At 73.5% G+C, this 115,343-nt stretch carries 43 protein-coding genes (2 of these 43 cut by a window edge); 19 read left to right on the forward strand and 24 right to left on the reverse strand.

The window, feature by feature from the left end; genetic code table 11:
- Positions 1-803 carry the 3' portion of an adenosylhomocysteinase gene (gene ahcY / locus ACFVDM_RS20275; protein WP_383641470.1) on the forward strand. It extends 634 nt beyond the left edge of the window, so the window shows 803 of its 1,437 coding nt (coding positions 635-1,437); the start codon falls outside the window, past its left edge; the stop codon is at positions 801-803.
- Here ahcY and ACFVDM_RS20280 read toward each other — a convergent pair.
- The 3 genes from ACFVDM_RS20280 to ACFVDM_RS20290 are packed head-to-tail and all read right to left on the reverse strand — an operon-like array spanning position 797 to position 2,514.
- Entirely contained in the window at positions 797-1,588 is a 792-nt protein-coding gene (locus ACFVDM_RS20280; protein ID WP_383641473.1) for a futalosine hydrolase, read from the reverse strand. The genes ahcY and ACFVDM_RS20280 overlap by 7 nt on opposite strands.
- 11 nt (positions 1,589-1,599) lie before the next feature.
- Positions 1,600-2,091 carry a hypothetical protein gene (locus tag ACFVDM_RS20285; RefSeq protein WP_383641476.1) on the reverse strand — a complete coding sequence of 164 codons (492 nt, stop codon included), beginning with the start codon at positions 2,089-2,091 and terminating at the stop codon, positions 1,600-1,602.
- 3 nt (positions 2,092-2,094) lie between these two features.
- The gene (locus ACFVDM_RS20290) at positions 2,095-2,514 is read right to left on the reverse strand and encodes a DUF6069 family protein (RefSeq protein WP_383641479.1); all 420 of its coding nucleotides are present in this window, start codon (positions 2,512-2,514) and stop codon (positions 2,095-2,097) included.
- Positions 2,515-2,740: 226 nt separating this feature from the next.
- On the opposite strand from ACFVDM_RS20290, the gene mqnE reads away from it, so the two are divergent.
- Genes mqnE through rfbB form a run of 5 tightly spaced genes read left to right on the forward strand, consistent with a single transcriptional unit; the run spans position 2,741 to position 7,381 of the window.
- Positions 2,741-3,907, forward strand: coding sequence for an aminofutalosine synthase MqnE (gene mqnE / locus ACFVDM_RS20295; protein WP_383641482.1), 1,167 nt, complete (start codon positions 2,741-2,743; stop codon positions 3,905-3,907).
- 41 nt (positions 3,908-3,948) lie between these two features.
- The gene (locus tag ACFVDM_RS20300) at positions 3,949-4,257 is read left to right on the forward strand and encodes a ferredoxin (protein ID WP_383641485.1); all 309 of its coding nucleotides are present in this window, start codon (positions 3,949-3,951) and stop codon (positions 4,255-4,257) included.
- Positions 4,257-5,156 carry a menaquinone biosynthetic enzyme MqnA/MqnD family protein gene (locus ACFVDM_RS20305; RefSeq protein WP_383641488.1) on the forward strand — a complete coding sequence of 300 codons (900 nt, stop codon included), beginning with the start codon at positions 4,257-4,259 and terminating at the stop codon, positions 5,154-5,156. The genes ACFVDM_RS20300 and ACFVDM_RS20305 overlap by 1 nt, the downstream gene beginning before the upstream one ends.
- 38 nt (positions 5,157-5,194) lie before the next feature.
- Positions 5,195-6,403: a cyclic dehypoxanthinyl futalosine synthase gene (mqnC, locus tag ACFVDM_RS20310; protein WP_383641491.1), complete on the forward strand. Its 1,209-nt coding sequence runs from the start codon at positions 5,195-5,197 to the stop codon at positions 6,401-6,403.
- 15 nt (positions 6,404-6,418) lie between these two features.
- Positions 6,419-7,381, forward strand: coding sequence for a dTDP-glucose 4,6-dehydratase (gene rfbB, locus ACFVDM_RS20315; RefSeq protein WP_383641494.1), 963 nt, complete (start codon positions 6,419-6,421; stop codon positions 7,379-7,381).
- Here the strand turns inward: rfbB and ACFVDM_RS20320 are convergent.
- The 7 genes from ACFVDM_RS20320 to ACFVDM_RS20350 form a co-directional block, all read right to left on the reverse strand.
- A complete protein-coding gene (locus ACFVDM_RS20320; RefSeq protein WP_383641685.1) occupies positions 7,308-7,688 on the reverse strand; it encodes a class I SAM-dependent methyltransferase in 381 nt (126 codons plus the stop codon). The genes rfbB and ACFVDM_RS20320 overlap by 74 nt on opposite strands.
- A 99-nt stretch (positions 7,689-7,787) precedes the next feature.
- Complete coding sequence (locus ACFVDM_RS20325; protein WP_383641496.1) at positions 7,788-8,342, reverse strand: GNAT family N-acetyltransferase; 555 nt, start codon at positions 8,340-8,342, stop codon at positions 7,788-7,790.
- A gap of 51 nt (positions 8,343-8,393) precedes the next feature.
- A complete protein-coding gene (locus tag ACFVDM_RS20330; protein ID WP_383641499.1) occupies positions 8,394-9,665 on the reverse strand; it encodes a cytochrome P450 in 1,272 nt (423 codons plus the stop codon).
- 122 nt (positions 9,666-9,787) lie between these two features.
- The gene (locus ACFVDM_RS20335; protein WP_383641502.1) at positions 9,788-11,023 is read right to left on the reverse strand and encodes a macrolide family glycosyltransferase; all 1,236 of its coding nucleotides are present in this window, start codon (positions 11,021-11,023) and stop codon (positions 9,788-9,790) included.
- Positions 11,020-12,237, reverse strand: coding sequence for a macrolide family glycosyltransferase (locus tag ACFVDM_RS20340; protein ID WP_383641505.1), 1,218 nt, complete (start codon positions 12,235-12,237; stop codon positions 11,020-11,022). The genes ACFVDM_RS20335 and ACFVDM_RS20340 overlap by 4 nt, the downstream gene beginning before the upstream one ends.
- The gene (rfbA, locus tag ACFVDM_RS20345) at positions 12,234-13,172 is read right to left on the reverse strand and encodes a glucose-1-phosphate thymidylyltransferase RfbA (RefSeq protein ID WP_383641508.1); all 939 of its coding nucleotides are present in this window, start codon (positions 13,170-13,172) and stop codon (positions 12,234-12,236) included. The genes ACFVDM_RS20340 and rfbA overlap by 4 nt, the downstream gene beginning before the upstream one ends.
- Positions 13,169-14,542, reverse strand: coding sequence for a nucleotide disphospho-sugar-binding domain-containing protein (locus ACFVDM_RS20350; protein WP_383641511.1), 1,374 nt, complete (start codon positions 14,540-14,542; stop codon positions 13,169-13,171). Before ACFVDM_RS20350 ends, rfbA begins: the two co-directional genes overlap by 4 nt.
- A gap of 242 nt (positions 14,543-14,784) precedes the next feature.
- On the opposite strand from ACFVDM_RS20350, the gene ACFVDM_RS20355 reads away from it, so the two are divergent.
- Entirely contained in the window at positions 14,785-16,347 is a 1,563-nt protein-coding gene (locus ACFVDM_RS20355; protein WP_383641514.1) for a beta-N-acetylhexosaminidase, read from the forward strand.
- A 180-nt stretch (positions 16,348-16,527) separates the two neighbouring features.
- Here the strand turns inward: ACFVDM_RS20355 and ACFVDM_RS20360 are convergent, their stop codons facing one another.
- Positions 16,528-17,268 (reverse strand): FkbM family methyltransferase, encoded by a 741-nt coding sequence (locus tag ACFVDM_RS20360; RefSeq protein ID WP_383641517.1) that lies wholly within the window; start codon positions 17,266-17,268, stop codon positions 16,528-16,530.
- A gap of 233 nt (positions 17,269-17,501) precedes the next feature.
- Here ACFVDM_RS20360 and ACFVDM_RS20365 point away from each other — a divergent pair, with 233 nt between their 5' ends.
- A complete protein-coding gene (locus ACFVDM_RS20365) occupies positions 17,502-18,539 on the forward strand; it encodes an RNA polymerase subunit sigma-70 (protein ID WP_383641520.1) in 1,038 nt (345 codons plus the stop codon).
- Between the two features lie 7 nt (positions 18,540-18,546).
- Here the strand turns inward: ACFVDM_RS20365 and ACFVDM_RS20370 are convergent, their stop codons facing one another.
- Complete coding sequence (locus ACFVDM_RS20370; protein ID WP_383641523.1) at positions 18,547-19,716, reverse strand: helix-turn-helix domain-containing protein; 1,170 nt, start codon at positions 19,714-19,716, stop codon at positions 18,547-18,549.
- Positions 19,717-20,078: 362 nt separating this feature from the next.
- Positions 20,079-20,405 carry a hypothetical protein gene (locus ACFVDM_RS20375; protein WP_383641526.1) on the reverse strand — a complete coding sequence of 109 codons (327 nt, stop codon included), beginning with the start codon at positions 20,403-20,405 and terminating at the stop codon, positions 20,079-20,081.
- Positions 20,406-20,982: 577 nt separating this feature from the next.
- Between ACFVDM_RS20375 and ACFVDM_RS20380 the strand changes: the two genes are divergently transcribed.
- A complete protein-coding gene (locus ACFVDM_RS20380) occupies positions 20,983-21,489 on the forward strand; it encodes a DUF6624 domain-containing protein (RefSeq protein WP_383641528.1) in 507 nt (168 codons plus the stop codon).
- 94 nt (positions 21,490-21,583) lie between these two features.
- Here ACFVDM_RS20380 and ACFVDM_RS20385 read toward each other — a convergent pair whose 3' ends face one another.
- From ACFVDM_RS20385 to ACFVDM_RS20400, 4 genes are all read right to left on the reverse strand, one after another.
- Complete coding sequence (locus ACFVDM_RS20385; protein WP_383641531.1) at positions 21,584-22,141, reverse strand: NUDIX domain-containing protein; 558 nt, start codon at positions 22,139-22,141, stop codon at positions 21,584-21,586.
- A gap of 423 nt (positions 22,142-22,564) precedes the next feature.
- Positions 22,565-23,155, reverse strand: a complete 591-nt coding sequence (locus ACFVDM_RS20390) for a GNAT family N-acetyltransferase (RefSeq protein WP_383641534.1) — start codon at positions 23,153-23,155, stop codon at positions 22,565-22,567.
- Positions 23,152-24,162: an ATP-grasp domain-containing protein gene (locus ACFVDM_RS20395; protein WP_383641537.1), complete on the reverse strand. Its 1,011-nt coding sequence runs from the start codon at positions 24,160-24,162 to the stop codon at positions 23,152-23,154. The genes ACFVDM_RS20390 and ACFVDM_RS20395 overlap by 4 nt, the downstream gene beginning before the upstream one ends.
- Before the next feature lie 49 nt (positions 24,163-24,211).
- Positions 24,212-25,261, reverse strand: coding sequence for a DegT/DnrJ/EryC1/StrS family aminotransferase (locus ACFVDM_RS20400; protein WP_383641540.1), 1,050 nt, complete (start codon positions 25,259-25,261; stop codon positions 24,212-24,214).
- Here ACFVDM_RS20400 and ACFVDM_RS20405 point away from each other — a divergent pair.
- From ACFVDM_RS20405 to ACFVDM_RS20415, 3 genes are all read left to right on the forward strand, one after another.
- On the forward strand, positions 25,244-26,836 hold the full coding sequence (locus ACFVDM_RS20405) for a hypothetical protein (RefSeq protein WP_383641542.1): 1,593 nt from the start codon (positions 25,244-25,246) through the stop codon (positions 26,834-26,836). The genes ACFVDM_RS20400 and ACFVDM_RS20405 overlap by 18 nt on opposite strands.
- A complete protein-coding gene (locus ACFVDM_RS20410; RefSeq protein ID WP_383641545.1) occupies positions 26,833-27,060 on the forward strand; it encodes a hypothetical protein in 228 nt (75 codons plus the stop codon). Before ACFVDM_RS20405 ends, ACFVDM_RS20410 begins: the two co-directional genes overlap by 4 nt.
- A gap of 323 nt (positions 27,061-27,383) precedes the next feature.
- Positions 27,384-27,716, forward strand: a complete 333-nt coding sequence (locus ACFVDM_RS20415; protein ID WP_383641547.1) for a hypothetical protein — start codon at positions 27,384-27,386, stop codon at positions 27,714-27,716.
- Between the two features lie 265 nt (positions 27,717-27,981).
- On the opposite strand, the gene ACFVDM_RS20420 is transcribed toward ACFVDM_RS20415, so the two are convergent.
- From ACFVDM_RS20420 to ACFVDM_RS20450, 7 genes are read right to left on the reverse strand one after another with little or no spacing between them, the layout of a single operon-like run.
- A complete protein-coding gene (locus ACFVDM_RS20420; protein ID WP_383641549.1) occupies positions 27,982-29,100 on the reverse strand; it encodes a DegT/DnrJ/EryC1/StrS family aminotransferase in 1,119 nt (372 codons plus the stop codon).
- Complete coding sequence (locus tag ACFVDM_RS20425; protein WP_383641551.1) at positions 29,097-29,540, reverse strand: sugar 3,4-ketoisomerase; 444 nt, start codon at positions 29,538-29,540, stop codon at positions 29,097-29,099. The genes ACFVDM_RS20420 and ACFVDM_RS20425 overlap by 4 nt, the downstream gene beginning before the upstream one ends.
- Before the next feature lie 60 nt (positions 29,541-29,600).
- On the reverse strand, positions 29,601-30,824 hold the full coding sequence (locus tag ACFVDM_RS20430; protein WP_383641553.1) for a DegT/DnrJ/EryC1/StrS family aminotransferase: 1,224 nt from the start codon (positions 30,822-30,824) through the stop codon (positions 29,601-29,603).
- A gap of 35 nt (positions 30,825-30,859) precedes the next feature.
- The gene (locus ACFVDM_RS20435; protein ID WP_383641555.1) at positions 30,860-31,663 is read right to left on the reverse strand and encodes an ABC transporter permease; all 804 of its coding nucleotides are present in this window, start codon (positions 31,661-31,663) and stop codon (positions 30,860-30,862) included.
- Entirely contained in the window at positions 31,660-32,667 is a 1,008-nt protein-coding gene (locus tag ACFVDM_RS20440) for an ATP-binding cassette domain-containing protein (RefSeq protein WP_383641558.1), read from the reverse strand. The genes ACFVDM_RS20435 and ACFVDM_RS20440 overlap by 4 nt, the downstream gene beginning before the upstream one ends.
- Positions 32,664-33,929 carry a macrolide family glycosyltransferase gene (locus tag ACFVDM_RS20445; protein WP_383641561.1) on the reverse strand — a complete coding sequence of 422 codons (1,266 nt, stop codon included), beginning with the start codon at positions 33,927-33,929 and terminating at the stop codon, positions 32,664-32,666. The genes ACFVDM_RS20440 and ACFVDM_RS20445 overlap by 4 nt, the downstream gene beginning before the upstream one ends.
- Before the next feature lie 32 nt (positions 33,930-33,961).
- On the reverse strand, positions 33,962-34,711 hold the full coding sequence (locus ACFVDM_RS20450; RefSeq protein WP_383641564.1) for a thioesterase II family protein: 750 nt from the start codon (positions 34,709-34,711) through the stop codon (positions 33,962-33,964).
- Between the two features lie 268 nt (positions 34,712-34,979).
- Between ACFVDM_RS20450 and ACFVDM_RS20455 the strand changes: the two genes are divergently transcribed.
- From ACFVDM_RS20455 to ACFVDM_RS20485, 7 genes are all read left to right on the forward strand, one after another.
- Positions 34,980-36,359 (forward strand): NDP-hexose 2,3-dehydratase family protein, encoded by a 1,380-nt coding sequence (locus ACFVDM_RS20455; protein WP_383641567.1) that lies wholly within the window; start codon positions 34,980-34,982, stop codon positions 36,357-36,359.
- A gap of 57 nt (positions 36,360-36,416) precedes the next feature.
- Positions 36,417-36,662 (forward strand): DUF5988 family protein, encoded by a 246-nt coding sequence (locus ACFVDM_RS20460; RefSeq protein WP_383641570.1) that lies wholly within the window; start codon positions 36,417-36,419, stop codon positions 36,660-36,662.
- A gap of 18 nt (positions 36,663-36,680) precedes the next feature.
- A complete protein-coding gene (locus ACFVDM_RS20465; RefSeq protein WP_383641574.1) occupies positions 36,681-48,917 on the forward strand; it encodes an SDR family NAD(P)-dependent oxidoreductase in 12,237 nt (4,078 codons plus the stop codon).
- Entirely contained in the window at positions 48,914-68,089 is a 19,176-nt protein-coding gene (locus ACFVDM_RS20470; RefSeq protein ID WP_383641577.1) for a type I polyketide synthase, read from the forward strand. Before ACFVDM_RS20465 ends, ACFVDM_RS20470 begins: the two co-directional genes overlap by 4 nt.
- 61 nt (positions 68,090-68,150) lie before the next feature.
- Positions 68,151-78,080 carry a type I polyketide synthase gene (locus ACFVDM_RS20475; RefSeq protein ID WP_383641582.1) on the forward strand — a complete coding sequence of 3,310 codons (9,930 nt, stop codon included), beginning with the start codon at positions 68,151-68,153 and terminating at the stop codon, positions 78,078-78,080.
- 1 nt (position 78,081) lies between these two features.
- Positions 78,082-91,980 carry a type I polyketide synthase gene (locus tag ACFVDM_RS20480; protein WP_383641585.1) on the forward strand — a complete coding sequence of 4,633 codons (13,899 nt, stop codon included), beginning with the start codon at positions 78,082-78,084 and terminating at the stop codon, positions 91,978-91,980.
- Between the two features lie 56 nt (positions 91,981-92,036).
- Positions 92,037-115,343, forward strand: the 5' portion of a protein-coding gene (locus tag ACFVDM_RS20485; RefSeq protein ID WP_383641588.1) for a type I polyketide synthase. The gene runs 897 nt beyond the window's last position; 23,307 of the gene's 24,204 nt are visible here — the first part of the coding sequence; it begins with the start codon at positions 92,037-92,039; its stop codon lies beyond the right edge, outside the window.

Here is a 115,343-nt window from a genome sequence, read left to right on the forward strand (position 1 = left end):
TGCACCGTGACGGCACGCTGCTGTTCCCGGCGATCAACGTGAACGACGCGGTGACGAAGTCGAAGTTCGACAACAAGTACGGCTGCCGTCATTCGCTGATCGACGGGATCAACCGGGCCACCGATGTCCTGATCGGTGGCAAGACCGCGGTCGTGTGTGGTTACGGGGATGTGGGCAAGGGCTGTGCGGAGTCGCTGCGGGGTCAGGGCGCCCGGGTGATCGTGACGGAGATCGACCCGATCTGCGCGCTGCAGGCGGCGATGGACGGGTATCAGGTCGCGACGCTGGACGACGTGGTCGAGCAGGCGGACATCTTCGTCACGACGACGGGCAACAAGGACATCATCATGGCCTCGGACATGGCCCGGATGAAGCACCAGGCCATCGTGGGGAACATCGGTCACTTCGACAACGAGATCGACATGGCCGGTCTCGCGCGGATCGACGGGATCGTGAAGGACGAGGTGAAGCCGCAGGTCCACACGTGGACGTTCCCGGACGGCAAGGTCCTGATCGTGCTGTCGGAGGGTCGTCTGCTGAACCTGGGCAACGCGACGGGGCATCCGTCGTTCGTGATGTCGAACTCGTTCGCGGACCAGACGCTGGCCCAGATCGAGCTGTTCACCAAGCCCGGTGACTACCCGACGGACGTGTATGTGCTGCCCAAGCACCTGGACGAGAAGGTCGCCCGGCTCCACCTGGCCTCGCTGGGTGTCCGGCTGACGACGCTCCGCCCGGAGCAGGCCGCCTACATCGGTGTCGAGGTCGAGGGCCCGTACAAGCCCGACCACTACCGCTACTGAGCCACCGCTCCGGAGCGCGCACCGGCCGGCAGAGCCTCGAACACCGGGGCGAGCCGGCCGGTGGCGTCCGTCAGGGCCTTCAGCGCGTCGCCGATCCGCCACTGCTCCCGGTCGCGCGGACCGACCGCGTTGGACACGGCCCGCAGCTCCACCACCGGGCAGCCCACCGCCGCGGCTGCCTCGGCCACGCCGAAGCCCTCCATCGCCTCCGCCAGCGCGTCCGGATGACGGTCCCGCAGCGCGGTGGCGCGCGCGGCCGTGCCGGTCACGGTGGACACGGTGAGGACCGCGCCCGTCCGCGCCCCCGTCACCTCGGCGACCCGGGCCACGAGCGCGGCGTCCGGCCGGTGCTCGACGGTGCCGAAGCCCAGCCCGGTCACCGGGACGAAGCCCTCGGCCGTCTCGGCTCCCAGGTCGGCCGCGACGATCCGGCTCGCCACGACGAGCGAGCACAGCGGCGCCCCGGGCTGGAAGCCGCCGCCGATCCCGGTGCTGACGACCAGTCCGTAACCGGCCCCCCGCTGCGCGGCGGCGGCCAGAACGGTCGCGGTGGTGGCCGCGGCGGCGGCGGGCCCCACACCGGCGGCCAGCACGTCCACCCCGACGCCGCCCGCGGTCACCCGGTGCAGGGTGCGGGCGGCGGCCGGGGCGTGCGCGGGTGCGGCGGAGGTATCGCGGAAGGCGCCGGCCACCGCGTCCTGTTCCGCGGCGACCGCCGTGACGACGAGGACCCGCGCGGCGGCGCCCTCGTCGGGGCGGCCGGGCGGGTCCGTCAGGGAGGTCATCGCGTCACCGTTCAGTGGGTGTGCTGGCCGCCGCTGATGACGGCGACGAAGGCCATCTTCAGGTACGTGTCGCCGCGGCGGCGCGACAGCAGCGCGAACGAGCCGGCCAGCGCGAGCAGTTCGAGGTCGTCCCAGGTCCCGGTGACGTCGATCCGTACGGACTTGCCGTCGGACTTCGCCAGGGAGAAGTCGATCGTGTCGGAACCCCGGACCAGCGTCGCCCGGTAGGGGCCCTTGCCCGGCGGGGACATCCGCCACTCGACCGGTGCGCCGCCCCCGGGCACGAAGGCGCCCCCGCCGTCCAGGCACAGGATCGCGGGGTCGGCGGCCGTGACCCGGGTCCGCCGGCGTCCGGTGGCCGCGATCGGCAGAGCACGGCCACCGACGGTGACCGTGCCCGTGCGCATCCCGCGGTCGAACTTCAGCGTTCCCGTGGGCTTGCCGAGGCCGTCGACGACGAACGCGCCGCCCTTCTTGCGCAGGCGCAGTTCCGTCTTCGCCATGCCTCAGTCCTTTCGCGCGGTCCGGGCGAACCCGGGGATGAGCACGAGGGCGACGACCACGTGCATGGCCAGCAGCGTGATCTTGGAGCCGCCGCCCTCACCGCTGCCGGCCGGGCCGAGCAGGGAGAGCACGAAGACGACCGACGAGATGATCGTCCAGCGGCTGCGGGCGGACGCCGGCTTGCGGTCGAGCAGCGCGGCCACGCCCCAGGCGGCGAAGCCCACGACGAGCGTCACGATGACGACCATGGGCAGGCCGATCTCCTGGACGTCACCGCCCGAGGCCTTCGCCCGGATGCCGTTGTCGAGGGCGGCGTGCCCGATGAGCCAGACGATGACGGTCGCCACGGTCGCGGCCAGGGGATAGAGGAGTCGTCCCCGGGCCAGCTGCCGGGTGGGGGAGGCGGTCGCTGTGTTCGACATGCGTCTTCATCCTTACGCCGATGCGCGTGTCCCGGTCCGAGGGCGGACCTTTGCGAAAGTTCACGGTACGGGCAAGCGGGGACCCCGGTGCAGGCGCTGGATCGTATCTGTAGGGATTCTCTTAGCGGTCGTTCCACCAGCATGGAGCTGCGCTGCCCGGGGCTGTTGTGTTCGCGGGGCCAGCAGACCGTATCCATGCCGGACTCGACGCTGAGGAGACGCACGGGTGGACGCAGGATTCAAACGCGAGATCGAACAGAAGGTCGCCGCCGGCGAGCGCCTCAGCCGGGAGGACGGCATCGCACTGTACGCGTGCGACGACCTGGCCTGGCTCGGAGGACTCGCCCACCAGGTACGGACGCGGAAGAACGGCAACGTCGTCCACTTCAACATCAACCGCCACCTCAACATGACCAACGTGTGCACGGCCTCGTGCGCGTACTGCTCGTTCCAGCGAAAGCCGGGCGAGATGGACGCGTACACCATGCGCATCGAGGAGGCCGTCAAGCTGGCCAAGGCGATGGAGTCGGAGCAGCTCACCGAGCTGCACCTGGTCAACGGCCTCCACCCGACGCTGCCCTGGCGCTACTACCCGCGCTCCATCCGGGCCCTGAAGGAGGCGCTGCCGTCGAACGTGGCGATCAAGTCCTTCACCGCCACCGAGATCCACCACTTCGAGACCATCTCCGGCCTCCCCGCCAGCGAGATCCTCGACGAGCTGATCGACGCGGGCATGGAGTCGCTGACCGGCGGCGGCGCGGAGATCTTCGACTGGGAGATCCGGCAGCACATCGTCGACCACAAGACCCACTGGGAGGACTGGTCGCGCATCCACCGCCTCGCCCACGAGAAGGGCGTCAAGACGCCCTGCACCATGCTCTACGGGCACATCGAGGAGCCCCGCCACCGCGTCGACCACGTGCTGCGGCTGCGCGAACTCCAGGACGAGACCGGCGGCTTCCAGGTCTTCATCCCGCTGCGCTACCAGCACGACTTCCATGACTCCATGGACGGCAAGGAGCGCAACCGGCTGATGGCCAGGACCAAGATGGCCACCCCCGCGGAGTCCCTGAAGACCTTCGCCGTCTCCCGGCTGCTCTTCGACAACGTGCCGCACGTCAAGGTCTTCTGGGTCATGCACGGCCTCCAGACCGCGCAGCTCGCCCTCAACCACGGCGCCGACGACATCGACGGCTCCGTCGTCGAGTACAAGATCACCCACGACGCGGACAACTACGGCACCCCGGACAAGATGTCCCGCGAGAACCTGCTGGACCTGATCCGCGACGCCGGGTTCCAGCCCGTGGAGCGCAACACCCTCTACCAGATCGTCCGCGAGTACGAGGGCCCGGATCCGGAGATCCGCGAGACCCCCCAGCCCATGCGGGTCTGACCCATGACCACCATCACGACAAGTATCGGCAGGTGTGCGCGATGACCGTACGGGACGAGGACCTCACGGGTGATGCCCTGGAGGTCTGGATCGACCAGGACCTCTGCACGGGCGACGGGATCTGCTGCCAGTACGCGCCCGACGTCTTCGAGCTCGACATCGACGGGCTCGCCTATGTCAGGAACGCCGAGGGAGACCTCCAGCAAGAGGCCGGTGCCACGGTCCTCGTGCCCACCATCGCCCTGCGCGACGTCACCGACTCGGTGAAGGAGTGCCCGGGGGAGTGCATTCACGTGCGCCGGGTCAGCGACGGCGTCGAGGTCCTCGGACCGGACTCGGCGGACGCCTGATGACGACCGTCGCCGGCCCGGCCCGGCCCGCCTCCCCGGCCGGCCTCGGCCGGCCGCGCGTCGGCCACATCGACTTCCTGAACTGCCTGCCCCTGTTCTGGGGACTGGCCCGTACGGGAAGCCTGCTCGACCTCGATCTGCACCGCGACTCGCCGGAGCGGCTGAGCGACGCCCTGGTCGCCGGTGAGCTGGACGTCAGCCCCATCAGCGTCATGGAGTACCTGCGCCACGCCGACGACCTGGTCGTCCTGCCCGATATCGCGGTCGGCGCGGACGGGCCGGTGATGTCCTGTCTGCTGCTGAGCAAGGTGCCGCTGGAGGAGCTGGACGGCGTCCCGCTCGCCTGCACCACGGCCAGCCGCACCACCGTCCGCCTCGCCGAACTGCTGCTCACCGAGTCGATCGGCGTCCGCCCCGCCTACTTCGACTGCCCGCCGGACCTGCCCACCATGATGGCCGGGGCCCCGGCCGCCGTGATCATCGGCGACGCCGCGCTGCGCGCCTCCCTCCTCCAGGCCGACACCTTCGGCTTCCAGGTCTACGACCTGGCCGAGATGTGGCGCGAGTGGACCGGGCTGCCGTTCGTCTTCGCGGTCTTCGCCGCCCGGCGCGCCTTCGTGGAGGAGCACCCCGAACTGGTCCGCGAGGTGCACTCCGGATTCCTGCGCTCGCGCGAACTCTTCCTCGACGAGATCGAGGCCGTCTGCCACAAGGCGGCCCGCTGGGCGGAGTTCGACTTCGAGACCCTCAAGCGCTACTACCTGTCCGCGCTCGACTTCGACCTGGGGGAGCGGCAGCTCGCCGGACTCCGCGAGTTCGCCCGCCGGGTCGGCGGAGCCGAGGCCGGCTTCGCGCCCGATCTGAGCATCCGTCTGCTGGAGACCGGGCGCACCCGATAACGCGCTCGCCGACCCATCCGAAACAGAAAGGTGGCCCGATGGCCATCCCGACCAGTCATCTCACCGCTGCTCTGGACCGCGCCGCCACCGGAGGCCGCCTCACGCCCGACGAGGCACTGGAGCTCTACCGCCACGCCCCGCTCCACCTGCTCGGCCAGGCCGCCGACGCGGCGCGCCGCCGCCGCTACGCGGGCCGCGAGAACCTGGCGACGTACATCATCGAGCGGAACATCAACTACACCAACGTCTGTGTGACCGCGTGCAAGTTCTGCGCGTTCTACGCGGCGCCCAAGGACACGGACAAGGGCTGGTCCCGGGACCTGGACGACATCCTGCGCCGCTGCGCGGAGACCGTCGAGCTGGGCGGCACCCAGATCATGTTCCAGGGCGGGCACCACCCGGACTACGGCGTCGAGTACTACGAGACCATGTTCTCCGCCATCAAGGAGCGCTTCCCCGAACTGGTCATCCACTCGCTGGGCGCCTCCGAGGTGGCCCACATGGCGAAGGTCTCCGGCGTCCCGGTCGAGGAGGCCATCGTCCGCATCCGCGACGCCGGCCTCGACTCCTTCGCGGGCGCCGGCGCCGAACTGCTGCCGGCCCGGCCGCGTACCGCCATCGCCCCGCTCAAGGAGTCCGGCGAGCGCTGGCTGGAGATCATGGAGACCGCGCACGGCCTCGGCCTGGAATCCACCACCACCATGCTCATGGGCACCGGCGAGACCAACGCCGAGCGCATCGAGCACCTGCGGATGATCCGCGACGTCCAGGACCGCACCGGCGGCTTCCGCGCCTTCATCCCGTACACCTACCAGCCCGAGAACAACAAGCTGCGCGGCCGCACCCAGGCGACCTCGCTGGAGTACCTGCGCGTCATCGCCGTCGCCCGGCTCTTCCTCGACAACGTCGCCCACATCCAGGGCTCCTGGCTCACCACGGGCAAGGAGATGGGCCAGATGACCCTGCACTACGGCGCCGACGACCTCGGCTCCGTGATGCTGGAGGAGAACGTCGTCTCCTCCGCCGGGGCCAAGCACCGCTCCAACCTCCCCGAGCTGCTCCAGCTGATCCGCGGCGCCGACCGCGTACCGGCGCAGCGCGCCACCACGTACGAGATCCTCCGGGTGCACGACGACCCGTCGGCCGATCCGTCGGCCGACGAGCGCGTCGTCTCCCACATCTCCTCGATCGTGGATTCCGGCGACGGCGTCCGCCGCCGCTCACTGAAGGTCCTGCCGGTCAGCTGAGGGAGACGGATCGACGTGAAGGTATTTGTCACAGGCGGAGCCGGATTCATCGGCTCGCAGTACGTGCGGGCCATGCTCGCCGGTGAGTACGCCGGATACGAGGACGCCGAAGTCACCGTGTTCGACCTGCTCACCTACGCCGGCAACACCGCCAACCTGCCCATCGGCCACGAACGTCTGACGTTCGTCCAGGGCGACATCCGCGACGCGGCCGCCCTGGACGCGGTCCTGCCCGGCCACGACGTGGTCGTCCACTTCGCCGCCGAGTCCCATGTGGACCGCTCGGTCGCCGGCGCCGTCCCGTTCGCCTCCACGAACGTGGTCGGCACCCAGCAGATCCTGGACAGCTGCGCCCGCCACGACGTGGCCACCGTCCTCTGCGTCTCCACCGACGAGGTGTACGGCTCCATCGAACTCGGCTCCTGGGACGAGCAGGAACCGCTCCAGCCCAATTCGCCCTACGCCGCCTCCAAGGCCGGCAGCGACCTGGCCGCCCTCGCCTACCGGCGCACCCACGGCCTCGACATCCGGCTCACCCGCTGCTCGAACAACTACGGCCCCTACCAGAACGCCGAAAAGCTCATCCCCCTCTTCATCACCCGCCTCCTGCGCGGCAAGCCCGTCCCCCTCTACGGCGACGGACGCAACGTACGCGAATGGCTCCACGTCGCCGACCACTGCACCGCCATCCAGCTGGTCCTCACCGACGGGGCGCCCGGCGAGGTCTACAACATCGGCAGCGGCGTCGAGGTCAGCAACATCTCCATCGCCCGCCGCCTCGTCGAACTCTGCGGCGCCGACCCCTCCATGATCCAGCAGGTCGCCGACCGCAAGGGCCACGACCTGCGCTACTCCCTCGACTTCAGCAAGATCACGAAGCTCGGGTTCACCCCGTCCATCGAATTCACCACCGGCCTGGAAAGCACGGTCCGCTGGTACCAGGACCACCCGCAGTGGTGGCCCGCCGAGACCGCCTGACGGAGTCTCGGACAGGGACACGACGGCCGCCGGACCGAAATGGGGTCCGGCGGCCGTCGCGTGTGCGGGTGTCCGGTTGGGCTCCCGCCGCTCCGGCTCCCCACGTCGAGTGGATCGCGTCGAACCGCGGACCGTCTGCGTCGAGGAAGGCGCACGCCCCGGCGTGCACGAACGTGAGCCGCCTCTCGCCTTTCCAGAAGCGGCGCGCCCGCTCGACCTGGACGACGGAGAAGTCGACAGCGGTCACCTCGACCCCGGCGCGGGCGAGGAAGGCGGCGTTCTCGCCCTCCGCCGGCCCCAGATCCAGGGCGGTGGTGGGGTCACCGAGGAGTTCGGCACCGGGGCCGGTGCCGGCTCACCGGCCGCTCAGCGCCGCCTGATCCCGGACGCCACCCGGGGCAGGGGATCAGAAAAGGTAGCCGAGAAGGTCGACGGCTCCTTCGCCCCATGGGTCGTCCGACAGCATTTTCACCATCATCTCGCTGACGGGCTTCTCCGCTATGCCGAACGTTTCGTGTTCATGGAGCATCAGCCATTTCGCATCGTTCGATACCTGCTGGTAACCGTTGGCGAGGTAGAGGCGCGGGTCGTCCGCGAAGAGGAGCAGCGCGTCGGCGCCGGAAGAGCGGGCCGTGGTTTCGATGTCGCTCAGAATGCTGCTGGCCATTCCCCTCGACCGTGCTGATGCGGCGACGCAGACATCGACTATTCCGAAGACCCGCAACGGCGTATCACCGTTCCTGATCATTCGGTGATCGATGCCCACGTGCGCGACGAGGGTGTCGCCGTCGCCCTCCCATGCGAGGTACCTGAGATGCGGAAGCTGCTTGAAATAGGAGCGGGAGGGGTACCCGGGGAAGCTTTCCGCCAGCAGTCGGTGAATCTTTCGGTGCGTGCCCGCATCGATATCGTGTTCAGCCCTTGATTCGATGGTCACCGCTGATGTGTTGGTCAGGTCCATGATCATGACGGTAGCAGCGTGCGATGAGCGGCCGTTCGTGGGACGGACCCCTCAGTCCCCCGTCTCCACCAGCAGCTCGTGCACCCCGTAATGGAGCATGTCCGAGCGCAGCGGTACGTCGTCCGCCGGCGTCGCGAGGCGCAGGTCGGGGAAGCGGGCGAAGAGCATCGGGAGGGCGATGCGGAGGGTGGCGCGGGCCAGGTTCTGGCCGATGCACTGGTGCTCGCCGTGGCCGAAGGCGACGTGGCCCTGGGCCGGGGCCGTGATGTCGAGCCGGTCGGGGGCGTCGAAGTGGGCCGGGTCGCGGTTGGCGGCGGGGAGGGCGAGGACGACGGTGTCCCCGGCCTTGATCCGCACACCGTTCAGGTCGACGTCCTCCAGGGCCGCGCGGCTGGCCCCGAGGTGGGAGATGGTGAGGTAGCGGAGCAGTTGCTCCACGGCGTTGTCCGCCAGGTCGGGGCGGGCCCGCAGGAGGGCCAGTTGGTCGGGGTGGGCCAGCAGGGCGAAGGTGCCAAGGGCCAGCATGTTGGCCGTCGTGTCGAAACCGCCGCCGAGCAGGGCCCAGGCGAGGTTGACGACCTCCTCGTCGGTGAGGCCTTCGGCGGTGGCGAGTTCGCCGAGCAGGTCCGTGCCCGGGTCGGTGCGCTTGGCGGCGACGAGGTCCTGGAGCGCCTCGGCGATCGCCGTGCACGCGGTGATCAGTTCCTCGACCGTGTAGTGCATCCGGGACAGGACGGCCAGATGCCGCGACAGTGGTTCGCGCAGCGCCTCGGGCACGCCGAGCATCTCGCACATCACCCGGACCGTGAACGGCTCCGCGAACGCGCTCACCAGGTCCACGGGCCGGCCGGACCCGGCCATCGCCTCCAGGTACTCCTCCGTCAGCCGCGTGATCATCGGGGTCAGTGCCGCCACCGACCGCATCGTGAACCGCCGGGCCAGCAGCCGCCGGTAGCGGGAGTGGTCCGGCTGGTCCATCTTGATGAACGCGCCGGGGGCCGCGGGCGGCGGGGCGTACGTGTCCATCGGGAAGGGCGGCGGGATCGGCAGGCCGATCAGCTCGTTGCGGTGGCTGAACCGCCGGTCGCTCAGCACGGCCCGTACGTCCGCGAGCCGCGTCACCAGCCAGCCGGAGCCCACGCCCGGCCCCACGGTCAGGGCGAGCGGGGCGACCGGACACGTCTCGCGCAGCTCGGCGTACTCCGGCGGCGGGTCGAAGGGGCAGGTCCGCGTCTGCGGCAGCGTGACCGGCGGGTCCGGCACCGGCCCGGCCCCGGTCTCCGGCCTGACCCCGGTCTCCGGCCTGACCCCGGTCTCCGGCACGGACCCGGTCTCCGGCACGGACCCGGGGCCTGCCTCCCGTACAGGCCCCGGGACGGGCGGGTCCGGCACCGGGGCCCGAACCACCGGCCCCGGATCCACCGTCTCCTGAGCGGTCTCCGACATCATCGCGTCGCCTCCGGCGTCAGTGCCCGCAACCGCTCCTCGATCGCGTCGGCAGCCCGCTCCGCGCCGCCGGCCGAGCGGACGTGGTGGCTCATGTCCCGGACGCGGTCGCGCAGTGCGGTGTCGGCGGCCACGTCGAGTACGGCGTCGCGCAGGGCGGTCACGGTCGCGTCCTCGCGCCGCACGGTCCGGGCGAGGCCGAGGTCGGTCAGCCGACGGGCGTTGACGTGCTGTTCGGGGTGGTGGGGGACGACGACCATGGGGACACCGGCCCGCAGGCCCTCCTGGACGCTGCCCATGCCGGCCTGGCAGAGGAGGACCGAGGTGTGCGGCAGGACCTCGGCCAGGGGCACCCACGGATGCGCCTCCACATGCGGCGGCAGGGGGCCCAGTTCTTCGGGGGCCACCCGCTTGCCGAGGGCGAGGACCAGGTGCCAGGGGAGATCGGCGAAGGCCTTCACGCAGTCGCGGAAGAAGTCGGGGTGGTTGTTGACGGTGGTGCCGAGGGAGACGAGGAGCACCGGACGGCCGTCCGTCGGTGGTTGCCAGGTCGTGCCGTCGGCCGCCGGGGCCGGTGGCCGGGTCGTCGGTCCGACGAAGACGTGGTGGTCGTCGAAGGTGTCGCCCCGGAACTGGAACTCCTTGGGCACGAACGCGACGGTGAACTCCTCGTGCCCGTTGAACAGTTCGGCCTGCTGCTCCTCGCGCAGACCACTGCCGGTCACGATGGACCGCAGCCGTTCCGCGAAGGCGACGATCGCCGGGTGCGCCGGATCGATCTGCCCGGCGAACTCCTGGTGCTGCTCGGAGAGGTTGAAGTGCTCGTTGGAGATGAACGTCGGGGACAGCTGCACACTGGGCCGCCCCCAGCGGGCGGCCAGCAGCCGCCCGGTCAGCCACAGCGTGGTGTCGTACACGACGACGTCCGGCGGCCCGTCCGCGAAACGGGCCTCGATCGCCGGGAGGACCGCCGTGCTGGCCTCCAGCAGCTTCAACGGGGCCCGCGCGCACTCGTCGGCGTCGATGACGTCCGGCGGCGGGTCGGAGGAGAGCGGCGGATCGTAGAGGCACGCCTCCGCGCCCGTGGCCCGGACCCGGTCCAGGAACTCCTCGGTGGTGAAGCAGGTGACCCGGTGGCCGCGCTCCACGAGCTCGGCGACCACCGGGAGCGCCGGCACCATGTGCCCGTACGCCGGATAGGGGAGGAAGGCGAAGTGCCGGGGGGACTCGGTCATGACGCGGCCGCCCTGGCCTCGATCGTGTCGGCGGCGAGCGACGGGCCGCGCCGGTCGGCGATGCTCGCGGACAGCTCCCGCACCCGGCGCCGGGTCTCCCGGTCCTCGGCGAGGCCCAGGACCGCGGCACGCAGCCCCTGCGCGTCGAGGTCGGCCGGGGCGATGGAGCGGCCCAGGCCCAGTTCGGCGACGCGCGCGGCCACCAGGTCCTGCTCGCCGGTACGGGGCACCACGACCGGCGGCACGCCGAACGACAGGGCCTCCATGGTGCTGCCCATGCCGGCGTGCGAGACGAAGGCCGAGGCGTGTGAGAGCACCGACAGCTGCGGCACCCAGGGCGCCGCCTCCACGTTCGGCGGGAGCGGACCCAGATCGTCCGCGGTGACCAGACCGCCCAGCGACATGACGACGTGCCAGGGCAGATCGGCGAGCGCGGCGAGCGCGTCCCGGTAGAACGCCGCCTGGTTCTCGTAACCGAAGCTGCCCAGGGCGACCAGCACCACCGGCCGCCCGTCGTCCGGGCGCTGCCAGCTGCCCTGGTGGGCGCGGTCCCCGATGCACGGCCCGACGAACACGTGCCGCTCGTCGAACGTCTCGGTGCCCGGCTGGAACTCGGGCGCGACGAAGACGACGGTCCGCTCCTCGGGGGCGCCGGTGAACTCCTCGTTCGACAGGTCGCCCAGGCCGTGCGCGTCCAGCGTGCCGCGCAGCAGCTCCCGGTGACGGGCCAGCGCCGGATGGTCCGGGTCGGGCGCGGACATGGTCGCGGCCAGCTCGGCGTACGGATTGCAGGTCTCGCTGACCACGAACGTCGTCGCCGTCAGCACCGAGGGCAGCTGCCACTTGCGGGCCAGCAGCCGGCCGGTGGCGAAGCCGAACGCGTCGTAGACCATGACGTCCGGCCGGTCGTCGCCGAGCCGCTTCTCCGCCTCGTCGAGCGGCGCGAACGCCTCGGTCAGATGGCCGACCGCGGCCTCGGCCATGTCGTCGCCGGTGATCTTCGCCGGGATGGCGACCGTGTTCCAGGACTTCGGCACGACCGACTCGTACGGGATCACGTCGGCACCGGTGGCCGCGACCACGTCCGCGAACTGGTCCGCGACCACGTACGTCACCCGGTTGCCGCGCCGCACCAGCTCGGCGACGACGGGCAGGGTCGGGTTCACATGGCCGTGCGCGGCGTAGTTGAAGAAGGCGATGTGACGGCCGCTCATCGCAGGCCCGCCATCTCCCGGGGCTGCGCCGCGACGGTGGGCAGCGGCTCGGAGGCCTGGGCCTCCAGACTCCGGCGGGCGAGGTTCATGACGTACTCGCCGTAACCGGACTTGGTCAGCCGCGCACCGCGCCGCAGGCAGGCCTCGGCGTCGATGAAGCCGCGCCGCAGGGCGATCTCCTCGATACAGGCGATGCGCACGCCCTGGCGCCGCTCCAGCACCTGGACGTACTGGCCGGCGTCCATCAGCGAGTCGTGGGTCCCGGTGTCCAGCCAGGCGAAGCCCTGGCCGAGATCGACGACATGCGCGTTGCCGTCGCGCTGGTAGTGCCGGATGACGTCGGTGATCTCCAGCTCGCCGCGCGCCGACGGCGTCAGGTTCTTGGCGATGTCCACGACGTGGTTGTCGAAGAAGTACAGCCCCGTGATGGCGCGGTTGGTGCGCGGCCGGACCGGCTTCTCCTCGATGCCGATCAGCCGGCCCCGCTCGTCGACCTCGCCCACGCCGTACCGCTCGGGGTCGGAGACGTGGTAGCCGAACAGTACGCAGCCGTCCAGGTCGCGGCGGCTCTCGTGCAGCCGGTCGGACATGCCGGGGCCGTAGAAGATGTTGTCCCCGAGGATCAGCGCGACCGAGTCGTCACCGATGAAGTCCGCGCCGATGACGAACGCCTCGGGCAGCCCGTTGGGGTCCTGCTGGACCGCGTAGCTCAGCCGCAGGCCCAGCTCGGAACCGTCACCGAGGAGCCGCTGGAACAGCGGCTGGTCCTCGGCCGTCGAGATGATCAGGATGTCCCGGACGTCCGCGAGCATGAGCACGGAGAGCGGGTAGTAGATCATGGGCTTGTCGTAGACGGGGAGCAGTTGCTTGGAGACGGCGAGGGTGACGGGGTGCAGGCGCGTTCCGGCGCCCCCGGCGAGGATGATGCCCTTCATGGGTGAGTCACTTCCGTAGGTGGCGCGGGATGGGTGCGTGGACGGCCGGGCCGGCGCATCAGGCGCTCGACGGCGTCGGCACCGCGTGCGGCGCCCCCCGCCTCGCGCACATGGCGGCGCATCGCGGCCACGGCGGCCGCGACGTCCGGACCGGAGACGACCTCGTCGACCGCCGCACGCAGCGCGGCCGCACTGGCCGACTCCCGCATGAGGACGCGTCCCAGATCGAGGCCGGCGGCCTGCTGGGCGATGACCCGCTGGTCGATGTGGAACGGCACGAACACCATCGGCACGCCGTGGACCAGCGACTCCATGACGCTGCCCATCCCGGCGTGGGTGATGAACGCGGAGGCGTGCCGCAGGACTTCGGGGTGCCGGAGCCACTGGTGGGTCTCCACGTGGTCCGGAAGCGGACCCAGCTCCTCCGCGGTGACGCGGTGGCCGAGGGTCACCACCAGGTGCCACGGCGACCCGGCCAGTGCCTCGACGCAGAACCGTAGGAATGCGGCCTGGTCGGGGGTGTACGAGCTGCCGAGTGAGAGCAGCACGACCTTGCGGCCGTCCGGCGGCTGCCAGCCGCCGGCTTCCGGTGCGCTGCTCGCGGAGCGCTTGGCTTCCGGTGCGTTGTCCTCGGAGCGCTCGGCTTTCGGCCCGTCGTCCTCGGAGCCGTCCGTGAGGCAGGGGCCGATGAACGAGAACCGGTCGTCGAAGGTCTCCGCGGCCGGCTGGAACTCCTTCGGCAGGAAGACGATGTTGTCGCCGTCGTCCCCGCCGAAGCCGTCCAGCGGCGAATCGTCCAGACCGAGCCCGGCGAGCAGCCGCTTGCGGCGGTCCACGAACGCGGCGATGGCCGGATCGTGCGGGTCGACCGGCTCCGGCGGCGGGCCGGTCACCTCCCGGCTCTGCCGCTCGGACATCGAGAAGCCGGGCCCTGAGGCGATGGTCGGGCACAGCTGCACCACCGGCACGTCCCAGGAGCGGGCCAGCAGCCGGGCGCCCTCGGAGGCAGCGAGGTCATGGGCGAGGAGATCGGGCCGGTCGCCGTCGAACCGGGCGGCCACCGTCTCCAGCGGGGCCAGCGCCTCCTCGAAGAAGGCGAGGATGTTCTCCACCGGGGTTCCGGTCGGCCCGTCGGCCCATGGGAAGCGCGACGGATAGACGACGGCCTCGGCGCCGCTGCTCCGCACCAGCTCGGTGAAGCGTTCGGTGACGAAGCAGGTGACCCGGTGTCCGCGCCGTACCAGTTCGGTCATCAGCGGAACGGCCGGTGCGATGTGCGCGTACGCGGGGAAGGTGCAGACGCCGATGTGGCCGCTTCGGCCGGCTGTCCGCGGGGGCGTGGGTCGGTCCTGGGCCGGTTGTCCGTTCACGGCGTGAGTATGTACACGCCCGGGGGCCGCCTTCGAGCGAGCGGAACGAAGACTAGGGCTCCCGCTAGACCGTGTTGACCAAGCTGGGTGTCGATGGATTCAGGACATCAGTCCGCCTCACATCAGTCCGCCTCGACAGAGAGACGCAGTCACCGATGAACACACACGCAAGTCCACCCGGACACCGTCTCGCACGCCGTGCGAAGGGGACAGTGATCGCGGTCGTGGTGACGATGACGGCCATGCTGACCACGGCGAGCGCGTCGGCGGGCGGCCAGGCCCGGGTGAGCGGCACGGTGCCGCTGACCCGGGTCGTTCCGCAGCCCGCCGAGGTCCGCACCACGGCCGGTGTCGCCTTCGATCTGGAGCCGGACGACGCGGTCTACGCGACCGCCGGTTCCAAGGAGGCGACCGACGCCGCCGCGTTCCTCACCGGCCTGCTGCGCAAGCCCACCGGTTACGCCCTCCCGGTGCGCTCCCTGGCCTCCGGCGCCCGGCCGGAGGGCATCGTGCTGGCCCTCGGCGGCGCCAACAAGGTGACGAAGCCCGAGGGCTACGAACTGGAGGTGACCTCACACGCCGTCACGATCCGCGCCGACGACCGTGCCGGCCTGTTCAACGGGGTGGAGACGCTGCGTCAGCTGCTGCCGGTCAAGGTCGACCGCGCCCAGCGGATGCCGGGTCCCTGGCGGGTGCAGGGCGGCGTGATCTCGGACGCCCCGCGCTACGGGTACCGGGGTGCCATGCTCGACGTGGCCCGGCACCACCTTCCGGCCCCGGACGTGAAGGGCTACATCGACGCCATCGCCCGCTACAAGATCAACTATCTGCATCTGCACCTGGTCGACGACCAGGGCTGGCGGATCGAGATCAAGTCCTGGCCGGAACTGGCCAAGATCGGCGGCAGCAGCGGCACCGGCGGGATGCTCGGCGGCTACTACACGCAGGAGCAGTACAGCGACCTCGTCGCCTACGCCTGGGCGCGCGGCGTCACGGTCGTCCCGGAGATCGAGGGCCCGAGCCACATGCACTCGGCGCTGGCCTCGTACGCCAAGCTGACCTGTGACGGCAAGCCGCTGGAGCCGTACACGGACTGGGTGAACAGCCCGCTCGGCAAGCTGTGCATCGACAACCCGACGACGTACGAGTTCCTCGACGACGTGATCGGCGAGATAGCGGCCCTCACCCCGGGGCCGTACATCCACATCGGCGGTGACGAGGCGCACGAGCGGCCGCAGGCCGAGATGGACCTCTACCTCCAGAAGGTCGCCAAGCTGGTCGAGAAGCACGGCAAGAAGGTCTTCGGCTGGCAGGAGGCCGCCGGGTCGCTCGACCCGAAGACCTCGGTGACCGAGCTGTGGGCCGCGGGCATCAACGACGAGCAGCTGGTCGAGGCCGCCAAGGGCGGCGGCAAGTTCGTCATGGCGCCGGCGAGCAACGCGTACCTCGACATGAAGTACAACGAGTCGCTGCCGGAGTACCCCGTCGGCAACTCCTGGGCGGGTACGTCCACGGTGGAGGACTCCTACGACTGGAAGCCCGAGGAGCAGGTGGCCGGGCTGGGTGAGTCCACGATCGCCGGCGTCGAGGCGCCGCTGTGGTCGGAGACGGTGTTCGGCATCAACCAGCTGGAGAACCTCGCGTTCCCGCGCCTCCTGTCGATCGCCGAGATCGGCTGGGCGAAGGCGTCCTCGCACAACTGGGACGCCTTCAAGGTGCGGCTCGCGGCCCAGGGGCCGCGGCTGCGCGAGGCCCGTGTGAACTACTACCCGTCGCCCGAGGTCCCCTGGCCGCTGGGCAGCTGACAACGGCGGCCCCGGCGCCTTCGCGGGCGCCGGGGCCGTGCGGTGACAGTGATTCGGTCCTACGGAAGACGCCCGGCACTACGGAAAACGCTCGGCCGGAACATCTCCGGCCGAGCGTTTTCCGTGGTACCGAGCGTGTTTCGTAGGACCGAGCGTTTCCGTACGCCGTGCCCGTGGGGGTCAGACGCGGACGGCCTGCACCATGTAGTAGTTGTCCTCGGCGTCGGTCAGCGGCGCCTGCTGGGGCGTCACCTCGAAGCCCTGGGCGCGCAGGATGGAGCAGACCCGCTCCAGCTGGTCGTCGAGGTCCGCGACCTCCACGACCACGCGGCGGATGCGCGGCCACTGCGCGTCGTCGATGCCGAGCAGCACATCGGCCTCGGCGCCCTCCACGTCGACCTTCAGCAGGTCCACGTCACGGTCTGCCGGCAGGTAGGCCGCCAGCCGCTCCACGTCGACGGTGACCTTCTCGGCGAAGTACATCTGGTCCGCGAGCGCCGCGTCGGACAGCTGCGCCATCTGCGCCTTCGGCTGCTCCTTGATCTCCGGGTAGCGGGTGGAGTTCGCCGGGAGCATCGGGAAGAACGAGAAGGTGACCCCGGCCTCCGGCTTGCTGCCCAGGGCCGTGCGGTGCAGGGTCACGTCCGTGTGGCCGTGCAGGTCCATGTTCCTGCCGAACAGGTCGATCGAGTCCGGCATGGGCTCGAACGAGACGATCTCCGCGTCCGGGTACGTGCTCTTGATGAAGAGGACGAACATCCCGATGTTGCCGCCGACGTCGAACACCAGCGGCTTGTCCGGGAGCTCCAGCGTGCTGTAACAGCCCTGCTGGAAGATCTCGTCGTAGATGTACTGCGTTTCGAGGACGCTCTGCGTGTACACCTGCAGGCCGTCACCCAGCTTGACCAGTTCCGTCACCATCGCCCCTTGGTCGACCTGTGAGGTGGAGAGTTTGTGAAACGAGCGTATGGGCGAGGAGGCGGCCCGGACGGATTCGGCCATCGCATCTAGTTGAACAACTAAGCGGGCGGGGGAGGTCTCTCGTCACGCCCGGGAGGGACCCCCACCCGCTGCGAGAGCGCGGTGATGAGTTTTCGCGACCGCACCCGTCACATATACGACCGGACACGATGAGACGGAAGGAGACGGGTCCGATGAGTGGGGACAAGGCGGCGGACACGGTGCTGGAGGGGCTCGGTTTGAGCGAGCTGGACGTGCAGGAGCCGGCAGAGGCGGACGAATCGGCGTTCTCGGGGCTGGCCGAGCGGCATCGGCGGGAGCTGCACGTGCACTGCTACCGCATGCTCGCGTCGTTCGAGGACGCCGAGGACACCGTGCAGGAGACGTTCCTGCGGGCCTGGCGGCGGCGGGAGACCTTCCAGGGCCGGTCGACGTTCCGGGCCTGGCTGTACAAGATCGCCACCAATGCCTGCCTGGACCTCCTCGCCAAGCGCCGCCCGGAGCCCGCGAGCGGCGGCGAGGTGCGGTGGCTGCAGCCCTACCCGGACCGGCTGCTCGACGAACTGCTCGACGAGCTGCCCGCGGCGAACGCGGACGAGCCCGAGAGCATGGCGGTGGCGCGGGAGACGATCGAGCTGGCGTACGTCGTCGCGGTGCAGCACCTCGCGCCGCGCCCGCGGGCCGTACTGATCCTGCGGGATGTGCTCGGCTGGCCGGCGAAGGAGGTCGCCGGCCTCCTCGGGGACTCCGTCAACTCCGTGAACAGCGCCCTGCAGCGGGCCCGCTCCGGGATGCGCGCGCACCTGCCGGGCGAGCGGCAGGACTGGAGCGCCGGCGAGGACGACACCACCACGCGCGAGCTGGTGCGCCGGTACACCGAGGCCAGCGTGGCCACGGACGTCGAGGCGCTGGCCTCGATGCTCCGGGACGACGTCCGCTTCTCCATGCCGCCCACCCCCGGCGTGTGCGTCGGCCGCGACGCGGTGGTGGACTTCCTGACCGAGAGCGGCTTCGCGGGCATGACCGGCCTGCGTGCCGTCCCCACCTCCGTGAACCGGCAGCCTGCCCGGGCCTTCTACCTCTGGCAGCCCTCCGAGGGCGCGTATCTGCCGCTGACGATCGACGTCCTGCGCATCACCGGTGGGGCGATCACCGAGATCACCACCTTCCATGCCGACCGGTTCGCGCGACTCGGGCTCCCAGGGCGACTGCCCGCCGACGGCACCACGTGATGACGCTTTACGACGCTGCGTACGCCTGTGTCTGTGCCTGTGCCTGTGTCTGTGTCTGTGGTTGCGGCTGTGCTTGTGCCGCTGCCTGCGCCCGTTCGGCTCGGCAGTCGCGGCAGTAGCCGGGATCGGGATCGGGGGAACGGAAGACGCGCTCGCAGCCGTCGCAGGTCACGAGGGGGATGACGACGGTCTTGCGGCGTGGCGGCGGGACGAGGTCGGCGGTGCCGGGGAGCGGTGGTGGCAGGAGGGTGGTGATCCGGCTGCGGACGAACTTCGCCGGGTGCTTGACGGGCACCGGAAGGTCGCTGGTGAGGGCATGGCGTACGGCGTCGGGGTGCGCGTCCCGTTCGAGCCAGGTTGCGACGCCGGGTGCGAGTTTCTCGATATCCGCCTCCGACAGGGTCAGTTGGGGCGCGTGACGGCGCAGGTCGGCGAGCAGCGCCGTGGCGGCCCGGTGAAGCTCCTCGGTGGGCGTGCTGGGCTGAGGCAGCGGCACGGGCTGCTTCCTCGGAGCCGTAGGAGCCGGTACGTGGACGAAGGGGGCGGGGTCCGGAACCGTCGGGGGAGGAGACGGCGGGGGCGTCGGGGGCGTCGGGGGAGCGGCCGGTGTCTGAGGCGGCGGTGGCGGTGGTGGGGGAGCGGCCGGAGTCTGCGGAGGCGGTGGCGGTGGCGGGGCCGTTGTTTCGGCGTGGACGTCCGCGTCAGGACGTGGGGGCGGCAGCGTGGTGACCTTGAGGGCGGTGGTCTTCCGGGCTGCGACGGGCCTGGGCACGGTGGCCGTGGGCTCGGCGGCGGTGCGCGGCTGGTTGTACGAGACCGTACGGGTGACCACGCGGCCCGTGGCAAGCCGTACGCGGCTGCGGTGCAGATAGCCGACCGCCTCCAGCTCGCGGAGGGCGGACGCGATCCGGGTCTCGCTCTCCGGGAAGCGCTCGGCGAGGACCTTGATGCCGATCTTCGCCCCGGCGGGCAGCGACTGGATGTGCACGGCGAGCCCGATCGCGACGAGTGAGAGCGCGCGGTGCTGGGCGAGGTGGTTGCCGATGACCACGAAGCCGGAGACGTGGCGGACGTTGACGTGGATGACGCCGGAGGTCGGCGTGACGTCGGTCTGAGACCCGGGTGAGGGTGAGCTGCACCGGGCGGGCGGGGGCGCGATAGCCTGCGGGGTATCCATCGGGAAGTCTGTGGTTTCTTCCTCGTGGTCAGGCCCTCGTTCGAGATTGTCAGTCTCGCCGAGGGCCGTCTCATGTTCTGGGGTGATCGGTCGCCGCGAGCATATGCCAGCCAACCCGCCCTGAATCCAGCCCGATTGCCCTTTGTCACCCGTGCGAGTGATGCAGGTCAGGACGGGGGTGGGGTGGGGTTTGGTTGGGTTTTTTCCCAAGTTCTTTAAAAGCATCTAAGCGTCGTGGGCCGCCACGTCCCGGGCAGCCGGGACGTGGGTCACCGGGTCGTGGAAACCCACGATCCGGTGACCCCACACGAGGACTCCCGAAGGCGCCGTTACGACTCCCAGGCCAATGGGATTCGCGTCCCCTACGAGGGCGGCGTCGTGTCGGTGACGATCTGAAGGTCGGGGTGGTCGGGGGCGAACTCGCCGAGTCCCAGCGCCGCGTCCCGCCAGTTGCCGATCAGCCAGAGGAGATGTTCATTGTCGTGCCGGTAGCCGGGGGACGGGGCGCTCGGGACGATGGGCCACAGAATGGTGGCGGCGTAGCGGAGCGCGTACAGGGCCGAGGACGCGTGAGGGTCGATGCCGCCGGTTTCCAGGCGCCGGAGAATGTCGAGCCGTTCGGCGTTGGCGATGATGTCGCTGAGCACTCTCTCGTACTCGTGTGTGCGTGCGGTCGCGAGATCATTCACGGGGGCCTCCCGGCGTTCGGGTGCGGCTGAGCCTGAAGGCGGCCTCGAAGTTTGCTCCGCCGGCCTTCGGAAGTTCCCCGCCTCCGCCCGTCGGGCACTCGCTGTTCCCCGGTCGGTGGCGTAGGGCTTCGAACTCTCCCCGCACGTTGGTCTGGCAGCCCCCAATGCTACGTAGCTGACGCCCGATGCCGCACTGCTCCGCGATCCGTGGGACTTCGTCAGGAAGGCGAACCCCGTCGAACGGCGAGGGAGCGGAGGGCGTACACAGCCCGGTCGGCAGGTAGCTGCAAGCTCTGAAGACAACTCGGCGTAGCCGCTGCTCGCCGATACCGAGGGCACCAGGGGACGCCGGGGCCATCGAAGCCGCACCGCCAGAACGTCCGGCGGTGACAGACCGGGCGACGCTCCGGAAGGAATTCGCCGCGTACTCCCACATGCCGGTCCCGTCGTGGATAGATCAAGTATCGCCGCAGCCGGACGCCCCTGTCACCGTCCTTCGGGAGGAGATTTCCTCATCATGTGCGCGCTTAAGGTGGCTGACGTCCAGTGAGAACATCGAACCGGAATCGGAGCGGAGATGACGTCCGACGTTGCTGCAGTGGCTGCGGAGCTCACCACGATGGTTGCGGCAGATCACCGGGCCGCGCCCCGGGCGAACAGCGATGACCCGGCGGACCAGTTGGCCTGGCGTCGCCTGACTGCTCAGCACGCGGATCGCCTCAGCGAGATCATGGACGCGTACGGGTGGCCGACCGCGGAACTGGTCGGTGAGGAGGCGGCCAGTGCCGCCTGGCTGATCGCACAGCACGCCGACCGGCAGCTTGACGTCCAGCGGCGCGCGCTGCGGCTGATGGAGGAAGCGGTGTCCGTTGGCGCTGCCAGCCCCCGGGACCTGGCCTTTCTGCGGGACCGCACGCTGGTGAACGAAGGGCGGAAGCAGATCTACGGCACGCAGATCGCCGGAGTGAAGGACGGCTCGCCGGTCCCGTGGCCCTGCGAGGACCCTGAGTGCATGGACGAGCGGCGTGCGCAGGTCGGAATCCTGCCGTTCGCCGAGTACGTCGCTCAGTTCTCGGTCGCCTGAGTGGCTGCGGTGCCTGGCGGGACGATGACCGCAGCGGCAGTTCGCTGACGGCTTTGCCCGGCCGCGTCCCTCTGCTCCGGTCCGTGCTGTTCATTCAGCCGTACGTGACGCTTTCGGCGTGACGGAGGACGAGGTCCAGAGTCTCCCCTCCGAGACGGAGACGGCGCACGGTGTCGGGGGAGAACCAGTGGAGCATCACGCCCTCGGTGAGGGGGAGTCGGGCCGGATCGCCCTCCCAGCGGGCGGCGAAGATCCGTACGGGTGTGGTCAGACCGGCCGGGCCCGTGACTTCCGCGTCGTGGAACGGCTCGATCTGTGTGGGAGTGAGGTCGGCTTCCTCTTTGAGTTCGCGGAGGATGGTGTCCTCGGGAGTGAGGTCCCCCGGTTCGCGGCCGCCTCCGGGCAGGGCCCAGCAGCCTGGCGCCCAGATGTCCGGCCGCATGTCCCGCAGGTGCAGCAGGTACTCACCGCGCGCGTTGTGGATCAGTGCCGAGGCATTCAGCGGGGATGCCTGACCGCTCAGTTCCTCCGCTTTGCGGCCGAGCTTCGCAAGACCGGTCCGGGCCAGTGGCCGCCAGGATGTTGCGGCGTGAGGTGCGCGGATCAGGTAGAAGGCGAAGCGAAGGTCGGCGATCGGTGCGCCGGAGGCCATCTTGCCCGGTCCGAGAGCGGGGGCGATGTCCCACGGGGTGCGGAGACACTGCGAGGTGAGGCAGAGGTCCCCAGGAGGAATGCCAGTCTGCTCGTGGACGGCTCGCACGGCGGTGGCGAGGAGGCTGCCGTCGCCGCTCCGTGGTGCCGCTGACGGCGGTCCCGGGCTGTCGGCGGCGGCAACGTGAAGGACCTCGCGGTCGGGGGACACCACGATTGCGCTGCACGTGACCGGAGCCGGGCCTGCTGATGGGGGTGCGCTGTCAAGAGCGGCGGACACGGGCGCGAGGCGGACGCTTTCTGCGGGGAGCCGGGCGAGGTAGGAGGAAATGACGGAGCGAAGCTCTGTTCGGTCAGACACAGGCGGACCTCTGGGGGCGCGGGCAGCGGTGGCGTGGCGGCGGTCTCAAGAAGGGTCCCATGCTCATGAGCGAGCGGCGCCGAACTCCGGGTCCGCGTCGGTGGCCAGGCGGGCGTGCAGGTGGGAGTCGTAGCGGGTGCCGGTGTGGTCGGTCGTGGCTTGGCGCATGGTTCCTTCCAGGCTGAGCCCTGCCCTGTCCGCGACCCGGCACGAGGCAGGATTGTCGGTGGAGTGGTGCAGCGCGATGCGATGGAGCCCCATGCCATGGCGGTCTGTGGAAGCCAACGCCCACCGTGCGGTGGTCAGCAGGGCGTGGGTCGCGAGCCCTCGGCCTCGGGCCCATGGCGCGATCCAACTTCCGACTTCGGCGTTGCCGTCGTGGATGCGGCGCAGTCCGATGTACCCGGTGAAGTCGTCCGTGTCGGGATCGGCGATGGCGAAGTGGGGGACACCGTCGGACCAGGCGGTGAGACGGGCATGCAGCCACTGCTCGGCACGGTCTGCCAGGGGTAGCCGGTGGAGGTGAGCGCCGACGGCCCACCGGATGATCTCGGCGTCCTCAAGGGCTCGTGCAACGAGCCGGCCGTCTTCGGCAGAGAACGGTCTCAGTGCCAGCCCCGGGCCGACCAGGCGAGTCGGCAGGACGTGCTTCACGGGCGACTCCCTCGGGGCTGCGGTCTGGTCTGGGTGGAGAGCTCGGCGACGTACTTGGTGAGGTGGACGCCGGACAGGTACGTCAGGCGATGATGATCTACGGCTGCCTCGAAGAGACCGTTGAGGGTCTGGCCGACGAGATCGGCGCCTGCGGCTTCGCTGAGCCGGAACCCGGCGGCGAACCGGTGATTGACCTCGGTGATCACCACAGGTTCGGGGTGGTCGGTGGTGACGAACCCTTGCACATCGCAGGGCCCCGTTGCTCCGACCGCGGTGAGGGTGGCCCTGACCAACTGCGTGGCACGGTCGTTGTGGAAGGTGGCGGCGACCATGGACATGCCGTTGCTGACCATGAGCCGGTAGCGGAGGACGACGGAGGCGTGGCCCTTGCGGTCCACCAGGCAGTCGGCGCTGAATTCCTGACCCGTGATGCGCTGTTGCACGATCGGATCCTCGACCAGTTCGCAGAGCACTCCTGCCTGTCGCCGGGTGACGCAGAAGTGGACGTCCTTGGATCCTTGGCCCCGGCGGGGCTTTACGACGAGACCGGCGCCTTCGGGCAGGGCCGCCAGATCGCTCGGGAGAACGGTGAGAGGCACGGGGATGCCGGCGGCGGTGACCGTTTGGTGGAAGAGGGCCTTGTCCAAGGTGATGGCCGCCGTCGACCGCGAGGGCAGCCACGTCCGGACACCTGCTGCATCGAGTTCGTCCTGAAGGTCGATGAGCCGGGGCAATTCGCGCTCGACGCCCGAGATGATGGCATCCGGTCGGAAGGTGGCAAGCAGGCTTCGCAGGTCTGCTGAGTAGTGCGGGCTGTCGGCGGACGCGACGGTACGGGAGGAGATACCCGGGATGATCAGTCCGGGGGCAAGGGGGTTGGAGTCCGTGCCCATGACGGTGTGGCCGGCGGAAGCCAGCGATGCGGCAAGGTCGAGGCCGGGGGGCCCGCCCACACCGGTGACCAGGATTCTCCGTCTCGGGGTTGTGGTGCTGGGGGGTGCGGTCATGTGTGCGGTCCTTCCACGAGGTGGCGGAGGGGGCGGGGACGAGAGGGGATTATCCGGGCGGACGAGCCATGGCTTCGAGCAGGGCTGCGGCTGTCCATCGCGCGTCGTGGCAGGTCATGGCCGGGTGGAAGGGCAGGCTCAGGATCTCTTCGGCGGTCCGTTCGGTGATGGGCAGGGACCGGGTCCACCGAGCGAAGGCCGGTTGCAGATGATTGGGCGGATAGTGGACGCCCACGCCGACCCCTCTGTCCCGCATGATCCCGTGGACACGGTTACGACCAGGAACACGGACGACGCAGTTGAACGGCACGGCGTCGTTCCCGACATCGATGACAGCGACTCCGGGGGCATCCCGAAGGGCTTGTGCGTAGGCGTTCCATAATTCCCTTCGCAGGACCGCGACCGTTTCGAACCGTGCGAGCTGGACGCGGCCGACTGCGGCGTTGACGTCCGAGAGAACCCCGCGCAGACCGGGACCCTGCACGCAGTAGGTGGTCGTCCGGATCCGGTCTGTCTGGGAGCTGGTGATGCCGAGCGAACGCGACTGGCGGAGTGCCTCCGCTTCTTCGACGGTGCGTGGAACAACCGCTCCTCCGACCAGGGCAGTCAGCTGTTTGATGGGACCGAACGAATAGACCGTCAGCGCCTGGACCCCGGTTCGCGGCGATCCGAAGGCTTGTGCGGCGTCCTCGACGATGTGAATGTTCTGGTGCCGCAGGTCGGAAGCGATACTGGTGAGGTCGACGGGCCTGCCGCCGTAGAGGACGGGGAGGACGGCGCGTGTCGCCGGGGTGATGGCCTCCTTTACCGCCTCGGCCTCCACACACAAGGTGCCGGGAGAGTGGTCGATGAACCGGGGGACGGCACCCAGCGCCACGATCGGCTGGATCGTGGCGGCAAAAGTCTGGGACGGGACGATCACCTCGGTGCCCGGTCCGACGCCGCACGTCTGGAGAGCGAGGTGGATTCCAACCGTGGCCGAGGAGACCGCGACGACGTCGGGCACGCGGAGATAGGACGCGAGCTCGCGCTCGAACAGGGCGGCCACGAGACCGGCACTTGCGCGACCTGCCGTCGCACCGTGCCGCTCCTCAAGCACGGGGTGTGCCGGCTGTGCCGCTGCCAGGCCCAAGCCGTTCCTCGGACGTGGCAGCGCCCGGACCTCACCACCGCGGCCACCACCGGGCAGCAGCTGTTCATCGCCGATCTGGTCCGGCGGGTCCACCTTGCCGCCCGGACGCGGGAGCACGGCTCACCCGATACGCACCAGCCTGTCGGCGGCCCGTTCTGGGCGATGCCTCGGTGGCGTCAGGAGCCGCTGTTCGTCGCCGAGCGGGACATGTCGCGCGTCACTGTGCCCGATGTCGAGCCCATCGACCCCGCCTTCACCGCCTACGTCTCCGCGCAGGCCGAGGCAAGCGCCGAGGCCCAAGGCTGGTCGCCGGCCTTGCGCGAGCGGGTGCTGCGAAGCCTGTACCTGCTGACCGCCGTGCACGGCCGGCACGAACGTATCAAGGCCAGCACTGTCGCCACTCTGCCGCGCCAGCGAGCCACACGTGCCGTCACCCGGGTCACTGAGGTGCTCGCCCACCTCGACCTTCTCGACGACGACCGCATCGACCCTCTCGACGCGTGGATCCAACGCCGGCTCAGCAGCGTGCACCCGGAGATCCGTGCAGAAGCCCTCGTGTGGATCCGCATCGTCCGACACGGTGGGCCTCGCCGCCGTCCCCGCTCGACCGCCACCGTCCGTCTCCAGGTCGACGCCTCGATCCCATTCCTCCTCGAATGCTCGAAGCGCTATCGCACCCTTCGCCAGGTCACCCGCGCCGACCTCACGGAGTGGCTGTCCCAGTGCGCGGCACCGCACAATGAAGCCGTCGCGCTGCGCAACATGTTCAAGACCCTCAAGAGCCAACGGCTGCTGTTCGCCAACCCCGCACGCGGCCTGAGCTTGGGGGCGAAGCCCAGCTCGGTGCCCACCCCGCTGAGTCCCGAGGCGATCCAGACATTGGCCGCGGCCGCCGAGGGCGACCCCGCCCTAAAGCTGCTGATCGCCCTCATCGGCATTCACGCGCTCTACCCCCACCAGGCACGAGCACTGCCTTTGGCTGCCGTCGACTTCACCGGCGGCCGGCTCGTGCACGGCAAAATCGACCACCCCCTCGACGCCTTCACCCGTCAGGCCGCCGCCGACTACATCCGACTCCGCCACTCACGCTGGCCACACACCCGCAACCCCCACCTGTTCCTCAGCTCGCAGACCGCGCACTCTCGCACGCCGGTCACCATCGGCTGGATGCAGCCCTTGCTCAAGGATCTTCCGGTCACCGCCCAACGACTCCGCGAGGACCGGATCCTCGAAGAGGCCGCCGTAACCGGCGCCGACCCGCAGCACCTGTGCGCGGTATTCAACATCACGCCCGACACTGGACTGCGCTACACCCGGACATTCCACCCCGACCCCTTGTCCGACCGAGACCAGGAGGACACGCCTGCAGTACGTGTGACTGATTCCCAATGGCCTTCGTCAAGCGGCGGGGGTGCCTACTGGGTCATGCCGAGGGCCCGCCGGAACCTTGCCCATGGTGAGGTCGGCAAGGTGACGTCAGCGACGTCATCGAGAGAGCCGGCTTCGTGCGCCGTGTCGGTCCGCTCTGCTGGGTCCTCGTGAGCGTCTCCACGGAACGCGACGGCGTCCTCCCCGATCCCGACTACCTCCAAGAGGGTGTCCAGGGCCTCGTCGGCTTGCTCGTGCGGTTGGGTGAGCCAGACGAACGAGACGCCGAGCGGATTGCCGTCGTGCTTGCTGATCGCGAAGCTGAACCCCTTCAGCCGAAACAGTACGACGTCGAGGTCGTCCAACCCGTCCCACGACCGCTCCACGTGCAGACGTAGCCGCTGGGCCACGGGATGCACTGGCAGCGCGAGCCCTCCGATCATCTGGAAGAGCGGGGCGTGGTGTTCCCAGACGCTGTACTGGTAGGCGGGGTTCTTGCCAGTGTAGTAGGGCGGTTGTGTCGCCGGCTGCCAGTCGGGCTCAGGTCCCGGGACCTGGATATCTGCCACAGCAGTTCCTCCCCATGGCCCCAGCCGACTGGCGATCAACCTACCTTCACCTGGGTGGGTGGCGTCATGCGGCTCTGGTCCGGCCTGGTTGTGGTGGCTGAGGTGTGTATGGCGGGTGCCTGACCCCGCGGTCCGTCAGGTTGGATGACACCGTGGCAAGACGACCCAAGACGAAGAAGAAGCGGCCCCCCTTCGGCATACCGAAGGAGATCATCCTGCTGACCGGGCAAGACGTGTGGCCCTACACGTTCATCGCCGACGACTCGGGTGGCGGATGCGGCAAGATTCCGATGCCCGCCGACGCGGCCCCTGAGGAGGTACAGACGGCGATCTTCACACAGCTTGCGGACCTCACCCGCATATTCCACGGCGTTGAGATCGACGTTGAGTGGTCCTCCCTGACGCCGGACTCGTGGGTAGGCCACATCCGGCGTGTCACCGCGGAGGAGCCTGCTCCGCCTGGCGCGGTACCTGAAGTCGGCTGACCCGGATCGGCTCACCGGGCACCGAAAACGTCATGCACTTCAACACCGAATCAGTCGGAACCGAGTCGTACCCAGCTGAGGATTCCGGCCAGCAGGGCCAAGTTCGTGCTGCCAGCGCCTCAGAAATCGCGAACTCAGGCGCTTTGGTCGGGGACTACATCGGGGAGAGCACGCGGGCGGAGCTCGCGTACGCCCGGTCGCTGGGGCGGCCCGTGCGGTTCACGCATCCCGATGTCGACCCCGGCGGTGAGGCGGGCGATGGGCGTTAGGCACCCAGCCCCAGCACCGCCCCCCGCACCGCGTCCACCACCAGCTCCACCGCGACGTCCGACATGTGGGGGCCGATCGGCAGGCTCAGGACCTCGTCGGCGAGGCGTTCGGTTCTTGGGAGGGTGGGGGAGGGGGTGTGGTCGGCGTAGGCGGGGGTGCGGTGGACGGGGACCGGGTAGTGGATGAGGGTGCCGATGCCTGCTTCGTCCAGGCGTTGCTGGAGGAGGGTGCGGTGGGGGGTGCGCAGGACGTACTGGTGCCAGACGTGTTCGGCCCAGGGCTCGGTGCGGGGGGTGAGGAGGCCGGGGAGGCCGGTGAAGGCCTCGGTGTAGCGGTGGGCGATGGTGCGGCGGCGGTCGTTCCAGGCGTCGAGGTGGGGGAGCTTGGCGGCGAGGACGGCGGCCTGGATCTCGTCCAGGCGGGAGTTGGCGCCCTTGATCTCGTGCACGTACTTCTCGCGGGAGCCGTAGTTGCGCAGGAGGCGCAGGCGGTCCGCGAGGGCCGGGTCGTCGGTGACGACGGCGCCGGCGTCGCCGAGGGCGCCGAGGTTCTTGCCGGGGTAGAAGCTGAAGGCGACCGCGTGGCCGCTGCCGACGCGGCGGCCGCGGGCGCGGGCGCCGTGGGCCTGGGCGGCGTCTTCGAGGACGGCGAGGCCGTGGCGGTCGGCGAAGCGGTGGATCGCGTCCGGGTCGACCGGGTGGCCGTAGAGGTGGACCGGCATGACGGCCCGGGTGCGCGGGGTGACCGCGGCGTCGAGCTGTTCGGTGTCGATGAGGAAGGAGCCCTCGGCCGGCTCCACGGGGACGGGGCGCGCGCCGGTCGCCGAGACGGGGAGCCAGCTGCCGACGAACGTGTGCGCGGGGACGATCACCTCGTTGCCCGGTCCCACGCCGAGCGCCCGGAGGGTCAGCTCCAGGGCGGCGAGACCGCTGGCCGTCGCGACGCAGTACGCGTTGCCGCAGTAGGCGGCGTAGGCCTCCTCGAAGGCCTCCAGCTCGGCGCCGAGGATGTAGCGGCCGGAGCGCGAGACCCGCAGCACGGCCGCGTCGATCTCCTCCTGCACACCGGTGGCCCCGTGCATCTCGCGCAGGTCGAAGAAGGGAACCTTGGTCACGTCTGCCTCCGGCTGTCCCGCAGGAATTCCTGGTACTCGCGGTAGTAGTCCGCTTCGTCGTAGTGGTGCGACGCCAGGACGAGGCAGACCCCGCCCGGGGTGAAGTCGCTGAGGTCCCGCCAGACCATCGGGCCGACGTACAACGCCGTCCCAGGGGTGTCCAGGCGGTACTCGGCCTGCTGGAAGCCGTCGTCGAGGCGCAGGGTGAAGCCGCCGTGCGCGGCGACGAAGAGCTGTTCCAGCTCGCGGTGGGCGTGCCCGCCGCGGGACGTGCCCGCCGCCAGGTCGTGCAGGAAGTAGACCCTGCGGATCTCGAACCCTGCGGTCCACTCCGACTCGGCGACCGAGACGCAGCCGCGTTCGTCCCTGTGCTGTCCGAGTTCGACGATCCGGCTGGGCTTGACCCTGCCGACGGGTGTTTCGGTGATACTCGCTGCCATCGCAGCCACTCCTCGATCGTGTCCGGCGCGCGCGGGGGGATGGCTGTGCCGGTCGGGTCGCTATCGGTCCGTGGTGCCTGCCGTACGGGCCTGCCCCAGCGCGGTCACCTCCGGTCCGTGGGCGACGGCGACGCGGATCGCGTCGCTGATGGTCTCGATGTCGTCGGCACCGACCGCGGGGCCGGTGGGCAGGGCGAGCAGCTGCCCGCAGAGCGCCTCGGCGTGCGGTGCCTCGACCTGCGCGTCCTCGGCGTACGGCTGGAGCTGGTGCATGGCCTGCGCGAAGTACGGCTGGGCCAGGATGTGTTCGGCGCGCAGGACGTGGAGCAGCAGGTCCCGGTGGAGTCCGGCGGCCTCCTGGTCCACGGTGACCATCAGGTAGTGGTGGGTGTTGCGGTGCTGCTCGTCGTACTCCAGGACCCGCACCCCGGGGATGCCGGCCAGCGCGACCCGGTAGCGCTCGTAGTTGGCGCGGTTGTGCGCGACGGTCTCCGGAAGCGCGTCGAGGGAGGTGAGGCCCATGGCGGCGGCGGCCTCGTTCAGCTTGCCGTTGGTGCCGACGTGCCCCACCCGGCCGTCCGGGCTGAAGCCGAAGTTCCGTACGGCCCGCATCCGGTCGGCCAGCGCGTCGTCGTCGGTGACGATGGCACCGCCCTCGAACGAGTTGACGACCTTCGTGGCGTGGAAGCTGAAGACCTCCGCGTCGCCGAAGCCGCCGACCGGGGTGTCGCCGTAGCTGCACCCCAGGGCGGGAGCCGCGTCGAAGTAGAGCCGCAGCCCGTACTTCTCGGCGATCTTCTCCAGCCTCGGCACGTCACAGGGCTGCCCCCACAGGTGGACGCCGATGATCGCCCGGGTCCGGGGGGTGATCAGCGCCTCCACCCGGTCGGGGTCGATGAGCCCGGTCACCGGATCCACGTCGCAGACGACGTGCCGCAGTCCGCGCCAGCGCACGGCGTGGGCCGTGGCCGGGAACGTCAGGGCCGGGACGATCACCTCGTCACCGATCGCGCCGCCGGTCGCCTCGTCCCCCACGAGCATCTGCAGCGCCACGGTGGCGTTGCAGAGGGAGACGCAGTGCCGCACCCCGGCGATCTCCGCCACCCGCGCCTCGAACTCGTGCATGAGGGGGCCCATGTTGGACAGCCACTCGTTGTCGAGTACCTGGTTCATGCGGTCGAGGAACCGCCGGCGGTCGCCCTGGTTCGGCCGGCCGACCCGGCGGTCCTCCACGAACGCCGGTGGGCCGCCGAACAGTGCCAGATCCTGTGTGCCGTGCTTCATCCGAACATCCCCCTCTGAAAGCGGACCGGGTCTCCTCAGACCCGTCGCCGATACGCTTGTATGGCCAGTGGGGCGAAGACCGCGGTCATCGCCACGGCCCAGCCGGCCGTCCACCACACCGAGCTTCCGACCGGACCGCCCGTGACCAGCGCGCGCAGCGCGGTCGCCTCCTGCGAGATCGGGTTGATGTCGGCCCAGGTCTGCAACCAGCCCGGCATGGTGTCCGTCTTGACGAACACGTTGCTGCAGAAGGTCAGCGGGATCGCCAGCACCCCGCTGAACATGTGCACGGTGGTGGCGGACTTGGCGGCGAGGCCGACCAGCATGGACAGCCAGGCCAGGCCCGCGGCGAACACCATGGCCAGCACCAGCCCGGCCAGCAGCTTCCAGACGCTGGTGCGCACCTCGAAGCCCTGGAGCGCGCCCACCGCCAGCAGCATCAGCAGCCCGACCCCGACCCGCACCAGGGTGCCGATCAGATGGCCGATCAGCGGGGCGATCCGGGCGATGGGCAGGCTGCGCAGACGGTCGAAGAGACCGTTGGCGATGTCCTGGTGCAGCCCGGTTCCGGTGGTGAGGACGGCGGTGACCGACGACTGCACGATCAGGCCGGGCAGCGCGAACTGGAGGTAGGCGTCGGTGTCCCCGGCGATGGCCCCGCCGAAGACGTACACCAGCAGCGCGATCACGATCAGCGGCTGGACGACGGCGAAGCCGATGATCTCGCCCGGGTTGGCCTTGAGGTGCATCAGGTTGCGGCCGCCCAGGGTCAGGCAGTGCCGGGTCACCGTCAGCAGGCTCAGCCGGTGCTTGGGTGCGGGCGCGGTGAGCGCGGTCATCGGATGCTTCCTTCCGCCGGCGCGGCCGGCGCGGTTCCCGCGGTGGCCAGCTCGGCCACCCGGTCGCGTTCCTTGCGGCCCTTGCTCCCGGTCAGCGACAGGAACACCTCGTCCAGGCTGGGCCGGCGCAGGGCCAGTTCGGTGACCTCGATGCCCGCCTCGTCCAGGCGCCGCAGCACCGCGCTCGGCAGGGCCGTGTCATTGATCTGGATGCGGAGCGTGCCGCCCTCCCCGGCCGGGCGGATCCCGCTGATCTCCTCGACGATCCGCCGGGTGGCGTCCAGATGGACGGCGTCCGCCGGCTGGATCTCCAGCGTCTGCCGGTCGGTCTTCGCCTTGAGCTCCTCGGGGGTGCCCTTGGCGATGGCCGTGCCGCCGTCGATCACCACGATGTCGTCGGCCAGCTGGTCGGCCTCGTCCATGTACTGCGTCGTCAGCAGCACCGTCGAACCGTTCGTGACGAGCCGGCGCACGATGTCCCACAGCTCGTTGCGGCTCTCCGGGTCGAGACCGGTCGTCGGCTCGTCCAGGAACAGCACCGACGGCTCGCCCACCAGACTGACCGCCAGGTCGAGCCGGCGGCGCATCCCGCCCGAGTACGTCGTCGCCTTGCGGTCACCGGCGTGGCTGAGCCCGAACCGCTCCAGGAGCTCCGCCGCCCGCTGCCGGGCGGCCGCCCGCTTCAGGCCCAGCAGCCGGGCCACCAGGGCGATGTTCTGGGCGCCGGTGAGCTGTTCGTCGATCGCCGCGTACTGGCCGGTGAGGCCGATGACGCGGCGCACCTCGTGCGGTTCGCGGGCGACGTCGTACCCGCAGACGCGGGCGGTCCCGCCGTCGGGCGACATCAGCGAGGCGAGGATCCGCACCGCCGTCGTCTTCCCCGCCCCGTTCGGGCCGAGGACCCCGAGGACGGTGCCCTCGCGCGCCTCCAGGTCGAGCCCGCTGAGCGCGGTGACCTCGCCGAACCGTTTGACGAGGCCCTCGGTCTCGATGGCGTACGTCATCGGACACCCGCGTTCGCCGGGGCGCCGGGCAGAGCTGCCGTGTCCTTCATGATGGTGTCTCCAGGTGTCACGTAGGAATCGTTGAGCCAGCCGTCGATCACCTGCGCGGCCCGGCCCGGTCCTCCCGCGGCCAGCAGGTCCATGCGCATCCGGGCGACGCCGCGGCGGATCGCGGGATCGGTGGCCACGTGCTCGACCGCGGCCCGCACCCGCTCGGCCGTGACGTCCTCGCCCGGCAGCTCCACGCCCAGCCCCAGTTCGGTGACGCGCGCCGCGTTGACGCGGTCCTCCGGGGTGTAGGTGACGATCACCAGCGGGATGCCGAACGACAGGGACTCCAGGATGGTGCTCATCCCGGAGTGGCAGACCACGGCCGACGCGTGCGGCAGGACGGTCCCGAACTCCAGCCACTCGTGCATCTCCACCCGGCCCGGTGCCGGAGGCTCCGCGGGCAGATTGCCGGGGCCGACCGCCACCACCAGATGCCAGTCCGTGTCCGCGAAGGCCGCCCCGCAGGTCGTGAAGAAGTCCGGGCGGTCGTTGACCTCGGTGCCGAGCGTGATCAGCGCCACCGGTCCGTCCCCGCTCCCGGACGGCCGCGACCACGAACCCGTACCGGTCCGGCCGGCCGGAACACTGTGCCCGGTGAACGTGTACCGCTCGTCGAAGGTCTCGCCGAGCGGCTGGAACTCCCTCGGCAGCAGCACCAGATTGCGTTCGTCGAAGTTGGCCATGAACGGCCACACCGCGTCCCGCTCCTCGCCCTCCCCGGCCAGGAAGTCCGCCACCAGGTCGATGCACTTCCCGAGGTTCTCGTCGGCCCCGGAGAACACCTCCATGGCCAGCGAGTAGTGCTCGTTCGAAGCGACGTACGGGAACAGCTGCGCCGTCGGCCGGCCCCAGCGCCGGGCCGCGGTCCGCGCGGTGAAGAAGCTCTCCAGGTCGTACAGGATCAGATCCGGTACGTCGTCCGCGAACGCCTCCAGCGTGCGCGGCAGGATCACGTCCATCGACTCCCGCAGGAACCCCAGCCCCAGCGCGCCGATGTCCTCGCCGGTCACATAGCCGGTGCCGAGCCGGCCGCGCCGCGAGGGATAGCCGACGAAACCGGCCCCGGCGGCCTTCACCGGCCCCGCCATGCGCTCGTCCAGCACATAGCTGACCCGGTGGCCGAGCGCCATCAGCAGACGGCTGAACTCCAGCGTCGGATTGACGTGCCCGTGCCCCGGAAAGACCAGGATCGCCACGTGCTTCCCGCTCATGGACGACTGCTCCCGACTCCTCGCCCGGCCGCTCATCGCAGGGCCGGCTCGTGCAGCCGCTCGCCGATGACCTTGATGACGTCGGCGGCGTGGTCGATCAGGTAGAAGTGACCGCCCGCGTACGTACGCAGCTCGAACCCGCCGTCCGTGTGCGCGCTCCAGGCCGCCACCTCGTCGTGGTCCGCCTTCGGGTCGCTGTCGCCGGCCAGGACGGTGACCGGGCAGCGCAGCGCCGGGCCCGGGGTGTAGCGGTACGTCTCCGCCGCCCGGTAGTCGTTGCGGATCGCCGGCAGCACCATCCGCAGCAGCTCCTCGTCGCCGAAGACCCGCTGGTCGGTGCCGCTCAGCCCGCGCAGCTCGCGGATCATGCCGTCGTCGTCGCGCTGGTGCACCCGCTCGTCGCGGACCCGCGACGGGGCACGCCGGCCGGAGGCGAACACCCGCAGCGGGAACAGCCCCCGGCGCTCCAGCCGGACACCCACCTCGAACGCGAGCGTCGCGCCCATGCTGTGCCCGAAGAGCGCGAACGGCCGGTCGACGGAGGCCGCGACGGCCTCGCACACCCGGTCGGCCAGCACGCCCAGGTCGTCGATCATCGGCTCGTTGCGCCGGTCCTGACGGCCCGGGTACTGCACGGCCAGCGCCTCGACCCGCGGGCTCAACGCCTGCGCCACCGGGCGGTAGAAGGAGGCCGAACCTCCCGCGTGCGGCAGGCACACCAACTGGACCGCCGCTTCGGAACTCGGAAAGTAGCGCCGGATCCACACATCGGTGTCGCTCATGTCGGCCTCTCTCGTCGCGAGCACGGCCGGGGTCCGGGGAGGGGCGGGAGCACATGTCCCGTCGGCCGCTGCTGTCTAGGGAAAGTGGCCGACCGGCCTCGCGGCAGTGCCTCGGCGGGGATCTGAGTGAACACCTAGACCGGCCCGGACCCTCTGGGTCAGCTCCCGGGGCCGTGTTCACCTGGTACGCGACGCCATGGGCCGGACCCGGTCGACCGACCGGAACAAGGAGCGCCGCCCCACCGACAGACGAACCGGGGGAGACACCATGCCGCTGACCACCGGGCCGCGTGTGCTGCGTCATGCGGACACGACCCTGCAGACCCGTCTCGCGGAGTCGGCCCGTGCCACGGAGGGCGTGGCCACCAGTCCCGAACAGTTCGAGAAGTGGTACGCCGAACGCTGCGCGGCCCAGGTCCAGGAGGTCACCCGGGTCCCGTTCGACCAGCTGCGCAACTGGTCCTTCGCCGAGGACACCGGCCATCTGGTGCACGACAGCGGCCGGTTCTTCTCCGTGGCGGGCCTGCGCGTCGAGGTCGACGAGGACCCGGTGCGCGAGTGGGCCCAGCCCATCATCCTCCAGCCGGAGATCGGTCTCCTCGGCATCGCCGTACGCGAGATCGACGGCGTCCTGCATCTGCTCATGCAGGCCAAGGCCGAGCCCGGCAACCCCAACGGCGTCCAGCTCTCGCCCACCGTGCAGGCCACCAAGAGCAACTACACCGGCGTCCACCGGGGCCGGCTCGTCCCGTACGTGGAGCACTTCGCGAAGGCCGACCCGCGGACCGTCGTCGCCGACGTCCTCCAGTCCGAGCACGGCGCCTGGTTCTACCGCAAGCGCAACCGCAACATGGTCATCGAGGTCGGCCCCGACGTCGAGGCCGGCGAGGACTTCTGCTGGCTGACGCTCGGCCAGGTGCGCGAGCAGATGCGCATCGACCACCGGGTCAACATGGACGCCCGCACCGTCCTGTCCTGCCTCCCCGGCGCCACCGCCGACGAGGGCAGCCTGCACACCGACACCGAACTCCTCAGCTGGATCACCTCGAACCAGGCCGTCCACGATGTGCAGACCACCGTCGTCGGCCTACGGGACCTGCCCGGCTGGAAACTCACGGACTCGTCGATCTCCCACGAGCGCGGCCTCTTCTTCAGCGTCATCGGCGTGGACGTCGTCGCCAACAGCCGCGAGGTGGGCGGCTGGACCCAGCCGCTCATCGAACCCCACGGCGTCGGCGTCGCCGCCCTGCTCGTCAAACGGTTCGACGGGGTGCTGCACGTCCTGCTGCGCGCCCGCATCGAACCCGGCTACATCGACGCCATCGAACTCGCCCCGACCGTGCAGGGCACCCCGGAGAACCACGCCTACCTCGGCGGCCTCGTCCACGCGCAGCTGATCGACGCCGAACGCCGGATGCGTACCGACCGGGTGCTGTTCGACGCCGAGATGTCGGAGGAGGGAGGCCGCTTCCACCACTCCCGCAGCCGCTACATGATCATCGAGGTGGGCGACGACCACCCGGACGAGGAGCCGCCCGGCTTCCTCTGGACGGCACTGCCCCAGATCACCTGGCTGCTCCAGCACCGCCACTACCTCAATGTGCAGGCCCGCACCCTCATCGCCTGCCTGCACGCCTGCACGGACTGACCCATCCGTCGTCCGACACCGCACCGTCACGATCCCGGCAGACAGAAGGGGTATCCCATGAGCGGAAAAACCGAGCAGAGCGAGGCCGTCCGCACCGTCCGCGTGACCCTGGTCGGCGGCCCGGCCGACTTCCCCCAGGCCGACCGGACGATCCACGTCAGCGAGGCCGAGGCGCAGCAGAAGATCAAGATCAAGTACTACGGCGGCTACCAGCACTTCGAGCCCTCCGACGAGCTGGGCGGCTCCAGGGGCCCGGCGTCGAGGATCTTCCGCTGGACCGGTTTCACCAAGATCGCGGAATAGTCGGGAGCGGCGCGCCCTATGGACACCTTGCGACCCAACGACCCCCGCACCGGGAACCCCGCGACCCCCGTCCCGTCTCCTGACGGGACCGTCGGGACCCCGGTCGCGATCGTCGGGATCTCCTGCCGGCTGCCGGGGGCGCCGAACCCCGGAGCGTTCTGGACGCTGCTCAGCGGCGGGGAGCGCGCGGTCGGCCGGGTGCCCGCCGGGCGCGAACCGGTCGGCGGGGACTGGGGGGCCTTCATCGAGGGCGCCGACCGGTTCGACGCCGCCTTCTTCGGGATCACCCCCCGGGAAGCGGCCGTACTGGACCCGCAGCAGCGGCTCATGCTCGAACTCGCCTGGGAGGCCTTCGAGGACGCCCGGATCGTCGCCGCCGACCTCAGCGGCAGCGCGACGGGCGTGTTCGTGGGCGCCATGCGCGACGACTACGCCCACCTGCTGGCCCGCGCCGGCCGGGACGCCGTCAACCACCACACCATGCCCGGCGTGAGCCGCGGCGTCATCGCCAACCGCGTCTCCCACCTCTTCGGCCTGCACGGCCCCAGCCTGGTCCTCGACACCGGCCAGGCGTCCTCCCTCGTCGCCGTGCACACCGCTATGGAGAGCCTGCGCCGCGGCGAGACCACCCTCGCCCTGGCCGGCGGCGTCAACCTCAACCTGGCCGCCGAGACCGGCGTCGCCGCCGAGGAGTTCGGCGGCCTCTCCCCGGACGGCCACAGCTACACCTTCGACCACCGGGCCAACGGCTTCGTCCGAGGCGAGGGCGGCGTCGCGTTCGTCCTGCGGCTGCTCCCGGACGCGATCGCCGCGGGCGACCGCATCCACGGCGTCCTGCTCGGCGGTGCCGTCAACAACGACGGCGCCACCGCCCAGCTGACCACACCCAGCCGCCGGGCCCAGGCCGAGGTCCTGCGCCGTGCCTACGCCGCCGCCGGGGTCTCCCCGGCCCGCGCGCGGTACGTCGAACTCCACGGCACCGGCACCCCCGTCGGCGACCCGATCGAGGCCGCCGCCCTGGGCGACGTCCTGGGCAGCGTCCGCGAGGACGGCGACCCGCTGCTCGTCGGCTCCGTCAAGACCAACCTGGGCCACCTGGAGGCCGCGGCCGGTGCCACGGGCCTCCTGAAGACCGTGCTGTCCCTGTCCCACCGGCACATCCCCGCCAGCCTCGACTTCGAGGAGCCCAACCCGGACATCCCGCTGGACGCGCTGAACCTGCGCGTCGCGGACCGCCCGACCGCATGGCCCGAGGACGGCCATCCCCGTATCGCCGGCGTCAGCGCCTTCGGCATGGGCGGCACCAACTGCCACCTCGTCCTCACCGAGGCCCCCACCGCCCCCGAAACCCCCCGCCCGGCCACGGACGCCACCCCGCCGGTGGTCCCGTGGCTGCTGTCGGGCCGGAGTGCCGCCGCGCTGCGGGGGCAGGCGGAGGCGCTGGGTGCGCTCGCGGCCGATACCGATGCCGCCGCCGATGCCGGTGCCGATCCGGTCGCGGTGGGCTGGTCCCTCGCGACCACCCGGGCGCGGTTCGAGCACCGTGCGGTGGTGCTCGGTGCGTACCGCTCCGGCCTCGCGGCCCTGGCTACGGATGAGCCGTCGGCCGCCGTGGTGTCGGGGGTGGCCGGTCCGGTGGGCCGGTCGGTGTTCGTGTTCCCGGGGCAGGGTGCGCAGTGGGTGGCCATGGGGGCCCGGCTGCTGGCCGATTCGCCGGTGTTCGCGCAGGTCGTGGCTGAGTGTGAGGCCGCGATGGGTGGCCTCGTGGACTGGTCGGTGACCGATGTGCTGCGGGGCGGTGCGGATGCTCCGTCGCTGGAGCGGGTGGATGTCGTTCAGCCCGCGTCCTTTGTCGTGATGGTCGCGCTCGCGGCGGTGTGGCGGTCGTACGGGGTGACGCCTTCCGCCGTGGTGGGTCATTCGCAGGGTGAGATCGCCGCCGCGTACGTCGCCGGCGCGTTGTCGCTTGAGGACGCGCTGCGGGTGGTGTGTGTGCGGAGTCGGGCGATTGCCGGGCTGGCCAGCGGTAACGGGACGATGGCGTCGGTCGGCGCTGGAGTTGACCGGGTCGGGGAGATCCTGACGGAGTGGGGCGACCGCGTGTCGGTCGCTGCCGTCAACGGGCCCTCGCAGGTGGTCATTTCGGGTGAGGTCGAGGCCGTGGAAGAGGCTGTGGCCCGGTGTGTGGAGCTGGGGCTCCGTGCTCGCCGTATCGCGGTGGACTACGCCTCCCACTCGCCTGCGATGGATGTGCTGCACGACGAGCTGACGACCAGTCTGACCGGGATCACCCCGCGCGCGGGCACGATTCCGCTGCTGTCGACGGTGACGGGTGAGTTCACCGACGGCTCGGACATGACCACCGACTACTGGGTGACGAATCTCCGTTCCCAGGTCCGCTTCGCCCAGGCGATCGAGAAGCTGGCGGCGGAGGAGGGCTACGGCGTCTTCGTCGAGGTCTCGTCCCATCCGGTGCTGTCGGCCGCGATCGAGGAGATAGCCGACGAGGCCGTGGTCACCGGGTCGCTCCGCCGCGACGACGGCGGACTCGACCGGTTCCTCTCCGGCCTTGCCGAACTCTGGGTCCAGGGTGTGGACGTCGACTGGACGGCCGCGTTCCCCGAGACCCGTCCCGCGCTCGTCGACCTCCCCACGTACGCCTTCCAGCGTCGGCGCCACTGGTTCGACTCCGTGGCCCCGGAGGCCGAGGACGGGGCGACGGCGACCAGTGCCGTCGCCGGGCGGCTGGCGACGGCCGAGGGGGAGGAGGAGCAGCGGCGGATTCTGCTGGAGCTGGTGCGTACGCATGCCGCCGCGGTGCTCGGGCACGCGGACGCCGCCGTGATTCCGGCCGGAACGCCGTTCAAGGACCTCGGCTTCGACTCGCAGTCGTCCGTCCTGCTGCGCAACCGGCTGCGCAAGGCGCTCGCCATCGACTTGCCCACCACGCTGCTCTTCGACCACCCCACCCCGGTCCGGCTGGCCGCGCACCTTCAGCGCGCCGCCGGGGCCGATGCCGCCCCGCGGCTGCCGGAGGCGGCGGGCCGGGCCGCGTACGACGAGCCGATCGCGATCGTCGGCATGGGCTGCCGCTTCCCGGGCGGGGTCAGCTCCCCGGACGACCTGTGGGAGCTGGTGCGCTCCGGCACCGATGCCGTGGCGCCCTTCCCCACGGACCGGGGCTGGGACATCGGACGGCTGCTGGCCGACCCGGACGCACCGGGCGGATCGGCGGTTGCCCAGGGCGGGTTCCTCTACGACGCGGGCGACTTCGACGCGGACTTCTTCACGATCAGCCCCCGCGAGGCGCTGGCCATGGACCCGCAGCAGCGGCTGCTGCTGGAGACGGCCTGGGAGGCGCTGGAGCGCGCGGGGATCGATCCCTCGCGGCTCGGCGGCAGCCGTACGGGCGTCTTCGTCGGCGCGATGCAGCAGGAGTACGGGCCTCGCCTGGACGAGGCGGCGGACGGGCTTGAGGGCTATGCGCTGACCGGGACGACCGGTTCGACCGCCTCCGGCCGGATCTCCTACGTGCTGGGCCTGGAAGGGCCCGCGCTGACCGTCGACACCGCCTGCTCGGCCTCCCTGGTCGCGCTGCACCTGGCCGCGCAGTCGCTGCGCAACGGCGAATGCTCGCTGGCCCTGGCCGGTGCGGCGACCGTGATGTCCCGGCCCGGGATCTTCGTCGAGTTCAGCCGGCAGGGCGGGCTCGCGCCGGACGGGCGGTGCAAGGCGTTCTCGGACGAGGCCGACGGCACCGGCTGGGCCGAGGGCGTCGGCACCCTCGTCCTGGAACGGCTCTCCGACGCCCGCCGCAACGGCCACCGCGTCCTCGCCGTGGTCGAGGGCACCGCCGTCAACTCCGACGGCGCGTCCAACGGCCTCACCGCACCCAACGGCCCCTCCCAGCAGCGCGTCATCCGGCAGGCCCTCGCCAACGCCGGACTGCGCCCCGACCAGGTCGACGCCGTGGAGGCGCACGGCACCGGCACGGTGCTCGGCGACCCGATCGAGGCCGCCGCGCTGATCGAGGTGTACGGGCGCGGGCGCGCCGCCGAACGGCCCCTGTGGCTCGGCTCGTTGAAGTCCAACATCGGGCACGCGCAGGCCGCCGCCGGTCTCGGCGGTGTCATGAAGATGGTCCTCGCCCTGCGCCACGGGCTGCTGCCCCGCACCCTGCACGCGGACACGCCGTCCTCGCACGTCGACTGGTCGGCCGGGGAGGTCCGGCTGCTGACCGACGCCGTGCCGTGGCCGGCCGAGGACCGGCCGCGCCGGGCCGGAGTCTCGGCCTTCGGCGTCGGCGGCACCAACGCCCATGTGATCCTCGCCGAGCCCGCTGGGCCTGCCGGGTCCGTTGAGCCTGTTGAGCCCGTTGGTTCCGTTGAGTCTGCTGGTTCGGTTGAGCCCGACAGGCTCCCCCTGCCCTACGTCCTCTCCGCCCCCACGCCCACCGCCCTGCGCGAGCAGGCCCGGCGGCTGCGGACCGTACTGCGCGGCGAGGAGCCGGCCCGGCCCGCCGACATCGCGTACACCCTGGCCCACGGCCGGGCCCGGTTCCCGGAGCGGGCCGTGGTGCTCGCGGACGGACCCGACGAGCTGGACCGGACCCTCGCCGTGCTCGCCGAGGACGGCGAGACCGACGCGCTGGTACGCGGCCGGGCCGCGGGTGACGACCGGGTGGTGTTCGTCTTCCCCGGCCAGGGCGGCCAGTGGCAGGGCATGGCCACCGAACTGCTCGACTCCTCCCCGGTGTTCGCCGCCCGCATCACCGCGTGCGCGGAGGCGCTGTCGGAGTTCGTGGACTGGTCGCTGCTCGATGTGCTGCGCGGCGCCGAGGGGGCTCCGCCGGCCGACCGGGTCGACGTGGTGCAGCCCGCGCTGTGGGCGACCATGGTGGCGCTGGCCGAACTGTGGGAGTCCCGGGGCATCCGCCCGGCGGCCGTCGTCGGACACTCGCAGGGCGAGATCGCGGCGGCCTGCGTGGCCGGGGCGCTCACCCTGCGCGACGCCGCGCGCGTCGTGGCGCTGCGCAGCCGCGCGCTGCTGGCCCTGGCCGGCACCGGCACCATGGCCTCCGTCTTCGAGTCCCCCGACCGGGTCGCCGCACTCGTCGAGCGGACCGGCGGCCGGGTCTCCGTCGCCGCGGTCAACGGCCCCCGCTCCGTCGTGGTCTCCGGCGAGACCGACGCGGTCGCCGGTCTCCTCGCGGAGTGCGCGCGCCAGGACATCCACGCCCGCGCCGTCCCCGTCGACTACGCCTCCCACTCCGCGCAGGTCGAGCCCATCGAGGCCGAACTGGCCCGGCTGCTCGCCCCGGTCGAACCCCGGCGGGCGCGGGTGCCGTTCCACTCCACGCTCACCCGCACGGTCCTGGACGGCACCGAACTCACCGGCGACTACTGGTACCGGAACCTGCGCGGCACCGTCCGCTTCGAAGAGGTCGTACGGTCCCTCGCCGCGTCCGGGCACCGGATCTTCCTGGAGTCGAGCCCGCACCCGACGCTGACCATCGGCATCCAGCAGACGCTGGAGAGCGCCGGGGCCGACGACGGAGCCGCCGTCGCCTCGCTGCGGCGCGGTGACGGCGGCGAGCGCCGGCTCCGTACCGCGCTCGCCCAGCTGCACGTCCACGGGGTGGAGCCGGACTGGGACGGGCTCCTCGCCGGTACCGGCGGACGCCGGACCGATCTGCCGACCTACCCGTTCGCCCGCCGCCGCTACTGGTGGACGCCGCCCGCCACCGTCCCGACCGCCGCGACCACGGCCCCGCAGGCCGGGGACCGGCGCTACGACGTCGTCTGGCGGCCGCTGGCCGACGCTTCCGCTTCCCCGATCGCGGGCACCTGGCTGCTCGTCGCCCCGGCCGCCCCGGCCGCCGACCACGACGAGGCCGCCGACGCCCTGCGCGCGGCCGGTGCCGACGTCGTGCTGTGCCGGCTGCCGGACGGAACGCCGGACGCGGCGGCCCTCGCCCGCGCGGCCGAAGGCGTGGACGTGACCGGGGTGCTGTCGCTGCTGGCCCTGGACGGTGCGGAGGAAGCCGCGTCGGGCGTGGCCTCGGGCGGTGCGTCGGGGGTCGCTCCGGCCGCCAGCCCGGACGGTGCGGCGGACGCCGTGTCTGCGGGCGCCCCGGCCATCGGCCCGGACGGTGCGCATGACGTCGCGTCGGGCGTGGCCGCGACCGTGGCCCTGGTGCGCGCCCTGGAGCGGGCGGGAGTCACCGCCCCGCTGTGGTGCGCCACCCGGGGTGCCGTGTCCACCGGCGCCTCCGACCCGGCTCCCGAGCCCACGCCCGCCGCCGTCTGGGGCGTGGGGCGCGCGGCGGCCGTCGAGCACCCGCGTACCTGGGGCGGTCTCGTCGACCTGCCGCCGCGCTGGGACGGCCGGGTCCGCGAACGGCTGGCCGCCGTCCTCACCGGGCACGGCGACGAGGACCAGGTCGCGATCCGGCCCGCCGCCGTGTTCGCCCGCCGGCTGGTCCGGGCCCTGCGCCCCGCCACCGGGCGGCGGACGTACACCCCGAGCGGCACCGTGCTGATCACCGGAGGCACCGGGGCACTCGGCCGCCGGCTCGCCCGCCGCCTCGCGGAGGGCGGGGCCGCCCATGTCGTCCTGCTCAGCCGGGGCGGCGGCGACCCCGAGGAGATGGCCCGGCTCGGCGATGAACTACGCGAGGCGGGCGCCTCGTTGACGGCCGCGACCGGCGACGTCACCGACCGGGCGGCCCTGACCGCCCTGCTCGGCTCCATCGGCGCGGACCATCCGCTGACCGCCGTGTTCCACGCCGCGGGCGTCTGCGAACTCGCCCCGCTCGGCGACCTCGCCCCCGAGGACCTGCCCGCCCTCATGGCCGCCAAGGCCGAGGGCGCACGCCTCCTGGACGACCTGCTCACGGACACCCCGCTCGACGCGTTCGTCCTGTTCTCCTCGATCTCCGCCACCTGGGGCGTCGCCGACCACGCCGCGTACGGGGCCGCGAACGCCTGCCTGGACGCCCTGGCCGCCCGGCGGCGCGCGCGCGGGCTCACCGCCACGTCCGTCGCCTGGGGTCCCTGGAGCGGCGGCGGCATGATCGACGAGGACCGGGAGGCGGCCCTGGCCGCCACCGGGCTGCCGCTGCTCGAACCGGGCCCGGCGCTCGACGACCTGATGACCGTCCTCGACCACGACGAGACGGCGATCGTCGTCGCCGACGTCGACTGGGAGCGCTTCGCCCCCGTCTTCACCGCCACCCGCCCCAGCCCGCTCCTCGGCGAACTGGTCGCCGCCCCGGCGGACCCGGCCCCGGCCGACGAACCCGGCACGCCCGCCTCCGCGCTGCGCGCCGAGCTGGCCGGCCTCACCGAGGAGGCCCAGCGCGATCTGGTCCTGGACCTGGTGCGCCGGCACACCGCCCAGGTGCTCGGCCACAGCGAACCCAAGAACCTCGCCGCCGACCGGGCGTTCAAGGAACTCGGCTTCGACTCGCTCACCGCCGTCGGGCTGCGCGACCGGCTCGCCAAGGCACTGGGCACCCGGCTGCCCACCACCCTCGTCTTCGACCACCCGACCCCCGCCCTGCTCGCCGAGCACCTGCGGCGCGAGGCCCTGGGCGTGCGGCCGGCCCCGGACGGCGACGCACCGGCCCGTGCCACGGGCGCCGACGACGAACCGCTCGCCATCGTCGGCATGTCCTGCCGGCTGCCCGGCGGCGTCGACGGACCGGAGGCGCTGTGGCGGCTGCTCGTGGACGGACAGGACGCCGTCGGCGGCCTGCCCACGGACCGGGGCTGGGACATCGAGTCGCTCTACGACCCCGACCCCGACCGGCACGGCACCAGTTACACGCGGGGCGGCGGATTCCTGCACCGGGCCGCCGAGTTCGACCACGATTTCTTCGGCATCTCCGCCCGCGAGGCGCTGGCCATGGACCCGCAGCAGCGGCTGCTCCTGGAGACCTCGTGGGAGGCGTTCGAAAACGCCGGAATGGTCCCCGCCGACCTCAAGGGCAGCGCCACCGGGGTCTTCGCCGGAATCCTCGCCAGCGACTACGGCCGGCTGCACGGCATGCCCGGCGAACTGGAGGGCTACCACGTCACCGGCGGCGCGCCGAGCGTCGCCTCCGGCCGCCTCTCGTACACCTACGGCTTCACCGGCCCCGCCCTCACCATCGACACCGCCTGCTCCTCGTCGCTGGTGGCCCTGCACATGGCCGCCGGTGCCCTGCGCTCCGGCGAATGCGAACTCGCCCTGGTCGCGGGCGCGTCGGTGATGTCGACCCCCACCCCGATGATCAGCTTCAGCCGGCAGCGCGCCCTGTCCACCGACGGCCGCTGCCGGTCCTTCGCCGAGGACGCCGACGGCTTCGGCATGGCCGAGGGCGTGGGCGTCCTCCTCGTGGAGCGGCTGTCCGACGCCCGGCGCCACGGCCACCGCGTCCTCGCCGTGGTGCGCGGCAGCGCCGTCAACCAGGACGGCGCGTCCAACGGACTGACCGCCCCCAACGGCCCCGCCCAGCAGCGCGTCATCCGGCAGGCCCTCGCGACCGCCGGTCTGACGGCCGCCGACGTGGACGCGGTCGAGGCGCACGGCACCGGCACCAAACTCGGCGACCCCATCGAAGCGCAGGCCCTGATCGCCACCTACGGCCAGGACCGGCCCGACGGGCGGCCGTTCTGGCTGGGCTCCGTCAAGTCCAACGTGGGCCACACCCAGGCCGCGGCCGGAGTCGTCGGCATCATCAAGATGGTCCAGGCACTCCGGCACGAGACCCTGCCGCAGACCCTGCACGCCGCCGAGCCCACCTCGCGCGTCGACTGGTCGGCCGGTGAGGTCCGGCTGCTGACGGACCCCGTGCCGTGGCCGGCCGAGGACCGCCCGCGCCGGGCCGGTGTCTCCGCCTTCGGCATCAGCGGCACCAACGCGCACGTGATCCTGGAGGAGGCCCCCGAACCGGCCGCCCCCGCCCCCGCCCCCGCCGACGCCCGGCCCGAAGGCGCCGTCCCCTGGCTGCTGTCCGCCCGCGAACCCGAGGCGCTGCGCGCCCTCGCCGCCTCCCTCGCCCCGCTGGCCGGCACCGCCGACCCGTACGACACCGCACACGCCCTCGCCGCGACCCGCGCACGGTTCGAGCACCGCGCCGTCGTCGTCGGGGAGCCCGGACCGGCCCTCACCGCCCTCGCGGCCGGTGAACCCGCCGGGCAGCTCGTGTCCGGCACGGCCGGGCCCGTCGGCCGCACCGTGTTCGTCTTCCCCGGCCAGGGCGCCCAGTGGGCCGGCATGGCCGTCGAACTCGCCCGCTGGTCCCCGGTGTTCGCCGAACGCCTCGCCGCGTGCGAGACGGCGATGGCCCCGTACGTCGACTGGTCGCTGACCGAGGTGCTGGCCGGGGCGCCCGGAGCGCCGTCCCTGGACGCGGTCGACGTCGTCCAGCCCGCCTCGTTCGCCGTGATGGTGTCGCTCGCCACGCTCTGGCAGGCGTACGGCGTCGAGCCCGCCGCCGTGGTGGGCCACTCCCAGGGCGAGATCGCCGCCGCATGCGTCGCCGGAGCCCTCACCCTGGAGGACGCCGCCCGCGTCGTCTGCGTCCGCAGCAAGGTGCTGACCGGGGTCACCGGACGCGGCGCCATGGCCATCGTCGCCCTGCCCCAGGACCGCATCGACGGCCTGCTCGCCCCGTACGGCGAGCGGCTCTCCGTCGCCGCCGTCAACGGACCCTCCTCCGTCGTCCTCTCCGGCGACCGCGACGCCCTGGAGGACCTGGCCCTCGTCTGCAAGGAACGCGAGATCCGGGTCCGGACGATCCCCGTCGACTACGCCTCGCACTGCGCCCACGTGGAACCCGTCCTGGACGAACTGGCCGCCCTGCTCGCCCCCGTGACGCCGCTTCCGCCCCGCATCCCCTTCTACTCCACCGTCACCGGCGAGTGGATCGACACGGCGGCCCTGGACGCCGCCTACTGGTGCGCCAACCTGCGCCGCCCCGTCCGCTTCGCCGACGCGGTGGCCGCACTCGCCGCCGAGGGCTACGACGCCTGGATCGAGAGCAGCCCGCACCCGGTGCTGCTCGCCGCCGTGGAGGAGACCCTCGACGGCCGCGAGGACGCCTTCGCCGTGGGCTCCCTGCGCCGCGACGACGGAGGCGGCGACCGCTTCCTGCTCTCGCTGGCCGAGGCCTGGGTGCGCGGCGTCCCCGTCGACTGGGACCGGGCGTTCCCCACCGCACCCGGCACCCGCGTGGACCTGCCCGCCTACCCCTTCCAGCGGCGCCGCCACTGGATCGAGGCCCCCGCCGACACCGCCGCCCAGCGCGAACGCGCCCTCGTCGACGGCTGGCGCTACCGCGTCACGTGGACCCCGGTCCCGGCCACCGGCGCCACCGCCCTGTTCGGTGACTGGCTCGTCGTCACCCCCGACGCCACGGTGGACACCGCCCTCGTGCGGACCGTCCTCGACGGACTCGCCGCACACGGCGCGACCGTCCACCCCGTCGGCGTACGGGAACTGGCCGCCGGCACCGCCCGGCTCCCCGCCCGCGTCGACGGCGTGCTCTCGCTCGCCGCCCTCGACGACCGCCCCCGCCCCGACGAACCGGCGCTCTCCACCGGACTGGCCGACACCTTCGCCTGCGTCCGGGCCCTGACCCCGGACGCCCCGCTGTGGCTGGCCACCCGGGGCGCCGTCGGACCCTCGGACGACGACCCCGTACGCCACCCGGTCCAGGCCCAGGTGTGGGGGATCGGCGTGGTCCTCGGGCTCGACGAACCCGACCGGCTCTGCGGACTGGTCGACCTCCCGGACCGGCTCGACGACGACGCACTCGGCCGGCTCGCCGAGGTGCTGTCCGGGACGACCGGGGAGACCGAGGTCGCCCTGCGCGGCCCCGCCGTCCTCGCCCGGCGCCTCGTCCGGGACCCCGCACCCGCCGCCGCCCCGTGGCGCCCGCGCGGCACCGTCCTGATCACCGGCGGCACCGGCGCCCTCGGCTCCCACGTGGCCCGCTGGGCCGCCCGCAACGGCGCCGCGCACCTGCTCCTGACCAGCCGCCGGGGCGCCGACGCCCCCGGCGCCGCCGAGCTGACGGAGGAACTGACCGCGCTCGGCGCCCGGGTGACGGTCGCCGCCTGCGACATCGGCGACGCGGACGAGGCCGCCGCCCTCCTGGCCTCCGTCGACCCGGCCGAACCGCTGACCGCAGTCGTCCACACCGCTGGGCTCACCCAGCCCGAGATCCCCGTCCGCGAGCAGTCCACCGACGCCCTCGCCCGCATCCTGCGCGGCAAGGCCGAGGGCGCCCGCCACCTGGACGCCCTCACCACCGGACTGGACCTGGACGCTTTCGTGCTGTTCTCCTCCGGCGCCGGCACCTGGGGCGACGCGGGCAAGGCCGGATACGCCGCCGCCAACGCCTACCTCGACGCCCTCGCGCAGCAACGACGCGCCCGCGGCGAGACCGCCACGGCCATCGCCTGGGGGGCCTGGGACGGCGGCGGCATGGTCGAGGGCGAGGTCTCCGACCTCCTCACCCGGCGCGGCATGCGCCTGATGCGGCCCGAAGCGGCCGTACGGGCCCTGGCCCTGGCCGTCGGCAACGGCGACACCACCCTCGCCGTCGCCTCCATCGACCTCAGCCGCTTCCTCCCCCTCTACACCATGACGCGCGACCGCCGCCTCGTCGCCGCCCTCACCGAGGCCGCGGACCTGGCCGGGGCGGCGTCCGTATCCGGACCGGGCGACACGGCGGGCGAGACCCGCGCCGACGCGTCCACGGCCCTCGCGGACCGGCTCGCCGGCCTGAGCGCCGACGAACAGGAGAGCACCCTGGTGGACCTCGTCCGCCGGGAGGCCGCCGCCGTCCTCAAGGCGGGACGCCCGGAGGAGATCCGGCCCCGCCGGGCCTTCAAGGAACTCGGCTTCGACTCCCTGACGGCCCTGGAGTTCCGCAACCGCCTCAACACGGCGACCGGCCTGAAACTGCCCGCCACGCTCGTCTTCGACCACCCCACCCCCGCCGCGCTCGCCCGCCGGCTGCGCGACGAACTGGGCGGCGGGACCGACGACGTACTCACCGGGCTGACCCAGTTGGAGGCGCGGCTGGCGGCGCTTCCGGACGAGGAATGGACCCGCCTGGACCTGGACGGCCGGCTGGCCGCCCTGCTGCGCCGGACCGTACCGGTGGCGGCCGCACCGACCGACGCCCCGCACCAGGACCTTGCAGCGGCGACGAACGACGAGATCTTCGACCTGATCGACCGGGAGTTGGGCATCCGATGAGCAGTGGCGCGAACGAACAGCGGCTGCGGGACTATCTGAACCGCGTCACCGCGGACCTGCAGACGACGCGCAGGCGGGTCAGGGAGCTGGAGGACCAGCGGACCGAGCCCATCGCGATCGTGTCGATGGCCTGCCGCTTCCCCGGCGGCGCCGACACCCCCGAGGAGTTCTGGGACCTGATCGCCGCCGGTTCCGACCTCGTCGGCGAACTGCCCGGCGACCGTGGCTGGGACCTGGACGGGCTCTACCACCCCGACCCCGCGCACCCGGGCACCAGCTACACCCGCAACGGCGCGTTCCTGCCCGGTGCCGCCGCGTTCGACGCCGACTTCTTCGGCATCTCGCCGCGCGAGGCGCTGGCCATGGACCCCCAGCAGCGGCTGCTCCTGGAGACGTCCTGGGAGGCCGTCGAACGGGCCGGTCTCGACGCCGAGCGCCTGCGCGGCACCCGGGCCGGCGTCTTCGTCGGAGCCAGCCACCAGGGCTACGGAGAAGGCGTCCGCACCGCCCCCGAAGGCGTCGAGGGCCATCTGCTGACCGGCGGATCGGGCGCCGTCCTCTCCGGACGCATCGCCTACACCCTGGGGCTCGAAGGCCCCGCCGTCACCGTCGACACCATGTGCTCGTCCTCCCTGGTCGCCCTCCACCTCGCGGTGCAGGCACTCCGCAACGACGAATGCTCCCTGGCCCTCGCGGCCGGTGCCACCGTGATGGGCTCGACCCGCAACTTCACCGAGTTCAGCCGGCAGTCCGGGCTCGCGGTCGACGGCCGGGTCAAGGCCTTCTCCGACGACGCCGACGGCACCGGCTGGGGCGAGGGCATCGGAGTCCTGCTCCTGGAACGCCTCTCCGACGCCCGCCGTCACGGCCACCACGTCCTCGCCGTCGTGCGCGGCTCGGCCGTCAACCAGGACGGCGCCTCCAACGGCCTGACCGCCCCCAACGGGCCCTCGCAGCAGCGCGTCATCCGCCAGGCCCTGACCAACGCCGGAGTCGCCTCGTCCGAGGTGGACACCGTGGAGGCGCACGGCACGGGCACCTCCCTCGGCGACCCGATCGAGGCGCAGGCACTCCTCGCCACGTACGGCGTGGGCCGCCCCGACGACCGGCCGCTCCTCCTCGCCTCCGTGAAGTCCAACATCGGCCACACGCAGGCCGCGTCCGGTATCGCCGGGGTCATCAAGACGGTCCTCGCGATGCGGCACGGACTGCTGCCCCGCACCCTGCACGCCGAGAACCCCTCCACCCACGTCGACTGGTCCTCCGGCGCCGTCGAACTGCTCACCGAGGAGCGGCCCTGGCCGCGCGGCGAGCAGCCCCGCCGGGCCGGGGTCTCCTCGTTCGGCGCCAGCGGGACGAACGCGCACGTCATCCTTGAGGAAGCCCCGGACCCGGACGCGACCGACGCGGACGGGTCGGACACGGACGCTCCGGCCGCCGCTCCCCGGTCCGCCCTTCCCGTCGTCCCGTGGCCGGTCTCCGCCCGGACCGCCTCCGCCCTCCCCGCCCAGGCCGCACGGCTCGCCCCGGTGGCCGCCGCCCTGGACCCGGCTGACCTCGGCCTGTCCCTGGCCACCACCCGCACCGCCCTCGACCACCGCGCCGTCGTCCTCGCCACGGACGCCGAGGACCTGCGGACCCGGCTCGCCGCCCTCGCGGCCGGAGAACCCCTCCCCGGCACGGTGACGGCGACGGCCGACGACGGCTCCACCGCCTTCGTGTTCTCCGGCCAGGGCGGCCAGCGCCTCAGCATGGGCCGCGAACTGGCCGACGCCTTCCCGGTGTTCGCGACCGCCCTGGACGAGGTGTGCGGTCACTTCGACGGGTTGCGCGAGGTGATGGACGGTGACGCGGAGGCGTTGACGAACACGGGCTGGGCGCAGCCCGCGCTCTTCGCCGTCGAGGTCGCGCTCTACCGGCTCGTCGAGTCGTGGGGTGTCCGCCCCGACTATCTCGTGGGCCACTCGGTGGGTGAGCTGGCCGCCGCACACGTGGCCGGGGTGCTGTCCCTCGCGGACGCCGCCCGCCTGGTCTCCGCCCGCGCCGGTCTGATGCAGGCGCTGCCGTCCGGCGGCGCGATGTGGGCCGTACGGGCGACGGCGGACGAGGTCACTCCGCTGCTGGTGGACGGCGCGTCCCTGGCGGCGGTAAACGCCCCGGGCCAGGTCGTCGTCTCCGGCACCCGCGAAGCCGTCGAGGCCGTCGCCGCGCGGCTCACCGACCGTCAGTCGCGGTGGCTGGAGGTCAGCCACGCCTTCCACTCGGCGCTGATGGACCCGATGCTGTCCGAGTTCCGGGCGGCGGCGGACGAGCTGACGTACGCGGCACCCCGCATCCCGATCGTCTCGACGCTCACGGGCGAGACGGTGACCGCGTTCACCGCCGCGTACTGGACGGATCAGGTGCGCGGCACGGTTCGGTTCGCCGACGCGCTCACCCGCCTCCGGGACATCGGCGTCACCCGGTTGCTCGAACTCGGCCCGGACGCGAGCCTCGTGGGCGCGATCGACGAGACGTACGACGGCGACGCGCTCGCCGTCCCCGCCCTGCACCGCAGCCGCCCCGAGCCCACCACCGCCGTCACCGCGCTCGCCCGCCTCTGGGCGGACGGCGCCGACGTCGACTGGGCGGCCTACTTCGCCCCGGCGGGCGCCCAGGTCGCCGAACTGCCCACCTACGCCTTCCAGCGCCGCCACTACTGGCTGGAGGACCGGAACGCACCGGCACGCCCCACCGCCGACCCGCTGGACGCCTGGCGCTACGGCGTGGAGTGGGCGCCGGGGAACGCGATTGCGCCGGGCGGGCGGCTCTCGGGCCGCTGGCTGGTGGTGAGCTCCGCCGGTGCGCGGGGTGCCGAGGCCGTGGTCGAGGGACTGGGTGCGCGGGGTGCGGAGGTGGTGGAGCTGGTGCTCCCCGCCGACGCGGACCGCGAACGGATCGGCGGCCTGCTGGCCGAGCAGTCGGGCGTCGTCGGTGTGGTCTCGTTGCTGGCCCTCGACGAGGAGATCTGCGCCGAGCATCCCGCGCTGACCGTCGGGCTGGCACTGAACGTACTGCTGACGCAGGCGCTCGCCGACCGGGACCAGCCGGTCTCGGTGTGGATGTGCACACGCGGCGCGATCTCCGCCGTACGGGGTGACGAGGTCGGGCACCCGCTCCAGGGCAGCACCTGGGGTCTCGGGCTGGTCTTCGGGCTGGAGTTCCCGCAGTGGTGGGGCGGTCTGGTCGACCTTCCCGAGGCGACGACCCCGGGGGACCTGGACCGCTTCCTGGACGTCGTGGCCTCCGACGGTGCGGAGGACCAGATCGCCGTTCGCGGTGGCGACGCCCTCGTACGCCGACTGCGTCGCGAGCCGCAGGGCCCGGGGACGCGGGAGCCGTGGCGTACGAGCGGGACGGCGCTGATCACCGGCGGTACGGGCGGCCTGGGCGCGCACACGGCCCGCTGGCTCGTCGAGGCCGGTGCCGAACACCTGGTGCTGACCTCGCGGCGGGGCGCGGACGCGCCCGGAGTCGCCGAACTCGTCGAAGAACTCGGCGCCACCGGCACCCGGATCACCGTCGCCGCCTGCGACGTGTCCGACGCGGCGGCCCTGACCCGGCTCGTCGAGCGGATCGAGGCGGACGGCCCGCCGATCCGCACGGTCGTGCACAGCGCCGGAGTCGGCGGGGCCGCCCCGCTCACCGGCACGGACCTGGAGGCGTTCGCGGCCGGGGCGGACGTCAAGCTCGCCGGGACCGCACACCTCGACCGGCTCTTCGACCGCACGGAGCTGGACGCGTTCGTCCTCTACTCCTCCGTGGCCGCCGTCTGGGGAGCGGGCGGACACGGCTCGTACGCGTCCGGAAACGCGTACCTCGAAGCCGTCACCCGCAACCGGCGGGCCCGGGGCCTGACCGGTACGACGATCGCCTGGGGCCTGTGGGCGACGGACGACGGCACCGGACTCGGCGGCACCGTCGACACCGGAACGCTCAACTGGCACGGCCTCACCCCCATGGACCCGCGCACCGCGATCGACGGGCTGCGCCGGGCGATGGCCGACGGCCGGCCGTTCCTCGCCATCGGAGACGTGGACTGGGACGCCTTCACCCCCGCCTACACCGCCGCCCGCCCCCGCCCGCTCATCGAGGGCGTCCCGGAGGCCCGCGCGGCCCTCGGTACCGGCCCGGACGACGCGGCCGACCCGCACACCGCCGGGGCGGACACCCTGCGCGAACGGCTGCGGCCCCTCCCGCAGGAGGAGCGCGAGCGCGCCCTGCGCGACCTCGTACGGTCCCACGCGGCCACGGTCCTCGGACACTCCTCCCCGGACGCCATCGACGAGGGACGCCCGCTGCGCGACCTCGGCTTCGACTCGCTCCTCGCGGTGGAGCTGCGCAACGCCCTGATCGCCGACACCGGACTCAAGCTCGCCACCACCCTCGTTTTCGACCACCCGAACGTCACCCGCCTCGCCGAGCACCTGCACGCGACCCTCTTCGGCGAACAGCCCGGCGCCGAGCCCGCGATCGCCCAGATAGCCACCCGGGGCGCGGACGCCGACGACGCCATCGCGATCATCGGCATGGGCTGCCGCTTCCCCGGCGGCATCGAGACCCCCGAGGCGCTGTGGCAGCTCGTCGCGGCCGGCGGCGAAGTGCTCGGCGGCTTCCCCGACAACCGGGGCTGGGACCTCGACCGGCTCTTCGACCCCGACCCGGACAACGAGGGGCACAGCTACGTCCGCACGGGCGGCTTCGTCCGCGACGCCGGCGACTTCGACCCCGCCTTCTTCGGGATCTCGCCGCGCGAGGCGCTGGCCATGGACCCCCAGCAGCGGCTGCTCCTGGAGACGGCCTGGGAGGCCATCGAACAGGGCCGGATCGACCCGCACAGCCTGCGCGGCAGCGAGTGCGGTGTGTTCATCGGCGCCGGAAACGGCGGCTACGGCACCGGGCTGCGCCAGCTCCCGGAAGGCGTGGAGGGCCACCTCCTCACCGGGACGGCGACGAGCATCGCCTCCGGCCGGATCTCGTACACCCTCGGTCTGGAGGGCCCGGCGGTCACCGTCGACACCGGGTGCTCCTCGGCCCTCGTCGCCGTACGGCTGGCGGCCCAGGCCCTGCTGACCGGTGAGTGCACGATGGCCCTGGCCGGGGCGGCCTCCATCGGTTCCTCGCCACTTGGATTCATCGAGTTCAGCCGCCAGCGCGGCCTCGCGGAGGACGGCCGGTCCAAGGCGTTCTCCGAGGACGCGGACGGCATGGGCATCTCCGAGGGCGCGGGCGTCTTCGTCCTGGAACGGCTGTCCGACGCCCGCCGCAACGGCCACCAGGTCCTCGCCGTCGTCCGTGGTTCCGCCATGAACCAGGACGGCGCGTCCAACGGCCTCACCGCCCCCAACGGGCCCTCCCAGCAGCGCGTCATCCGCCAGGCCCTCGCCAACTCCGGCCTGACCGGCGCGGACATCGACGTCGTCGAGGCGCACGGCACGGGCACGAAGCTCGGCGACCCGATCGAGGCACAGGCCCTCCTCGCCACGTACGGCCAGGACCGGCCCGAGGGCCGCCCCCTGTGGCTCGGCTCGGTCAAGTCCAACCTGGGCCACACCCAGGCCGCCGCCGGTGTCGCGGGCATCATGAAGATGATCCTCGCCCTGCACCACGGCGAACTGCCCCGCACCCTGCACGTCGGCACCCCGTCCTCGCGTGTGGACTGGACGGCCGGCGCGGTGGAGCTGCTGACCGAGGCCCGGGAGTGGCCGCGCGGCGAGCAGCCGAGGCGCGCGGGCGTCTCCGCCTTCGGCGTCAGCGGGACGAACGTCCACCTGATCCTGGAGGAGCCCCCCGCCGAGGACGCGCCCGCGACACCGGCCCCGGCCCCGGCGGTCGTGCCGTGGGTCCTGTCCGGCCGGGGCGCGTCCGCGCTGCGGGAACAGGCGGCCCTCCTCGGATCGCCGGCCGCCCTGGACGCCGACCCGGTCGCCGTCGGCTGGTCCCTGGCCACGACCCGGGCGCGGTTCGAGCACCGGTCCGTGGTGCTGGGCTCTTACGGTTCCGGCCTTGCGGCTCTGGCTGCGGGTGAGCCGTCGGCCTCCGTGGTGTCGGGGGTGTCCGGTCCGGTGGGCCGGTCGGTGTTCGTGTTCCCGGGGCAGGGTGCGCAGTGGGTGGCCATGGGGGCCCGGCTGTTGGACGAGTCTCCGGTGTTCGCTGATGGGGTGGCCGCGTGTGAGGCCGCGATGGCGGGGCTGGTGGACTGGTCGGTCACGGATGTGCTGCGCGGCAGTCCGGATGCTCCGTCGCTGGAGCGGGTCGATGTGGTGCAGCCCGCGTCGTTCGTCGTGATGGTCGCGCTCGCGGAGGTCTGGCGGTCGTACGGGGTGACGCCTTCCGCCGTGGTGGGGCACTCGCAGGGTGAGATCGCCGCCGCGTACGTCGCCGGCGCGTTGTCGCTTGAGGACGCGCTGCGGGTGGTGTGTGTGCGGAGTCGGGCGATTGCCGGGCTGGCCAGCGGTAACGGAACCATGGCGTCGGTCGGTGCCGGGGTCGCTCAGGTTGAGGAGATCTTGACGGAGTGGGGCGACCGCGTGTCGGTTGCTGCCGTCAACGGGCCCTCGCAGGTGGTCATTTCGGGTGAGATCGGGGCCGTGGAAGAGGCCGTGGCCCGGTGTGTGGAGCTGGGTCTCCGTGCTCGCCGTATCGCGGTGGACTACGCCTCCCACTCGCCTGCGATGGATGTGCTGCACGACGAGCTGACGACCAGTCTGGCCGGGATCAGCCCGCGTGCGGGGACGATTCCGTTGCTGTCGACGGTGACGGGTGAGTTCACTGACGGCGCGGACATGACCACCGACTACTGGGTGACGAACCTCCGCTCCCAGGTCCGATTCGCCCAGGCCATCGAGAAGCTGGCAGGTAAGGGCTACGGCGTCTTCGTCGAGGTCTCCTCGCACCCCGTGCTGACCGCCGCCGTGCAGGAGATCGCCGAGGCGGCCGCCGAACGGGCCGGGGTGGAGCCGGGTGTGGTCGCCGGGTCGCTGCGCCGCGACGACGGCGGGCTCGACCGCTTCCTCGCGGGCGTCGCCGAACTCTGGGTGCGCGGTGTGGACGTGGACTGGACGGCCGCCTTCCCGGCCCCCCGTCCGGCGCCCGTGGCCCTGCCCACGTACCCCTTCCAGCGTCAGCACTACTGGCTGGAGGACGACTCCACCGTCCCGCTGAGCGAGCCGAGCCCCGTGGACGCCGAGTTCTGGGCGGCCGTCGGCAGCGGAGACACCCAGGCCTTCGCCGAGGAACTGGGCATCGAGGAGCAGACGCCGCTGAGCGCGATGCTCCCGGCCCTCCACGCCTGGCGGATGCGCCGTGCCGAGGCCTCCACGCTGGACTCGTGGCGGTACGCCGTGGAGTGGGTGCCGGGGGAGGCGGTCGCCGCAGGCGGGCGGCTTTCGGGGCGCTGGCTGGTGGTGAGTTCCGCCGGGGCCCGTGGTGCCGATGCCGAGGCCGTGGTGGCGGGTCTGGGTGCGCGGGGTGCGGAGGTGGTGGAGCTGGTGCTCCCCGCCGATGTGGACCGTGAGCGGCTGGGCGGCCTGCTGGCCGAGCAGTCCGGGGCCGTCGGTGTGGTGTCGTTGCTGGCCTTCGACGAGGAGGTCTGCGCCGAGCGTCCCGCGCTCACGGTCGGGCTGGCGCTGAACGTGCTGCTGACGCAGGCGCTCGCCGACTGGGACCAGCGGGTCTCGGTCTGGATGTGCACGCGCGGTGCGATCTCCGCCGTGCGCGGGGACCGCGTGGAGCATCCGGTCCAGGGCAGCAGCTGGGGTCTCGGGCTGGTGTTCGGGCTGGAGTTCCCGCAGTGGTGGGGCGGTCTGGTCGACCTTCCCGAGTCCGTGGACGCGCAAGACCTGGACTGCTTCCTGGACGTGGTCGCCTCCGACGGTGCGGAGGACCAGTTCGCCATCCGGAGCGGTGGGGCCCTGCTGCGCCGGCTGCGGCGGGACCCGTTGCGGGAGAAGGCGCGCGAGCCGTGGCGCACGAGCGGGACGGCACTGATCACCGGCGGTACGGGCGGTCTGGGCGCACACGCTGCGCGCTGGCTGATCGAGGCCGGGGCGGAGCACCTGGTGCTGACCTCGCGGCGGGGCGCGGACGCGCCCGGAGTCGCCGAACTCGTCGAAGAACTCCGCGCCACCGGCACCCGGATCACCGTCACCCAGTGCGACGTCTGCGACTACGACGACCTCGCGCGCATGGTCGACGAGGTCGAGGCCGACGGGCCGCCGATCCGCACGGTCATCCACTGCGCGGGCGTCGGCCACCTCGCCGCGCTGACCGGGACGGACCTGGACGAGTTCGCGGCCGGTGCGGAGGCGAAGCTCGCCGGCACCGCCAACCTCGACCGGCTCTTCGACCGGGACACCCTCGACGCGTTCGTCCTCTACTCCTCCGTGGCCGCACTCTGGGGCGCCGGGGAGCACGGCTCGTACTCGGCGGGCAACGCCTACCTCGACTCGGTCACCCGCAGCCGCCGCGCCCGGGGGCTCACCGGCACCACCATCGCCTGGGGCCTCTGGTCCGCGGACGACGGCGGCATGGCCGACAAGGTGGACCCGGGATCGCTCAACTGGCGCGGTCTGGCGTTCATGAACCCGCAGACCGCGATGGCCGGACTGCGACAGGCCATGGCCGACGACGAGGAGTTCCTGGCGATCGGCGAGGTGAACTGGGAGGCGTTCACGCCCGCGTTCACCGCCATGCGCGAACGCCCCCTGCTCGACGGCGTCCCGGAGGTCCGGGCCTACCTGGAGCGCAACGCCGCGCCCACGGCCCGCGAGGAGACGGCCGACGACAACGCGCTGCGCGAGCGGCTGCGGCCCCTCCCGCAGGAGGAGCGCGAGCGCGCCCTGCGCGACCTCGTACGGTCCCACGCCGCCACCGTCCTCGGACACTCCTCCCCGGAGGCCATCGAGGAGGGCCGGCCGCTGCGCGAACTCGGCTTCGACTCGCTCCTCGCGGTGGCCCTGCGCAACGCCCTCGTCGCCGCCACCGGCCTCAAGCTCGCCGCCACCCTCGTCTTCGACTACCCCAACGTCACCCGACTGGTGCGCCACCTCGACGAGGAACTGTTCGGCGGGGCCGCGCCCGAGCCCCGGGCCGTTGCCGCCGCCGTCCCCGGGGCGGACAGCGACGACGCCATCGCGATCGTCGGGATGAGCTGCCGGTTCCCCGGCAGGATCAACGCGCCGGAGGACCTGTGGCGGCTGGTGACCGCCGAGGACGAGATCCTGAGCGCCTTCCCCGACAACCGTGGGTGGGACCTCGACCGGATCTTCAGCCCCGACCCCGACGAGGAGGGCCGCACCTACGTCCGCTCCGGCGGGTTCGTGCACGACGCGGGCAACTTCGACCCCACGTTCTTCGGGATCTCGCCGCGCGAGGCGCTGGCCATGGACCCGCAGCAGCGGCTGCTGCTGGAGGTTTCGTGGGAGGCGATCGAGCACGGCCGGATCGACCCGCACAGCCTGCGCGGCAGTGAGTGCGGTGTGTTCATCGGCGCCGGAAACGGCGGCTACGGAAGCGGTGTGAGCCGGCTGCCCGAAGGCATGGAGGGCCACCTCCTGACCGGTACGGGCCCCAGCATCGCCTCCGGCCGGATCTCGTACACCCTCGGTCTCGAAGGCCCGGCCGTCACGCTCGACACCGGCTGCTCCTCGGCCCTCGTCGCCCTCGACCTCGCCGTCCAGGCGCTGCGGTCCGGCACCTGCTCGCTGGCCCTGGCCGGGGCGGCCTCCATCGCCTCCACCCCGGACGGGTTCATCGGCTTCAGCCGTCAGCGCGGCCTCGCGGAGGACGGCCGGTCCAAGGCGTTCTCCGAGGACGCGGACGGTATGGGCCTCTCGGAGGGCGTCGGCCTCTTCGTGGTGGAGCGGCTCTCGGACGCCCGCCGCCACGGCCACCAGGTCCTCGCCGTCCTCCGCGGCTCGGCCATGAACCAGGACGGTGCGTCCAACGGCCTCACCGCCCCCAACGGGCCCTCGCAGCAGCGCGTCATCCGTCAGGCCCTCGCCAACTCCGGCCTCACCGCCGCCGACGTGGACATCGTCGAGGCGCACGGCACCGGCACGAAGCTCGGCGACCCGATCGAGGCGCAGGCCCTCCTCGCCACCTACGGCAAGGAACGCCCGGCCGACCAGCCGCTGTGGCTCGGCTCGGTCAAGTCCAACATCGGCCACACCCAGCTCGCCGCCGGTGCGGCGGGCGTCATGAAGATGATCCTCGCCCTCCGGCACGGCGTGATGCCGAAGACCCTGCACCTCGGCACCCCGTCCTCCCGCGTGGACTGGGAGGCCGGCGCGATCGAACTCCTCGCCGAGGCCCGTCCGTGGCCGCGCGGCGAGCAGCCCAGGCGCGCGGGTGTGTCGGCCTTCGGGATGAGCGGGACGAACGTCCACGTGATCCTGGAGGAGGCCCCCGACGAGGACCTTCCCGCGACGCCGTACGACGAGATCCCGCCGGTCGCCCCGTGGCTGCTCTCCGGCCGCGGCGCCGAGGCCCTGCGCGAGCAGGCGGCGGCGCTCGGCATCCTGGCGGAGGACACCGACCCGGTCGCGGTGGGCTGGTCCCTCGCGACCACCCGGGCCCGGTTCGAACACCGCGCCGTGATCCTCGGCGCGTACGGCTCCGGCCTCGCGGCCCTCGCCGCGGGCGAGCCCGCCGGCCAGGTGGTGTCCGGCGTGACCGGCCCGGTGGGCCGCTCGGTGTTCGTCTTCCCCGGCCAGGGTGCGCAGTGGGTCGCCATGGGTGCCCAACTGCTGGACGAGTCCCCGGTGTTCGCCGATGTGGTGGCCGCGTGTGAGGCCGCGATGGGCGGGCTGGTGGACTGGTCGGTCACCGATGTGCTGCGCGGCAGCGCGGACGCCCCGTCGCTGGACCGGGTGGATGTCGTCCAGCCCGCGTCCTTCGTCGTGATGGTCGCGCTCGCGGCGGTCTGGCGGTCGTACGGGGTGACTCCGGCGGCGGTTGTCGGGCATTCGCAGGGTGAGATCGCTGCCGCGTATGTGGCGGGTGCGTTGTCGCTTGAGGACGCGCTGCGGATTGTGTGTGTGCGGAGTCGGGCGATTGCGGGTCTGGCCAGTGGTGACGGGACGATGGCGTCGGTCGGTGCCGGGGTTGCTCAGGTTGAGGAGATCTTGACGGAGTGGGGCGACCGCGTGTCGGTTGCTGCCGTCAACGGGCCGTCGCAGGTGGTGATTTCGGGTGAGATCGGGGCCGTGGAAGAGGCTGTGGCCCGGTGTGTGGAGCTGGGGCTGCGGGCTCGCCGTATCGCGGTGGACTACGCGTCCCACTCGCCCGCCATGGACGTCCTGCACGACGAGCTGACGACCAGTCTGGCCGGGATCACCCCGCAGGCCGGCACGATCCCGCTCCTCTCGACGGTGACCGGTGAGTTCACCGACGGCTCGGACATGACCACCGACTACTGGGTCACCAATCTCCGCTCCCAGGTCCGCTTCGCCCAGGCCATCGAGAAGCTGGCGGACGACGGCTACGGCGTCTTCGTCGAGGTCTCGTCCCACCCCGTTCTCTCCGCCGCGATCGAGGAGATAGCCGACCGGAGCGTGGTCACCGGGTCGCTCCGCCGGGACGACGGCGGACTCGACCGGTTCCTCGCGGGCGTTGCCGCGCTCTGGGTCCACGGCGTGGACGTCGACTGGACGGCCGCGTTCCCCGAGACCCGCCCGGCGCTCGTCGACCTCCCCACGTACGCCTTCCAGCACCGGCACTACTGGCTGGAGGACGAGTCCGCCGCCCCGGCGGACGCCGCCTCCGCGCCGGTCGACGCCGCGTTCTGGGCGGCGGTCGAGGGCGAGGACGCGGACGCGCTCGCCGCGACGCTGGGCGTCGAGGACGCCGCGCCGATCGCGACGCTGCTGCCCGCGCTCTCCGACTGGCGCCGCCGCAGGCGCCAGGAATCCGAAGTGGACTCCTGGCTCTACGACGTCCAGTGGCAGCCCCTTCCGCACGGCGCGGCCCCGCGCCTCGACGGTGAGCGGTGGCTGCTGCTCGTCGCGGACGGCGGGCACCGCTGGGCGGACCGGGCCGCCCAGGTCCTCGGCGCCGCAGGCGCCCGGGTGCGGGTGGCCGAGGTGACCGCCACCGACCGGGCCGGGCTCGCCGCGCAACTTTGCGAGGTCGGGGCCGACAGCACCGGGGTGCTCTCCCTCCTGGCCTCCGGCCGGGACACGGACCTCGAACGGACCGCGCTGCTCGTCCAGGCCCTCGGGGACGCGGGCCTCACCGCCCCGCTCTGGCTCGCCACCCAGGACGCCGTCTCCGTCGGCCCGTTCGACCGCACCGTCGACCCCGGCCAGGCCCGGCTGTGGGGGCTGGGGCGGATCGCCGCCCTGGAGTACCCGCAGCGGTTCGGCGGCCTGGTCGACCTGCCGGACGCCCCCGACGCACGGGCCGCCGAACGGCTCGTACGGGCGCTGACCGCACCCGACGGAGAGGACCAGCTCGCCGTGCGGGCCGGCGGTACGTACGTACGCCGCCTGGTCCGCAAGCCGCTGGCCGCGCTGACCCCCGTACGGGACTGGCGGCCCACCGGCACCGTCCTCGTCACCGGGGGCACCGGCGGCGTCGGGGCCGAGATCGCCGCGTGGCTCGCGGAGAACGGGGCCGAGCACCTGGTGCTGACCAGCAGGCGCGGCGACCGGGCCCCGGGCGCCGCCGAACTGACGGAGCGGCTGACCGGGCTCGGCGCCCGGGTGACGATCGCCGCCTGCGACGTCACCGACCGGGAGGCGCTGCGCGCCGTCCTCGACGCCGTACCGGCCGACGTGCCGCTCACCGGCGTCGTACACGCGGCGGCCGTCCTCGACGACTGCCTGATCGACGAACTGACCCCGGACCGCGTCGGCACGGTGCTCGGCCCCAAGGCCGTCGCCGCCCACCACCTGCACGAACTCACCAAGGACGCCGGGCTCGACGCCTTCGTTCTCCTCTCCTCGATGGCCGGGACGCTCGGTGGACCCGGCCAGGGCAGCTACGCCGCCGCCAACGCGTACCTCGACGCCCTGGCCCTGCGCCGGCGGGCCGAGGGGCTGTCGGCCACCTCACTGGCCTGGGGCGCCTGGGCGCGGGTCGGGCTCGCCACCGGGGACATGGCCGAGCGGATGGGCCGCAGCGGGGTCGCGCCGATGGCGCCCGAGACGGCCCTGCGCGCGATCGGGCACGCCCTCGACCACGACCTGGGCTACCTCATGGTCGGCGACATCGACTGGCCGGTCTTCGGCCCGAACTGCACGGCGGGCCGCGCCGGGAAGGTCCTCGACCGGCTGCCCGAGGCGCACCCCGCCCCGGCGACCGGCACCGACGCCGAACCGGCCGAGGAGGGCTTCGCCGCCGGGCTCGCCGGACGGACGCCCGCCGAGCGCGAGCAGGCCCTGTTCACGCTGGTCCGCACCCAGGCGGCGGCCGTGCTCGGGCTGACCGGGCCCGAGGCCGTCGACCCCGACCGGGCCCTGCGCGACCTCGGTTTCGACTCCATCACCGCCGTCGAACTGCGCAACCGGCTCAACACCGTCACCGGGCTGCGCCTGCCCGTCACCGTGGTCTTCGACCACACGGCCGCCGGACCGCTCGCCCAGCACCTGTACGAGCAGCTGTTCGGCCAGGAGTCCGGAGCGGCCTCCGCCGCACTCACGGTTCCGGCCGCCCAGCCGGCCGCCGTGGCGGCGGCCGGCGAGGACGATCCGGTCGTCATCGTCGGGATGGGCTGCCGCTTCCCCGGCGGGATCGAGACCCCCGAGCAGTTCTGGGAGCTGCTGGCCGAGGGCGGCGACGCCGTGACGGAGTTCCCCACGGACCGGGGCTGGGACCTGGAGGGGCTCTACGACCCCGACCGGGACCGGCCCGGCACGTACTACGCCCGGGGCGGCGGATTCCTGCGGGACGTCGGCGCGTTCGACCCGGTGTTCTTCGGGATCTCGCCCCGGGTGGCGCCCGCCATCGACCCGCAGCACCGGCTGCTGCTGGAGACCTCGTGGGAGGCGTTCGAACGGGCCGGGATCGACCCGGCGACGGTGAAGGGCACCCCCGTCGGCGTGTTCGTCGGCTCGAACTACAACGACTACGGGCACCGGCTCCTCGGCGTCCCGAGCGAGTTCGAGGGGCAGCTCGCCACCGGCAGCGCGTCCAGTGTGACCTCGGGCCGGGTGGCGTACACCTTCGGGCTCGAAGGGCCCGCCGTCACCGTGGACACCGCCTGCTCGTCCTCGCTGGTCGCCCTGCACCTGGCCGCCCAGTCCGTGCGCTCCGGCGAATGCGCCATGGCGCTGGCCGGCGGGGTCACCGTGATGTCCACCCAGGACACCTTCATCGAGTTCAGCCGGCAGGGCGCCCTCTCGCCCGACGGGCGCTGCCGGGCCTTCTCCGCCGACGCGGACGGGGCCGGCTGGGCCGAGGGCGTCGGCATGCTCCTGGTCGAGCGGCTGTCCGACGCGCGGCGCCACGGGCACCCGGTCCTCGCCGTGGTGCGCGCCAGCGCGGTCAACCAGGACGGCGCGTCGAACGGGCTGACCGCCCCCAACGGGCTCGCCCAGCAGCGGGTCATCCGGCAGGCCCTGGCCAACGGCGGGCTCGGCCCCGCCGACGTGGACCTGATGGAGGCCCACGGCACCGGCACCTCGCTCGGCGACCCGATCGAGGCCGACGCGCTCCTCGCCACGTACGGGCAGGGCCGCTCCGGCGACCGGCCGCTGTGGCTCGGCTCGGTCAAGTCCAACATCGGGCACACCCAGGCGGCGTCCGGCGTGGCCGGGATCATCAAGACCGTGCTGGCCATGCGGCACGGCATCATGCCGGGCACGCTCCACGCTTCCGAGCCCACCCCGCACGTCGACTGGTCGGCGGGCACCGTGCGGCTGCTCACCGAGGCCCGCGCCTGGCCGGAGGGCGACACGCCCCGCCGCGCCGCCGTCTCCTCCTTCGGCGTCAGCGGCACCAACGTCCACATGATCATCGAGCAGGCCCCGGCGGAACCGGCCGCGCCCGCCACCGGCGAGGACGGCCCCGGCGACGGAGCCGTACCGCTCCCGTTCGTCCTGTCCGCCCGCAACGCCGCCGCGCTGACCCAGCAGGTCGACCGGCTGAAGGACGTGCTCGACCGGCGGCCGGAGACCGGTCTCGCGGCCATCGGGCGCGCGCTGGCGGCCCGTTCCCGCTTCGAGCACCGCCTCGTGGCCTGGAGCGGCGACCGCGCCGGACTGCGCGAACAGCTCGACGCGTGGTCGGCCGGGCGCACCACCGCCCCCTCGGCCACCGGCACGGCGAGCGGCGGACGCACCGCGTTCCTGTTCTCCGGCCAGGGCGCGCAGCGGCTCGGCATGGGCCGCGAGCTGTACGAGACGTTCCCCGTGTACGCCGACGCCTTCGACGAGGTCTGCGCCCATGTGGACCTGGAACTCCCGCTGCCGCTGCGGGACATCGTGTTCGCGGCCGAGGACGGGGAGCGGGCCGGACTGCTCGACCGCACCGAGTACACGCAGCCGGCGCTGTTCGCCGTCGAGGTCGCGCTGTACCGGCTCCTGGAGTCCTGGGGCGTCCGCCCCGACTACCTGATCGGGCACTCCGTCGGCGAACTGGCCGCCGCGCATCTGGCCGGGGTCTTCACCCTTCCCGACGCCTGCCGCCTGGTCGTGGCGCGGGGCCGGCTCATGGGCGAACTGCCCGCCGGGGGCGCCATGGCCGCCCTGGCCGCCACCGAGGACGAGGTGCTGGCGCTGCTCGCGGGCCTGGAGGACCGGATCGCGGTCGCCGCGGTCAACGCCCCGGACGCCGTCGTCGTCTCCGGCGACACCGCCGAGGTCGACCGGATCGCCGCCCACTTCGCCGAACTCGGCAGAAAGACTAGGCGTTTGCGGGTCAGCCATGCGTTTCACTCGCCCCATATGGACGCGATGTTGGACCGCTTCGCCGAGATCGTCCGGGACATACCGATGTCACCGCCGACGATCCCGCTGGTGTCGGACGTGACCGGGGAGACCGCCACGGCCGACCGCCTGTGCACGCCCGCGTACTGGGTGGACCAGCTGCGCGGCGCCGTCCGGTTCGCCGACGGCGTCCGCACCCTCTCCGAGGCGGGCGTCACCCGCTTCCTGGAGGTCGGGCCCGACGCCGTGCTCGCCGCGATGGCGCGGGACTGCCGGGCCGACGACGCCCCCGGCACGGTCGTGCCGCTGCTGCGCCGGGGCCGCGACGAGACGCGCTCCGTGCTCGGGGCCCTCGCCGAGCTGTACGTCCACGGCGGCGGCTGCGACTGGCAGGCCCTGCTGCCGGACACCCCGCCCGCCGAACTGCCCACCTACCCCTTCCAGCGCCGGCGCTACTGGCTGGACGCACGGCCCTCGGGCGATGTGCGGCAGGCCGGACTCGACGCGGCGGACCACCCGCTGCTCGGCGCCGCCGTGCGGCTCGCCGACGACGGCGCGCTGTTCACGGCCCGGCTCTCGCGCCGGAACCACCCCTGGCTCGGCGACCACGTCATCGCCGGCCGCGCGCTCCTGCCCGGCACGGCGTTCCTCGAACTCGCCGTGCGCGCCGGTGACCAGGTCGGCTGCGGCGGTGTCGGTGAACTGACGCTCCAGGAACCGCTGGTGCTCCCCGAGACGGGGGCCGTCCAGGTCCAGGTCCGGGTGGGCGCCGCCGACGCCGACGGGGCCCGTACGGTCGAGGTGCACTCCCGGGCCGACGGCGAGGACGCCGACGCGCCGTGGCGGCGCCACGCGGGCGGCACCCTGCTGCCCGGCACCCCGGCCGCCGGACCGGCCCCCGAGGCCTGGCCCCCGGCCGGCGCCGACCCCGTCGCCCTCGACGGCTTCTACGGGCGGCTGGCCGAGGCCGGCAGCGACTACGGGCCGGTGTTCCAGGGGCTGCGCGCCGCCTGGCGCCGGGACGCCGAGGTCTTCGCCGAGGTGTCCCTGCCCGAGGGCACGGACGCCACCGGCTTCGGCCTCCACCCGGCACTGCTCGACGCCGCCCTCCAGGCGGTGTCCCTCGGCGCGCTCGGTGACGCGGGACGCAGCGTCGTCCCGTTCTCCTGGCAGCGGGCCGCCCTGCACAGCACGGGCGCCACGGTTCTGCGGGTCGCGCTCACGGACATCGGTGAGAACACCGTGTCCGTCCGCGCCTGGGACCCGGCCGGCACCCCGGCCGTGTCCGCCGACGCGCTGGCGTTCCGCCCGGTCACCGGCACGGCGGCGGCCGGTCCGCGCACCGATCTGCTGATGCGCACCGACTGGCAGCCGCTCCCGGCCGCCGAACCGCGCGGCAGCGCCTGGGCCGTCGTCGGGGACGCCGCGTCGTCCGGCCCGACGGCCGCCCTCGGCCGGGCCGTCGTCCTCACCCCGTACCCGTCCCTGTCCGGTCTGGCCGACGCGGTCGCCACCGGCACCGCCGTCCCCGACCGGGTCCTGATCGCCGTCCCGGCCTTCGACGGCGAACCGGCCGCCGCGGCCCGCGAGGCCACCCACTGGGCCCTGGAGCTGGTGCAGGGCTGGCTCGGCCACGAACGGCTCGCCGGGTCCCGGCTCGTCCTCGTGACCCGGGGCGCCGTCGCCGTCGGCTCCGACACCGAACTGACCGATCTGCCCGCCGCTACCGTCCACGGACTGGTCCGGGCCGCGATCACCGAACATCCCGGCCGCTTCGCCCTCCTCGACATCGAGGACGGCGAACCGTCGGCCGCCGCCCTGGCCACCGCGCTCGCCTCCGACGAACCCCGGACCGTGCTGCGCGGCGGCACCGCGCTCATGGCCCGGCTGGCCCGGGTCCGCCAGGACGCGGAGCCCGCCGCGGCACCGGTCTGGAACTCCGCCGGAACCACCCTGGTCACCGGAGCCACCGGCACCCTCGGCCGGCTCGTCGCCCGCCACCTCGTCACCGAGCACGGTGTACGCCGGCTGCTGCTCATCAGCCGCAGCGGACCCGCCGCACCGGGCGCGGCCGAGCTGGAGGCCGAACTCACCGGCCTGGGCGCCGAGGTGACGGTCGCCGCCTGTGACGCCGCCGACCGGGACGCGCTGCGCCGGCTGCTCGACGCCGTCCCCGCCGCGCACCCGCTGACCGCGGTCGTGCACGCCGCGGGCGTCGTCGACGACGGGGTGATCACCTCGCTGACCCCGGAGCGGATCGACGGGGTGCTCGCGCCCAAGGCCGACGCCGCCGTGAACCTGCACGACCTCACCGCGGACCTGGACCTCGACGCGTTCGTGCTGTTCTCCTCCATCGCCTCCACGTTCGGCGGCGCGGGACAGGGCGCGTACGCCGCCGGGAACGCCTTCCTGGACGCGCTGGCCGTCCACCGCAGGGCCCTCGGACTGCCCGCGGTCTCCCTGTGCTGGGGGCCGTGGACCGAGCTGAGCACGATGACCGGGAAGCTGGACGCGGCCGACCACGCACGGTTCGCCCGCGCCGGCATCGTTTCGCTGTCCACGGCCGAGGGGCTGGAACTGCTCGACGCCTCGCGCACCGTCGACGAGGCGGTCCTCGTACCGGTCCGGCTGTCGCTGGACGGGCTGGACGCCGAGCAGGTGCCGCCGCTGCTGCGCGGACTCGTCCGGGCCGCGTCCCGGCCGGCCGCCGCGCACACCGTGCGGGACAGCGCCCCCGAGGCTCCGGCCGACCGCTTCGCGGGCATGACCGGACCCGAGCGGGCCCGCGCCCTGACCGATCTGGTCCGCGACGAGGCGGCCGTCGTCCTCGCCTACGGGCCCGGCGAACGCGTCGACATGGACCGGGGATTCCTGGAGATGGGCTTCGACTCGCTCAGCGCCGTCGAACTGCGCAACCGGCTCGGCAAGGCCACCGGCCTCACCCTGCCCGCGACCCTGCTCTTCGACTACCCGACCCCGGCCGCGCTCGCCGCGCACCTCGACGAGATCTTCCCGTCGGACAGCGCGCGCGTCCTGGCCCCGCTCCTGCTGGAGCTGGAGAAGCTCGGCGCCAACCTGCCCGACTCGACCGCCGACGACGAGCTGCGCGGCGCCGTCGAGAGCCGGCTGCGCGACCTGCTGGACCGGGTGGCCGGGCCCGGCGTCCCGGCGCCGGCGCCCGTGGCGCCGGACGCGGTGATCGACGACGTCGACGCCGCCTCCGACGACGAGATCTTCAAGTTCCTCGACGGGCTGGACCGGTGAGCGGCGGACCGGAGGAGGAGAACGTGCATCAGGCCGGCTGGTCCGGACGAGGGGGAGACCGATGAGCAGTCCCATGAACGAGGAACGGCTGCGCGACTACCTGAAGCGGGCCACCGCCGACCTGCAGCGCACCCGCCGCAGGCTCGCGGAGTACGAGGCGAAGGACACCGAGCCCGTCGCCATCGTCGGCATGAGCTGCCGGCTGCCCGGCGGGGTCACCTCGCCCGACGAGCTGTGGCAGCTCGTCGCCGACGGCACCGACGCCGTCTCCGAGTTCCCCACGGACCGGGGCTGGGACCTCGCCGCGCTCTACGACCCCGACCCCGACCGGCCCGGCACCTGCTACTCCACCCAGGGCGGATTCCTCCACGAGGCCGCCGAGTTCGACGCCGAACTCTTCGGGATGAGCCCGCGCGAGGCCCTGGCCACCGACCCGCAGCAGCGGCTCCTCCTCGAAGCCTCCTGGGAGGCCCTGGAACGCGGCGGGATCAACCCCGCCTCGCTGCGCGGCAGCCGCACCGGCGTCTACGTCGGTGTCATGTACAACGACTACGGGGGGCGGGTGCGGCAGCCCCCGCGCGGCCTGGAGGGCTACATCGGCAACGGCAGCTCCCCGAGCATCGCCTCCGGCCGCATCGCCTACACCCTCGGCCTCGAAGGGCCCGCGGTCACCCTCGACACCGCGTGCTCCTCCTCGCTGGTCGCCCTGCACCTGGCCTGCCAGTCCCTGCGGTCCGGCGAAGCCGACCTGGCCCTGGCCGGCGGCGTCACCGTCATGTCCACCCCGGTCACCTTCGTCCAGTTCAGCCGGCATCGGGGCCTGGCCCCCGACGGGCGCTGCAAGTCCTTCGACGACGGCGCCGACGGAACGGGCTGGTCCGAGGGGGTCGGGCTGCTCACCCTGGAACGCCTGTCCGACGCCCGGCGCAACGGCCACCCCGTCCTCGCCGTGATCCGCGGCTCCGCCATCAACCAGGACGGCGCCTCCAGCGGCCTCACCGCCCCCAACGGCCCCTCCCAGCAGCGCGTCATCCGCCAGGCCCTGGCCAGTGCCGGACTCACCCCCGCCGACGTCGACGCCGTCGAGGCGCACGGCACCGGCACCAAGCTCGGCGACCCCATCGAGGCCCAGGCCCTCATCGCCACGTACGGCAAGGACCGCCCCGAGGACCGGCCGCTGTGGCTCGGCTCCCTGAAGTCCAACATCGGGCACGCCCAGGCCGCCGCCGGAGTCGCCGGGGTCATCAAGATGGTCCAGGCGATCCGGCACGGCAGCCTGCCCCGGACCCTCCACGTGAACGAGCCCTCCCGGCACGTCGACTGGTCCGCCGGACGGGTCCGGCTCCTCACCGAGACCCGGCCGTGGACCAAGACGGACCGTCCCCGCCGGGCCGGCGTCTCCGCGTTCGGCGTCAGCGGCACCAACGCCCATCTGATCGTCGAACAGGCCCCGCAGGAGGAACCGGCCCCGCAGGACGAGGCCGCGCCCGCCCCCCTGCGCACCCTGCCCGTGATCCCGTGGGTGGTCTCCGCGAAGACCGCCGACGGCCTCGCCGCCCAGGCCCGCGCCCTGCTCCCCGGAGTCACCGGCCACCACCCCCGGGACGTCGGCCACGCCCTCGCCGTCACCCGCGCCGCCCTGGAACGGCGCGCCGTCGCCGTCGGCACCGGCCCCGAGGACCTGACCGCCGCTCTCACCGCGCTCGCCGACGGCGACACCACCGCACCCGGAGTCGTGACCGGGCAGCCCCTCGACGGCCCCGTCGCCTTCATGTTCAGCGGCCAGGGCTCCCAGCGGGTGGGCATGGGCCGCGAACTGTACGCCGCCTACCCGGTGTTCGCCCGCGCGCTGGACGAGATCTGCGCCCACTTCGACACGGGGACGGGCACCCCGCTGAAGACCGTCATGTTCGAGGACACCGGGCTCCTCGACCGCACCGAATACACCCAGCCCGCCCTGTTCGCCCTCGAAGTGGCCCTGTTCCGGCTGCTGGAGTCCTGGGGCGTACGGCCCGACCACCTCATCGGCCACTCCATCGGCGAACTCGCCGCCGCCCACGCCGCCGACGCGCTGTCCCTGGCCGACGCCTGCCGGCTGGTCGCCGCCCGCGCCCGGCTCATGCAGGCACTGCCCGGCGGCGGCGCCATGCTCGCCGTACGCGCCACCGAGGCCGAGGTCACCGGACTGCTCGGGCCCCGGGTGTCGATCGCCGCGATCAACGCCGCCGACTCCGTGGTCCTCTCCGGCGACGAGGACGAGGTGGAGCGCGTCGCCGGGGAACTCACCGGCCGCGACACCCGCCGCCTCACCGTCAGCCACGCCTTCCACTCCGCGCACATGGACGGAATGCTGGAGGAGTTCCGTGCCGTGGCCCGGACCGTGGAGCACCGCAGGCCCACCGTCCCGGTCGTCTCCAACCTGACCGGGCAGCCCGTCGAGGAGTTCACCGCCGACCACTGGGTGCGCCACGTCCGCGACGCCGTCCGCTTCGCCGACGGCATCGACCGGCTGCACGCCCTCGGCACCCGCCGGTTCGTCGAACTCGGCCCCGCCGGCCCGCTGTGCGCGGCCGTCGCCGACGACCGGACCGCGCAGGGCCTCGTACGCCCCCTGCTGCGCAAGGACCGGCCCGAGGCCGAGACGCTGACCGAGACCGTGGCCCGGCTCTGGGCCGGCGGCGTCCCCGTCGACTGGGCCGCCTTCTACGAGGGCACCGGCACCCACCGCCCCACCCTGCCGACCTACGCCTTCCAGCACCGGCGGTTCTGGCTCGACGCCCCCTACCCGCAGCGCGACACCTCGGCCGGCCACCCCGTCCTCGCGGCCGGCACGGAACGCGCCGACGCCGACGGCCACGTCTTCACCGGCGAACTCTCCGTCGCCACCCACCCCTGGCTCGCCGACCACCGCGTCGCCGACCGCATCCTGGTCCCCGGCACCGCCCTCCTCGAACTCGCCTTGCGCGCCGGCGCCGACATCGGCTGCCCCCGCGTCGACGAACTCGTGCTCGCCGAACCCCTCGTGCTGGAACCCGCCGACCGGATCACCGTGCAACTGGCCGTCGGCGCAGCCGACCCGTCCGGCCGGCGCACCGTCACCGGCTACGCCCGGCCCGAGACCGACCTCCCCGACCAGCCGTGGACCCGCCACTTCACCGGCGGCCTCACCCCGGACGCGGACCCGGCCCCCTTCCCGGACCCCGCCGACTGGCCGCCCGCCGGCGCGACCCCCCTGGACACCACCACCCTCTACGACGAACTGGCCGAAGCCGGACTGGCGTACGGGCCGCTGCTGCGCGGGCTGCGCGCCGCCTGGCGGCTCGGCGACACCGTCCACGCCGAGGTCGAACTCCCCGAGTCCGCGCACATCGAGGCCGAGCGCTACGGACTGCACCCGGCGCTCCTGGACGCCGCCCTGCACGGCTCCGCGCTCGCCGGCGACACCTCCGACGCCGCGATCCCCTTCACCTGGACCGGCGTCGCCCTGCACACCCCCGGCACCACCGCACTGCGCGTCACCCTCGACCGGTCCGGGCCGCGCTCCCTGACCCTGACCGCCACCGACACCGCCGGAACCCCGGTCGTCTCCGTCGAATCGCTGCTCGTCCGCCCCCTGCCCGGCGACCGGCTGCGCGCGCTGCCACGCCACCGCGACGCCCTGTTCCGCGTCGAATGGCCCGAAGTCCCGGCCGGCCCCACCCCCGCCTCCGTCCCCGAGGTCATGGACCTGCCGGGCGGGCCCGCGCTCCCCGACGACCCGCACGCCGCCCTGCGCGAGGCCCTGCACCGCACCCTCGCCCTCCTCCAGGACCAGCTTTCCCGGCCGGAGAACCCCGACGGCACCCCGCTCGTCCTGCGCACCCGCGCCGCCGCCCGGCTGCCCGGCGAGAGCGGCGACATCGACCCCGTCGCCGCCGCCGTCCAGGCCCTGGTGCGCAGCGCCCAGTCGGAGAACCCCGACCGGTTCGTCCTCGTCGACACCGACGACGACGCCGACTCCGCCGACATCCCGGTGACGGCCCTCCCGTACGACGAACCGTCGCTGCTGTGGCGCGAGGGCCGCTGGTACGCGCCCCGCCTCGCCCGCCCCGAACCCCGCACCGAGGAGACCGCCCCGCCCTTCGCGCCCGACGGCACGGTCCTGGTCACCGGCGCCACCGGCCTCCTCGGCCGAGCCCTGTGCCGGCACCTGGTCGACCACCACGGCGTCCGCCACCTGCTGCTCACCAGCCGGTCCGGGCCCGGCTCGGCGGACGCCGCCGAACTGACCGGGCTGGACGCGGACGTCCGCCTGGTGTCCTGCGACGTCACGGACAAGGACGCCCTCGCGGACCTGCTCGCCACCGTGCCCGCCGCCCACCCGCTGACCGGGGTCATCCACCTGGCGGGCGTCCTCGACGACGGCATCATCCAGTCCCTGACGCCCGAGCGCCTCGACGCCGTACTCGCCCCGAAGGTCGGCGGCGCACTCCACCTGCACGAACTGACCCGCGACCTGCCCCTCACGGCGTTCGTCCTGTTCGCCTCGGCCGCCGGCACCTTCGGCGGCCCCGGCCAGGGCAACTACTCCGCCGCCAACGCCTACCTGGACGCGCTCGCCGAGCACCGGCGGCGCCAGGGGCTCCCCGGCCTCTCGCTGGCCTGGGGCCTGTGGGAGGGCCAGGACGGCATGGTCGGCGGACTCTCCGACGTCGATCTGCAACGCGCCGCCAGCATCGGCGTCCTCTCCCTCGGCGGCGCCGAGGGACTCGCCCTCTTCGACACGGCGCTCGGCCGCCCCGAGAGCAACCTGGTGCCCGCCGCCTTCGACTTCCCCGTCCTGCGCGGCCAGGACGGCAAACAGGCCATGCACGCCCTGCTGCGCGGACTCGTCCGCCACGCCAAGCCCGCCACCGGCCCGGCCGCCACCCGTCAGATCCGGATGATCGACCTGGTCCGGGCCCGGGTGGCCGCCGTCCTGCGGCACACCTCGGTGAACGCCGTCGACCCCGACAAATCGTTCTCCGAACTCGGCTTCGACTCCCTGATGGCCGTCGAACTGCGCAACACCCTCAGCGAACAGACCGGCCTGCGCCTGCCCGCCTCCGTCATCTTCGACCAGCCGACCCCGGCCGCGCTCGCCGCCCACCTGGAGTCCCTGACGGCCGGCCCGGCGGCCGCACCCGGCACCACCGCGCCCGCCCCGGCCGCCGCCACCACGGACGACGAGCCGATCGCGATCGTGTCCATGGCCTGCCGGCTGCCCGGCGGCGTCGCCACCCCCGAAGCGCTCTGGGACCTCGTGCTGCGCGGCGAGGACGCCGTCGGACCGATGCCCCGGGACCGCGGCTGGGACCTCGAAGCGCTCCTCGACCCGGACGCCGACCGGCCCGGCACCAGCTACGCCTCCGAGGGCGGCTTCCTCACCGGGGCCGACCGCTTCGACCCCGCCCCCTTCGGGATCTCCCCGCGCGAAGCCCTCGCCATGGACCCCCAGCAGCGGCTCCTCCTCGAAACGTCCTGGGAACTCTTCGAACGCGCCGGACTGCCCGTACGCTCCCTGCGCGGCACCGACACCGGCGTGTTCATCGGCCTGATGTACACCGACTACCCGTCGCTGCTGCACGGCCGCGACCACGACCTCGAAGGCCACCTCGGCACCGGCACCGCCGCCAGCGTCGCCTCCGGCCGGCTCGCGTACACCTACGGCCTGGAGGGCCAGGCCGTCACCGTCGACACCGCCTGCTCCTCCTCGCTCGTCTCCGTCCACATGGCGGTGGCCGCGCTGCGCTCCGGCGAGTGCTCGCTCGCCCTGGCGGGCGGCACCACCGTCATGTCGACGCCGACCGTCTTCCAGGAGTTCAGCCGGCAGCGCGGACTCGCCGCCGACGGCCGCTGCAAGCCGTTCTCGGAGGGCGCCGACGGCACCGGCTGGGGCGAGGGCGTCGGCCTGCTCCTCCTGGAACGGCTCTCCGACGCCCGCCGCAACGGCCACACCGTCCTCGGCCTGGTCCGCGGCTCCGCCGTCAACCAGGACGGCGCCTCCAACGGGCTCACCGCCCCCAACGGCCCCTCCCAGCAGCGCGTCATCCGCCAGGCCCTCGCCGACGCCCGGCTCGACGCCGCCGACATCGACGCCGTAGAGGCGCACGGCACCGGCACCCCGCTCGGCGACCCCATCGAGGCCCAGGCCCTCCTCGCCACCTACGGCCAGGAACGCGGCGACGGCACCCCGCTGCTCGTCGGCGCCCTCAAGGCGAACCTCGGCCACACCCAGGCCGCCGCCGGAGTCGCCGGAATCATCAAGACCGTCCAGGCGATGCGCCACGGCGTCCTGCCCCGGATCGTCCACCTGGACGCGCCCTCGTCCCGCGTCGACTGGGACTCCGGAGCCGTCCGCCTCCTGGACGGCAACGAGGAGTGGCCCGACACCGGACGGCCGCGCCGCGCCGCCGTGTCCTCCTTCGGCATCAGCGGCACCAACGCCCACGTCGTCCTCGAACAGGCACCGGACGCACCGGACACCGCCCCCGCCGAGGACCGCGAACCGCCCGCCGCCGTCGCCTGGACCCTGTCCGCGCCGAGCGAGACCGCCCTGCGCGCCCAGGCGGAGAGCCTGCTCCCCGCCCTGCGCGACACCGCGCCCGCCGACGCCGGACTGACCCTGGCCACCGTCCGCACCCCCTTCGAGCACCGCGCGGTCGTCGTCGGCGCCGACCGGGACGAACTCCTCGGCGGACTGGCCGCACTGGCCGCTGGCGAACCGGGCGCCCACCTCGTCGAGGGCATCGCCCGCCCGGCGAGCCGCCCCGTGTTCGTCTTCCCCGGCCAGGGCTCCCAGTGGGCCGGCATGGCCGCCGAACTCATCGACACCTCCCCGGCGTTCGCCCGCTCCATCGCCCGCTGCGAGGACGCCCTCGCCGAGTTCGTCGACTGGCGGCTCACCGACGTCCTGCGCGGCGCGCCCGGCGCCCCCGGCCTCGACACCGACGACGTGGTCCAGCCCGCGACCTTCGCCGTCACCGTCTCCCTCGCCGAACTGTGGCGCTCCTACGGCGTCGAACCCGCCGCCGTCATCGGCCATTCCCAGGGCGAGATCGCCGCCGCCTGCTTCGCCGGGGCCCTCACCCTGCGCGACGCCGCCCGCGTGGTCTGCCTGCGCGGCCGCGAGGTCACCGCCCTCGCCGGACTCGGCGGACTCCTCTCCGTCGCCGCCCCCCTCGAACGGGTCGAGGAACTGCTCACCCCGTACGAGGGCCGGCTGCACATCGGCGCGGTCAACAGCCCCCGCGCGGTCATCGTCTCCGGCGACGCGGACGCCCTGAAGGAGTTCACCGCCGACTGCACCGGGCACGACCTCCGCACCCGGACCGTCCCCATCAACTACGCCTCGCACTCCCCGCACGCCGACGCCGTCGAGGACCGCCTCGCCGAGGTCCTCGCCCCGGTCACCCCCACAACCCCCGAGGTGCCGTTCTTCTCCACGGTGACCGCCGACTGGGCCGACGGCCCCGTCTTCGACGCCGGCTACTGGTTCCAGAACCTCCGCCGCCCGGTCCGCTACGCCGACTCCGTACGGGCCCTCGCCGACCAGGGCTTCGGGCCGCTGATCGAGGTCAGCGCCCACCCCGTGCTCACCGCCGCCGCCGAGGAGACCCTCGCCGACCGCGACGACACCGTGGCGCTCGGCACCCTGCGCCGCAACGACGGCGGACTCGCCCGCTTCCTGCGCTCCGTCGGCGAGGCCCATATCGCCGGTGTCTCCGTCGACTGGACCCGAGTCTTCGAGGGCACCGGCGCCCGGCGCACCGCCCTGCCCCCGTACACCTTCCAACAGCGCCGCTTCTGGCCCGAGTTCGCCCCGCTCGACGCGCCCGCCGCCGACCCGGCCGAGGCCGAGTTCTGGCGGGCCGTCGGCCACCAGGACCTCGACGCGCTCACCGCGCACACCGGCCTGGACCGCACCGAACTGGCCCCCGTCCTGCCCGCCCTGTCCCGTTGGCACACCGGGCGCCGGCTCCGCACCACGCTCGACGACTGGCGCTACCGCACCGCTTGGGAACCGGTGACCGCCCCCGAGGCCCCCCTCACCGGAACCTGGCTGGTCCTGCGCCCCGCCGACGGCCCCGACGCCCTGGCGGACGCCACCGTCCGGGCCCTGACCGCGGCGGGCGCCGACCTGGCCGACGTCACGGTGGACACCGCCGAGAACGACACCGACCGGCTGGCCCGGCGGATCACCGACGCCCTCGACGGCCGCCACCCGGCGGGCGTCCTCTGCCTCACCGGACTCGACGACGGCCCGCACCCCGGCCACCCCGCCGTGACCGCAGGACTCACCGCCACCCTCACCGCGGTCCGCGCCCTGAGCGCCCTGGACCTGGACGCCCCGCTCTGGCTGGCGACCTCGGGCGCGATCGGCACCGGCCCCGGCCGCCCGCCCCGCAACCCGGCCCAGGCCACCGTCTGGGGCACCGGAGCCGTACTCGGCATCGACCTGCCCCGGGACCGCTGGGGCGGACTCGTCGACCTGCCCGATGACCTCGACGCGGACAGCGCCCGCCATCTCTGCGCCGCCCTCGGCGGCACCACCGGCGAGGAGCAACTGACCGTCGACGCCACCGGCCTCCGGGCCCGACGCCTGGTCCACGCCCCCGCCGAGGGCCCGGCCACCCCCTGGCAACCCCGGGACACCGTGGTGATCACCGGCGGCACCGGGGCGCTCGGCAGTCGGCTGGCCCGCTGGGCCGCGCAGTCCGGGGCCGACCGGATCGTCCTGGTCAGCCGGCGCGGCGAGGCCGCCGACGGCATGCCCGAACTCATGGACGCACTCGTCGACCTGGGCGCCGACGTCGTCGTCGCCGCCTGCGACCTGGCCGACCGGGCCGCCCTCGGCGACCTGTTCGCCAAGATCGGTTCCGACGGCCCGCCCGTCCGCGCGGTCCTGCACACCGCAGGCACCAGCGGACGCGCGCTCACCACGGACGAAGTCACCCCGGCCGACCTGTCCGCCGTCCTCGGCCCCAAGGTCACCGGCACCCGCAACCTCGCCGCCCTCACCGACGGCCTCGACCTCGACGCCTTCGTCCTGTTCTCCTCCGGCGCCGGCACCTGGGGCGACTCCGGCCGCATCCCGTACGCGGCGGCCAACGCCCACCTCGACGCCTTCGCCGCCGAACGCCGCGACAAGGGCCTGCCCTTCCTCTCCGTCGCCTGGGGCGCCTGGGACGGCGGCGGCATGGTCGACACGGACACCGCCGCCCATCTGCGCCGGGCCGGCAACCGGCCGATGGACCCCGACACCGCCGTCGCCGCCCTCGCCGACGCCGTGGGCCGCCGGGACCACAACCTGGTCGTCGCCGATCTCCACTGGGAGTCCTTCGCCCCCGCCTACTCCGCCGCCCGCACCCGCCCGCTCATCCTCGGCGTGCCCGAGGCACGGCAGGCCCTCACCGACTCCGGCACGTCCGACACCGACGGCGACACCACGACCGCGCTCGTCCGCGAACTCTCCGCCCTGGACACCGACGCACGCCACCACCTCCTCCTCGACCGGGTCCAGCGCGAGGCCGCCGTCGCCCTCGGCCACGACTCACCCGCCGAACTCCGCGCCGACCGCTCCTTCCGGGACATCGGCTTCGACTCCCTGACCGTGGTCGCCCTGCGCAACCGGCTCTCCGCGCTCACCGGACTGAAGCTCCCCACCACACTCGTCTTCGACCACCCCACCTTCCCCGACCTCACCCGCTACCTCATGGGCCGGCTGTTCGGAGACGGCCAGGAGACGGCGGCACAGAGCCCCGAGGAAGCCGCCACCTGGTCCACGCTCCGCACCATCCCGCTCAGCCGGCTCCGCGAGACCGGCCTCCTGGACGCCCTGCTGGAACTGGCCACCGCCCCCCAGCAGCCCGCCGCCCCGGAACCGGACACCGGGGAGCGCATCGACGACATGAATCTGGCCGACCTGGTCGAGCTGGCGCTCGGCACGGACACCACCGCACAGGAAAGCTGACATGACCGCACCCTCGGACAAGATCGTCGACGCTCTGCGTGCCGCGCTGCGCAGCAACGAACAGCTCAAGCAGCGCAACGAGCGCCTCGAACAGGTCGCGCGCGAACCAATCGCGATCGTCGGCATGGGGTGCCGGCTCCCCGGCGGAGCCGACAGCCCCGAGCGGCTGTGGGAGCTGCTGGCCGGCGGCGGGGACGCCATCTCGCCGTTCCCCGACCGGCCCGGCTGGGAGACCGACTCCCTCGTCGACCCCGACCCCGACCGGCGCGGCACCACCTACGTCAGCGAGGGCGGCTTCCTCCACGACGCCGCCGGCTTCGACGCGGGCTTCTTCGGGATCTCCCCGCGCGAGGCCCTGGCCATGGACCCCCAGCAGCGGCTGCTCCTCGAAGTCGCCTGGGAGACCCTGGAAAGCGCGCGGATATCCCCGGCCTCGCTGCGCGGCACCGCCACCGGGGTCTTCACCGGGGCCACCGGCCAGGACTACGGCCCCTTCGTCCACGAGTCGGGCATCGACACCGAGGGCTACCTCGCCACCGGCGTCGCCACGAGCGTCGCCTCCGGCCGCATCGCCTACGTCCTGGGCCTCGAAGGCCCGGCCGTGACCGTGGACACCGCCTGCTCCACCTCCCTGGTGGCCCTGCACCTGGCCGTGCAGTCCCTCAGGTCCGGCGAATGCTCACTGGCCCTGGCCGGCGGCGCCCAGCTGATGACCAGCCCGTCCACCTTCCGCGAGTTCAGCCGCCAGCGGGGCCTGGCCCCCGACGGCCGCTGCAAGCCCTTCTCGGAGGACGCCGACGGCACGGCCTGGAGCGAAGGGGTCGGCCTGCTCCTCGTCGAACGCCTCTCGGACGCCCGCCGCAACGGCCACCGCGTCCTGGCCGTGGTGCGCGGCACGGCCGTCAACCAGGACGGTGCCTCGAACGGCCTCACCGCCCCGAGCGGCCCCGCCCAGCAGCGCGTCATCCGCCAGGCCCTCGCCAACGCCCGCCTGACCTCCGCCGATGTGGACGCCGTCGAGGCCCACGGCACCGGCACCACGCTCGGCGACCCCATCGAGGCCCAGGCCGTCCTGGCGACCTACGGCCAGGACCGCCCCGCCGACCGCCCGCTGTGGCTCGGCTCGGTCAAGTCCAACCTCGGCCACACCCAGGGCGCCGCAGGCGTCGCCGGTGTCATCAAGATGGTCCAGGCGATGCGCCACGACCTCCTGCCGAAGTCCCTGCACCTCGGCACCCCGTCGTCCCATGTCGACTGGTCGTCCGGTGCGGTGGAGCTCCTGGCCGAGGCCCGGGAGTGGCCGCGCGGCGCACAGCCCAGGCGCGCGGGCGTGTCGGCGTTCGGCATGAGCGGCACCAACGCCCACGTGATCCTGGAGGAGGCCCCCGACGAGGACGTTCCCGAGGCCCCGTCCCCGGCCCTGCCGGTGGTTCCGTGGCTGCTGTCGGGTCGGAGTGCCGCCGCGCTGCGGGGGCAGGCGGAGGCGCTGGGTGCTCTGGTGGGCGGTGCCGATGCCGATGCTGATCCGGTGTCGGTGGGGTGGTCGCTGGCGACGACCCGGGCGCGGTTCGAGCACCGGTCCGTGGTGCTGGGCTCTTACGGTTCCGGCCTTGCGGCCCTGGCTGCGGGTGAGCCGTCGGCCTCCGTGGTATCGGGGGTGTCCGGTCCGGTGGGCCGGTCGGTGTTCGTGTTCCCGGGTCAGGGTGCGCAGTGGGTTGCCATGGGGGCCCGGCTGCTGGATGAGTCTCCGGTGTTCGCTGATGTGGTGGCCGCGTGTGAGGCCGCGATGGGTGACCTCGTGGACTGGTCGGTGACCGATGTGCTGCGGGGTGGTGCGGATGCGCCGTCGCTGGAGCGGGTCGATGTGGTGCAGCCGGCTTCGTTCGTGGTGATGGTCGGGCTGGCTGCGGTGTGGCGGTCGTACGGGGTGACTCCGGCGGCGGTCGTCGGGCATTCGCAGGGTGAGATCGCTGCCGCGTATGTGGCGGGTGCGCTGTCGCTTGAGGACGCGCTGCGGATCGTCTGTGTGCGGAGTCGGGCGATTGCGGGTCTGGCCAGTGGTGACGGGACGATGGCGTCGGTCGGTGCCGGGGTCGCTCAGGTTGAGGAGATCTTGACGGAGTGGGGCGACCGCGTGTCGGTTGCTGCCGTCAACGGGCCGTCGCAGGTGGTGATTTCGGGTGAGATCGGGGCCGTGGAAGAGGCTGTGGCCCGGTGTGTGGAGCTGGGGCTCCGTGCTCGCCGTATCGCGGTGGACTACGCCTCCCACTCGCCTGCGATGGATGTGCTGCGCGACGAGCTGACCAGCAGCCTGGCTGGGATCAGCCCGCGTGCGGGGACGATTCCGCTGCTGTCGACGGTGACGGGTGAGTTCACTGACGGCTCGGACATGACCACCGACTACTGGGTGACGAACCTCCGCTCTCAGGTCCGATTCGCCCAGGCGATCGAGAAGCTGGCGGCGGAGGGTTACGGGGCCTTCGTCGAGGTGTCCTCGCATCCGGTGCTGTCGGCCGCGATCGAGGAGATAGCCGACGAGAGCGTCGTGACCGGGTCGCTCCGGCGCGATGACGGCGGGCTCGACCGGTTCCTCTCGGGTGTCGCCGAACTGTGGGTCCATGGTGTGGACGTCGACTGGACGGCCGCTTTCCCGGAAACCCGCCCGGCGCTCCTCGACCTCCCCACGTACGCCTTCCAGCGCAGCTCCTACTGGCCCGAGGTCCGTGCCGAGGAGGCCGCCGCCGGTGGCGAGGGGACCGCCGCCGACCGGGAGTTCTGGGCGGCGGTGGAGCGGGCCGACGCGGAGGCGCTGGCCGGGACGCTGGACGCGGAGGCGTCGGTCATCGATCCGCTGCTGCCCGCGCTCGCGGACTGGCGGCGCAAACAGCGCGAGCAGGACACCACCGACTCCTGGCGCTACGAGGTGAAGTGGCGCCCGTGGCGCACCGGTGACGGGCGGCCCGAGCTGGCCGGGGACTGGCTGGTGGTCCTGCCCGAAAGTGAGGCCGGGACCGAGTACACCGCCGGTGTCCTGGACGCCCTGCGCACGCACGGGGCCGAGGTGCGGACCCTGGTGACGGCGGACGGTGACGGCGGACGGGAGGCGCTGGCCGAGCGGCTGCGCGCGCTCGTGCCGCAGCCGGCCGGGGTGCTGTCGCTCGGGGCACTCGACGAGCGGGCGTACCCCGGGCAGCCGGCCGTGCCGTCCGGGCTCGCCGCCACGGTCGCGCTGGTCCAGGCGCTGGGGGACGCGGACATCGACGCCCCGCTCTGGATCGCCACCCGGGGCGCGGTGGGCATCGGCTCCTCCGACCCGGAGCCCAGCGCGGCGCAGGCGGGGATCTGGGGGCTCGGCCGGGTCGTCGGGCTCGAACACCCCGACCGCTGGGGCGGGCTCGTCGACCTGCCCGCACTCCTCGACGCACGCGGCGCGGCGCGGCTCGCCGCCGTGCTGGCCGACGGCGGCGAGGACCAGATCGCGCTGCGCGCCTCGGGTTCCTTCGTACGCCGTCTCGTCCACGCCCGGCCCGAGGACGCCCGGGTCCGCCGCTGGCGCCCGCACGGCACCGCGCTGGTCACCGGGGCCACCGGCGGCATCGGCGCCGAACTGGCCCGCTGGCTGGCGGCCGAGGGCATCGACCACCTGATCCTGACCAGCCGGCGCGGCGCCGAGGCGCCCGGGGCGGCGGAGCTGCGCGACGAACTGACCGGGCAGGGCGTCGGCGTCACGCTCGCGGCCTGCGATGTCGCGGACCGTGCGGCCCTCGCCGACGTCCTCGCCCTGGTGCCCGAGGCGCATCCGCTGACGGCGGTCGTGCACGCGGCGGGCGTCGGGGAGTTCGCGCCCCTGTCCGAGCACCGCGCCGACGGCCTCGCGGACGTCCTGGCGGCGAAGACGCTCGGTGCCACCCACCTCGACGACCTGCTCGGTGACCGGCCGCTGGACGCGTTCGTGCTGTTCTCGTCCAGCGCCGGGGTCTGGGGCAGCGGCGGTCAGGCGGTCTACGCGGCGGCCAACGCCCACCTCGACGCCCTCGCCCACCGCCGCCGGGCGGCGGGCCGCACCGCCACCTCCGTCGCCTGGGGCGCCTGGGGTGGTGCGGGCATGGCCGCCGACGACTCCATGGCCCGCCATCTGGGGGCCCGGGGCATCCGGGCGATGGCGCCCGCCTCCGCGTTCGCCGCGCTGCGCGCCGCCGTCGAGCGCGACGAGACCGCCGCGATCGTGGCGGACATGGACTGGGAGCGCTTCGCGCCCGCCTTCGCGTCCGCCCGCCCCCGCCCGCTCCTCGACGAACTCCCCGAGGCCGTACGCGCCCTGGCGGGCGGGCAGCCGGAGGGCACCGGGCCGGACGCCACCGACGACACCCTGCGCCGCCGCCTCGCCGGACTCACCCCGGTCGAGCAGCAGCGCGAACTGCTCGATCTGGTGCGCGCCCACGCCGCCGCCGTACTCGGCCACGCGGACGCCGACGCCATCGAACAGGGCCGTGCCTTCCGGGAACTCGGCTTTGACTCGCTCACCGCCCTGGAACTGCGCAACCGCCTGGGCACCGCCACCGGGCTCCGGCTCCCCGCCACCCTGGTCTTCGACCACGCCCAGCCCCGGCTGCTGGCCGCCTTCCTCCGTACCGAACTCCTCGGGGACACCTCCGCCGCCCAGGACACGACCGGTACTCCCGGTACCGGCTCCGGCGCGGCCGACGAGCCGATCGCCATCGTCGGCATCGGCTGCCGCTACCCGGGCGACATCCGCTCGCCCGAGGACTTCTGGAAGCTGCTCGCCACCGGAACGGACGCCCTGTCCGCGCTGCCCACCGACCGGGGCTGGCCCACCGACGTCGCCGGGGTCCGCGAAGGCGGATTCGTGTACGACGCGATCGACTTCGACGCCGGTTTCTTCGGCATGAGCCCGCGCGAGGCCCTGGCCACCGACCCGCAGCAGCGGCTCCTGCTCGAAACGGCCTGGGAGGCGTTCGAGCACGCCGGGATCGACCCGTCCTCCGTGCGCGGCAGCCGTACGGGCGTCTTCATCGGCTGCAACAGCATGGGCTACGGCAGCGGGCTGCCGTCCGTCCCCGAGGAGGTCAAGGGGCATCTGCTCGTCGGCAACGCCACGAGCGTCGTCTCGGGCCGCGTCGCCTACAGCCTCGGCCTGGAGGGCCCGGCCGTCACGCTCGACACCGCCTGCTCCTCGTCGCTGGTCGCGCTGCACTGGGCCGCCCAGTCCCTGCGCTCCGGCGAGTCCACGATGGCCCTGGCCGGCGGTGTGGCCGTCCTGGTGACCCCCGACAGCTTCACCGAGTTCAGCCGGCAGGGCGGTCTCGCCGGGGACGGCCGGTGCAAGGCGTTCTCGGACGACGCGGACGGCACGGGCTGGGGCGAGGGCGCGGGCGTCCTCGTGCTGGAAAAGCTTTCGGACGCCCGCCGCAACGGCCACCGCGTCCTCGCCGTGGTGCGCGGCACCGCCACCAACCAGGACGGCGCCTCCAACGGGCTCAGCGCCCCCAGCGGCCCCGCCCAGCAGCGCGTCATCCGCCAGGCGCTGGCCACCGCCGGGATCTCGGCCGCCGAGGTGGACGCGGTCGAGGCGCACGGCACGGGCACCCGTCTGGGCGACCCGATCGAGGCGCACGCCCTCCTCGCCACGTACGGCCAGGACCGGCCCGAGGACCGCCCGCTGTGGCTCGGTTCCGTGAAGTCGAACTTCGGCCACACCCAGGCCGCCGCCGGGGTCGCCGGCGTCATCAAGATGGTCCTCGCGATGCGCCACGGCGAACTCCCCAGGACCCTGTACGCGCAGACGCCGTCCACGCACGTCGACTGGTCGGCGGGCGCCGTGGAACTGCTGTCCGAGGCACGGGCCTGGCCCGTCGGCGATCGGCCGCGCCGGGCCGGGGTCTCCGCCTTCGGCATCAGCGGCACCAACGCGCACATCATCCTCGAAGAGGCGCCCGCCGCCCTGGTACCGGAACCGTCCGTGGACGTCACCCTTCCGGTGGTGCCGTGGCCGGTGTCCGCGAAGACGCCCGCCGCTCTCGCCGCGCAGGCCGGACGGCTGGAGTCCGGGACGGACGGGCGTGACGCCGTGGACGTCGGCCTCTCCCTGGCGACGACCCGGGCCGCCCTGGAGCACCGCGCCGTCGTCCTCGGCACCGGCACCGACGACCTTCTCGACCGGTTGCGCTCCCTGGCCGACGGGGCCCCCGCCCCCGGCACGGTGACCGCGACGGCCGGTGACGGCCTCACCGGGTTCGTGTTCTCCGGCCAGGGCGGGCAGCGGGTCGGCATGGGCCGTGAACTGGCAGACGCCTTCCCGGTGTTCGCGGAGGCGTTGGACGAGGTGTGTGCGCACTTCGACGCCCTGCTGGACCGGCCGCTGCGCGACGTCGTATTCGGTGACGCGGAGGCGTTGAAGAACACGGGCTGGGCGCAGCCGGCCCTCTTCGCCGTCGAAGTCGCGCTGTACCGCCTGGTCGAGTCGTGGGGTGTGCGGCCGGACTACCTGGCCGGTCATTCGGTGGGTGAGCTGGCCGCCGCACATGTCGCCGGGGTGCTGTCCCTGGCCGACGCGTGCCGGCTGGTGGCGGCCCGTGCCGGTCTGATGCAGGACCTGCCGTCCGGCGGTGCGATGTGGGCCGTACGGGCCACGCTTGACGAGGTCACCCCGCTGCTGGTGGAGGGGGTTTCGGTCGCGGCCGTGAACGCCCCGGGGCAGGTGGTGCTGTCGGGCACCCGTGAGGCGGTCGAGACAGTTGCCGCGCAGCTCACGGGGCGTCAGTCGCGCTGGCTGGAGGTCAGCCACGCCTTCCACTCCTCGCTGATGGACCCGATGCTGGACGCGTTCACGGGTGTCGCCGCCGAGGTGGCGTACGAGACGCCTCGTATCCCGATCGTGTCGACGCTGACCGGTGAGCAGATCACCGGGTTCTCCGCCGCCTATTGGACCGAGCAGGTTCGTGGCACGGTCCGGTTCGCGGACGCCGTGACCCGGCTGAAGGACCTCGGGGTCACCCGGTTCCTGGAGCTGGGCCCGGACGCCACCCTCACCGGTGCCATCGACGAGACGTACGCGGACGCCGCGTCCGTGGGCGCGCTGCTGCGCCGGGACAAGCCGGAGCCCGTCACCGCCGTCACCGCGCTCGCCCAGCTGTGGGCGGCCGGGGCCGAGGCCGACTGGGAGGCGTACTTCGCCCCGGCCGGGGCGCGGGTCACCGATCTGCCCACGTACGCCTTCCAGCGGCGGCGCTACTGGCTGGGCGCGGGAGCGGAGTCCCGGGACGGCTGGAACCACCGGGTCGTCTGGCGCCCCCTCGCCGAACGGCCCGGACCGCTCAATGGGCGCTGGCTGGTGCTGGCACCCGGGACCGGTGACGACCCGCTCGTCACCGGGCTCGTCGACGCGCTCCGGGCCGCGGGCGCGGAACCCGAAGCGGTCGCGCTCGCCCCGGACGCGGACCTCGCGCCGCTGCTCGCCGCACACGCCGGGGCCGCCGGAGTCGTCTGCCTGCCGACCGGGGCCGCCGGGGACGGGGCCGCCCGTACCGGCTGGCTCGCGGACGTGGTGCGCGGTCTCGGCGAGGCCTCCGTCACGGCACCGCTGTGGTGCGTGACCAGCGGGGCCGTCGCCACCGGGGACGGCGACGAGGCACCGGACCCCGAGCAGGCCGCCGTGTGGGGGCTGGGCCGGGTCGCGGCGATCGAACACCCCGACCGCTGGGGCGGACTGGCCGACCTGCCCGCCCGTCCGGCCGCACCGGACCTCGAACGGCTCGCCGGTGTGCTGGCCGGACAGACCGGCGAGCACGAGATCGCCGTCCGCGCCACCGGGCTGTCCGTGCGGCGGCTGGAACGCGTGACCGACCCGGCCCGAGCCTCGGGCGAACTGCCGCTGGGCGCCACCGTGCTGGTCACCGGCGGCACCGGGGCGCTCGGCGGCCACGTCGCCCGGTGGCTGACCGGCCACGGCGCCCGGCACCTCGTCCTCGTCGGCCGCCGGGGCCCGGACGCGCCCGGCGCCGCCGCGCTCCGCGAGGAACTGACCGAGGCGGGCGTCCGCGTCACGCTCGCGGCCTGCGACGTCTCCGACCGGGACGCGCTCACCGCGCTGCTCGACGGACTCGACGCCGACGGCGTCCGCGTCGACGGCGTCGTGCACGCGGCCGGGATCGTCGACGACGGGCTGCTCCACACCATGACCCGCGCCCAACTGGACGCCATCTGGGCGGCGAAGGCCACGGCCGCCGCGCATCTGGACACGCTGCTGGCCGACCGCGCGCCGGACGCCTTCACCCTGTACTTCTCCTCCCTCGCCGGCACGCTCGGCTCCGTCGGCCAGGCGGGCTACGCGGCGGCCAACGCCTACCTCGACGCGCTCGCCGAGACGCGCCGCCGGGCCGGGCGGCCCGCGCTGTCCGTCGCCTGGGGCCCCTGGGCCGGGGACGGCATGGCCGCCGACGGCGACCTCGCCGAACGGATGCGGCACACCGGGCTCAGCCCCATGGCCGCCCCGGCCGCGCTCGCCGCGCTCACCCACGCCCTGACCGGCGACGCGCCCTGCACGGTGATCGCGGACGCCGACTGGGCGCGGATGTCCGCCGGCCGGTCCGGCGGGCTCCTCGCCACACTCGCCGCCCCCGAGGACGGCGCCGACCAGCCGGGCGGCGACGTGCCGACCCTGCGGCGCGAGGTGCTGGCCCTGCCCGAACAGGCCCGGCACGCCGCCCTGCTCGACGCGGTCCGCGCCCAGGCCGCCCAGGTCCTCGGACACGCCTCCGGCGCCGACGTTGAACCCGGGGCCGCGTTCTCCGCACTCGGCTTCGACTCCCTGCTCGCCCTGGACCTGCGCGGCCGGCTCGCCGCGCTCACCGGTCTCGCCCTGCCCGCCACCCTCGTCTACGACCACTCCAACGCCGACGCGCTCGCCCAGCACCTCCTGAACGAGCTGACCGGCGCCGCCGCCGACGACTCCCTCCTCCCGGCGCCCCGGACCGGTGCCGGCGACGAACCCATCGCCGTCGTAGGCATGAGCTGCCGCTTCTCCGGCGGCATCCGCACCCCCGAGGAGCTGTGGCGGCTGCTCACCGACGGCGCGGACGGCATCGGCCCCTTCCCCGAGGACCGGGGCTGGGACACCGCCGGCCTCTACCACCCGGACCCCGCCCACGAAGGCACCTCGTACGCCCGCGAGGGAGGCTTCCTCCACAGCGTCGCGGACTTCGACGCCGACCTGTTCGGCATCAACCCGCGCGAGGCCCTGGCCATGGACCCGCAGCAGCGGCTCCTCCTCGAATGCTCCTGGGAGGCCTTCGAACGGGCCGGGATCGACCCGCGTTCCGTCCGCGGCAGCCGCATCGGCGTCTTCGCCGGGACCAACGGCCAGGACTACCCCGCCGCCCTGCACAACTCCGACGAGAACGTCGCCGGTTACCTCGCCACCGGCAGCTCCGCCAGCGTGTTCTCCGGCCGCATCTCGTACACCTTCGGGCTCGAAGGGCCCGCCATGACCGTGGACACCGCCTGCTCCGCCTCGCTCGTCGCCCTGCACCTGGCCTGCCAGGCGCTGCGGGCCGGTGAGTGCAGTGCCGCGCTGGTGGCCGGGGCGTCCGTGATGAGCACCCCCGGCGCGTTCGTCGAGTTCAGCCGCCAACGCGCCCTGTCGCCCGACGGCCGCTGCAAGGCGTTCTCGGAGGACGCCGACGGCACCGGCTGGGGCGAGGGCGCCGGCGTCGTCATGGTGGAACGCCTCTCCGACGCCCGGCGCAACGGCCACCCCGTCCTCGCCGTCATCCGCGGCACCGCCGTCAACCAGGACGGCGCCTCCAACGGGCTCAGCGCCCCCAGCGGCCCCGCCCAGCAGCGCGTCGTCCGCCAGGCGCTCGCCGCGTCCGGCCTCACCCCGCAGGACGTCGACGCGGTCGAGGCCCACGGCACGGGGACGAAGCTCGGCGACCCCATCGAGGCGCAGGCTCTGCTGGCCACGTACGGGCAGGACCGGCCCGACGACCGGCCGCTGTGGCTCGGCTCGCTCAAGTCGAACATCGGGCACACCCAGGCGGCGGCCGGGGTCGCCGGCGTCATCAAGACCGTCCTCGCCCTGGGCCACGCCACCCTGCCCAAGACCCTCCACGTCTCCACGCCCACCCCGCACGTCGACTGGGACGGTGTGGCGGGCGGCGGCGTACGGCTGCTCACCGAACAGCGGGCCTGGCCCGCACTGGACCGGCCGCGCCGCGCCGGAGTCTCCGCGTTCGGCGTCAGCGGCACCAATGCCCACGTCATCCTGGAACAGGCCCCCGACACCCGGGAACCCGCGCCCGACGCCCCCGCCCCCACCGCCCCGTTCTCCGACGCGGTGCTGTGGACGCTGTCCGGCAAGACCCCGCAGGCCCTGACCGACCAGGCCGCCCGGCTGCTCACCCATGTCACCGCCCCCGGCGCACCGGCCCCCGCCGCCGTCGCCCGCGCCCTGGCCACCACCCGCGCCGCGCTCGACCGGCGCGCCGCCGTCATCGGCACCGGCCCCGACGAGCTGCTCGCCGGACTGACCGCGCTCGCCGAGGGCCGCGAATCCGCCCACGTCGTCACCGCCACGGCGGGCACACCCGGCAGGACCGTGTTCGTCTTCCCCGGCCAGGGCGCCCAATGGGCCGGCATGGCCACCGAACTGGCCGCCTCCTCCCCGGTGTTCGCCGCGAAACTCGCCGAGTGCGAGGACGCGCTCGCCGCCCACGTCGACTGGCGGCTCACCGACGTCCTGCACGGCGCCCCCGGCGCCCCCGGCTACGACCGCGTGGACGTCGTCCAGCCCGTGCTGTTCGCGGTCATGGTCTCCCTCGCCGCGCTCTGGCAGTCCTGCGGCGTCCGCCCGCACGCCGTGATCGGCCACTCCCAGGGCGAGATCGCCGCCGCCTGCGTCGCCGGCGCCCTCACCCTGCCCGACGCCGCCCGCGTCGTCGCCCTGCGCAGCCGCGCCCTGACCGCGCTCGCCGGAAGCGGCGACATGGTCTCCGTGATGCTCGCCCCCGAACCGGCCGCCGACCTCGTCGCCCGCTACGAGGGCCGCTGCTCCGTCGCCGCCGTCAACGGACCCGCCTCCGTCGTGATCTCTGGCGACGTGGACGCCCTCGACGAACTCCTCGCCCACTGCGAGAACACCGGCGTCCGCGCCAGGCGCATCCCCGTCGACTACGCCTCGCACAGCGCCCACGTCGACCGCATCGAGGCCGACGTCCTCGCCGCGCTGCGCCCGATCCGGCCGCAGCGCCCCACCATCCCCATGCTGTCCTCCGTCACCGGTGAGTGGATCGACGGCGCGGAGACGGACGCCGCGTACTGGTTCCACAACCTGCGCCGCCCCGTGATGCTCGACCCCGTCGTCCGCACCCTCGCCGGCCAGGGCCACCGCGCCTTCCTGGAGATGAGCCCGCACCCGGTCCTCACCGTCCCCGTCCGCGAGACCGTGGACGACCTCGCCGACGACACCCCGGCCACCGGACAGGTTTACGTAGGAGGCTCGCTGCGCCGCGACGACGGCGGCCCGCGCCGCTTCGCCGCCTCGCTCGCCGAAGCCCACTGCTCCGGCGTGGACATCGACCGGCACGCGGTCACCGCGTCCCCCGACGGCGACACCACCCGAGCCGGCCTGCCCACGTACGCCTTCCAGCACCGCCGCTACTGGCCGCGCCCCGCCGCGCCCGCCCCGGACCGGACCACCACCGACCCCGCCGACGCCGGATTCTGGACGGCCGTCGAACAGCAGGACACCGACGCCCTCGCGGACACCCTCGGCGTCGGCGCCGCCGCCCTCGGCGAGGTGCTGCCCCAGCTGTCCGCCTGGCGGCGCACCCGCCGCGACGCCGCCGCCCTGGACGCCTGGCGCTACCGCGCCGTATGGCGCCCGCTGCCCGAACAGCGCCCCGCCCACCTGACCGGCACCTGGCTCCTGCTCACCCCCGACCTCCCCGGCACCGCCGACGACGGCGTCCGGGAGTGGTGCGAGGCGGTCGGCCGCGCCCTGGCGGACGCCCCCGGCGTCACCCTGCGGACCGCGACCGTCGACCCGGCCACCGCGACCCGCGCCTCCCTCACCGACCTGCTGCGCGGCCACCGGGCCGACGCCGGCCCGCCGCACGGAGTCGTCTCCCTGCTCGGCACCGACGTACGCCCGCACCCCGAGCACCCCGCCACCCCCGCCGGAGTCTCCGCGACCCTGCAACTCGCCCAGGCCCTCGCCGACACGGACGACGACGCGCCCCTGTGGCTGCTGACCCGCGCCGCCGAACTGGCCGCCCCCGGCGACCGGCTCACCGACCCCGTACAGCGCCAGATCTGGGGCCTGGGCCGGGTCATCGGCCTGGAACAGGCCGACCGCTGGGGCGGGCTCGTCGACCTGCCCGCCGCACTCGACGCCCCCGACGCCGAACGGCTCCGCCACCTCCTGGCCGGACGCGGCGACGAGGACCAGATCGCCCTGCGCCGCCAAGGCGCCCTCGTCCGCCGCCTGGTGCCCGCACCGCTCGGCGACACCCCGCCCGCCCGGTCCTGGCAGCCCCGGGACACCGCCCTGGTCACCGGCGGAACCGGCGGCCTCGGCGCCCACATCGCCCGCTGGCTCGCCGCCGCCGGCACCGGACACCTCGTCCTCGCCGGCCGCCGGGGCGCCGACGCGCCCGGCGCCGACGCCCTGCACAAGGAACTCACCGCGCTCGGCGCCGACGTGACCATCACCGCCTGCGACGTCGCGGACCGGGACGCGGTGGCCGCACTCCTGGCCGGACTCCGCGACGAGGGCCGCCGGCTCCGTACCGTCGTCCACGCCGCCGGACTCGTCCAGGCCACCCCGCTCACCGAGATGACCCCCGCCGAATGCGCGGACGTCCTCGCCGCCAAGACCCTGGGCGCCACCCATCTCGACGAACTGATCGGCGAGTTCTTCGACGAGGACGCACTCGACGCCTTCGTGCTGTTCTCGTCCAACGCCGGTGTCTGGGGCAGCGGCGGCCAGGCCGCCTACGCCGCCGCGAACGCCGCACTCGACGCCCTCGCCCAGTCCCGCCGCGCCCGCGGCCGCACCGCCACCTCCGTCGCCTGGGGCGCCTGGTCCGGCAGCGGCATGGCCGCCGACCCGGCCGCCGAGGAACAACTGCGCCGCCGGGGCGTCGACGCCATGGCCCCCGACCGGGCCCTCGCCGCCCTGCGCCAGGCCCTGGAACACGACGAGACGCTGCTCACCGTCGCGGACATCGACTGGCCGCGCTTCGCGACCGGCTTCACCGCCGCCCGGCCCCGGCCGCTCCTCGCCGAACTCCCGACCGGCGGCCCGGCAACGGACGGCGCCGGCCCCGACGCACCCGCCGGACCGCCGGACGACGCGTTCGCCGACCGGCTGCGCGGCATGGTGGCCGCCGAACGCGACGCCGCCCTCCTCGGACTCGTCCGGACCGCCGTCGCCGCCGTCCTCGGCCACGACGAACCCGACGCCATCGAGGTCGACCGCCCCTTCAAGAGCCTCGGATTCGACTCCCTGACCTCCGTGGAGCTCCGCAACCGGCTGACGAAGGCGACGGGCGTCAAACTGCCCGCCACCCTCGTCTTCGACCACCCCACGGCCCTGGACCTCGTCGCACGGCTGCGCACCGGACTCCTCGGCGAGCAGCCCGCACCGCTCGCTCCGGACCAGGCAGTTCTTCAGGAGCTGGACAAGATTGAGGCCGGAATTTCAGCTCTTTCCCCAGACCACGACCTCGACGCCGTCCAAGCCCGGCTGCGCAGCCTACTGTCGGCGCTGGGGGACAGGCAGACCGTGGATGACGAGGTGCCCGTAACCCGCAAGTTGGAGACAGCGACAGACGACGAGCTGTTCGAATTCATCCACAGGGAGTTCGGTAAGTCTTCCTGAGCGAAAGCCGAAGCTACCGTCTCCCGTGGCGACGCCAACAGGAGACGGTCCGTACGGTGAACGAGGACAAGCTTCGCGACTATCTCAAGTGGACGACGGCCGACCTTCACGAGACCCGCAAGCGGCTCCGTGAAGTGGAGGACGCGGCCAGGGAACCCATCGCGATCATCGCGATGAACGGCCGGTTCCCCGGCGGCGTCCGCTCGTCCGAGGACCTGTGGCAGCTCGTCGTGGACGGGGTGGACGCCATGTCCCCCCTCCCGCGCGACCGCGGCTGGGACCTGACCCTGCCCGGCATCGGCCCCGGCACCCACGGGGGATTCCTCGACGGCGCCGGGGACTTCGACGCCGCCCTGTTCGGGATCTCGCCCCGCGAGGCCCTGGCCATGGACCCCCAGCAGCGGCTGCTCCTCGAAGTCGCCTGGGAGTCCCTGGAGCGCGCCGGCATCGCGCCGATGGCCACGAAGGGCGGCAAGATCGGCGTCTTCATGGGCGGCTCGCCGTCCCGTTACGACGTCCTCCTCGACGCCGACGACGAACTCGGCGGCTACATCATGACCGGCAGCGCGGGCAGCGTCCTGTCCGGCCGCATCTCGTACGCGCTCGGGCTCGAAGGCCCCGCCGTCACCGTGGACACCGCCTGCTCGTCCTCCCTGGTCGCCCTCCACCTCGCGGCCCAGTCGCTGCGGGTCGGGGAGTGCGAACTCGCCCTGACCGGCGGCACCACCATCATGTCGACGCCCGGCGCCTTCGTGGAGTTCGAACGGCAGGGCGGCATGGCCGGCGACGGCCGGTGCAAGGCCTTCTCGGACGACGCGGACGGGACGGGCTGGGGCGAGGGCGTCGGCGTCCTCGTCCTGGAACGGCTTTCGGACGCCCGGCGCAACGGCCACGAGATCCTGGCCGTCGTCCGGGGCTCGGCCGTCAACCAGGACGGTGCGTCGAACGGGCTCACCGCCCCCAACGGCCCGTCCCAGCAGCGCGTCATCCGCCAGGCCCTCGCCAACGCCCGGCTGTCCCCGGCGGACGTGGACGCCGTCGAGGCGCACGGCACCGGCACGAAGCTCGGCGACCCGATCGAGGCGCAGGCACTCCTCGCCACGTACGGCCAGGACCGGCCCGACGGACAGCCGCTGTGGCTCGGCTCCATCAAGTCGAACATCGGGCACACCCAGGCCGCCGCCGGGGTCGCGGGCGTCATGAAGATGGTCCTCGCCCTGCGCAACGGCCTCCTCCCGAAGACCCTCCACGCCGGGACCCCGTCGTCGCACGTGGACTGGTCCGAAGGCGCCGTCGAACTCCTCGACCGGGCACGCCCCTGGGCACCCGGCGACCACCCGAGGCGTGCCGGTGTCTCCGCGTTCGGGGTCAGCGGCACCAATGCCCACGTGATCATCGAAGAGGCCCCGGCCGCCGAGGAGGCCCCGGAGCCCGACCAGGAGCCGGCGCCCGCTCCGGACCTCGCCCTGCCCCTGGTGCCGTGGCTGGTCTCCGCGAAGACGGCGGCCGGGGTCGCGGGCCAGGCCCGCAGCCTGGCCGCCGGTGCCGCAGCCCTGGACGCGGCCGACGTCGGCCTCACCCTGGCCACCACCCGGGCCGCCCTGGAACACCGCGCCGTCGTCCTCGGCACCGACCCGGAACAGCTCCGCGCCCACCTCTCCGACACCCTCGTTCCCATCGAGTCCCGAGGCGGCCGGACCGGCTTCGTCTTCTCCGGCCAGGGCGGCCAGCGGCTCGGCATGGGCCGTGAACTGGGCGACGCCTTCCCGGTGTTCGCGGAGGCGTTGGATGAGGTGTGTGGTCACTTCGACGGGTTGCGCGAGGTGATGGACGGTGACGCGGAGGCGTTGACGAACACGGGCTGGGCGCAGCCCGCGCTGTTCGCCGTGGAAGTGGCGCTGTATCGCCTCGTCGAGTCGTGGGGTGTCCGTCCGGACTATCTCGTCGGCCACTCGGTGGGCGAGCTGGCCGCCGCGCATGTCTCCGGGGTGCTGTCCCTCGCGGACGCCGCCCGCCTGGTCTCGGCCCGAGCGACGCTGATGCAGGCGCTGCCGTCCGGCGGTGCCATGTGGGCCGTACGCGCCACGCTCGACGAGGTCACCCCTCTGCTGGTGGACGGCGTCTCGGTGGCGGCGGTCAACGCGCCCGGCCAGGTCGTGCTGTCCGGGACGCGCGAGGCCGTGGAGGCCGTGGCCGCGCAGCTCACGGACCGTCAGTCGCGGTGGCTGGAGGTCAGCCATGCCTTCCACTCGGCGCTGATGGACCCGATGTTGGCCGAGTTCCGGGCGGCGGCGGACGAGCTGACGTACGAGACGCCCCGCATCCCGATCGTCTCGACGCTGACGGGTGAGCTGAACGAGGAGTTCACCGCGGCGTACTGGGTGGACCAGGTGCGCGGCACGGTCCGGTTCGCGGACGCCGTCGCCCGGCTGAAGAACCTGGGCGTCACCCGGCTGCTGGAGCTGGGCCCGGACGCCTCCCTCGTCGGGGCCGTCGGCGAGGCGAGCGACGACACGGTGTCCGCCGTCGCGCTGCTCCGCCGCGACTGGCCGGAGGGCCCCGCGGCCGTGACCGCGCTGGCCCGGTTCTGGGCGGAGGGCGGCACCGTCGACTGGGCGGCGTTCTTCGCCCCGACGGGTGCCCGGGTCGTCGATCTGCCGACGTATGCCTTCCAGCACCAGCGTTACTGGCCGGATGTGCGGCGGGCGGCGGTGGTGGCGGCTCCGGCGGCCGACTCCGCTTTCTGGGACGCGGTGGAACGTGGTGACGACGCGTTGTTCGCGGCCGAGTTCGGCGTCGACGCGGGAGCGCCGCTGCGCGAGACACTGCCCGCGTTCGCGGCCTGGCAGCGGCGGCGCCGCGAACGCGAGGCCACCGACAAGCTGCGGTACGAGGTGTCCTGGACGCCCGTCCAGGCCTCCGCCGTCGATGTCTCGGGCGGCGGCTGGCTGCTCGTCGAGCCCTCGGACGCCGAGGACGCCTGGGCGGACGCGCTGGCCGGCGAACTGACCGGGCGCGGCGCACAGGTCACCCGGCTGCGCCTCGGCTCCGGCGATCTGGAGCGGGCGGCGCTGGCGGCCCGGCTCGGTGAGTTCACCGGGCATGCCCGTGTGGTGTCGTTCCTCGGCCAGGACGAATCCGGGCCGGCCGGCGTGTCCGCGTCGGCGGTGCTCGTGCAGGCCCTGGGCGACGCGGGGATCGCGGCCCCGGTGTGGTCGGTGACCGCTGGAGCGGTGTCAGCCGGTTCGGGGGATGCGGTGTCGCATCCGGTGCGGGCCGGTGTGTGGGGTCTCGGCCGGGTGGTGGCTCTGGAGGAGCCGGGGCGCTGGGGCGGTCTGGTGGACGTTCCGGAGTCGGTGTCGCGGGAGGCCGTCGGTCGTCTGGTCGAGGTGCTGTCCGGTGGGTACGGCGACGAGGACGAGGTTGTCGTACGCGGCGGGGCCGTTCTCGGCCGCCGTCTTGCGCCCGCTGTCGTGCGGCCGGGGGAGGAGTCCTGGTCGCCGTCGGGGACCGTGCTGGTCTCCGGTGGTACGGGGGCGCTCGGTGCCCGTGTTGCCCGCTGGGTCGTCGAGCGGGGCGCGGAGCACGTCGTTCTGATCAGCCGGCGCGGCCCGGAGGCGGAAGGCGCTTCCGAGCTGCGGGAGGAACTGACAGGGCTGGGCGCCGAGGTCGACGTCGTGGCCTGCGATGTCTCCGTACGGGAGGACGTGGACGCGCTCTTCGCGCGCTTCGACATCACAGCCGTCGTCCACACCGCCGCCGTCCTGGACGACGGAGTGGTGGACGGTCTGACCCCGGAGCGGGTGGCCGGTGTCTGGGGCGCGAAGACGCAGGGTGCCTGGAATCTCCACCATGCCTCTCTGGGACGGGAGTTGGACGCGTTTGTGCTGTTCTCGTCGGCTGCCGGTGTGTGGGGCGGTGCGGGGCAGGGTGCGTACGCGGCGGCGAACGCGGCGCTCGACGGGCTGGTCGAGTACCGCCGGGCGCAGGGCCTGACCGGCGCGTCGATCGGCTGGGGGCCGTGGGCGGAAGGCGGGATGGCGGACGACGCCACCGTCCTCGCCCGGATGGACCGGGGCGGCGTACGGCCGCTGGACCCCGCCACCGCGCTCAACGCCCTCGGATCGGCGGCGGGGTGCGTGACGGTCGCGGACATGGACTGGGAGCGGTTCGTTCCCGGGGTGACCGCGCTGCGCGCCAACCGGCTCTGGGACGAGGTCGCCCCGCGCAGCCTCACCACGACCGAACCGCGCACGGCCACCGGCGCGCTGAAGGAGCGCTTCGCCGGGCTGGCCCCCGCCGCCCGCCGCACGGGCTTCATGGAAACCGTGCGCGGACTGGCCGCCACGGTCCTCGGCTTCGACGAGCCGACGGCCGTCGGGGTCTCCACGGCCTTCCGCGACCTGGGCCTCGACTCGTTGATGGCGGTGGAGCTCCGCAACGCCCTCACCACGGCCTCGGGCCTGAAACTGCCGTCGACGGTCGTCTTCGACTTCCCGTCCGTGGAGGCGCTGACCGACGAACTGCTGTCCCGGCTCTTCGGCACGGAGGACGAGGCGGCGGCCCCGGCCGTGCTGTCCGTGCCCCGGGCCGTGGCGGACGATCCGGTGGTCGTGGTGGGCATGGGCTGCCGCTTCCCGGGCGGAGCGGACTCCCCGGAGGCGTTGTGGCGGCTGCTCGCCGAGGGCACCGACGCCCTCGGCGGCTTCCCCGCCGACCGCGGCTGGGAACAGATCGGTCTGACCGGTGGCGGCTACACCCCGGTCGGCGGCTTCGTCGAGGGCGTGGCGGACTTCGACGCCGGGCTGTTCGGCATCTCGCCGCGCGAGGCCCTGGCCATGGACCCCCAGCAGCGGCTCCTCCTGGAAGTCGTCTGGGAGTCCCTCGAACAGTCCGGCGTCGCGCCGTCCTCGCTGCGCGGCCTGCCCGTCGGCGTCTTCGCCGGCACGAACGGGCAGGACTACCCGGCCCTGCTCGGCCTGACCGGCGAGTCGGGCGACGGCTACGGCGGCACCGGCAGCTCGGGCAGCGTCCTGTCCGGCCGCGTCTCCTACGCCCTCGGGCTCGAAGGCCCGGCCGTCACCATCGACACCGCCTGCTCCTCCTCCCTCGTCGCCCTCCACCTCGCCGCGCAGGCGTTGCGTGCGGGGGAGTGCGATCTCGCCCTGGCCGGCGGGGTGACGATCATGTCCACGCCCGGCGCGTTCATCGAGTTCGAACGCCAGAACGGTCTGGCCGGGGACGGCCGGTGCAAGGCGTTCTCGGACGACGCGGACGGGACGGGCTGGGGCGAGGGCGTCGGCGTCCTCGTCCTGGAACGGATGTCGGACGCCCGCCGCAAGGGCCATCAGATCCTGGCCGTGGTCCGGGGCAGCGCCGTCAACCAGGACGGTGCGTCGAACGGGCTGACCGCGCCGAACGGTCCGTCGCAGCAGCGGGTCATCCGGCAGGCGCTGGCGACGGCCGGGCTGTCGCCGGCCGAGGTGGACGCGGTGGAGGCGCACGGTACGGGGACGACGCTCGGTGACCCGATCGAGGCGCAGGCGCTGCTGGCCACGTACGGCCAGGACCGGCCCGACGGACAGCCGCTGTGGCTGGGCTCCATCAAGTCGAACATCGGGCACACCCAGGCCGCCGCCGGGGTCGCGGGTGTCATGAAGATGATCCTGGCGATGCGTCACGCGACGCTCCCCAGCACCCTGCACGTCGGCACCCCGTCCACCCACGTCGACTGGACGGAGGGCGCGGTCGAACTGCTGGACCGGGCGCGCGCCTGGGCACCCGGCGAGCGGCCGAGGCGGGCCGGTGTGTCCGCGTTCGGGGTCAGCGGCACCAACGCCCACGTGATCATCGAGGAGCCCCCGGCCCTTCCGCAGACCTCCGACGCGGCCCCGGCCCTGCCGCGGACCTCCGACGCGGCCCCGGCCCTGCCGCGGACCTCCGACGCGGCCCCGGCGTCCGCGCTGCCCCTGGTGCCCTGGCCGGTGTCGTCGAAGACGGCGGCCGGACTCACGGACCAGGCCCGGCGCCTGGCCGCGGCGGTCGACGGACTGGACGCGGCCGACGTCGGCCTCTCCCTGGCCACGACCCGGGCCGCTCTGGAGCACAGGGCCGTTGTTCTCGGCACGGACACCGACACCCTGCGCACCCGGCTGGGTGAACACCTGGCCCCGGTCACCGCCCGCGACGGTCTCACCGGCTTCGTGTTCTCCGGCCAGGGCAGCCAGCGGCTCGGCATGGGCCGTGAACTGGCCGACGCCTTCCCGGTGTTCGCGACCGCCCTGGACGAGGTGTGTGCACACTTCGACGGGTTGCGCGAGGTGATGGACGGTGACGCGGAGGCCCTGAAGAACACCGGCTGGGCGCAGCCCGCCCTCTTCGCCGTCGAAGTCGCCCTCTACCGGCTCGTGGAGTCCTGGGGCGTCCGCCCCGATTTCCTCGTGGGCCACTCGGTCGGTGAGCTGGCCGCCGCCCACGTCGCCGGTTCGCTCTCCCTGGCCGACGCCTGCCGGCTCGTCTCCGCCCGCGCGACCCTGATGGCGGAACTGCCCCCGGGCGGTGTGATGTGGGCCGTACGGGCCACGCTCGACGAGGTCGCCCCGCTGCTGACCGACGGCGCGTCCGTCGCGGCCGTCAACGCTCCCGGCCAGGTCGTCGTCTCCGGCACGAACGAGGCCGTCGAAGCCGTCGCCACGCGGCTCATCGGCCGTGAGGGCCGCTGGCTCCCTGTCAGCCACGCCTTCCACTCGCCGCTCATGGACCCGATGCTGTCCGACTTCGCGACGGCGGCCGGGGCGCTCGCGTACGACACCCCGCGCATCCCGATCGTCTCCACCCTCACCGCCGAACCGGTGACCGGGTTCACCGCCGCCTACTGGGTCGACCAGGTGCGCGGCACGGTCCGCTTCGCCGACGCGCTCACCCGGCTCAAGGGCCTCGGCGTCACCCGTTTCCTCGAACTCGGCCCGGACGCGAGCCTGGTGGGCGCGATCGGCGAGACCGACGAGGACGCCTTCGCCATCGCCGCGCTCAGCCGCAAGCAGCCCGAGCCCGTGACCGCCGTGACGTCCCTGGCCCGTCTCTGGGCGGCCGGGGCGGACGTCGACTGGGCGGCGTTCTTCGCCCCGACGGGTGCCCGGGTCGTCGAGCTTCCGACGTACGCCTTCCAGCACCGGCGCTACTGGCCGGAAGCACGGCGGGGAGCCGTGGAAGGCACCCAGGCGGCCGACGCCGCGTTCTGGGAGATCGTCGAGGGCGGCGACCCGGCGGCCTTCGCCCAGGCGCTCGGCCTCGCCCCCGACGCCGGACCGGACAGCGTTCTGGAGGCCCTGCACGCCTGGCAGCGGCGCCGTGGCGAGAGCGCCCATGTGGACCGGCTCGCCCACCGCGTCGACTGGACCCCCACCGGAACGGTCACCGGACCGGCGGTCTCCGGGACCTGGCTGGTCGTGGAACCGGACACGGCCGGGACCGACGAGCCGTGGGCGGACGCCGTCGCCGCCGAACTCGCGGCGCGCGGCGCCCGCGTCACCCGGCTGCGACTGGACCCCGGCACCCTGGACCGGACCGCCCTGGCCGCCCGCCTCACCGAGTTCACCGGCGACGCGGGCCGCACCCATGTGGTGTCCTTCCTCGGCCAGGACGAACGCGAACACCCGGGCCGCCCCGGTCTCACCCACGGACTCACGGCCACCACCCTCCTGGTGCAGGCCCTGGCCGACACCGGGGCGGACGCCCGCGTGTGGTCCGTGACCTCCGGCGCGGTGTCCGCGGGCGCGGGCGACGCACTCACGCACCCCGCACGGGCCGCCGTCTGGGGCCTGGGCCGGGTCGCGGCCCTGGAGGAGCCCGAGCGCTGGGCCGGTCTCGTCGACGTGCCCGAGCGGCCGTCGGACTCCGCCACGGCCCGGCTCACCGACGTCCTGACCGGCGGCGCCGACGGCGAGGACCAACTCGCCGTACGCGGCGGAGCCGTGCTCGGCCGCCGGCTCGCCCCGGCCCCCGCACGGCCCCTCGGCGGCACGGGATGGACGCCCACGGGCACCGTCCTCGTCACCGGCGGCACCGGCGCGCTCGGCGCCCGGGTGGCCCGCTGGGCCGTGGACCGCGGCGCCCGGCACCTCGCGCTCGTCAGCCGCCGGGGCGAGGACGCCCCCGGCGCCGCCGCCCTGCGCACGGAGCTGGAGGCGGCCGGCGCGACCGTCACCTTCGCCGGGTGCGACCTCGCCGACCGCGCCTCTCTCGCCTCCGCCCTCGACCTGATCGAGACGGACGGACCGGCGATCCGGTCCGTGTTTCACACGGCCGGCCTCACCGAGGGCGTCGCCTTCGCAGACACCGACGCCGACTCGCTCGCCGCGATGCTCGGCGCCAAGGCCGCCGGGGCCGCCCACCTCGACGCCCTGCTCGGCGACCGCGACCTCGACGCGTTCGTGCTCTACTCCTCCATCGCCGCCACCTGGGGCAGCGGCGGCCAGAGCGGCTACGCCGCCGCCAACGCCCGCCTCGACGCCCTCGCCGCACAGCGGCGCGCCCGGGGCCGGGCCGCCACCTCCCTCGCCTGGGGCCCCTGGGACGGCGGAGGCATGGCCGCCGCCGAAGGCACCCAGGACGATCTGCGCAGGCGCGGACTGACCGCCCTGCCGCCCGACGACGCGATGGCCGCGCTGAAGTCCGCACTGGACTCGGGCGAGCCCGCCGTGACCGTCGTGGACGTCGACTGGGACCGCTTCCTGCCGACCTTCACCCTGCGCCGGCCCAGCGCCCTGTTCGCCGCCTTCGACCCGGACCGCACCTCCGGCCCCGACGCGGGCCGGGACCGTACGCCCGGCGCCGGCGGTGACGGCGACGCGACCTCCGACCGGCTGCGCGAGGAACTGAGCGGCCTCGACGACCGCGACCGCCGCCGCCATGTTCTCGCCCTCGTGCGCGGCGAGGCCGCCGCCGTCCTCGGCCACGCCAACGGCACGGCCATCGACCCCGAACACGCCTTCCGCGACCTCGGCTTCGACTCGCTGACCGCCGTCGAGTTCCGCGACCGGCTCCGTGCGGCGACCGGCCTCCCGCTCCCCGCCACCCTGGTCTTCGACCACCCGACCTCGGCCGTCCTCACCGACCACCTCGTCGGCCGGCTGCTCGGCACCGAGCACCGCCCCGAACAGGCCGAGGCCGCCCGCGCGGCCCTGGACGAACCGGTCGCGATCGTGTCCATGGGCTGCCGCTTCCCCGGCGGCGCCACCGACCCGGAAAGCCTGTGGCGGCTGGTCTCCGGAGCGGCCGACGCCATCACCCCGTTCCCCACCGACCGCGGCTGGGACCTCGAAGCCCTCGACGCGTCCGGTTCCGACTTCACCCGCGAGGGCGGCTTCCTGCCCGGCGCCGCCGACTTCGACGCCGCGTTCTTCGGGATCTCGCCGCGCGAGGCCCTGGCCATGGACCCGCAGCAGCGGCTCCTCCTCGAAGTCGCCTGGGAGTCCCTGGAACGCGCGGGCATCGCCCCGCTCTCCCTCAAGGGCGACACGGTCGGCGTCTTCGTCGGCGCGGGCAGCTCCGGCTACCTCAGCCAGGTCAACGACGTGCCCGACGGCGTCGGCGGCCACCTCATCACCGGCAACTCCGGCAGCGTCCTGTCCGGCCGCATCTCGTACGCCCTCGGACTGGAGGGCCCGGCCGTCACCGTCGACACGGCCTGCTCGTCCTCGCTCGTCGCCCTGCACCTCGCCGTGCAGGCGCTGCGCTCCGGCGAGTGCTCCCTCGCCCTCGCGGGCGGTGCCACGGTCATCGCGGGCCCGGACGCCTTCATCGACTTCGCCCATCAGGGCGGGCTCGCCACCGACGGCCGGTGCAAGGCGTTCTCCGACGACGCCGACGGCACGGGCTGGAGCGAGGGCGTCGGCCTGCTCCTGGTGGAGCGGCTGTCGGACGCCCGCCGCAACGGCCACCAGGTCCTGGCGGTCGTGCGCGGCACGGCCGTCAACCAGGACGGTGCGTCCAACGGTCTGACCGCGCCGAACGGTCCGTCCCAGCAGCGCGTCATCCGCCAGGCCCTGGCCAACTCCGGCCTGACGGCCGCCGAGGTGGACGCGGTGGAGGCGCACGGTACGGGGACGAAGCTCGGTGACCCGATCGAGGCGCAGGCACTCCTCGCCACGTACGGCCAGGACCGGCCCGACGGACAGCCGCTGTGGCTGGGCTCCGTCAAGTCGAACATCGGGCACACCCAGGCTGCGGCCGGGGTCGCGGGCATCATGAAGATGGTCCTCGCCCTCAACCACGCCGAACTGCCCCGCACTCTCCACACCGCCACCCCGTCCACGCACGTCGACTGGACGGCCGGCGCGGTCGAACTGCTCGCCGAGGCCCGCCCCTGGCCGCGTGGCGCACGCCCGCGCCGGGCCGGCGTCTCGGCCTTCGGCGTCAGCGGCACCAACGCCCACGTCATCGTCGAAGAGGCACCCGCCCCGGAACCGCAGTCCGTGACGGTCACGGACCCCACCCCTCTGCCCGTCGTCCCCTGGGCCGTCTCGGCCCGCTCCGCCGAGGGCCTGGCCGCCCAGGCCGGGCGACTGGCCGACGCGGTGGCGGACCTGGACGCGGCCGACGTCGGCCGGTCCCTCGTCACCACCCGGTCCTTCCTGGAACACCGGGCCGTCGTCCTCGGCACCGACACCGCCGAACTCCGCACCCGCCTGGAGGCCCTGGCCTCCGGCGAACCGACCCCGGGCCGGGTCACCGGCCTCTCCCGCGAGGGCCTGACCGGGTTCGTGTTCTCCGGCCAGGGCGGCCAGCGGCTCGGCATGGGCCGTGAACTGGCCGACGCCTTCCCGGTGTTCGCGGAGGCCCTGGACGAGGTGTGTGCGCACTTCGACGGTTTGCGCGAGGTGATGAATGGCGACGCGGAGGCGTTGAAGAACACGGGCTGGGCGCAGCCCGCCCTGTTCGCCGTCGAGGTCGCCCTCTACCGGCTCGTCGAGTCGTGGGGCGTCCGGCCGGACTACCTGGTCGGTCACTCGGTGGGTGAGCTGGCCGCCGCGCATGTCGCCGGGGTGCTGTCCCTGGCGGATGCCGCCCGGCTGGTTTCCGCCCGCGCGACGCTCATGCAGGCGCTGCCCTCCGGCGGTGCCATGTGGGCCGTACGGGCGACCGCCGACGAGATCACCCCGCTGCTGGTGGACGGCGCGTCCCTGGCGGCGGTCAACGCCCCGGGCCAGGTCGTCGTCTCCGGCACCCGCGAAGCCGTCGAAGCGGTCGCGGACCGGCTCGCCGACCGTCAGGGCCACTGGCTGGAGGTCAGCCACGCCTTCCACTCGGCCCTGATGGACCCGATGCTGTCCGACTTCGCGGCGGTGGCGGGCGAGCTGAGGTACGCGGCACCCCGCATCCCGATCCTGTCGACGCTGACCGGGGAGCAGATCAGCGAGTTCACCGCCGCCTACTGGGCGGACCAGGTGCGCGGCACGGTCCGCTTCGCGGACGCGGTGACCCGGGCCAAGGACCTCGGCGTCACCCGATTCCTCGAACTCGGCCCGGACGCGAGCCTCGTGGGCGCGATCGGCGAGACCGACGACGAGGCCTTCGCCGTATCGGCACTGAACCGCAAGCAGCCCGAGCCCACGACCGCCGTCACCGCCCTCGCCCACCTCTGGACGCACGGCGCCGAGGTCGACTGGGAGGCGTTCTACGCACCGACCGGCGCCCGTACCGTCGCGCTGCCCACGTACGCCTTCCAGCACGAGCGCTACTGGCTGGAGGGCGGAGCCGGGATCTCCGACGCCGGCACCCTGGGCGCCGAACCGCTCAAGCACCCGCTGCTGAGCGCGGCCGTGGAGCTCTCCGACGGCGGCGGGCACGTCTTCACCGGCCGGATATCCGACCGCACCCACCCGTGGATCGCCGAGCACCGGGTCGCGGGCGAAGCCGTGTTCCCCGGCACCGGATACGTGGAGCTCGCCGTCGCCGCCGGAGACCACCTGGCCTGCGACCGCATCGAGGAACTGATCCTGGAAGCGCCGCTCGTCCTGCCCGAACAGCAGGCCGTCCAGGTGCAGGTCATGGTCGAGACCCCCGACGCGACCGGCCACCGCGCCTTCCGCATCAGCTCCCGCAGCGACGCACAGCCGTGGACCCGGCACGCCAGCGGCGTCCTCGGCACCGTCCCCGGGCCCGCGCACACCGGGCTCACCGCCTGGCCGCCCGCCGGGGCCACCCCCGTCGCCATCGACGGCCACTACCCGGCCCGCGCCGAGAACGGCTTCGGCTACGGCGCCGTCTACCAGAGCCTCAGCGCCGTCTGGCGGCGAGAGGGAGCGCTGTTCGCCGAAGTCGCGCTCGGCGACGCGTTCCGTGCCGAGGCCGACCGGTTCGGCCTCCACCCCGCCGTCCTCGACGCCGCCCTCCAGGCGCTCTCGTACGACACGAACGCGGACGGTGCCGCACGCCTCCCGTTCGTCTGGAGCGGCGTCACCCTCCACGCCAGTGGGGCCTCCCTGCTGCGCGTCGCCCTCACCCCGGGCCCGGTCGACGGCGCGTTCACCGTCACCGTCGCCGACACCTCCGGCGAGCCCGTGCTGACGGCGGACGCCCTGACCCTGCGCCCCTACGACGGAACCCCGTTCTCCGCCCCCGACCCGGTACCGGCCACGACCGCCGAGACCTCGGCACCCCGCCGCACCGGCCGCCGCAAGGCCGCCGCGGCCGTCTCCGGCGGCGCCCAGGCGCTCCGCGACCGCCTCGCCGCCCTGCCCAGGAGCGAGCAGCGCGACGCCCTCCTCGACATCGTGCGCCGCCGGGCCTCGATCGTCCTCGAACAGCCGCCCACCCAGGCCATGAACGCGGAACTGCCCTTCCGCGAGCTGGGCTTCACCTCCCTCACGGCCGTCCACCTCCGCGACGCGCTCATGGAGGAGACCGGTCTGCGGCTGCCCGCCACGCTCGTCTTCGACTACCCGACCCCGCGCGCCCTCGTCGACCACATCCGCGACGCCCTCCTCGGCGGACCCGAGCCCGGCACCGCCCCGACCGCGCGCACCCGCACCGCCGCCGACCCGGACGACCCCATCGCCATCATCGGCATGAGCTGCCGCTACCCCGGCGGCATCCAGACCGCCGAGGACCTGTGGCGCCTCGTCTCCGACGGCACCGACGCGATCTCCGGCTTCCCGACCGACCGCGGCTGGGACCTGGAGGCCCTGTACGACCCGGACCCGGACAACCCCGGCACCTGCTACGTCCACGAGGGCGGCTTCCTGCACGACGCCAGCCGGTTCGACGCGGGCTTCTTCGGTATCAGCCCCCGCGAGGCCGTCTCCATGGACCCGCAGCAGCGGCTGCTCCTGGAGACGTCCTGGGAGGCCATGGAACACGCCGGCTTCGACGTCCACACCCTGCGCGGCAGCAGCACCGGCGTCTTCGCCGGTGTCACCTACCAGGACTACGGCGGCCTGCTCGCCGCGGCGAAGGAGAGCTCCGAGGGCTTCCTCGGCACCGGCAACTCGCCCAGCGTGCTGTCCGGCCGCGTCTCGTACTCCTTCGGCCTCGAAGGCCCGGCCGTCACCATCGACACCGCCTGCTCCTCCTCCCTGGTCGCCCTCCACTCGGCCTGCCAGGCCCTCCGCGAGGGCGACTGCACGATGGCGCTCGCCGGCGGGGTGACGGTCATGTCCACCCCGATCTCGCTGATCGAGTTCAGCCGTCAGCGCGCCCTCGCCGAGAACGGCCGCTCCAAGCCGTTCTCCGACGACGCCGACGGAGCGAGCTGGGGCGAAGGCGTCGGCATGCTCCTCCTGGAGCGGCTGTCGGACGCCCGCCGCAACGGCCACCAGGTCCTGGCGGTCGTGCGCGGCACAGCCGTCAACCAGGACGGTGCGTCCAACGGCCTGACCGCCCCGAACGGCCCGTCCCAGCAGCGCGTCATCCGCCAGGCCCTCGCCAACTCCGGCCTGACCGGCGCGGACATCGACATCGTGGAGGCGCACGGCACCGGAACCTCGCTCGGCGACCCGATCGAGGCCCAGGCCGTCCTGGCGACCTACGGCCAGGAGCGCACCGACGACGACCCGCTGTGGCTGGGTTCCATCAAGTCGAACATCGGCCACTCCCAGGCCGCCGCCGGTGTGGCGGGCATCATCAAGATGGTCCAGGCGATACGCCACGGCCTGATGCCGAAGTCGCTGCACCTCGGCACCCCGTCCTCGCGCGTGGACTGGACCGAGGGCGCCGTCGAACTCCTCGCCGAGGCCCGCGACTGGCCGCGCGGCGCACAGCCCAGGCGCGCGGCCGTGTCGGCATTCGGCATGAGCGGCACCAACGCCCACGTGATCCTGGAGGAGGCGCCCGCACCGGAGAACCCCGAACCGGCCTCCGCCGAGCCCCTTTGCGCGGAACCGCTGTCGGCGGTGCCGTGGATCCTGTCGGGCCGGAGCGCCGAGGGCCTGCGCGGCCAGGCCGCCGCGCTGGACGCCCTGACCGACGCCGACCCGGTGGCGGTGGGCTGGTCCCTGGCGACCACCCGGGCCCGCTTCGAGCACCGCGCCGTCGTCCTCGGCCCGTCCTACGCGACCGGCCTCGGCGCCCTGGCAGCGGGCGACCCCGCCGCCGGAGTCGTCTCCGGGGTCTCCGGCCCGGTGGGCCGCTCGGTGTTCGTCTTCCCGGGCCAGGGCGCTCAGTGGGCCGCCATGGGGGCCCGGCTCCTCGATGAATCGGTCGTGTTCGCCGGCGTCGTGGCCGAGTGCGAGGCCGCGATGGGCGAACTCGTGGACTGGTCGGTGACCGATGTCCTGTCCGGGGTGGAGAGTGCTCCGTCCCTGGAACGGGTCGATGTGGTGCAGCCCGCCTCGTTCGTGGTGATGGCCGGGCTGGCAGCCGTATGGCGGTCCTACGGCGTCAAGCCGGCCGCCGTCGTCGGGCATTCGCAGGGGGAGATCGCCGCCGCGTATGTGGCCGGTGCGTTGTCGCTTGAGGACGCGCTGCGGATCGTGTGCGTGCGGAGCCGGGCCATTGCCGGGCTGGCCAGTGGCGACGGGACGATGGCGTCGGTCGGTGCCGGGGCCGCTCAGGTCGAGGAGATCCTGGAGGCGTGGGGCGGTCGTGTGTCGGTCGCTGCCGTCAACGGCCCGTCTCAGGTGGTCATTTCGGGTGAGATTGAGGCCGTGGAAGAGGCCGTGGCCCGGTGTGTGGAGCTGGGGCTCCGTGCTCGCCGTATCGCCGTGGACTACGCCTCCCACTCGCCTGCGATGGATGTGCTGCACGACGAGCTGACCAGCAGTCTTGCGGGGATCACCCCGCGCGCGGGCACGATTCCGCTGCTGTCGACGGTGACGGGTGAGTTCACCGACGGCTCGGACATGACCACCGACTACTGGGTGACCAATCTCCGTTCCCAGGTCCGCTTCGCCCAGGCCATCGAGAAGCTGGCAGCTGACGGGTACGGAGCTTTCGTCGAGGTCTCGTCCCATCCTGTGCTGTCGGCCGCGATCGAGGAGATGGCCGACGAGAGCGTCGTCACCGGGTCGCTCCGGCGCGACGACGGCGGGCTCGACCGGTTCCTGGCCGGTGTGGCCGAGCTGTGGGTGCACGGGGTGGACGTCGACTGGACGGCCGCCTTCCCGGAGACCCGTCCCGCCCGCGTCGATCTGCCGACGTACGCCTTCCAACGCCGCCCGTACTGGCCGGAGTTCGACACCGCGCCCGCGGTGACCGCCGACGGTGGCACGGCGGCGGACCGGGAGTTCTGGGCGGCGGTGGAGCGGGCGGACGCGGAGGCGCTGGCCGGGACGCTGGACGCGGAGGCGTCGGTCATCGATCCGCTGCTGCCCGCGCTCGCGGACTGGCGGCGCAAGCAGCGCGAGCAGGACACCACCGACTCCTGGCGCTACCGGGTCGGCTGGACCCCGCTGTCCCCGGCCGACGGAGCACCGCTCACCGGCACCTGGCTGCTCGTCACCCCCGAAACCGAAACCGAAGCCGAGGACGACGGGACGGACGCACCGTCCGCCACCGACGTCTGGGCCGACACCCTCGCCCGGGAACTGTCGAGCCGGGGCGCGAGCGTACGGTTCCTGCGGCTCGACGGGGCCGCGCAGGACCGCGCGACCCTCACCGAACGGCTCAACGGCCTCATCGGGGCCGGGACCGGGACCGCCGAAGGCGCCCAGGACACCGGATCCACGGACCGCGACGCGTACGCCGGAGTCGTCTCGCTGCTGGCCTGGGACGAGCGGCCCACCGACGGGCTGTCCGGGCTGCCCCGGGGCCTGGCCCGCACCGTCGCCCTGACCCAGGCGCTCGGGGACGCGGGCATCGCCGCCCCGCTCTGGGCGCTGACCTCCGGGGCGGTCGCGGCCGCCCGCTGGGACGCCGTCACCCGGCCCGCCCAGGCGGCGGTGTGGGGGCTCGGGCGCGTGGCCGCGCTGGAGCACCCGGACCGCTGGGGCGGACTGGCCGACGTCCCGGAGACCGCCGACGCGCGGTCCGCACGCCGCCTGGTGAACGCCCTCGCCGCGGGCGACGAGGACCAGATCGCCCTGCGCGCCTCGGGCCTCTTCGCGCGGCGGCTCGTCCGCGCCCCGCGCCCGGCGGCCACGGACCCGGGCACCGGCTGGACGCCCACGGGCACCGTCCTCGTCACCGGCGGCACCGGCGCCCTCGGTGCCCGGATGGCCCGCTGGGCGGCCGGGAACGGCGCCGCGCACCTGGTGCTCACCAGCCGCCGGGGCGCCGACGCCCCCGGCGCACCGGAACTCGCCCGGGAACTGGAGGAACTGGGCGCCCGGGTCACCCTGGCGGCCTGCGACATGGCCGACCGCGCCCAGGTCACCGCCCTCCTCGGAGGGCTCGCCGCCGACGAGTCGGCCCCGCTGACGGCGGTCGTCCACGCGGCCGGTGTGCTCGCCGACGGCATCCTCGACGCGCTCGGCCCCGAGCGCATCGCCCAGGTCATGGCACCCAAGGCGCACGCCGCCCTGCTCCTCGACGAGACGGTCCGGGACCTCGGCATCCGGCTCGACGCGTTCGTCCTGTTCGCGTCCACCGCCGGCATCTGGGGCGGGCCCGGCCAGGCGAACTACGCCGCCGCCAACGCGGTCCTGGACGCTCTGGCCGAGCGCCGCAGGGCCGACGGGCTCGCCGCCACCTCGATCGCGTGGGGCCCCTGGTCCGACGCGGGCATGGCCGACAGCGCGGCCGTCGAGGCCCGCCAGCGCAAGGGCGGGGTCCACGCACTGGCCCCCGAATCCGCCGTCGCCGTCCTGCGGCAGGCGGTCGGGGAGGACGAGGCCACCCTCACCGTGGCCGCCATCGACTGGGCCGTCTACGCGCCCGCGCTCACCGCGAGCCGCCGCTCCACGCTCCTCGACGGCATCCCGGAGGCCCGCACGGCCCTGGACGCCGCGAGCACCGGCACCGCCACCGGCAGCCCGGACTCCCTGGCCGCCCGGCTCGCCGGACTCACCGAGGCCGAACGGGAGCGCGAACTGCTCGACCTCGTACGCGGCCACGTCGCCGCCGTCCTCGGCTTCGCCGCCCCCACCGACGTGGACCCGGCGCGCGTCTTCTCCGACATCGGCTTCGACTCGCTGACCGCGATCGAACTGCGCAACCGGCTGGGCTCCGCGACCGGACTGCGGCTCCCCGCCACGCTGATCTTCGACCACCCGACCCCGGCCGCCCTGACCCGGCTGCTGCGCGAGGAACTCGTCGGCCTCGCCGACCCGGCCCCCGCCGCCGCACTCCCGGCCGGCACCGCCGCCCCCACCGGCCGCGACGACGACCCGGTCGCCATCGTCGGCATGAGCTGCCGCCTCCCCGGCGGCGTCTCCTCACCGGACGAACTGTGGCGGCTGGTCTCCGAGGGCGTCGACGCGATCACCGACTTCCCGGACGACCGGGGCTGGGACATCGACGGGGTGTACGACCCCGACCCCGACAAGGCCGGTACGACGTACACCCGGCACGGCGGATTCGTCCACGGCATCAGCGAGTTCGACGCCACGCTCTTCGGCATCAACCCGCGCGAGGCGCTGTCCATGGACCCGCAGCAGCGGCTGCTCCTGGAGACCGCGTGGGAGGCCACCGAACGGGCGGGCATCGACCCGCTGTCCCTGGCCGGGAGCCGGACGGGCATGTTCGCCGGCAGCAACGGCTCCGACTACGGCGGACTGCTCATCGCCTCCCCGCAGGGCGCCGACGGCTACTTCATGACCGGCAACGCCTCCAGCGTCCTGTCCGGCCGCGTCGCGTACACCCTCGGCCTCGAAGGCCCTGCGGTCACCGTCGACACGGCCTGCTCGTCCTCGCTCGTGGCCCTGCACCTGGCCGCTCAGGCCCTGCGCGGCGACGAGTGCGACCTCGCCCTCGCGGGCGGTGTCACGCTCATCTCCACGCCCACCCCGTTCGTCAGCTTCAGCCGACAGCACGGTCTCGCCGTCGACGGCCGGTGCAAGGCGTTCTCGGACGACGCGGACGGAACGGGCTGGGGCGAGGGCGTCGGCGTCCTCGTCCTCGAACGCCTCTCCGACGCCCGCCGCAACGGCCACCAGGTCCTCGCCCTCGTCACCGGCAGCGCCACCAACCAGGACGGTGCGTCGAACGGGCTGACCGCGCCGAACGGTCCGTCGCAGCAGCGCGTCATCCGCCAGGCCCTGGCCACGGCCGGGCTTTCGCCCGCCGAGGTGGACGCGGTGGAGGCGCACGGTACGGGAACGACGCTCGGCGACCCGATCGAGGCGCAGGCCCTCCTTGCCACATACGGCCAGGACCGGCCCGAAGGACAGCCGCTCTGGCTCGGCTCCATCAAGTCGAACATCGGGCACACCCAGGCCGCCGCAGGCGTGGCCGGGCTGATCAAGATGGTGCAGGCCATGCACCACGAGGTCCTGCCCGGCACCCTGCACGTCAGCGAGCCGTCGACCCACATCGACTGGACGGCCGGAGCGGTGGAACTACTCGCCGAGGCCCGTCCGTGGCCGCGCGGCGAGCGGCCGAGGCGCGCGGGCGTCTCGTCGTTCGGCATCAGCGGCACCAACGCGCACGTCATCATCGAGGAGGCGCCCGCCGCCGCCCCGGTACCGGAACCGTCCGTCGACGTCACCCTCCCGGTGGTGCCCTGGCCGGTGTCCGCGAAGACGCCCGCCGCCGTCGCCGCCCAGGCCGGACGGCTGGAGTCCGGGACGGACGGGCGTGACGCCGTGGACGTCGGTCTCTCCCTGGCGACGACCCGGGCCGCCCTGGACCACCGCGCCGTCGTCCTCGGCACCGGCACCGACGACCTGCGGACGGAACTGTCGGCCCTGGCCGCCGGCGAACCCACCCCCCGCACCCTCACCGGCCGCGCCCGCGCCGGCTCCACCGCGTTCGTGTTCTCCGGTCAGGGCGGGCAGCGGATCGGCATGGGCCGCGAACTCGCCGAGGTCTTCCCGGTGTTCGCGGAGGCCCTCGACGAGGTCTGCGCCCACTTCGACGCCCTGCTCGACCGGCCGCTGCGCGACGTCATGTTCGAAGACGCGGAGGCCCTGAAGAACACCGGCTGGGCGCAGCCCGCCCTCTTCGCCGTCGAAGTCGCCCTCTACCGGCTCGTCGAGTCATGGGGCGTCCGCCCCGACCGCCTCGCCGGTCATTCGGTGGGTGAGCTGGCCGCCGCGCACGTCGCCGGGGTGTTCTCCCTGGCGGACGCGGCCCGGCTCGTGGCGGCCCGCGCGCGGCTGATGCAGGACCTGCCGTCCGGCGGTGCGATGTGGGCCGTACGCGCCACGCTCGACGAGGTCACCCCGCTGCTGGTGGAGGGCGTTTCGGTCGCGGCCGTCAACGCGCCCGGCCAGGTGGTGCTCTCGGGCACGCGTGAAGCCGTCGAAGCGGTAGCCGGGCAGCTCACCGGGCGTCAGGCCCGCTGGCTGGAGGTCAGCCACGCCTTCCACTCCTCGCTGATGGACCCGATGCTGGACGCGTTCACGGCCGTCGCCGCCGAGTTGGCGTACGAGACGCCTCGTATCCCGATCGTGTCGACGCTGACCGGTGAACCCGTCACCGAGTTCTCCGCTGCGTACTGGACCGAGCAGGTTCGTGGCACGGTCCGGTTCGCGGACGCCGTGACCCGGCTGAAGGACCTCGGGGTCACCCGGTTCCTGGAGCTGGGCCCGGACGCCACCCTCACCGGTGCCATCGACGAGACGTACGACGGCGACGTCCTCGCCGTGTCCGCCCTGAACCGCAAGCAGCCCGAACCCGCGACCGCCGTCACCGCGCTCGGACACCTCTGGACGCACGGCACCGAGGTCGACTGGGCGGCGTTCTACGCCCCGACCGGGGCCCGGGTCACCGATCTGCCCACGTACGCCTTCCAGCACCAGAGCTACTGGCCGCAGGCACCCGTGCGGCATCGCGGCGACGTGACCGCCGCCGGGCTCGCCGACGCGGGACACCCGCTGCTCGGCGCCGCCGTACCGCTGGCCGGGGACGACGGGCGGATGTTCACCGCGCGCATGGGCGTTCGGGACCTGCCGTGGCTCGCCGACCACGAGGTGATGGGCACGATCCTGTTCCCCGGCACCGGCTTCCTGGAGCTGGCGATGCGCGCGGGCGACGAGGTCGGCTGCGACCGGGTCGAGGAACTGACCCTGGCCGCCCCCCTGGTCCTGCCCTCCGACGGCACCGTGCAACTGCAGCTCCGGGTCGGCGCCCCCGACGCGACCGGCCTGCGCCCGCTGACCCTGCACGCCCGCCGCGACGACGCCCCCGCCGACACCCCCTGGACCCTGCACGCCACCGGGCTCCTCGGCGACGGCCGGCCGGAACCGGCCCACGACCTCGCCGCCTGGCCGCCGCCCGGCGCCGAGCCCATCGACGTCTCCGAGTTCTACGCGATGTACCGGCAGGGCGGATTCGCCTACGGCCCCTCGTTCCAAGGACTGCGCCGCGCCTGGACCACCGGCGACGAGGTCTACGCCGACGTGGTGCTCGACGAACCCCACGCCACCGAAGCCGCCGCCTACGGACTGCACCCGCCGCTGCTCGACGCGGCGCTCCAGGCACTGACCTTCCTCGCCCTCGACGGCAGCGGCAAGAGCAGACTGCCGTTCTCCTGGTCCGGCGTCTCGCTGTACGCCTACGGGGCGTCGAGCCTGCGCGTGCGGCTCGCCAAGGCCGGACCCGACGCGCTGACCCTGGACCTCGCCGACGGCACCGGACAACCGGTCGCCCGGGTGGAGTCCCTGGCCATGCGCCAGGTGTCGGCCGCGCAGCTGCACGGCTCCCCGGCCACGGCCGCCCGCCCGCAGGACGTCTTCCGGCTCGACTGGCTCCCGGTGTCCCTGCCGGACACCGCCCCGGTCACCGGCCGTACATGGGCGGTGCTCGGCGACACCGGCACCGGCACCGGAATCGACCCGCTGGGGCTCGCGGACGCGCTGGAGGCCCGGATCGTGCCCGCCCTGGACGCGTTCGGCGCCGAAGAACCCGTTCCCGACGTGGTGTTCGTCCCCTGCGCGGGCACCCGCTCCTCCGGTGCGGCCGACGCCGGCCCCATGGCGGCCGACGTCCGCGACCTGACCGCCCGCGTCCTGGACCTCCTCCAGCGCTGGCTCTCCGACAGCCGGTACGCCTCCGCCCGGCTCGTCCTCGTCACCAGCGGCGCCGTCGCCGCCGGTGACCCCGACGGGCCCGGCGATCCGGCCGCCGCCGCCGTCTGGGGCCTCGTCCGCTCCGCCCAGTCGGAGGAGCCCGGCCGCTTCGTGCTCGCCGACATCGGCCCCGGCACCCTCACCGACGGAACCGCGGCCGGACTCCTCGCCGCCGTCCTCGCCTCCGACGAGGCCCAGGTCGCCGTCCGCGACGGCGCGGTCCGGGCCGCCCGGCTCGTCCGCCCCGCCCCGGACGACAGCCTGCTGCCCCCGGCCGGTGCCGAGGCCTGGCGCCTCGACAGCACCGCACGCGGCAGCCTCGCCAACCTCACCCTCGCCGCCGACCCCGAACTGCTGGAACCCCTCGGACCCGACGAGGTCCGCGTCGCCGTGAAGGCCGCCGGACTCAACTTCCGGGACGTGCTCAACGCCCTCGACATGTATCCCGGAGAGCCCGGACCCATGGGCGTCGAAGGCGCCGGCGTCATCACCGAGGTCGGCCCCGACGTCACCGGGTTCGCCCCCGGCGACCGCGTCCTCGGCATGTTCGGCAAGGCCTTCGGGCCGGTCTCCGTCGCCGACCACCGCATGATCGCCCGGATGCCCGAGGACTGGACCTTCGAACAGGCCGCGTCCGTCCCCGTGGTCTTCCTGACCGCCTACTACGCCCTCGTCGACCTCGCCGGACTCAAGCCCGGCGAATCCGTCCTCGTGCACGCCGCGGCCGGCGGCGTCGGCATGGCCGCCGCCCAGCTCGCCCGGCACCTCGGCGCCGAGGTGTACGGCACGGCGGGCCCCGCCAAGCACGACACCCTGCGCTCCCTCGGCATCGACGACGCCCACCTCGCCTCCTCCCGCGACCTCGCCTTCGAGGAGCACTTCCGTACGACCGCGGGCACCGGCGGCATCGACGTCGTCCTCAACTCGCTGGCCCGGGAGTACGTGGACGCCTCGCTGCGGCTGCTCACCGGCGGCGGACGGTTCCTCGAAATGGGCAAGACCGACGTCCGCACCCCGGAGAGCATCGCCGACGCCCACCCCGGCGTCAGCTACGCCGCGTTCGACCTCATCGAGGCCGGACCCGCACGCATCGGCGAGATGCTCGGCGAGATCCTGCGCCTCGTCGAAACGGGCGCCCTGCACCCGCTGCCCCTGGCCACCTGGGACGTGCGCCGCGCCCCCGAGGCGTACCGGCACGTCAGCCAGGCCCGGCACATCGGCAAGGTCGTCCTCACCCTCCCCGGCCGCCCCGATCCGGACGGCACCGTCCTCGTCACCGGAGGCACCGGCGGCCTCGGCCACTACGTCGCCCGCCACCTCGTCGAACACCACGGCGTCCGCAACCTGCTGCTCACCAGCCGCAGCGGCCCCCGGGCCGAGGGCGCCGCAGGCCTCGCCGCCGAACTGGAGAAGCTCGGCGCCCGGGTCCGCATCGAGGCGTGCGACGCCGCCGACCGGGACGCACTCGCCCGCACCCTCGCCACCGTCGACGAGGAACACCCGCTCACCGCGGTCGTCCACGTCGCCGGAGTCGTCGACGACGGGGTCATCCCCTTCCTCACCCCCGACCGCCTCGACACCACCCTGCGGCCCAAGGCCGACGCCGCCCTCAACCTCTACGAACTGACCAAGGACAGCGGCCTCGCCGCCCTCGTCCTCTTCTCCGGCGCCGCCGGCACCCTGGGCGGCGCGGGCCAGGCCAACTACGCGGCGGCCAACGCCTTCCTGGACGAGTTCGCCCGCTGGGCACGCCAC

Origin of the sequence: Streptomyces sp. NPDC057682 (assembly GCF_042799575.1) — a bacterium.
Classification (GTDB): domain Bacteria; phylum Actinomycetota; class Actinomycetes; order Streptomycetales; family Streptomycetaceae; genus Streptomyces.

Excerpts from the sequence above, each read along its gene's own strand:
- ACFVDM_RS20465 (WP_383641574.1), top strand. The coding sequence starts at position 36,681 with ATGGACACCTTGCGACCCAACGACCCCCGCACCGGGAACCCCGCGACC.
- ACFVDM_RS20460 (WP_383641570.1), top strand. The coding sequence starts at position 36,417 with ATGAGCGGAAAAACCGAGCAGAGCGAGGCCGTCCGCACCGTCCGCGTG.
- ACFVDM_RS20290 (WP_383641479.1), bottom strand. The coding sequence starts at position 2,514 with ATGTCGAACACAGCGACCGCCTCCCCCACCCGGCAGCTGGCCCGGGGA.
- ACFVDM_RS20360 (WP_383641517.1), bottom strand. The coding sequence starts at position 17,268 with ATGGTGACGGAACTGGTCAAGCTGGGTGACGGCCTGCAGGTGTACACG.
- ACFVDM_RS20450 (WP_383641564.1), bottom strand. The coding sequence starts at position 34,711 with ATGAGCGACACCGATGTGTGGATCCGGCGCTACTTTCCGAGTTCCGAA.
- ACFVDM_RS20395 (WP_383641537.1), bottom strand. The coding sequence starts at position 24,162 with ATGACCGCACCCCCCAGCACCACAACCCCGAGACGGAGAATCCTGGTC.
- ACFVDM_RS20430 (WP_383641553.1), bottom strand. The coding sequence starts at position 30,824 with ATGAAGCACGGCACACAGGATCTGGCACTGTTCGGCGGCCCACCGGCG.
- ACFVDM_RS20335 (WP_383641502.1), bottom strand. The coding sequence starts at position 11,023 with ATGACCGAGTCCCCCCGGCACTTCGCCTTCCTCCCCTATCCGGCGTAC.
- ACFVDM_RS20445 (WP_383641561.1), bottom strand. The coding sequence starts at position 33,929 with ATGAGCGGGAAGCACGTGGCGATCCTGGTCTTTCCGGGGCACGGGCAC.
- ACFVDM_RS20355 (WP_383641514.1), top strand. The coding sequence starts at position 14,785 with ATGCTGACCACGGCGAGCGCGTCGGCGGGCGGCCAGGCCCGGGTGAGC.
- ACFVDM_RS20340 (WP_383641505.1), bottom strand. The coding sequence starts at position 12,237 with ATGAGCGGCCGTCACATCGCCTTCTTCAACTACGCCGCGCACGGCCAT.
- ACFVDM_RS20300 (WP_383641485.1), top strand. The coding sequence starts at position 3,949 with ATGACCGTACGGGACGAGGACCTCACGGGTGATGCCCTGGAGGTCTGG.
- ACFVDM_RS20365 (WP_383641520.1), top strand. The coding sequence starts at position 17,502 with ATGAGTGGGGACAAGGCGGCGGACACGGTGCTGGAGGGGCTCGGTTTG.
- ACFVDM_RS20475 (WP_383641582.1), top strand. The coding sequence starts at position 68,151 with ATGAGCAGTCCCATGAACGAGGAACGGCTGCGCGACTACCTGAAGCGG.
- ACFVDM_RS20385 (WP_383641531.1), bottom strand. The coding sequence starts at position 22,141 with ATGGCCTCCGGCGCACCGATCGCCGACCTTCGCTTCGCCTTCTACCTG.
- ACFVDM_RS20425 (WP_383641551.1), bottom strand. The coding sequence starts at position 29,540 with ATGGCAGCGAGTATCACCGAAACACCCGTCGGCAGGGTCAAGCCCAGC.
- ACFVDM_RS20470 (WP_383641577.1), top strand. The coding sequence starts at position 48,914 with ATGAGCAGTGGCGCGAACGAACAGCGGCTGCGGGACTATCTGAACCGC.
- ACFVDM_RS20370 (WP_383641523.1), bottom strand. The coding sequence starts at position 19,716 with ATGGATACCCCGCAGGCTATCGCGCCCCCGCCCGCCCGGTGCAGCTCA.
- ACFVDM_RS20440 (WP_383641558.1), bottom strand. The coding sequence starts at position 32,667 with ATGACGTACGCCATCGAGACCGAGGGCCTCGTCAAACGGTTCGGCGAG.
- mqnC (WP_383641491.1), top strand. The coding sequence starts at position 5,195 with ATGGCCATCCCGACCAGTCATCTCACCGCTGCTCTGGACCGCGCCGCC.
- ACFVDM_RS20435 (WP_383641555.1), bottom strand. The coding sequence starts at position 31,663 with ATGACCGCGCTCACCGCGCCCGCACCCAAGCACCGGCTGAGCCTGCTG.
- ACFVDM_RS20480 (WP_383641585.1), top strand. The coding sequence starts at position 78,082 with ATGACCGCACCCTCGGACAAGATCGTCGACGCTCTGCGTGCCGCGCTG.
- ACFVDM_RS20280 (WP_383641473.1), bottom strand. The coding sequence starts at position 1,588 with ATGACCTCCCTGACGGACCCGCCCGGCCGCCCCGACGAGGGCGCCGCC.
- ACFVDM_RS20380 (WP_383641528.1), top strand. The coding sequence starts at position 20,983 with ATGACGTCCGACGTTGCTGCAGTGGCTGCGGAGCTCACCACGATGGTT.
- rfbA (WP_383641508.1), bottom strand. The coding sequence starts at position 13,172 with ATGAAGGGCATCATCCTCGCCGGGGGCGCCGGAACGCGCCTGCACCCC.
- ACFVDM_RS20455 (WP_383641567.1), top strand. The coding sequence starts at position 34,980 with ATGCCGCTGACCACCGGGCCGCGTGTGCTGCGTCATGCGGACACGACC.
- ACFVDM_RS20285 (WP_383641476.1), bottom strand. The coding sequence starts at position 2,091 with ATGGCGAAGACGGAACTGCGCCTGCGCAAGAAGGGCGGCGCGTTCGTC.
- ACFVDM_RS20325 (WP_383641496.1), bottom strand. The coding sequence starts at position 8,342 with ATGGACCTGACCAACACATCAGCGGTGACCATCGAATCAAGGGCTGAA.
- ACFVDM_RS20305 (WP_383641488.1), top strand. The coding sequence starts at position 4,257 with ATGACGACCGTCGCCGGCCCGGCCCGGCCCGCCTCCCCGGCCGGCCTC.